Here is a 95,353-nt window from a genome sequence, read left to right as displayed (position 1 = left end):
TCCGCAGGCTGAGTCTGCCGCCAGCCACCTCCTGGCCGAGGCCGTCGAGGCAGAGTTCCGGCAGGGGCGGGTCACGGCACGGAAGGTCCGGCGCCTGGGCGCCATCGTGCTGGCGGACACGCCCGTCCGGCCCACGCCGGAGGCTGGCCGTGCAGCGGTCAGCGCGGCCCTGCGCCGGGATGGGCTCGCCCTGCTGGACTGGTCGACGGCGGCACGGGACCTCCGCGGGCGCCTCGCCCTCCTGCACCGCGAACTGGGCGGGCCGTGGCCCGACGTCTCGGACGGGGCGCTCCTGCAGCGCCTCGACGATTGGCTCGGGCCGGAGCTCCAGGCACTCGCGGAAGGGGCCGCCGTCGCGCGCATCGACCTGGCCGGTCCGCTGCGGAACCTGCTGCCCTGGCCGGAGGCGGCGCGGTTCGATGAGCTGGCGCCCGAATGGCTCGAGGTCCCCAGCGGTTCAAGGGTCCGGGTGGCCTATCCGGTCCCCGGGGAGGAAACCACCCGGCCCGTGGTGGCCGTGAAACTGCAGGAGTGTTTCGGGCTGGCCGAGTCACCGCGACTGGCCGGCGGCCGGGTTCCGGTCCTGTTCCACCTGTTGTCCCCGGCACGCCGGCCGCTGGCCGTCACCGACGACCTCACCTCGTTCTGGTCCGGGCCGTATGCCCAGGTCAGGGCTGAGATGCGGGGCAGGTACCCCCGGCATCCGTGGCCCGAGGACCCCTGGGCCGCTCCGGCCACGGCACGGACCAACCGGCGGAACTAAAGCGGGCGCCCCGCGGCGCCCCGCGGCATGCATCGCGGCCTGCACCGCTGCGCAGACGGTTGCGTGAGAACAACGATACAAAGCCGAAACGTCCAGTCGACGTGCTGAAACATCACTTCCCTAGGCTCGTTCCTACGCGGACAGCGTGGTCCGCACCACCTACGAAAGGAAGCACCATGTTTCTCTTGACCAGCCTCAACCTCCTGCTGGATGGCCGCCGCAACGAAGCCGGCGGGTCCCGCAACACCGAATCCGGGACATTCCCGGCGGGCCGGCTGACCTCTGCTGCCTGGGCGGGCTGGTGGCACGAAGACGCCGCCTAGCCGGCACCGGGCCCGGCCGTTGTCAGCCGCTGGACCTGATGAAATCCGCCACCGGCGCCGCCAGGGACGCACCAACCTGGTCAGCGGGCCGTTTAGCCCCCGCCACCGCAAAAGAATGGTCGCCACCGTCCACCCACTGCAGGACCGCCGTCGGGCCGATCCTGGCCACCACGTCCTCAAGCAGGTGCGCGGTGGCGAACGTGTCCCGGCTTCCCTGCAGGAACAGCATGGGAGTGGCCAGCCCGTACAGGTGTTCGTCGCGCATTTTCTCCGGCTTGCCCGGCGGGTGCAGCGGATAGCCCAGGTAAATGAGGCCGGCCGCCGGCATCCCCTCCGCCACGGCCATGGACGCCATCCGGCCGCCAAAGGATTTACCGCAGGCCCATACCGGGCCTGTGTCGCCGTGGGCCGTCGCTTGTTCCGCGGCGGCAGCCATGACTGCCCGCCAGGTGGCGATGGCCAGCGGAGGGCGGTCCGGAAATTTGCGGCCCGCTTCACGGTAGGGGAAGTTGAACCGGAGCGTGGCCAGCCCCAGTTCGTTCAGGGCAGCGGTGAAACCGCGCAGGAACGGGTGTTCCATCCCGGCGCCGGCTCCGTGCGCCACCACCACGGTGGGGACGGGGCCTGCCGGGTGGTCCGGGCGGGCGTAGTCGGCGGAGACGGCGGTATCGCCCACCGGGATGGACAGGTGCTGATCGGTTGCGGGCATGGATCCATCATGCCGGACCTGGCAGGGCAATGTGCTGACGTGCGGAGCGCGGGGTGTACGTTGTCCCCATGGCGAGCGAACACACCACCATCACCGTCCCGGGCCCCCACGGCGAGCGCGAGATGCGCATTTCCAGCCCCAGCCGGGTCCTGTTCCCGGACCTGGGCCTGACCAAACTGGATCTCGCCCGCTATATCTGCGGGGTGGGGGAGGCGTTCATCGCAGCGAACGGCGACCGTCCGGTGTCCCTGCAGCGGTACTCCGACAACATCGACGGCGAGATGTTCTTCTCGAAGAACCCGCCCCGGGGCACCCCGGATTTCGTCCGGTCCGTCAAGGTGGTTTATCCGAGCGCGCGTTCCCATCCCCAGCTGGTGCTGGACGAGCCGGCGGCCGCCGTCTGGGCCGTGCAGATGAACACGGTGGTGTTCCACCCCTGGCCGTCCCGGGCGGAGGACACGGACAACCCGGACCAGCTCCGCATCGACCTCGACCCACAGCCCGGTACGGACTTCGACGACGCCATACCGGCGGCCCAGGTGCTGCGGGATGTCCTGGCCGAGGCCGGACTTGAGTCGTTCATAAAGACCTCAGGCAACCGCGGCCTGCATGTTTATGCTCCGATTGAGCCGGTCCGCGAGTTCCTGGACGTCCGGCACGCCGTTATTGCCGCTGCCCGGGAGGTGGAACGGCGGATGCCGGACAAGGTGACCACGGCATGGTGGAAGGAGGAACGCGGTGAGCGGATCTTCCTTGACTTCAACCAGGCCAACCGGGACCGGACCATCGCCGGAGCCTACAGTCCCCGCGCGCTGCCGCACGCCCCCGTCTCATGCCCCATCGCGTGGAATGAACTGGAGAACACGGATCCCAGGAAGTTCACCGTCCTCACCGTCCCGGACCGGCTGAAGACCGTGGGGGACCCATGGGCCAAATTCGGCGAAAAGCAAGGCAGCATCAACACCCTCCTGGAGTGGTGGGACCGGGACACCAAGGACGGGCTGGGTGAAATGCCGTTCCCGCCGGACTACCCCAAGATGCCCGGCGAGCCGCCGAGGGTGCAGCCGAGCCGCGCGAAGAAGCAGGACTGAACCACCAGCCTGCAGCGGCGCACCTTCCGCACGGACCTGCTGGCCGCCGTCGTAGATTACGACGGCGGCCAGGGGCTAGGTGCGTCTCGACGGCGGCCGGGGACCGGCGGCTACTCGAAGCGTGACGCGTCTCCCATGCCGTGGCGGACCACCTCGGCCACCCCGCTGGAGAAGTCCACAACCGTGGTGGGTTCGGCGCCGCAATCACCGGCGTCAATCACGGCGTCCACTTGGTGGTCAAGCCGTTCCTTGATTTCCCAGCCCACGGTCAGCGGCTCGTCCTCGTCCGGCAGCAGCAGGGTGCTGGAGAGCAGCGGTTCACCCAGCTCGGCAAGGAGGGCCTGCACTACCCGGTTGTCCGGGATCCGCACACCCACCGTCTTCTTCTTAGGGTGCAGCAGCCGCTTGGGCACTTCCTTGGTGGCGGGGAGGATGAACGTGTAGCTGCCGGGTGTCACGGACTTGATGCTCCGGAACACGTCGTTTCCGATGTTCACCAACTGGCCCAGCTGGGCGAAATCCCGGCAGACCAGGGTGAAGTGGTGCTTGTCATCCAGGTGCCGGATGGTCCGGATCCGGTCCAGCGCCTCCTTGTTGCCCATCTGTGCTCCCAGCGCATAGCAGGAGTCTGTGGGGTAGGCGATCAGCCCGCCGTCGCGGACAATGTTGACGGCCTGCGCAATGGCGCGGGGCTGCGGATCGTGCGGATGAACATCGAAGAATCTGGCCATCACCCGAGCCTACTTTCCTCCAGTCCGTTCGGCACCACTTTTCCCCTGCTCCGGGTCAGCCGACGTGGACCCACGGGCGCCGGGTCACGTCCGGTTCGGCTTCACGCAGGATTTCGCGGGTCACCGGGGCAATCTCGCCCTCACCGAGGACCAGGAACCGCAGGAGGTTGGACACAGGGTTTCCCTCGGTCCAGCGGAAGTAGATGTGCGGCATGAGCCCGGTGACGTCCCGGATATGCAGGAGCACCGAGGCGATGGTGTTGGGGACCACCGGGCCGTGGACTTCCAGCACAGGGTAGCCGTGGCGGAGGACGCCCCGTACTTCGAGGGCCGTTTCGAAGTCAGAGGAGTCGTCCACCATCACTTCCAGGAACAGGGGAGTGGCATTGTCAGGGAAGTGGCTCGCCTCAGTGGCGGAGGCCAGCTTCCGCCGGTACGCCTCCGCGGAGCGGCGCAGTGGCTCGTGGGCGATGATCCCGATGGGACCGGCTACCGCGGAGGTGACGAACTCGAGCGCCTCGGTGTCCAGCCGGACATGGGTGGCGTGCAGCTCGAAGGACCGGAGCACCCTGGACAGCAGGGAGATGGCCACGATCGCCAGGATGAAGAACCCGGCAATCCGGATGCCCTCGGGCCGCTCGAAGATGTTGGCCACCGTGGTGTAGAGGAACAGCAGCGCAATGATGGCGAACCCGATGCTCCTGCGCCGTTGCCGGAGCCGGCGCGCGGACAACGTCACCGCCACTGCCGCGGACGTCATCAGCACCAGGACACCGGTGGCGTAGGCGCCGCCCTGGGCATCGACGTCGGCCTCGAACAGCACCGTGATGAGGACACCCGTCAGCGTGAAAACCAGCACCAGGGGCCGGACCGCTTTGGCCCACTCCGGCGCCATACCGTAGCGGGGCAGGTACCGGGGTACGAGGTTCAGGAGCCCCGCCATCGCGGAGGCGCCGGCAAACCACAGGATGGCGATGGTGCTGATGTCGTACACCGTGCCGAATTCAGGGCCCAGGTAGGTGTGCGCCAGGAAAGCCAGGGCCCGTCCATTCGCTTCGCCGCCGGGCTGGAACTGCTGCTCCGGAATCAGGACCACCGTGGCGAAACTGCTGGTGATCAGGAACGTGCTCATGATCAGGGCGGCAGTGGTCAGCATCCGGCGGGTACCGCGGATCCGCCCTGCAGGGTTGGCCTCGGTGTCACCGGAACCGCCCCGGATCTGCGGCATGACGGCCACGCCCGTCTCAAACCCGGACAGCCCAAGGGCCAGGCGGGGGAACACCAGCAGGGCCACGGCCACCGCCATGAGGGGGTTTCCATGACTGGTGGTGAGGGCATCCCACCATCCGCTGACCGCCACCGGGTGGGTGGCTGCCTCGGCCAGTGCCCGGGCCACCACCACCACGTTCAGCGCCAGGTACACGGCCACCAGGACCACCGCGATGCCGATCGCCTCCTTGAAGCCCCGCAAAAACACTGCCGCAAGGAGCCCCAGCAGCACCAGGGTGATGGCGACGTTCTGGCCGTGCATCCACCCCGGTGCGAACGGGTTCTCGATCAGGTGGGCGGTGGCGTCGGCGGCGGACAGGGTCATGGTGATCATGAAGTCGGTTGCCGCGAAGCCGAGGAGGACCAGCACCAGCAGCTTGCCGCCCCAGCGGGGCAGGAGGCGTTCAAGCATGGCAATGGACCCTTCGCCGCGCGGGCTCTCCGCCGCCACCCGGCGGTACACGGGAAGCGCCCCGAACAGGGTGACTGCCACCAATACCAGGGTGGCGAGCGGGGAGATGGCACCGGCGGCCAGGGCCGCGATAGCGGGCTGGTAGCCCAGGGTGGAGAAGTAGTCCACACCAGTCAGGCACATCACCTGCCACCAGCGGTGCTTCCGGTGCCCGCTGGCTGCCACGCCGCCAGGACCCTGGTGCGTGCCCTTGGTGTCCTGCAGCCCAAACAGCAGCCAGTTCTTCATTGCCATGCCCCTGGGGAGCGGCGGGGCCGAGGGATCAGCCGGGGGCCGGCTCATGGTGGTCATCGCTATGCCTTTCGAATCAAGGTCCCGGCACGCCGCCGGGCACAGCCGAACGTAGCACCGGGCACCGGCCACGGAACCGGCAAACGGGCGATCTTGATGCATCCTTAACGCCGCTGTGAGCGGACCCACACCCGAGGCCCTTCGGCGCATCCACCTGCTGCAACGGTGGAAGAATGTGCCTCATGGCAACCGAACGGATTGTCGCCGGCCTTAAGGGCGGGGACGACGACGAACTCCTGGTGAGGCGCGCCGCGCGCCTTGCAGGGCGCGGCGGCGGGGAGTTGCTGGCAGTGCACGTGAGGACCCCGTCCGGTACCCGCGGCGACTCGCCGCGCGCCCTCGAAGACCTGCGCCGGACAGTGGCCGGCGTGGGCGGCGAATACCATGCGCTCGCCGGAACGGACGTCGCGCAGGTCCTGCTGGATTACGCACGGTCGGTGCAGGCGACGCACATCCTGGTGGGACAGTCGCGGCGGCGGATTGCGGGACTGTTCCGCGGCAGCGTTGAATCCCGGGTGGTGCGCGACGCAGGCGACATCGACGTGCAGGTGGTGCCCCGGGACCCGGCCGTCCACCCGATGCGGCGTGTGCGGACCGAACTCGGCCGGGGCAGGACCATGGCAGGATTCGCGCTCGCGGCCATCCTTCCGGCAGGCCTTCAGCTGTTCCTTGCGGTGGTGGACCACAGCGTGGCCACGGCGGTGCTGGTGCAGCTGGCCGGAGCGGTGGCCGTCGCCCTGGTGGGCGGGCTCTGGCCGGCGGTGGCCGGTGCCCTCTGGAGCAGCCTGCTGGTCAATTACTTTTCCACGCCACCGGTGGGGGACCTTGCCATCCACGACCCCCAGGACGTCCTGGCGCTGGGCGTCTTCGTAGGGGTATCCGTTGCCGTGGCCGGCGTCGTGGATGGATCGGCCCGCCGGTCCAAGGAAGCAGCCCTCGCCCGGGCCGAAGCGGCAACCCTGGCTGACCTGGCACTGGGGGCCTCCCGCTCCGAGGACTCCCTGCAGGCGCTGCTCGCGGAGTCCCTCAGCGTCTTCGGGGTCTCCGGAGCGGCCGTGGTCACCGCCTCCGCTGACCCTCCGCAGCAGGGCTGGGAACTTGTGGCGGGTGCGGGGGACATCCCGGGCTGGGAGGAGGGCCCGGAGGTGGCGGGGGCGCGGACTGCCGAGGAACTGGGCAACCGCACGTGGCTGCTCCTGTTCGGACGGGAAATTCCCCGCACGGAGCGCCGGCTGGTGGACGCCTTCGGGGTTCATGTCCGGGCGCGCCTGGAACGGCGGCAGCTGGAGGCAAGCCGGTTGGAGATTTCCCGCCTTGCCGAGGGGAACGCTATGCGCACCGCGATCCTCCGGGCAGTGTCCCACGATCTCCGGACGCCGTTGGCGGGCATCAAGCTGGCAGCCGGGGGCCTCCTCCAGGACGGCGTCGGCTACGGCCCCGAGGAGCGGCGGGAACTGCTGGAAACCATTGATGAATGCACTGACCGGCTGGACGGGCTGGTGGGCAACCTCTTGGACATGTCCAGGATTACTGCCCAGTCCGTTGAACCTCTGCTGGAACCCGTGCGGTGGCGGGTTGCCGTGGACCACGCCCTCCGGACGTGCCCCGACCATGCTGTGACGGTGATGCTTCCCGCCAACATGCCCGCTGTGGAGGCGGACCCCGGGCTGCTGGAGCGCGCCATCGCCAACATCGTGGAGAATGCGCTGAAGTACGCCCCCGGGGCGGGCATCACTATTTCCGGTACGCCGGTGCAACAGGCCGGACCGGGCGGCCACCCCGCCGGCGAGCTGCGGATCATCGACCACGGCCCGGGTGTTCCGGCCCGCAAGGTGGTGGAGATGTTCCAGCCCTTCCAGCGGCTGGGGGACGCGGACCAGGGAACCGGCATCGGGCTGGGACTGGCCGTGGCACAGGGGTTCGTGCAGGCGATGCGCGGAACCCTGGACGCTGAAGAAACACCGGGTGGCGGCCTGACGATGGTCATCCGCCTGCCGCTGTCCGCCGGGCCACCGGTCACAGGATCTGCACGTGCCGGCCGTGCCTTCACGGGACCAGGTGGCGGGCCGGCCGGAGGGGCGCAGGAATGACGCCGGCGAACCAGGACACGACGGCGGCCGGCCCTGCGGCTGCCCACGCCAGGGTGCTGGTGGTGGACGACGATCCCCATCTCCTGAAGGCGCTGCGGATCACCCTTGCCGCCCATGGATACGCCGTGGACGCAGCGGCTGACGGCGCATCGGCGCTCCTTTCCGCGTCCCGCCACCCACCGGACCTGCTGATCCTGGATCTGGGACTGCCGGACATGGACGGCGTGGAAGTGCTGCGCGACCTGCGGCGGTGGAGCAGCTTGCCGGTCCTGGTGCTGTCGGCGCGGCATGGGTCGGTGGACAAGGTGGGCGCCCTGGACGCCGGAGCCGACGACTACATCACCAAGCCCTTCGGGCTGGACGAACTCCTGGCACGGCTGCGCGCCCTGCAACGCCGCGTCCCTGTCCCGGAAGCGGCACCAGTGGTGGCTTCTGCGGCGTTCAGCGTGGATCTGGCAGCCCGCCGGGTGGACCGCGGCGGAATTGCGGTACGGCTGACGCCCACCGAGTGGAAAATCCTCGAAATCCTTGTCCTGAACCCTGACCGGCTCATCACACAGCAGCAGCTGCTGGCACGGGTGTGGGGTCCCGGCTACGTCAAGGAGGCAAACTACCTGCGGGTGTACATGGCCCAGCTGCGGCGGAAGTTGGAGGCCGACGCCGGCAAGCCACGGCACCTGCTGACCGAACCCGGCATCGGGTACCGGTTCGTGCCCTGACAACCCGTCCGGGGCCGCCCACCAGCCCTACCACAGGAAGCGCCCATGGGGCAGGATGTTGTCTGGTCCGTACCACGACACCACGCGAAGGAGATCCAGTCATGCCGACCATCCTCAATCCGTACATCAGCTTCCGGGACAACGCCCGCGAGGCCCTGAACTTCTACCAGTCAGTCTTTGGCGGCGACCTGCGGGTCAGCACGTTCGGCGAATACCAGATGGCCGAGGACCCGGCTGAAGCCGAGAAGGTCATGCACGGCATGCTGACTACGCCGAACGGCCTGGTGCTGATGGGCTCGGACACCCCCAACCATATGGAATTCAGCGAGGGCTCCGCCATCTCCATTTCCCTCAGCGGCGAGGACGAAACGGAACTGCGCGGCTACTACGACAAGCTCAGCGGCGAGGGTGGCGCCGTCACCGTTCCGATGGAGAAATCCCCGTGGGGTGACGTCTTCGGCATGTGCACGGACCGGTTCGGCGTCGCGTGGCTGGTCAACGCCAACGCGGGGGAGCGTGCCGCGGACGCCCCCTGATCCGGCAGCCAGGCCGGCGAAGGGCACCCCGCGGAACAGCGCAGGGGTGCCCTTCATGTTTACTGGCCGGACCTACACCGATTTACTGGCCGGACCTACACCGACGCCACGAAGTAGGCGTTGAAGGGGTCCTCCGCAAGATCCAGCACCTCGACGTCACGGAAGCCGGCTTCCCGCAGCATGGCTTCAGCCCGCTGTACACCCCAGACAGTGCCCAGGCCGTCGCCGTCCTGGGCCAGGGACACCGACATGCAGTGCGTGGTGGAGATGGCGTAGAGGAAGGCGGCCCAGGGGAGTTCCACGTTCTCTTCCAGGTTGCTGGAGGCCTTGATGTCCACCATCAGGAAGGTCCCGCCGGGCTTGAGTGCCCGCCGGATGTTCCGCAGCACCGCCGCCGGGTGGGCCTGGTCGTGGACGGCGTCGAACACTGTGACGAGGTCCAGCTCTTCGCGGAGGTCCAGCAATGCGGCATCGGCGAGCTCGAACCGGACGTTGGCGAGCCCCAGTTGCTGCGCTTCGGTCCTGCCGGCTTCGATGGCTTCTTCGAAGAAGTCGTAGCCCGTGAAGCTGCTGGCAGGGAAGGCCTGCGCCATCAGGTTGACCGCGTGGCCGGCGCCGCAGCCGAGGTCGGCCACCCGGATGCCGGCCCGCAGGTCCGCTATCCTGCCGGACAGCGGAAGGATGACATCCACCAGGGAGTAGTCGTGGACGGCCGCACTGTCCGCAGCCTGGATCTGGACGAAGCCGGGATAGTCGTCGTACTGCAGACCGCCGCCCGTGCGGAACTTGCCGGCAACCTTTCCCGCCACCTCGCCCATGAGGGTGACAAACGTCAGGGTCCTGGCAAGGTTGTCCACTCCCGTTCCGGTCATGGACGGCACGTAGGCGGGCTCCAGTGCGTAGGATCCTGTGCCGGGCGCATAGCGGAGAATGCCTGTGGTCACCATGCCGCCCAGCCATTCGCGGACGTAGCGTTCATTGAGCCCTGCGGCATCCGCGACCTGCGCGCTTGTGGCGGGCGGGAGGGCAGCGAGCACATCGAACAGCCCTGTCTGGTGGCCGAGGCTGATCAGGACGGCTGCGGACCCGTCGTTCAGGATTTCCATGAGCCGCGCGGCGGCCGCGTCAGTGCTCTCGGCCGGCGCTTCGGCCGCCGTTTCTGCCTGGTAGGTGGTCATCGATCTATCCTTTGTCCCGTCCCCGGCGCCCATCGGGCCGGCGGGGGCTGTCCGGTCTTTCCGGATGGTCCCAACCTAGGGCCGCGGATGAGGGGCCCGCGTCGGGCGGATGATGCATCATGGCGCGGCGGGCATGGTGCGGATGCTGCAGGCGCGCACCCGCTGGGGGACGCACGACAGCGGGTGCGCACCAAAAGAGCGCAAGCGCTCCGGCTCCCTACCGGCGTCGTCCGTCAGGCCACGTGGTGCCCGCGCGCCCAATCCGCCGCCGCCGTCCGCGAGGCCACGCCGATCTTGGCAAAGATGTTGGCAAGGTGCCGTCCCACCGTCTTCTCGCTGAGGACCAGGGCGGCTGCGGCCTCCCGGTTGCTGGCACCGCGGCTCACCAGGGCCAGGACCTCTGTTTCGCGCGCCGTGAGTCCGCCAGGCAGCGGTCCGTCCAGCCGCCGGACATCCGGCTGCGCACCGAGTCCGCGGTAGATCGCGAGGGCTGTGGCGCGGTCCGCTGCAGCGGCGCCCTGCTGCCCCAGGCCTTGCCGGCAGTCGGCCAGGAGTTCATGTACGGCGGCAATGCTGTACCGCGCATGCTGGAGGCGGTAGATCCGGATGGCCCTCTCCAGCGGCTCCAGCGCATCGGCATGCCGGCCCGCGGCCAGCAGAACCCGTGCGCGGGCATGGGCCGCCCAGGCATGGAAGCCCGGCGAACTGAAGCGGGTTGCGCTCTCTTCCAGTTCGGCGCAATAGGCTTCGGCGAGCGCCCGTTGCCCGGCCGCCAGTGCCGCCTCCGTGGCGGGCAGCAGGAGCCGGGCCCTGTCCAGCGCGGTGCTTTCGCCCAGCGAGCGGCCCAGGAGTTGGAGGGCTTCGGAATGCCGGCCGGATGCCAGGAGCAGCAGGGCTTCGCCGGGTTGCGGTTCCACACCGGTTTCCCGCGCCTTGGCATACGCGTCCATGGCCCCGGGCAGGTCGCCGCGGAGCCGCAGGATGTCACCCAGTTCGCAGTAACCGGCGCCCGCCATCCACCCATGCGCGCCGGCCAGGGCTTCACTCAGCGGGCCGATCTCCTTGAGCACTTCCTCCCAGGAGCCTTCAGTGCTGAGCAGCTGGAGCTCGTGGACCCGGGTCACGTGGGCGTACACGAACGTGCCGGACATACCTGCTGTCCACCGCTGCAGGGCATCGGTCCACGACCGCATCCGTGCATAGTCGCCGAGGGCATGGCAGAGGTGCGTCACGGTGCAATAGATGTCGCCGCTCCACTCGGCCGGGACGTCGCCGGCGAGCACGGGCAGCATCGCTTCATCCAGGTGCCGGAAGCCCGCTTCCACGTCGCCGGCCCGTGCCAGTGCCAGGCCGGACAGAACCGTCGAGAAGCAGGCAAGGGCAGGGTCACTGCAGGTGTTCGCCAGGGCATCAAGTGCCTCAGCTGCCCCTGCGGCAGGTCCCGGGTCGCCTTCGAAGTCCATGGTCATGGTTGCCTCCAGGTATTGGAGGTAGCCGTAAACCGGCAGGGCCTCAAACCCGAAGAGCGTCCGCCGGGCACGGCTGAGCCAGCCGGACGCGACGGCCAGGTCGCCGCGGGTGCCCCACCGCAGGCTCAATTCGATGGCCGTCATGGCGGCTCCGGCACGATCGCCGCTTTCCAGGAGGCGCCGGTACAGCTCCTCGGAGTTGGCCAGCGCTGCCGTGATATCGCCCAGCCACCAGGCGGAGTCCGCCAGGGCTTCGAGGTCGCCGGCTGGCAGGGGCGCCAGCGCCGAGGCTTCGCGCAGGGTCCGTTCGGCCGCAGGCCAGTCCCGCCGGGCGAACGCTTCCCGCCCGGACGCCAGCAGCTGGTCCAGTTCCGTCATTGGCCCCTCCGGGACATCGTCTCCAGCGTACTGCCGCCGCCGTGGCCCGAACAGGCAGGCTTATTTCCGCGGCAGGCCGACCGCCCTGCTGATGAGCGTGTCGAACAGCCGGTCGGTGAGGAGCCTGCGGGCCGCGATCAGGGGCCGGGCACCGAACCCGGCCACGTACCGGGTCTTCGGGTTGCCCGCCGTTGCTGCCTTGGCCACGGCGTCGGCAATGACCGACGGCGGGGAGTTGCGTTTCGGGTTGGAACCTGAGCGCAGCGTCTTCGCCACGGCCGCCGCCTGGACCGCGTAGGGACCCTTGCCGGAGGTCTCCTCAACGAAGTCCGCGGCGATGCCGCCCCACTCGGTTTCGATCCCGCCGGGTTCGATGACCACCACGTCGATGCCGAACGGTTTGACCTCCAGCCGCAGGCAGTCACTGAGGGCTTCAAGGGCGAACTTGGTGCCGTGGTACCAGCCGCCCAGCGGCGTATAGATCTTTCCGCCCATCGACGTGATGTTCACGATGGTGCCGGAGCCCTGTGCGCGCATGTGGGGCAATGCCAGCTGGGCCAGCCTTATTGCGCCGAAGACGTTGACCTCGAATTGCCTCCTTCCCTCATCGATGTCCACGTCCTCCAACGCGCCGTACGAACCGTAGCCGGCATTATTGACCAGGACGTCGATCCGTCCGGTCGCCGCCATGATCTCCCCGATGCCGGCGAGCATGGAGGCGTCGCCGGTAACGTCCATGGCCAGCGGGCGGATGCCGTCCCGGGCAAGGTCCTGGAGCCGGCTGGTCCGCCGTGCGGCGCCGTAGACGGTGAAACCCAGGGCGTGGAGTTTCCTGGCGGTGGCCTCTCCAATTCCGGAGGATGCACCTGTGACGAGGGCGGTCCTGGTACTCATGCCTGTGCTCCTGTCCTGTGATGAAGCCGGTTTACCTCCATGATGAACCAATGGCCAGGCAGGAGCCTTGAGGCTGCCGGTGCCGCCTGCGAGGATGGTGCAGTGGAGCCCCTCTTTGAATTCCTCTCCGATAAATGGTGGCTGGTCTTTCCCCTGACCGCTTTCGCCGGCCACTATGCCAATTCGTGGCGCAAGGCCAGCGAGCGGCGGCATCGGCGCAAGGTGGAACTGCTCACATTGAAGAACCAGGCCCGGGAAGCCGGGAAGGCATCTGTGGCCGAGGTGGAGGCGCTGACCGCCACGCATGACGCCACCAACCGGCGCTGGCTCGAGTACGAACTCGACGTGGGCAAGCTCATCGACTTTCCACTCATGACGGACGTGCGCGAACCCCTGACCGTTGCTTTCCTGCGGGCCAAGCGCGACGCTGACGGCCAGCGTCCCCACCCCGGCACAGACTTGTCACCGGCACAACTGGATGCCTACCGGACGGCAGTCAACGCCTTTGCCGTTGCCCTGGACGTGGCGGAGCGGGAAGCCCGCCGGATCCGCGACAGCAAGTTTTCCGGGCCCGAGCGTGAGCGGCTCGCCACGGCCAGGAAGCTGCTGATGATTGCCGAGAACGCGGCCGCCACCCCGGCGGAGCGCCAAGCCGCCTACAAGCGGGCGCGGCGGGAACTGGACGGACTGATTGTCCTGCCCGACGTGACCATCGCAGCCCTGGAGAGGTTGGCTGCGCCCGGCTTGGACATCGGCCGCAGCCAGCCGGACCGGCCCGGCTGACCCGCGCGGACCGACACCGTGGCACGCACGCTGTATATCGACGTCGACGGCGTCATCTGCCCTTTCGGACCGGACGGAACCACCGGGTGGGGGACTGCGTGGCGGCGGGCTGACGCCGGGCTGCTGCCCGTTGCTTATGCCGCTGAGCTGGTCACCGGGCTCAACAGCATGGCCCGCACCGAAGGCGTCCGCTGCGTCTGGCTCACCAGCTGGGAGGAACTTGCACCCCAGTACCTGTGCCCGGCCATCGGCCTGGATGGCAAAGACTGGCCGTATCTCACCGCGGCCGGAGCGGGGACGGGGGAGGGATGGTGGAAACTCCGGGCCATCATGGACCACCTGGAAGCAACCGGGCCCGACGCCGCCGTGTGGATCGACGACCAGCTCGGCTACGAGGCCGAAGCCCAGTCGTGGGTGCGGTTGCTGGGCCGGCGGATGCTTGCCGTTTCCCCGGATCCCCGGCGTGGAATCTCGCCCGCCGAACTGGAGTCCGTCCGGTCTTTCCTGGCCGGATCGCTGTTTTGACCTGCTGCCACGGACGCGTACGATCGATAGGGTTTCGCACCGGCTTGGTAACCAGCACAGGACATTCCCCACGAACATCCGGTGAATTATGCTGTGCAGGGCAGCCGGAGTACGGAAACCGCTGAACACCAACTCTGCAGATTGGGCAACAGGTGGACATCACCTTCATGGTGGCGCTGGTCATTGCACTGGCTCTATTTTTCGACTTCACGAACGGCTTCCACGACACCGCGAACGCCATGGCAACACCCATCGCCACGGGTGCCATCAAGCCGAAGACCGCGGTGACGCTGGCCGCCCTCCTCAACCTGGTGGGTGCGTTCCTGTCCACAGAGGTGGCGAAGACGGTTTCCGGCGGCATCATCCGCGAAGGCACCGACGGCGTCCAGATCACTCCGGAGATCATCTTCGCGGGCCTGATGGGCGCCATCCTCTGGAACATGATCACCTGGCTCAAGGGACTGCCGTCCAGCTCCTCGCACGCCCTGTTCGGCGGCCTGATCGGCGCAGCCATCGCGGGCATCGGCTTCGGCTCGGTCAATCTCGAAACCCTCATGCAGAAGGTCATCCTCCCGGCCATCTTCGCACCCCTTATCGCCGGGCTGGTGGCGTATGTGTGCACCCGCCTCGCCTACGCCCTGACCTCGCGGCACGATCCTGAGACCGGCAGCAAGCTGACGCAAAAGCGTGGCGGCTTCCGCACGGGGCAGATCTTCACCTCCAGCCTCGTGGCGCTGGCGCACGGTACCAACGACGCCCAGAAGACCATGGGCATCATCACCCTGGTCCTCATCGCGGCCGGCACCCAGGCTCCCGGCACCGGACCCCAGTTCTGGGTTATCGCCGCCTGCGCGTTCGCCATCGCCATCGGCACCTACTCGGGCGGCTGGCGCATCATCCGCACCATGGGATCCGGCCTCACCGAGGTCAAGCCCGCGCAGGGCTTCGCCGCAGAGACCAGCACCGCGTCAGCCATCCTGGCGTCCTCGCACCTGGGCTTCGCGCTGTCCACCACCCAGGTGGCCTCCGGCTCCGTCATCGGCTCGGGAATGGGCCGCAAGGGCACCACCGTCCGCTGGAACATGGTGGGCAAGATTGCCGTTGGCTGGCTGTTCACCCTTCCGGCCGCCGGCATCGTCGGCGCGCTGACCGCGCTTCTCGTGAACACCGGAGTGGTGGGAGTCCTCATCGCGGCGATCGCCGGTACCGGGGCGGTCCTGTTCATGTTCTTCTACTCACGCAAGTCCGCCGTGGGCCACCACAACGCCGTGGAGGTCGAGGAAGCCGGGCAGGCCGTCCGCTTCGCCAAGAAGAAGGCCATGGCGCGGGCCCGCGCCGAAGCCAAGGCTAAGGCGAAAGCCGACGCCAGTGCCAAGGCAAACGCCAAGGCGCCGTCCTCGCCGAAGGCAGAGGCAGGGCCGCAGGCCCCGGCCGACGCCGACGCAACCAACTCGAAGGAAACGCAGCGATGAAGTGGTTGGAACTCCTGACAGTTGCCGGCGCCACACTCATAGCCGCTTCCACGGTGGTGACGCTGTACGCCCTGGGCGTGCGGCTGACAGCCATCGCCGCCGACGCCTCCCAGCCCTCTCCCGGGCTGAAGCGGTCGCTCGCCTACGTCTGCTTTGGCCTCTGCGGTGCCGCGGTCCTGTTCGGGCTCTACCTGATCATTCCGTACTTCTCCAAGTAAACGCCGGCACCCTCCCGTGGCGCTGGGCAGGCCCTTCACCGTTGGCTAGGCTTGGCCCATGCCACGCATCCAGTATTTCGTAGCTGCCTCCCTGGACGGTTTCATCGCCACCACAGGAGACGATCTCGGCTGGCTCCTGCAGTTCGACGGTTTCGAAGGCGGCAGTGACAGCTACGAATCGTTCATGGCGGACGTTGGCTGCATCGTCATGGGCGGTGAGACCTACGCTTGGCTGATGGAACACGAACCGGGCACATGGCCGTACGCTTCAACACCCTGCTACGTCTTCACCCACCACGAACACGCAGCGCCGCCGGGCTCCGACATCACGTTCGTCAGGGGCAGCGTTACCGAGTTCGCCGATGACTTCCGCGCGGACGCCGCGGGCCGGAACATCTGGGTGGTGGGTGGCGGAAACCTCGCCGCCCAGTTCGCAGCCGAGGGTCTCCTGGATGAGATCATCCTCTCCACCATCCCGGTCCTCCTGGGCGAGGGCAAGCGCCTGCTGCCCGTCCAGGGTCCGACGGCGCCGCTTGAGCTGACTGCCTCCCGCACCCTGGGCAGGGGCATCATTGAGTCGCGGTACCTGCTCAACAGCGGCGTCGCCTGAGCAGCACTCGGAACGCCCTAGGCGCGGGTGTTGTCCCGGAGCATATTCGTGATCCTGGCGGTGGAGAGCTTGCGGCCCTGCTCGTCTGTCATCACGATCTCATGCGTCGCCAGGGTGCCGCCCAGGTGGATGGCGGTGCAGGTGCCGGTCACCAGGCCCTTTGCGATGGACCGGTGATGGGTGGCGTTGACCTCGATTCCCACGGCATGGCGGTGGGGGCCGGCGTGCATGCAGGCCGAGAACGAGCCGAGGGTTTCGGCGAGGACAACATGCGCGCCACCATGCAAAATGCCCGCCACCTGGGTGTTCCCCTCTACCGGCATGGTGGCCACGGTCCGTTCCGGGCTCATTTCCAGGAACCGGATCCCCATTTTCACCACCAGCGCGCCGATGCCAAACTGCCCCAGCCAGCCGTGCAGGTGCTCCGGTATACCGGCCTCGGTGAGCTCTGCCTCGAAGGGGCCGGGCGTGAAATTGTCCATCATGCCAACTAGGCTGGCACCTGTGAGTGAAACAACCAAACCGGCCCCTCTTCCATCCCCAGTACTTCCGCAGGGCGCCGCCGCCCAGGACGCAGCCCCCTCAGCCGGTGAGTCGGTTTCAGCCACTGCCGCCCCCGTCGTACCGATGACCGGCCAGCCCCGGCTCCTGGTCCTGGACGGCCATTCCATGGCATTTCGCGCATTCTTTGCCCTGCCTGCAGACAAGTTCTCCACGTCCAACGGGCAGCACACCAACGCCATCCACGGCTTCACTTCCATGCTGATCAACCTCATCAAGGAACAGCAGCCCACCCACATCGCCGTGGCCTTCGACGTCTCCGACGAATCGACCCACCGCAAGGCCGAGTACAGCGAATACAAGGGCGGCAGGAACGAAACGCCGCGGGAGATGAGCGGCCAGATCGACCTCATCGGCCAGGTCATGGAAGCTTGGGGCATCAAGACCATCAAGATGCCCGGCTATGAGGCCGACGACATCCTGGCCACCCTCGCGGCGATGGGCGAGAAGGCCGGCCACGAGGTACTGCTGGTTTCCGGTGACCGCGATGCGTTCCAGCTCATCACCGACAACGTCTTTGTCCTGTACCCGAAGAAGGGCGTCAGCGACATCCCGCGGATGGATGCCGCGGCCATCGAGGCGAAGTACTTCGTCCCGCCCTCCCGCTACTCGGACCTCGCCGCACTGGTGGGCGAGACCGCGGACAACCTCCCTGGCGTGCCGGGCGTCGGTCCCAAGACTGCGGCCAAGTGGATCAACCTCTATGGCGGGCTGGAAGGGGTCCTGGAACACCTCGACTCCATCGGTGGAAAAGTGGGGGACTCCCTTCGCGAAAACGTGGACAACGTCAAACGGAACCGGCGCCTCAACCAGCTGCACACTGACCTGGAACTTCCGGTCACCCTGGACGACCTGTTTGAACCCCGCCCCGACCAGGCAGCCCTGGAAGACCTCTTCGATGAGCTCGAATTCAAAACCATCCGCAGCCGGCTTTTCGCGCTCTATGGGAATGACGACGCCCCCGCAGCCGAACGCGAAAGCATTGGAGCGCCTCCGTACACCGTTCCGGCCACCCGTGACGAACTCGCTTCGTTCCTGGCCGGAGGGGACGGGCAGCGCTCAGCCCTCGCCGTCGACCTCGTCCCGGGACGCATCGGCGAAGACGCCGCCGGCCTGGCCATCGTGCGTGCGGGTGCCGCCGTCTACCTGGACCTCACCGCCCTGGACGCGGACACCGAAAATGAGCTGGCGGCCTGGCTCCGTGACCCCGAGTCGCCCAAGGTCCTGCACGGGTTCAAGGCCGCTTTGAAGGCACTCACCGCGCGCGGACTGGAGCTCGAAGGCGTGGTGGACGACACGTCCATCTCGGGCTACCTCATCCAGCCGGACCGGCGTACCTACGAACTCGCCGAACTGGCCCAGCACCACCTCAATGTCGGGATGCCCGCCGCCACTGCAAAGGCAGGCCAGCTTGAGCTGTCCTTCGACGGCAATGACACCGCCGCCGCCGAGGCCCTCGTCCAGGCTGCCGCCGTCGTGCTCGCCCTGAGCCGCTTCTTCGAAACGGAACTCAAGGAACGCCGCGCGGAGGAACTGCTGTCCACGCTGGAACTGCCGGTCAGCCGCGTCCTCGCTCATATGGAGCTGGCCGGGATCGGGATCGACCTGGACCGCATGGATGAACAGCTCGCCGACCTCGCCAGGGTCATCGACCAGGCGCAGGAGCAGGCTTTCGCGGCGATCGGCCACGAGGTTAACCTTGGTTCCCCGAAGCAGCTGCAGACGGTCCTGTTCGAGGAACTGCAGCTGCCCAAGACCAAGAAGATCAAGTCCGGGTACACCACCGATGCCGCATCGCTGAAGAACCTCCTGGAAAAAACCGGCCACGAGTTCCTGGTCCAGCTCATGGCCCACCGCGAAGCCGCCAAGCTCCGCCAGATGATCGAGTCCCTGAAGAAGTCGGTAGCCGAAGACGGCCGGATCCACACCACCTATGCCCAAAACGTGGCAGCCACCGGCCGGATCTCGTCCAACAACCCCAACCTGCAGAACATCCCCATCCGCAGCGAGGAAGGCCGGCGCGTCCGCGGCATCTTCGTGGTCAGTGACGGCTACGAGTGCCTGCTGTCCGCGGACTACTCACAGATCGAAATGCGGATCATGGCCCACCTGTCCGGAGACGCCGGGCTGATCCAGGCGTACAAGGACGGCGAGGACCTGCACCGGTTCGTCGGCTCCAACATCTTCCACGTGCCCACAGACCAGGTCACCAGCGCCATGCGCTCCAAGGTCAAGGCCATGTCCTACGGCCTGGCCTACGGACTGACGTCCTTCGGGCTGTCCAAGCAGCTCGAAATCTCCGTGGACGAGGCCCGCACCCTCATGAAGGACTACTTCGACCGGTTCGGCGCCGTCCGCGACTACCTGCGGGGAGTGGTGGACCAGGCCAGGGTGGACGGCTACACCTCCACCATCGAAGGCCGCCGCCGCTACCTGCCGGACCTCACCAGCACGGACCGCCAGCTTCGCGAGAACGCCGAACGCATTGCGCTCAACAGCCCCATCCAGGGCTCCGCCGCCGACATCATCAAACGCGCCATGCTCGGTGTGCACGCCGAACTGCAGGCACAGGGACTCAAGTCGCGGATGCTGCTGCAGGTCCACGACGAACTCGTCCTCGAAGTGGCGCCCGGAGAACGTGCGGCGGTGGAGGCGCTGGTCACCGAGCAGATGGCTGCCGCCGCGGACCTCAGCGTGCCGCTGGAAGTCCAGATCGGCGTCGGGCCCTCCTGGTACGACGCCGGGCACTAGGCTGCGTGCGCAGGCACGCCCTCGCCAGGGCGTGTCTGCGCTGGTCAGGCGCCGGATGCATTGGTTACGCTCTCCCTTGTGGCTGATATGAGCGGAAACTATGACATCCGGCGCTTCCCTGCGGTATCCAAGGGGAAGGACGGGTATGCCGAAGCCGAAACCTGGGCACAGGCCGTAGGTTTCGGGTTCCATGAGTCCACCCGGACCCCCGAGCACCGCGAACGTTCGCTAGCCACCTACGAGGCGGATGGACGCATCTTCACCGGCGCTTACCAGACCGGCACCGTGGCGCCGTCGTCGCTGCCGGCAGAGGTACCGGTAGCTACGTTCGGAACGTTCCGGAAGACCCTGAACATCGGCTTCGGCCGCATGCTCGAAGCGCAGCTGGTCACGGCCGTGACTGTCCGCACCTCGCACCGCCGGCGCGGCCTGCTGCGGCGCATGATGACCGAGGACCTGCAGGGCGCCAAGGACGACGGCATTGCCGTGGCCGCGCTGACCGCCTCCGAAGGATCCATCTACGGGCGGTTCGGCTACGGCGTGGCCAGCCTTGAACGCTCCGTCAAGGTGGACACCACCGCGCGGTTCAAGCTGGCGCACCAGGCCGCCGGGACCATCGATGTCGCCGATCCCAAGGTGCTGCTGGACGTGGCGCCGGCCGTCTTCAACCGCGTCCACCGCAACACGCCTGGGTCCATCGGCCGGCAGGACTGGTACCGGCAGCTGGCCTCCGGTTCCCTGGGCCGCGACGGCAAGGAGGACCCGGCCATCAAGGTGGCGCTCCACTATGCTGCCGACGGCGGCGTGGACGGCTACGTCTCCTACAAGTTCCTCGGCTGGGAAACCGAGCCCTACACGGTCGAGGTCGTGGACCTCGTGGCCGCCACGGACCACGCCTACCTTGAGCTCTGGGAGTACCTCTCGGCCATCGACCTCGTGGAGCGGGTCTCCTGGAACGAAGCGCCGGTGGACGATCCACTGGCCTGGGCGCTGGCGGACCCGCGGTGCATCGATGCTTCGGACAGCCGCGACATGCTGTGGCTGCGGCTCCTCGACGTGCCCGCGGCGCTGGCCGCCAGGCACTACCCCGCAGACGGTCGGCTGGTGCTGGCGGTCGGCGACACCCTCGGCCTCACCGGAGGAACCTTCGCCCTTAATGTCGAAGGGGGGCAGGCCGCCGTCGAACGCGTCCCCGACGATACGCCCGCCGACCTCGAACTGGACGTCTCCGCGCTGGCCTCGATCTACCTGGGCGGTGTGTGCCCGGTGACGCTGAAGGCGGCCGGGAAAGTCCGCGAGGCTGCACAGGGGGCCGCGTTCAAGGCCAAGCAGATGTTCGCCGTTGAGCGGGCAACACACTGCCTTACCCACTTCTGACCGTTGCTGCTTCCCGCTTCCAGCCGGGGACGCGAGGCCGATTGACGGGGCGCCGGGTGGGCTGCCGCTTTTGACCCTTGTTGTGCGCTGCGACTAGAATAAACGGGCGTGTACCACGTGCACGCTTCTGCGGTGATAAAACACCTCAGTACACCAATCCATAAATCAGGATGACCCGGGGATTCCGTCGGATTTCCCGCGAATCGCGCCTGCGTTCCATGACGCGGGTGCGCCGGTCCGCCTGACCGACTAACTATCCACAACGGAGCCCCTACTACATGACCATCACCTCCACCGAGAAGCCCGGTACCCCCGTAGTCGCCATTAACGACATCGGTACCGCTGAGGACTTCCTCGCCGCAGTCGACGCGACCATCAAGTACTTCAACGACGGAGACCTCGTCGAAGGTACCGTCGTCAAGGTCGACCGCGACGAAGTCCTGCTCGACATCGGTTACAAGACCGAAGGTGTCATCCCCTCCCGCGAGCTGTCCATCAAGCACGACGTTGATCCCGGAGACGTTGTCTCCGTTGGCGATCAGGTCGAAGCCCTGGTGCTCACCAAGGAAGACAAAGAAGGCCGTCTGATCCTCTCCAAGAAGCGTGCTCAGTACGAGCGCGCCTGGGGCGACATCGAGAAGGTCAAGGAAGAAGACGGTGTCGTCACCGGTACCGTCATCGAGGTTGTCAAGGGTGGTCTTATCCTCGACATCGGCCTGCGCGGCTTCCTGCCCGCATCCCTCGTCGAGATGCGCCGTGTGCGCGACCTTGCTCCGTACATCGGTCAGCAGATCGAAGCCAAGATCATCGAGCTGGACAAGAACCGCAACAACGTGGTCCTGTCCCGCCGTGCATGGCTCGAGCAGACCCAGTCCGAGGTCCGCTCCACGTTCCTCAACAAGCTGGAAAAGGGCCAGGTCCGTCCCGGCGTTGTTTCCTCCATCGTCAACTTCGGTGCATTCGTGGACCTGGGCGGCGTAGACGGCCTCGTCCACGTTTCCGAGCTGTCCTGGAAGCACATCGACCACCCGTCCGAGGTTGTCGAAGTTGGCCAGGAAGTCACTGTCGAGGTCCTCGAGGTCGACCTGGACCGCGAGCGCGTCTCCCTGTCGCTCAAGGCTACGCAGGAAGATCCGTGGCAGACCTTCGCCCGCACCCACGCCCTCGGCCAGGTTGTTCCGGGTAAGGTCACCAAGCTGGTTCCGTTCGGTGCGTTCGTTCGCGTCGAAGACGGCATCGAAGGCCTGGTCCACATCTCCGAGCTCGCCGTGCGCCACGTTGAGCTGGCTGAGCAGGTTGTCTCCGTTGGAGACGAACTGTTCGTCAAGGTCATCGACATCGACCTGGAACGCCGCCGCATCTCGCTGTCCCTCAAGCAGGCCAACGAGGGCGTCGACGCCGACAGCACCGAATTCGATCCCGCTCTGTACGGCATGGCCGCAGAGTACGACGAAGAGGGCAACTACAAGTACCCCGAGGGCTTCGATCCCGAGTCCAACGAGTGGCTTGAAGGCTACGAGAACCAGCGCGCCGCCTGGGAGCAGCAGTACGCTGACGCCCAGACCCGTTGGGAAGCCCACAAGAAGCAGGTTACCCAGCACGCCGCCGACGACGCTGCAGCAGCAACGTCCGGTGACAGCGACTCGGGTGCCACCAGCTACTCCTCGGAGCCCGCTGCCACCGATTCCGGTGCCGGCACCCTGGCTTCGGACGAGGCACTTGCTGCCCTGCGCGAGAAGCTGACCGGCAACTAATTTGCCGCCGGCCCTTCGGGGCTGACACAACAAGACCCCCTGCCGTACGGCAGGGGGTCTTGTTGGCTTAAAGCTGAGGCTGACCAAAATGCGTGATTCTTAGCCTCCCGGAACGCGGTGTTCCCTGCAATCCCGCTGAGCGGTGGCCAACCGGCACCTGTAAGTGATGCATGTGAGATCCGGAATGCGGCTCACTGCCAGTCGGATGAGAGGTCGACGACGGCGAGGACCGTTCCGTCGTCGTCGGGCGTGAGGCGGCAGCCGGCTGAGGCCAGCAGACGCTGGGCGGCGCGGTTCCCGGCCAGCGTCCGGGCGGTGACCCGGGAGAGTCCCGCACGGCGGGCGTAGTCAAGAACGAGCGCCAGCGCAGCGGTGCCGACGCCCCGGGACCTGAAGCTCCGTCCCAGCCAGATGCCCGTCTCTGCCGTGGGAACCTCCGCCGGTGCGACCCGTTTCAGGCGCACGGACCCTGCAGCGTTGCCCCCGCTGAAGACCGCCCAGCTCTTTTCCCCGGCGTCACCGTCCAGTCCTGCCGCGGCTTCGCGGTGGTAGTTACGGAACCACGCTGTGCGTTCCGGGTTCCAGCCTGGCCCGCCCAAAGGGGGAGCCACCTCGTCCGGGGACGCATCCCGGTGGGCCAGGGACAGCAGCTGTTCCAGTACCAGCTCATCGACGTCCACCAGCGTCACGCCGGGGGAGTGCTGCGGTTCAGGCGTTGGGCACATCAATCCACTCCGTTCCTTCGGGGGCCAGCGTGGCGGATCCGGCGGTCAGGCCCAGCACCCGTTCGGCAGCGGCGGAGACTTCATTATCGGTGTCCGGCACGGCGATGCGCAGCACCGTGTGGCTGCCTCCGTAGCTGGTGCCGGCCATGGTGAAACCGCCGGAACGCAGATCGTTCTCGAGCCGTCCGGCAACGCCGTGCGGCACTGGGATGGCGCAGATCCGGAGCCGGCTGCGCCGCACCAGGGGCGCCAGGGCCAGCGCCGATGACACAGATTCCGAGTAGGCACGCACCAGGCCGCCTGCACCCAGCAGGATGCCACCGAAGTAACGGACGACGACGGCGCTGATGTCGCTGAGGTCCGTGGCCCCGGGCGCGGTTTCCTTCTTGGTGAGGGCTTCCAGCATCGGGATTCCGGCGGTTCCGGAGGGTTCGCCGTCGTCACTGGAGCGCTGGATTTCCCGGTCGGGGCCGATCACGAACGCGGAACAGTGGTGCCGGGCGTCGTGGAACTCGCGGCGGAGGTCTGCCACCAGTGAACGGGCTTCGTCTTCGCTGCCCGAACGGCGCAGCACGGTGATGAACCGGGACCGCTTAATTTCCAGCTCGTGCCGGAAATCGTCCCCCGCCAACAGTGCGGTGTAGGCCGTGGCCCTGCTGTTCCCGGGCTCCGCTGCATCCACCACGGGGTCAGTCTAGCCCGAGCCGAAGGGCTGCCACTGCGGCGGCGCTACTTGCCGGCGGACTCGCGCGGGCGGCGGCGCAGGGTCTTGGCCAGTGACAGCTTGCCGGTGTACTGGATGGACCCGTAGCGGAACAGGTGCACGGACAGGCGGAGCGTGAGGACGCCGACGATGAACAGTTCGGCTATGACGATGATCGACTCGGCGGGGCTCAGGGTTCCGAAGCCGTTCCGGAGCATGGCGGTGACGGGCGCCGAGAGCGGGAAGTAGGTAAACACTTGGACGATGGGGGACCGGGGGTCGCTCAGGATGAGGCTGATGGCGTAGAACGGCACGAAAATCAGCGCCATCAGCGGGCCGAAGACCACGCCGGCTTCCTTGGCGTTGGGCATCACCGCGCCAATGGCCCCCAAAACGGCAGTGAACAGCAGGAAACCGCCCAGCAGCAGCAGCGCGCCCACCATCAGCGGGCCCGGTTCGAACACGACGTCGGAGAGATCGATGTCGGGAAGGGACAGCCTGTCCCTGAAGAAGGCAAAGCCGATGACGACCGGGGCCAGGAACACCGAAATCTGCACGAGGCCCACCAAAAGGAGCGAGATGATTTTCCCGATGATCAGGGTGGTGGGGTTCAGCGTGGTCAGGATCATTTCCGTGACCCTGTTCTCCTTCTCCTCGAGGGTGCTGTTCAGCATCTGGTTCGAGAGGAGAATGATCATCACGTAGAAAAGCACCAGGAACATCAGCGGCGGCACGGCGGCTCCGAAGCCGCCGGAGGCCTGCCCGTCACGGTAAGTCTCGGTGTCCACCTTGATGTTCCCGCTTGCTGCCGCCGTCAGTTGCGGTGAGCCAATGTCTGCCTGCGCCGCCAGCATGAGCAGTTGCTTGGCCACCGCCTCGTAGGTTCCGTTGGCGAAAACCCCGCGGTCCGCGCCGTACACCTGCACCGGTTCGGCGGCGGGGTTGGCAGGATAGGCGAAGTAGGCATCCACGGTCCCGGCCTTGACGTCAGCGAGTGCCTGCTCCGGGTTTGCCGCTTTGGATCCGCCGGCTGCCCGGCCGGCGGCCTCCGGGATGATCCCCGACGCGTCCGTGTAGGTGAAAGACAACGCTGCGTTCTTCTGTGCATCCGCCGACGCACTGGTTGAGCTGTTACTGACGAAGATCAAGGCAAAGACGATTGCCGTCACCACGGGTATGGCCAGCGTGGCGATCCAAAACCGGGGCTTCTTGGTGGTGCGGAAGAATTCAAACCCCACCACGGTGCCAAGGTTATGCCAGCGCACCGCCGGGCGCCGGGCCGGGATGGGCGGAGTGGAGGCAGAACGTGATGGTGCAGTGCTCATGGCCGGACCTCCGCGGGTTGGTCCTGTTCCCCGTAGACCCGGATGAAGATTTCATCCAGGGAAACGCGGGCTGTGGTGAAGCTGCTGACGCCGGCTCCGGCGGTGACAAGCTCGCGCAGGACGGCTGCCTGCCCCGCGCCCGGGCGTGGGGCCAGCTCGGCGTACCCGCCGGAGTCGAGCGCGATGTCGTACAGGGTGGAATGGGGCAGGACCCCGTCGTAGCCCACCCGGTAGACGGTTCCGCCGAACTGCTCCTGCACCTCCTCCACTGTGCCGTAGGCGCGGGACGTGCCGTCCTTGAGGAGGATGACGCGGTCGCAGAGCCGTTCCACTTCTTCCATCTGGTGGGTGACCATGATGACCGTGGCGCCGGCCAGTTTCTGTTCTTCGATGATGTCCATCAGCAGGCGGCGGTTCACGGGGTCGAAGCCCTTCGTGGGTTCGTCCAGGATCAGCAGTTCCGGGGCGTTCATGATAGTGACGCCGAGTTGGATCTTCTGCTGCTGCCCACCGGAGAGTTTGTCCAGGTTGGCGGCAGCCTTGTCCGCCAGCTGCACGCGCTCCAGGTAATCGAGGGACCAGGCTTTGGCCTGCGCCTTGCCCAGGCCCTTGAGCCGGCCGAAGTAGACCATGACGTCCAGGACCGGTTCCTTCTTGTACAGGCCGCGCTCCTCGGGGAGATAGCCCAGCCTGGCGCCGTCGCTTGGTTCAAACGGTTTACCGCCAATGTGGAGCGTCCCCGCGGTGGGCTGGTAGATCCCCAGCAAGGCGCGCAACGTCGTGGTTTTCCCAGAGCCGTTGCTTCCCAGGAACCCGAAGGTTTCCCCGGCACGCACGTCGAAGGACAGGTCCCTGATGACGGTGGCGTCACCAAAGTCCATCCGGAAATCCTTGATGTGGACCAGCGGCTCCGTGGCCGCACCCCCTGCAGTCATGGACTCAGACTATCGAACCGGCAGGCTGTCCCGGCCCTGCGCCCCGGGCCGGGAATGTGGCGCGGCGGCGCGTGCCTTCCGTCTAGGCTGGGACGGTGTTGAAGATCGGATTGACCGGCGGGATCGCGTCAGGGAAGTCGGTGGTTGCCTCCCGGCTGAAGGAGCGCGGGGCGGTCCTGGTGGACGCGGATGCACTCGCCCGCGAGGTGGTGGAGCCCGGCACCGAGGGACTGGAACGCATCGTTGCCGAATTCGGCCAGGACATGCTCGACGCCGAGGGCCGGCTTGACCGTCCACGGCTCGGTGAGGCGGTGTTCGGCAACAAGGACCGCCTGGCGGCGTTGAACGGTATTGTGCATCCGCTGGTACGCGCCCGTGCTGCAGCCATCACCAATGCCGCGCCGGAGGATTCGGTGGTGGTCCAGGATATTCCCCTGCTGGTGGAGACCGGCCAGGGCAGCAACTTCCACCTTGTCCTGGTGGTAGACGCCCCGGACGGCTTGCGGCTGGAGCGGATGCAGCAGCTGCGGGGCATGAGCGCTGAGGCGTCCCGCTCCCGGATGGCAGCGCAGGCTCCGCGGGATACCAGGCTGGCCGCGGCCGACATCGTCCTGGACAACTCCGGCACCCTGCAGCACACACTCGAGCAGGTGGACAACCTTTGGGACAGCCGCCTGCTGCCGTACGCCCGGAACCTGGCAGCCGGCGTGCGGGCCGCAAGGGACGGGGCGCCCATTCTCGAGGCTTATCGGGAGGACTGGCCGCAACAGGCCGAACGGATCGCCGCGAGGCTCATGGCCGCGGCTCCGGGGCTGATCCTTGCAGTGGACCACATCGGCTCCACCTCCGTCCCGGGCCTGGCCGCGAAGGACGTCATCGACCTGCAGGTTGCGGTCTCCGGGCTGGATGCCGCGGACAGGCTGGCCCCGTTGCTGGGTGCGGCAGGCTTCCCGCTGGTCCCCGGCGCGGGCCAGGACACCCCGAAACCAACCGACCCCGATCCGGGCCAGTGGCAGAAGAGATTCCACGCCAACGCCGATCCCGGCCGGGCCGTCAATATCCACGTACGGGTGGCAGGCTCTCCCGGCTGGCGCTACGCCCTGCTGTGCCGGGACTGGCTGCGGAACGATTCCTCAGCGCGCAGCCTCTATCAAACGCACAAGGCGGAACTTGCGGCGGCGCACGCAAGCTCGGGCAGCACCAGGGCCTACGCGGAGGCCAAGGAGCCGTGGTTCACGGACGTCGCGTGGCCCGCAATGGCGGCCTGGGCCGGCGCAACCGGGTGGGAACCGCCGTCGTACGCGCCCTGAAGGCGCGGATACCGCATCTGGATGTTCGCCCGTAACGGACTGGAACGTCCAGTGTCAGTGCCCGGTTGTAGATTAGATCCATGAGCCTTGCGCAGGATATCAACCGTGTTGTAGCGCCTTTCGAAGTCATCAGCGAGTTCAAGCCGGCCGGCGACCAGCCTGCCGCCATCGCCGACCTGACGGAGCGGATCAACAACGGCGAGAAAGACGTGGTTTTGCTGGGCGCCACGGGTACCGGCAAGAGTGCCACTACCGCCTGGCTCATCGAACAGGTGCAGCGGCCCACCCTGGTGATGGTCCAGAACAAGACCCTCGCCGCGCAGTTGGCCAATGAATTCCGTGAGCTGCTGCCCAACAACGCGGTGGAATACTTCGTGTCGTACTACGACTACTACCAGCCTGAGGCCTACGTGGCCCAGACGGACACCTTCATCGAGAAGGACTCGTCCATCAACGAGGAAGTCGAGCGGCTGCGGCACTCCGCCACCAACGCCCTGCTCACGCGGCGCGACGTCGTTGTGGTGGCCACCGTGTCCTGCATCTACGGCCTGGGCACCCCGGAAGAGTACATCGCCGGCATGGTGACGTTGCGCAAGGGCGCCGAAATGAACCGGGACGACCTCCTCCGGAAGTTTGTCTCCATGCAGTACGCCCGCAACGACATGGACTTCCACCGCGGGACGTTCCGCGTCCGCGGCGACACCGTGGAAATCATCCCCATGTACGAGGAACTCGCCATCCGGATCGAGTTCTTCGGGGACGAAATCGAGAACATCCAGACCCTTCACCCGCTGACCGGCGAAATCATCCAGGACGAAGAAGAGATGTACGTCTTCCCGGCTTCGCACTACGTGGCGGGGCCCGAGCGGATGAGCCGCGCCATCAAGCGGATCGAGGACGAACTGGCAGAGCGCCTCCAGGTCCTTGAGAGCCAGAACAAGCTCGTCGAGGCCCAGCGGCTCAGGATGCGGACCACCTACGACCTGGAAATGATGCAGCAGATGGGTTTCTGCAACGGCATCGAAAACTACTCCTCCCACATCGACGGCCGTGCCCGCGGCACGGCGCCGCACTGCCTCCTGGACTATTTCCCGGACGACTTCCTGCTGGTCATCGACGAATCCCACGTGACAGTGCCGCAGATCGGCGCCATGTACGAAGGTGACATGTCCCGGAAGCGGAACCTCGTGGACTTCGGGTTCCGGTTGCCCTCCGCCATGGATAACCGGCCGCTTAAATGGGACGAATTCCTTGAGCGCGTCGGCCAGACCGTCTATCTGTCGGCAACGCCCGGCAAATACGAGCTGGGCAAGGCTGACGGCTTTGTCCAGCAGATCATCCGGCCCACCGGCCTGATCGATCCAGAGGTGGTGGTCAAACCCACCAAGGGGCAGATCGATGACCTGCTGGGCGAGATCAGGACGCGTACCGAAAAGAACGAACGTGTCCTCGTGACCACCCTTACCAAGAGGATGGCCGAAGACCTCACCGACTACCTCCTGGGCCACGGCGTCAAAGTCGAATACCTGCACTCGGACGTCGACACGCTGCGCCGCGTGGAGCTGTTGAGGGAGCTCCGGATGGGGACCTTTGATGTCCTTGTCGGCATCAACCTCCTGAGGGAGGGCCTCGACCTGCCCGAGGTTTCCCTGGTCAGCATCCTCGACGCCGACAAGGAAGGCTTCCTCCGGTCCTCCACGTCACTGATCCAGACCATCGGCCGTGCGGCCCGCAACGTCTCCGGCCAGGTGCACATGTACGCGGACCGGATCACTGACTCCATGGCCCAGGCCATCGATGAAACCAACCGGCGCCGTGCCATCCAGGTGGCCTACAACACCGAGCATGGGATTGATCCGCAGCCTCTGCGGAAGAAGATCGCCGACATCACGGACCAGCTGGCCAAGGAAGACGCCGACACCGATGCGCTGCTGGGCAGCTTCGACTACGGCAAAGGCAAGCGTGGCATTACAGGTGCAACGAAGGCCGGTGCGAAGAAGGGAGCTGCGCAGGTACGGGCGGACGGCCTGGCAGCAGCACCGGCAGAGGACCTGGTGGGCATGATCGCGCAACTGACCGAGCAGATGCACGGGGCCGCGGCGGAACTGCAGTTCGAAGTGGCCGCCCGCATCAGGGACGAGGTCAGCGAACTGAAGAAGGAACTGCGGCAGATGCAGGCCGCCGGCCACGCCTGACACATACGTCACCCCGGGGTCGCATCCAGCTGCGCTGCGGTACAGTTAACGTCACGTAGGGGAGTATCCCAAAGCGCTACGATCGTCAACACGCAGGGCATGGTTGCCCGGCCGGGCGTAGCGGGCCCGCCGCATCAGCACCAAGTGCCCAGGCTGGCCGGAGAGACTTACACCGCATCTCTGTACCCCGCGAAAGGCTACCCCTGTGCTCGAATTGCCCTTGTGGTTCGAGGTCGGCTCATTTGTCGTCCTCGGCCTGATCCTCCTGATCGACCTGCTTTTGGTCGTTCGCCGCCCGCACGAACCGTCCATGAAGGAAGCCGGACTGTGGGTGGCGTTCTACGTCACCCTGGCCCTGCTGTTTGCCGGCGCCATGTTTATCTTCGCCGGACACGAGTATGGCGGCCAGTTCGTTGCAGGCTGGGTCACTGAGTACAGCCTCAGCATCGACAACCTCTTCGTCTTCATCATCATCATGGCCCGGTTCTCGGTGCCCAGGAAGTACCAGCAGGAAGTGCTGATGGTGGGCATCATCATCGCCCTGGTCCTGCGCGGCATCTTCATCCTTCTCGGCGCCATCGTGATCGAGCAGTTCAGCTGGGTGTTCTATATCTTCGGTGCCTTCCTGCTCTGGACCGCCTGGAAGCAGGCCCAGGACGAAGGCGAAGATGAAGAGGACAAGGAAAACCCCCTCATCGCCCGGATCCGCAAGGTCATCCCCATGTCGGAGAAGTTCGACGAAGGCAAGCTGCGCACCACCGTGAACGGCAAGAGGGTCTTCACCCCCATGCTGATCGTGTTCATCACCATCGGCCTGACGGACCTCCTGTTCGCCGTGGACTCGATCCCCGCCATCTTCGGCCTCACCCAGAGCCCGTTCATCGTGTTCACCGCGAACCTGTTCGCCCTTATGGGCCTGCGCCAGTTGTACTTCCTGCTCGGCGGCCTCATGAACCGCCTGGTGTACCTGAAGCACGCCCTCTCCTTCATCCTGGCGTTCATCGGCGTCAAGCTGGTCCTGCACGCCATGCACGTGAACGAACTGCCGTTCATCAACGGCGGCAAGCACATTGAGTGGGCACCTGAAATCCCCACGTTCGTGTCCCTCGCGGTCATCGTCGGAACCATCGTCATCGCCGTCGTTGCCAGCCTCCTCAGCTCCAAAGCGAAGGAAGCGCACATGGACCCGCGCCTCGAAGAGGACGTCCGAAAGAGCCACAGCGACGCCGAGTAGACACTCCGTCCCGCTTCAGCAGACAGCAGTCCCGGCCGCATGCGCGCCGGGACTGCTGTTTTTAACCCCTGATGGATGGCGTCCCACGGGACTATGCTCGATCCATGGCCATCATGGCGGAGCATGAGGTTGTACGGGTGCAGCGGCGCACCGTGGCCCTCTTGGCTGCCGCGCAGGTCTTTGGCGGCATCGGCACGGGTGCCACCGTCTCCATTGGCTCCATCCTTGCCGTTGAACTGTCCGGCTCCGGCGCCTGGGCAGGAGCGGTGGCCACTGTCATGACCCTCGGCGCCGCGGTGTCGGCATTGCCGCTTGCAGCCCTGGCGGACCGCAGGGGGCGCAGGGCGGGGCAGGTGGCCGGCATGCTCGCGGCGCTGGCCGGCGCGCTCCTGATGGTGCTCTCGGTGGTGACCGGGGTGTTCGTGCTCCTCCTGCTGGGCGCGGCGGGCATCGGGGCAGGTACCGCAGCCAACCTCCAGGCCCGTTTCGCCGCCGTCGACCTTGCCGACGCCGGACACCGCGGCCGGGCGCTGGCAACGGTCGTCTGGGCGGTCACCATCGGCGCCGTGGCCGGACCGAACCTGATCCAGCCGGGCGCCGCCGTGGGACTGGCGATGGGACTGCCGCCCGTGGCCGGGCCGTTCGTCATCTCCAGCGCCGGCCTGCTGGTGGCCATCATCCTCGTGTTCGCGGGCCTCCGACCGGATCCGTTGCTGCTGGCGCGGGAACTTGCGGGCCGGGCCGGTGACGCCGGGACCGGCACAAGTCTGCGGCCGACGCAGGGAGGCCGGCTCGCCAGGGGCATGCGCGCCATCCGCGGTTCACGGATGGCGCTGCTGGCCGTCACCGCGGTAGTTGGTGCCCACGCTGTCATGGTGGGCGTCATGTCCATGACGCCGCTGCACCTGCAGCACCTGGTGGAAGGGGCAGGAATGCCGCACGCCGGCCACGCGGCAGACGGCGGAGCCCTGGTGGTCATCGGCTTCACCATTTCACTGCATATCGCCGGAATGTTCGCCCTGTCTCCAGTCATGGGATGGCTGACGGACAAGGCAGGCCGGACGGAGACCATCATGCTCGGGTTTGCCACACTCATTGCGGGCGTGGCAGTGGCTGGCTTCGGGCAGGACTCCACCGTCGCGGTGGCCGCCGGGCTGGTGCTGCTGGGGCTGGGGTGGTCAGCATCCACCGTGGCCGGATCCACGCTGCTGGCCGAAAGCGTGGAGCAGGACGAACGCGTGGTGGTTCAAGGTGTCTCGGACATGCTGATGGGTGCCGCAGGAGCGGTGGGCGGCGCAGCCTCCGGCCTGGTGCTGAGCGGGGCGGGATACTTCGGACTCAACGTGCTTGCCGGCGCTATCGCCGCCTGCGTCCTGGCCGGCGCGGCGATCACACGGGCGAGGGCGCCCCGGAATTCAGCGGCGGCCTGACGCTGCCATTCCCAACAACCGGGCGAAGATCCCTTCACCGTCGTCGGCGATCCCATCGTGGTGGAAATCGCCCGTTTCCCAGACCTGGAGGCCACGGACTGTGGCTGCCGTCTCCAGGGAGAGTTTCCGGTCCACGTAGATGTCGTCAGAGTAAACGGCAGCGGCCACAGGCACCCGGTTGGCGGCGAGCCTGCGGACGTCGTAGAGCGGCTTCCAGTCGTTCTTGGCGGCCAGCAGGCGGGCCACCTCCCGGAGCGGCCGCAGTGCCGGGTCCTGGTCGAAGTACCAGGGGTAGACCATCTCGCCGGTGAGCAGCAACGGCTCGGCGTCCGGCCGGAACTCGGGGTATTCGTCCAGTACCCGCCAGGCGGCCCAATCCGTGGCCTCGCCCTGGCCGTAGATGGACTCATGCATCAGGGCGTACAGCGGGTTGGCCGCCCGCGAGACGACGCCGTGCACCTGCTCCAGGAAGCCGTCGGAAAGACTAACCCCGTCAGGGGTATCCGTAAAGGCGTCCTCAAGGAGGTAGTGGAGGCTGTCCACCCTGGTGTTGCCGCCCAGGAACGCCCCCAGCATCTGCAGCCGCTCCACTGTGAACGGACTGCCGTCGGGCAGGTTCTCGGGCACGCTGCGCAAGTGGCGGGCGATCCGTTCGAGTGTCTCCCGGTCCTCGGGGTACCACGAGAAGTACTCCGCGTTCCGAGCTGCAACCCGTTGGAACGTTGCACGGTACACATCGTCGGCCGGACCCGTCAGCGGGGCGAGCCCGCCGGTGATGAGCACCTGGCGGAGGGCCTCGGGGGCAAAGGACAGGTAGGTCAGGGCACAGAACCCGCCGTAGCTCTGGCCGTAGATGGTCCAGTACGGAATGCCCAGCGCTTTGCGGATCAATTCTGCGTCGGCAACGATCGAGTCTGCCCGGAAGTGCTCCAGGTAGGCAGCCTGCCCGGCTGCCGTACCACGCAGCGGAAGGGTCTTGCGGTCCGCCGGGGTGGACAGGCCGGTTCCGCGCTGGTCCAGCATGAGGATGCGGAAGTCCTTGGCCGCTGCCTTGCTCCAACCGCCCAACGTCCCGAACCTGTTGCCGCGTCCTCCCGGGCCGCCCTGCAGGAACAACAGCCAGGGCAGGTTCTCCGCTTCCTCGGCACTGTGGCCGGCTGCAACATATTCGCGGGCAAAGACCGTGATGGTTTCTGCGTCCCTGCCGGTGGCGGCATAGTCCAGGGGCACGGTGAAGACGTGCTCCACGGTGCGCATGCCGCGGAATTCGTGGCGTGCGCGGACCTGGTGGCCTGCCTCAGCCATGGGTCGCGGCCGGGACTGTGCTGCCAAACTGGTCCAGGGCTTCGCCGGTAAGCCGGAACGTCGACCACCCGTCCATCGGACGGGCACCCAAGCTGCGGTAGAAGTTGATGGAGGGCTCGTTCCAGTCGAGCACGCTCCATTCCACCCGGGCGTAGCCGTTGTCGACGGCGATACCCGCCAGGTGCTTCAACAGCGCCTTACCGTGGCCCTCGCCGCGCGCCTCCGGACTGACGTAGAGGTCCTCGAGATAGATCCCGTGGACGCCCTCCCAGGTGGAATAGTTCAGGAACCACAGAGCGAAGCCCTGCACTTCGCCTGCCGCGTTCTCGGCCATGGCGGCGAACACCCGGGGGTTGCTGCCAAAGAGCGCAGCCTGCAGCATTTCCGGCGTGTTCCGGACTGCGTCAGGCTCCTTTTCGTAGTGCGCCAGTTCGTGGATCATCCGGAGGATTGCCGGGACGTCGTGCTCGGTTGCGGGGCGGATTACACTCATTGTCCGAGCTTACCTAAAGCCTGTTGACGCCCGTTACCCTCACGACCGCGGTGCCGGTTTCGTCCGATTCCGCCAGGTTCACTTCGGCGGAGATGCCCCAGTCGTGGTTCCGCGCCGGGTCGTCGAAGATCTGGCGCACCTTCCACACCCCGGCTTCCTCCGTGATGATCAGCAGGCCGGGACCGCGGGCGTCCGGTCCGGTGCCGATGTCGTCGTGTTCGTCGAAGTAGTCGTCCAGTGCGTCTTCCCAGCGGTCGGCGTCCCAGCCGGAGCCGCCGTCGAGATCACCCAGTGCCGCCGCGTCCTCGTCGGCGAAGAGCTCCACCCGGCGGAACATCTCGTTGCGGACCATCACGCGGAAGGCGCGGATATTGGACGTCAGCGACGGCGGGGGAGGCGGTGGTGCGTCATGCGGCGTGGGCATGGCCCCGGACGCCAGTTCCTCCCATTCATCCAGGAGGCTGGAATCCACCTGCCGGACCAGCTCGCCCAGCCATGCGGTCAGGTCTTCCAAATCGTCCCGGAGCATGTCCTGCGGGACGGTTTGCCGGAGGGCCTTGAACGCATCGGCCAAGTACCGCAGCACAATGCCTTCAGAGCGGGCCAGCCCATAGAACTGGACAAACTCGCCGAAGTTCATGGCGCGCTCGTACATGTCCCGGACCACGGATTTGGGCGCCAGCTCGAAGTCGCCCACCCACGGGGCGGCCTTGCGGTATACCTCGAAGGCCTCCGCCAAGATGTCCGCCAGCGGTTGCGGGTACGTCACTTCGTCCAGCATGGCCATCCGCTGGTCGTACTCGATCCCGTCAGCCTTCATAGCGGCTACCGCCTCGCCGCGGGCCTTTTTCAGCTGCGCAGACAGGATCTGGCGCGGCTTTTCCAGGGTCGCCTCGATGACCGACACCACGTCCAGGGCGTACGACGGCGACTCCGGGTCCAGGAGCTCCAGCGCGGCGAGTGCGAAGGGGGAGAGCGGTTGGTTGAGTGCGAAGTTGGCCTGCAGGTGCACCGTCAGGCGCACGGCGCGGCCGTCCGGACCCTGTTCGGCTGCCGGGATCCGCTCCACAACCTCGGCGGCCAGCAGCTCGCGGTAGATGCCCAGGGCCTTCTTCATCAGCCGGAGCTGCGCCGGCCGGGTTTCGTGGTTCTCGGTCAGCAGCCGGCGTGCGGCGGCGAACGGGTCTCCGGGACGTTCCATCAGGTTCATCAGCATGGCGTGCGTGACCGTGAAGCTGGACGCCAGCGGGTCCGGAACGGATTCCACGAGCCGGCGGTAAGTGGGTTCGCCCCAGGACACGAAACCCTCCGGGGGCTTCTTCTTAACCACCTGGCGCAGCTTCTTCTGGTCGTCGCCGAACTTGGCCACGGCCTTGGCCATGGCCCTGACGTTTTCGGTGACATGTTCCGGGGCCTGCACCACCACGGTGCCGGCGGTGTCGTACCCCGCCCGGCCGGCGCGCCCGGCAATCTGGTGGAACTCGCGGGAGTTGAGCAGCCGGGTGCGGACGCCGTCGTACTTGCTCAAGGCAGTGAGCAGCACGGTGCGGATGGGAACGTTGATGCCCACGCCCAGGGTGTCCGTACCGCAGATGACCTTCAACAGTCCCGCCTGCGCCAGCTGTTCCACCAGGCGCCGGTACTTCGGCAACATACCGGCGTGGTGCACACCGATCCCGTGGCGGACCAGCCGGTTGAGGGTCTTCCCGAACCCGGCGGCGAACCGGAAGTTCGCGATGAGCTCGGCGATTTTGTCCTTCTCTTCCCGCGTGCACACGTTGATGCTCATGAGCGTCTGGGCGCGGTCGATCGCTTCGAGCTGGCTGAAGTGCACCACATACACCGGAACCTGCTTGGTGGACAGCAGCTCTTCGAGGGTCTCGTGGACCGGGGTTTCGTGATAGTAGAAATGCAGCGGAATGGGCCGCTCCGCCGAGCTCACGGTGGTGCTGGGGCGCCCGGTCAGGGCCGTGAGGCCCTTCTCGAACCGGGTCACGTCGCCCAGCGTGGCGGACATGAGGAGGAACTGCGCCTGCGGCAGTTCCAGCAGCGGCACCTGCCAGGCCCAGCCGCGCTGCGGGTCCGAGTAGAAATGGAACTCGTCCATGATGACGGAGCCCAGGTCCGCCGTGTCGCCCTCGCGCAGGGCAATGTTGGCCAGGATCTCGGCGGTGCAGCAGATGATCGGGGCGTCCTGGTTCACGCCCGAATCGCCGGTGATCATGCCCACGTTCTCAGCGCCGAAAATCTCGCAGAGCGCAAAGAACTTTTCCGATACCAGCGCCTTGATCGGCGCCGTGTAGTAGCTGCGCAGGCCCCGCGCCATAGCCTGGAAGTGGGCCGCGATGGCAACCAGGGACTTCCCGGACCCGGTGGGTGTTGCGAGGATGACGTTGGCGCCGGTGGCGAGCTCCATGATGGCCTGGTCCTGCGCCGGATACAGGTCCAGGCCGCGGCTTTCAGTCCATTCCACGAAGCGGGTGTACAGGTCGTCGGGGTCGACGGCGGCCGACGGTCCCGGCGCGGTCAGATCGGTCAGCTGGTCAACGAGTTTCATTGTTTTCCAGCTTAGTGCCCCGCTGCGGCAGGAAATCCGCCGGTCCGGCGCACGGTGCCGCTGCCCTTCGCCGCGGACTAGGCTTCCCGTAGCAGAGTCAGCACGAGGGCATGGAGAAGCTTATGAAATGGGATCCGGCGACGTACGTTGAGTTCGGCGACTACCGGAACCGCCCGTTCTTCGACCTCACCGGCAGGATCGAAGCCGCCAGCCCCGGCCAAGTGGTTGACCTTGGCTGCGGGCCCGGCAACCTGACGGCAACGCTCGCCCGCCGCTGGCCCGGTGCCCGGGTGGTGGGGGTGGACTCCTCGGCCCAGATGCTGGACAAGGCCGCGGACCTCGCCGCCGCGCAACCGTCCCTCGAGTTTAAGCAGCAGGACATCCGGGACTGGCTGCCCGCCGCTGACACGGATGTGGTGGTGACAAACGCAGCGCTCCAGTGGGTCCCCGGGCACCAGGACCTGCTGCGGACCTGGCTGGCCGCGCTGCGCCCCGGCGGCTGGTTCGCGATGCAGGTGCCCGGGAACTTCACCGCCCCATCCCATCAACTGATGCGCCAGCTGGCAGGGTCGGCGCGGTGGGCGCCCCAGCTCGACGGCGTCCTGCGGGGTGGAGAGTCCGTCGGTGAACCGGCGGACTACCTCGGGATAATGCTCGACGCCGGCTGCACCGCGGATGCGTGGGAAACCACCTACCAGCAGCTGCTGCCCGGGCCTGACCCCGTCCTTGAATGGGTTCGTGGCACCGCCCTGCGCCCCGTCCTGGCTGTGCTCCCGGCGGAGGACGGTGCCGCCTTCGAAGCGGAATACGCGGAGGCGCTCCGTGCGGCCTACCCTCCGGGCCGGCATGGCACAGTCTTTCCCTTCCGCAGGATCTTTGCGGTGGGACGCAAATCGGACTGAGCGCTTTCCCCTGTTGTCCTGATGCTGTGCAGGCGGCTCAACCGACCTGTCATGTCTTTGACAGCAGGGAAAAGTGATCTGGCTTACAATGACGGAGTGGTTTCTGGGGGAGAGGCCGACGTCCGGCCCCGACGGCCCCCGACCGAAGTGGAGGTTCGTTGCTGATCGGTTTGATGAGGCGCCTGCTCTCGGACCAAAAGGGTTCCGTCGCCGCCGTCGTCCTGCTGCAGCTCATCCAGGCAGCCGCCAACCTCCTGCTGCCAACCGTTAATGCCGCCATCATTGATGACGGCATTGTTCCCGGGGATACCGGCGTCATTTCCCGCCTGGGTGTCGTAATGGCCGGTATCGCCGTTGTCCAGGCGGCCGCCGCCATAGCCGCGGGGTACCTGGGCGCCGTGGTGGCCATGCGGATCGGGCACCGGCTCCGCGCGGAAATCTTCGCCCGGATCCAGTCCCTGTCCTCCCTGGAAGTTGCCCGCTTCGGCACCCAAAGCCTGACCACCCGGGCCACCAACGACACCCAGCAGGTGCAGTCCTTCGCCATCCTGGTCTTCACAATGCTGGTGGCGGGCCCGGCCATGGGCGTCGGCGGCATCATCCTTGCCCTGCAGCAGGACGTTGCACTGTCCGCCATCGTCATCGTCATCGTGCCGCTGCTGGTCCTGATCATGGCCCTGATCGTCCGGCGCCTCATTCCGCTCTACCGCGACGGCCAGGACCTGCTCGACAACGCCGGCGGCATCCTTCGGGAGCAGATCATCGGCGCCAACGCCATCCGCGCCTTCGTCCGGCAGGACCACGAGACGCGCCGGTTTGCCCGCGCCAACTCAGGCCTTACGGCCAACAACCTGCAGTCTGCGCTGCTCGTAGCCGGCATGTTGCCCCTGATCATGCTCGTGGTGAACCTCTCCTCGGTGGCGGTGGTCTGGTTCGGCGGCCACCGGATCCAGTCCGGCGAGATGAACCTCGGCGCGCTGACCGCCTTCATCGCCTACATCCTGCAGATCCTCCTGGCCATCATGATGTCCATGTACGTGCTGATGACGGCCCCGCGGGCGGCAGTCTGCGCCGAGCGGATCTCCGCTGTGCTGGATACCAAATCCTCCGTCGCCGGCCCCGGCAGCCTCCCGCCGTCGCATCCTGCCGTAGCCGCGGGCGATCCTGTGACGCCCCTGGCCGGGCCCGGCGCCCTTGAGTTCAGGGGGGTTGGCTTCTCCTACCCGGGGGCCGAAGCACCGGTTCTCGCAGACCTGAACTTTGTGGCAGCGCCCGGGACCACCACGGCGATCGTCGGGTCCACCGGCAGCGGCAAATCAACGCTGCTGAACCTGGTGCCGAGGTTCCTCGACACCACCGAAGGCAGCATCTTCCTCGACGGCACCGATGTCCGCGACCTGCCGCTGGACGTCCTGCGCAGATCCATGTCGATCGTCCCGCAACACTCCCACCTGTTTTCCGGGACCATTGCGGACAACCTCCGGATGGCTTCACCCGGAGCCTCCGACCACGAGCTCTGGGAGGTCCTCGAGGCGGCACAAACCATGCGCTTCATGCGGGACCTCCCGCTGGGGCTGGCAACGCCGGTGGGGCAGGGGGGCACCAACCTCTCCGGCGGGCAGCGGCAGCGGCTGTGCATTGCCCGCGCGCTGTTGCGCAGGGCCCCGCTGTACCTCTTTGACGACAGCTTTTCCGCGTTGGACTACGACACGGACACCAGGCTCCGGCAGGCTCTGGACGTCCGGCTTGCCGCGGCCACCAGGATTGTCGTGGCCGAACGCATCGCCGCGGTGGAGGACGCCGACTTGATCCTGGTGCTCGACGGCGGGCGGCTCGTCGCGCAGGGAACGCACGGCGAGCTGCTGGAAACGTCGCCTACCTACCGGGAAATCGCCGACTCGCAGCTCGCACTGGACGGCCCGCAATGACGGCGACACCCGGCGCCGAAATGGGAGGGGCCGGATTCTGGCGCACCGCCGGGAGGCTGCTGGGCCTGCTCCGGCCGTTCCGGGCCCTGATGCTGGGTGCCGTTGCCGCTACCTGCGGTTTCGCCGCCTTGAATGTGGCAGCCCCCAAACTGCTCGGCGACGCCACCGACATTGTGGTGGACGGGGTGGTCAGGGGAGCCTTGGACCAGGAAGGCCTCGGCCTCCTGCTGGCTGCCGTGTCGCTGATGTACATCTTCACATCGCTGTTCAACTGGGTGCAGGGTGCCCTCACTGCCAGGTCCGTCCAGGGCGTCATGTACGGGCTGCGCGGCGCCGTGGAAAGCAAACTGCACCGCCTTCCGTCCACCTATTTCCGGGAACGGTCCCGCGGCGACGTGCTGAGCCGGGCCACCAACGACATCGACAACGTCTCCCAGGCGCTGAACCAGCTCCTCACCCAGCTGATCATGTCCGTCCTGATGCTGTTCGGGTCGCTCGCAATGATGCTGTGGATATCCCCCCTCCTCGCCTGCATAGCCATCGCCTCAGTTCCGCTGTCCATGGGTGTCACAGTGCTCGTGGCCCGCAGGTCGCAGGAGCATTTCGCCCGCCAATGGACGGAAACAGGGGAGCTGAACTCCCACGTCGAGGAATTCATCACGGGCCATGAGGTGATCAAGGCCTTTGGGCAGCAACCGCAGGCCGCCGAGGTTTTCGCGAGCAGCAACAGCCGGTTGGCCCGCGCGGCAACCAAAGCGCAGTATTCCGCCGGCGTGGTTCAGCCCCTGATGGTGCTGATGGCAAACCTCAACTACATCGCCGTGGCGGTGGTTGGCGCCCTCCAGGTCATCGCAGGCGCCATGACCATCGGCGGGATCCAGGCATTCATCCAGTTCAGCCGGCTGTTCACCCAGCCGGTGGGCCAGATCGGCGGCTTACTCAACCTGATCCAGTCTTGCGTGGCATCCGCGGAACGCGTGTTTGTCCTCCTTGACTCGGAAGAGGACGCGGACGGAGGCACCCTGGAAGCGCCGTCAGGCGGGCGCATCGTCTTCGACGACGTGACATTCGGCTACCCAGGCGCAGCGCCCGCAGTCCGGAACCTGTCGTTCGCAGTGGAACCTGGCCAGATGGTCGCCATCGTGGGCCATACCGGGGCGGGCAAAACCACGGTGGTAAACCTTCTGATGCGGTTCTACGAACCGGGCACGGGCGCCATCACCATGGGCGGCACCGACATCGCCGCTGTCCAGCCGGACCGGCTCCGCGAACAATTCGGGGTAGTGCTTCAGGATACGTGGCTGTTTGGCGGAACCATCAGGGACAACATCGCCTACGGGCTGCCCGGCGCCTCCGAGGCGGAGATCCGGGCCGCGGCGGAGGCCAGCTACGTGGACCGCTTCGCCAGGTCGCTGCCGGACGGCTACGACACCGTGCTGGAAAACGGAGGCGAGCCGCTCAGCCAGGGCCAGCGCCAGCTCATCACCATCGCCCGGGCACAATTGGCCGGCCGGGCCGTGCTGATCCTCGATGAGGCGACCAGTTCCGTAGATTCCAGGACCGAACTGCTGATCCGCCAGGCGATGCTCCGGCTGCGGCGGGGGAGGACCAGCTTTGTCATCGCGCACCGTTTGTCCACCGTCAGGAACGCTGATCTAATTCTCGTCATGGACCACGGACGGATTGTTGAGCAGGGCACGCACCAGGGCCTGTTGGCCGCGAACAGCTTTTACGCACGGCTTTACAACGCCCAGTTCTCGCCGGCTCCCCGCCGCTCCGGTGCCCTTGAGGCCGGACTGTGAGCTCCGCAGCCGAATTCCCCGGGACATGGAAGCCCAACTCCACCAGCACCGTGGCCCTTTTTGAACAGCTGCGCCTGCAGGTGATCCACCAGGTGGACAATGGGGCGCTGGCGCCCGGCACCAGGCTGCCTGCGGTCCGTGCACTCGCGGAGCGGCTGGAGGTCGCACCGCACACTGTGGCGCGGGCCTACAAGGAGCTCGAAGCAGCAGGGATTGTGGCAACCCGGGGCAGGAACGGCACAGTGGTTTGCGCCCGTGACGAACGCCTCGGCGGTCTGTCCGATGCTGCTGCGGCGTACGCTGCCACCGCCAAAGCGCAGGGGGCAACGTTTGCGGAAGCCGTGAAGCTGCTGGCTGCCGCCTACGATGTTCCCTGAGGGCGGAACCGTGCGCGTTCGAAGAAATTTTCGATTAGCATTATGGGGTGCCTAAAGCCGTAGCCGAAGAAACAGCCGTCCCCGCTTCCTTCACCGCCACCTCCGCCGACAGCCCCCAACGCCACGATCTCTCCCGGCTTGTGGTCAAGGGTGCGCGCGAGCACAACCTGCGCAACGTGGACCTCGACCTGCCCCGCGACGCCATGATCGTCTTCACCGGCCTTTCAGGTTCCGGCAAATCCTCGCTAGCCTTCGACACCATCTTCGCCGAAGGCCAGCGACGCTACGTCGAGTCCCTTTCCGCCTACGCGCGCCAGTTCCTGGGCCAAGTGGACAAGCCCGATGTCGACTTCATCGAAGGACTGTCGCCGGCGGTCTCCATCGACCAGAAGTCCACCAGCAAGAACCCCCGGTCAACGGTGGGAACCATCACCGAGATCTACGACTACATGCGCCTCCTGTGGGCACGCGTCGGCCGGCCGCACTGCCCCGTCTGTGGCGAACCCGTGGCCAAGCAGACGCCGCAGCAGATCGTGGACCAGCTGCTGGAGCTGGAGGACGGAACCCGCTTCCAGGTCCTCGCACCCGTAGTCCGCGGACGCAAGGGTGAATTCGTCGACCTCTTCAAGGAGCTTTCGGCCAAGGGATATTCCAGGGCGCGGGTGGACGGCGACCTCATCCAGCTCAGCGATCCGCCCAAGCTCGGCAAGCAGTACAAGCACACCATCGAAGTGGTGGTGGACCGTTTGGTGGTCAAGGAAGGCATCAGCCAGCGCCTCACGGACTCCATCGAAACCGCCCTCGGCCTCGCTGAAGGGCGGGTCCTGGCCGAATTCGTCGACCTTGACGCAGACGACCCCGGCCGCACGCGGGCCTTCTCCGAAAACCTGGCCTGCCCCAACGAACACCCGCTGGCCATCGACGAGATCGAACCGCGGTCCTTCTCCTTCAACAACCCGTTCGGGGCCTGCGCAGCCTGCAGCGGCATCGGCACCAAGCTGGAGGTTGATGACGAGCTGATCGTCCCCAACCCCGAGCTGTCCCTGTCGGAAGGCGCCATCGCGCCGTGGTCCCTCGGCACCGCCACCACCGAGTACTGGAACCGGCTCCTCGAGGGCCTGGCCAAGGAACTCGGGTTCTCCATGGACACCCCCTGGGAAAAGCTGGGCAAGGATGTCCGCCAGACGGTCCTGCACGGCAAGGACCACAAAGTGGTGGTGCAGTACCGCAACCGCTTTGGCCGCGAACGCAAGTACAGCACCGGCTTCGAAGGTGCCATCCAGTACGTCCACCGCAAGCACGGCGAAACCGACTCTGACTGGGCGCGCGACCGCTACGAAGAGTACATGCGCCAGATTCCCTGCCCTGCCTGCAACGGCGCGCGGCTGAACCCGGCCTCACTGTCGGTGCTGATCAACGGCAAGTCCATTGCCGAGGTGGCAGCGCTGCCCATGCGTGAATGTGCTGCGTTCCTCGACAACCTTGTCCTCACCGGCCGCGAAGCGCAGATTGCCCACCAGGTTCTCAAGGAGATCCAGGCCAGGCTGACCTTCCTCCTCGATGTGGGCCTGGAGTACCTGAACCTGGAGCGCCCCTCCGCCACACTGTCCGGCGGCGAGGCGCAGCGTATCCGCCTGGCCACCCAGATCGGCTCCGGCCTGGTGGGTGTCCTCTACGTCCTGGACGAACCGTCCATCGGTCTTCACCAGCGTGATAACCGCCGCCTGATCGACACCCTCACCAGGCTCCGCGACATGGGCAACACCCTGATCGTGGTGGAACATGACGAGGACACCATCCATGTGGCGGACTGGATCGTCGACATCGGACCCGGCGCCGGTGAGCACGGCGGCCAGGTGGTCCACTCCGGTTCCTATAAGGAGCTCCTCGACAACACGGACTCCCTGACCGGCGACTACCTGTCCGGCCGGAAGAGCATCGAAGTCCCCAAGAAGCGCCGCAAGTACGACAAAAAGCGCGAGCTGAAGGTGGTCGGCGCCCGGGAGAACAACCTCACCAATGTGGACGCAGCGTTCCCGCTGGGCCTGCTGACGGCAGTCACGGGCGTCAGTGGCTCCGGCAAGTCCACGCTCGTCAACGAGATCCTCTACAAGGTGCTCGCCAACAAGCTCAACGGGGCAAAGCAGGTGGCCGGCCGGCACAAGACGGTGCAGGGCCTTGAACACCTCGACAAGGTGGTCCACGTTGACCAGAGCCCCATCGGCCGGACACCACGTTCAAACCCCGCCACCTACACCGGTGTGTTCGACAACATCCGCAAGCTTTTCGCCGAAACCACAGAGGCGAAGGTCCGCGGCTACCTGCCCGGCCGGTTCTCCTTCAACGTCAAGGGCGGCCGCTGCGAAGCATGCTCGGGCGACGGCACCCTGAAGATCGAGATGAACTTCCTGCCGGACGTCTACGTGCCCTGCGAGGTGTGCCACGGCGCCCGCTACAACCGGGAAACCCTTGAAGTCCACTACAAGGGCAAGACCATCGCCGACGTCCTTAACATGCCCATCGAGGAAGGCGCCGAGTTCTTTGCGGCATTTTCGCCCATCGCACGGCACCTGAACACGCTGGTGGACGTCGGCTTGGGCTATGTCCGCCTCGGTCAACCCGCCACCACCCTCTCCGGCGGCGAGGCGCAGCGCGTGAAGCTGGCTGCCGAGCTGCAGAAGAGGTCCAACGGCCGTAGCGTCTACGTCCTGGACGAGCCCACCACGGGCCTGCACTTCGAGGACATCCGGAAGCTGCTGCTGGTCCTGCAGGGGCTGGTGGACAAGGGCAACACGGTCATCACCATCGAGCACAACCTTGATGTCATCAAGAGTGCGGACTGGATCGTTGACCTGGGGCCTGACGGCGGCTCCGGCGGTGGAAAGATCGTGGCCACGGGAACCCCCGAGCAGGTGGCCACCTCCACCACCAGCCACACCGCCGCGTTCCTGGCTGAAATTCTCCGCTGACCCCGGCGCGGTTCCACCGGAAGTATTCCCCTGGTGGAATGCGAGTTTCGGGCACCCGTAAAGGCATGAGAAACTAACCCGGTGACTTCAACAACAGTGCCCGTGATCTTTGACCTGGACGGCACTCTTGTCGATCCTGCCGGTGGGATAACTGACGGAATCTCCTCGGCCCTGAAGGAGCTGGGACTTCCCGTGCCCAGCCAGGAGCTGCTCGATTCCATGATTGGCCCCAAGCTCAGCGACGCCCTGCTGAATGTGGCGCGGGTTCCGGCGGACCGCCTCGACGATGTGATCCGCCGGTACCGTGCCTACTACGCGGAAACCGGAATCGCCCAGGGCCGGCTCTACCCGGGCATCCGGGAAGTCTTGGAAACCTTCGCGGCTGCCGGCCTGCCCGTAGCCGTGGCGACGCAGAAACCGCAGACCATCGCCCGCACCGTCCTTGCCCACCACGGCATCGATGGGCTCTTCCGCGGCATCCACGGTTCCGCGGACAATGAATCCGCAGTGGACGGCGTCCCGCTCGGAAAAACGGAGATCATCGCAGCTGCCCTGAAAGACCTCGACACCCACCACGCCGTCATGGTTGGGGACCGCGCGCAGGATGTCTCGGGCGCCATCGCCAACGGCCTGGACTGCATCGGCGTAGCGTGGGGATTCGCGCCGGACGGCGAGCTGGAGGGCGCCGGCGCCTTCACTGTCGTCGCAAACGCCGCCGAACTCGTCAACGCCGTGGAGCGGCTGCAGTCCATTCACGCTTCGGCCATGAGCGAGGTGACCAACGATGGAAATGTTTGATGTCGTCCGCTGGACCACCCGCAACCTGATCTCCGGCACCTGCCGGCCCACCGTCGTCGGCCTTGAAAACGTCCCCAAGGACGGGCCGTTCATCGTCGCCCCCAACCACCTGTCCTTCTTTGACAGCGTCATTGTCCAAGCGCTCATGCCCCGCCCGGTGGCGTTCTTCGCCAAAGCGGAGTACTTCACCACCGGCGGCATCAAAGGGAAAGTCATGAAGGCTTTCTTCGAATCCGTCGGCTCCATCCCGGTGGAACGCGGTGAGCAGGCCGCCAGCGTCCAGGCGCTGAAGACCCTGCTGGACATCCTTGAATCAGGCAAGGGAATCGGCATTTACCCGGAGGGCACCCGGTCCCGGGACGGCCTCCTCTACCGGGGGCGCACGGGGGTGGGCTGGCTGGCCCTTACCACCGGGGCTCCCGTGGTTCCCGTCGGCCTGATCGGCACGGAGAACCTGCAGCGGGCCGGCGAAAAAGGCGTGAAGCCGCAGCACTTCACCATGAAGGTGGGGGAGCCGCTGTACTTCGACAAAACCGGACCGGACCACTCCCTGCCCGCCCGGCGGGAAGTGACGGACCGCATCATGGACGCCATTGCGGAACTCAGCGGGCAGGAGCGCTCCACCAGCTACAACCAAAGCAAAGTCGCAGAGTAGGGCAGCGCCATTACGCCTATGGCATATCCGCAGGGCCTACCGCCCGCTGAATATGCGCCGGCGGCGATGCAGGGCGTGCGGCTCAGTAGACTGTATGGGTGGCAAATCCAGCAAGTTACAGGCCCCGGACCGGTGAAATCCCCACCAACCCGGGCGTCTACCGGTTCCGGGATCCGCACGGACGGGTCATCTACGTGGGGAAGGCCAAGAGCCTCCGCTCCCGCTTGAACTCCTACTTTGCCAACCCCGCCGGATTGCTGCCTAAAACCTATGCCATGGTGCATGCGGCCAGCAGCGTGGAGTGGACAGTGGTGGGCAGCGAGCTGGAGTCCCTGCAGCTGGAATACACCTGGATCAAGGAATTCAAGCCGCGCTTCAACGTGGTGTTCCGCGACGACAAGACCTACCCGTACCTGGCCGTCACCCTGGGCGAAAAGTACCCCCGGGTGCAGGTGATGCGTGGTGACAAGCGGAAGGGAACCCGCTACTTCGGGCCGTACACCGCAGGCGCCATCCGGGAAACCATGGACACCCTGCTCCGGGTCTTCCCGGTCCGCAGCTGCAGTGCCGGCGTGTTCAAACGAGCCGAGTCCAGCGGACGTCCGTGCCTGCTGGGCTACATCGACAAGTGCTCGGCGCCCTGCGTGGGCAGGATTTCCCCGGAAGACCACCGGGTGCTTGCTGAGGACTTCTGCGCCTTCATGGGTGGCGAAGCGAAGCGGTTCACCAACAAGCTCGAAAAACAGATGGCTGCAGCCGTGGCAAGGCTGGACTACGAACAGGCCGCCCGCATCCGGGACGACATCACGGCCCTGCGGAAGGTCTTTGAGCGGAATGCCGTGGTACTGGCTGAGGACACTGATGCTGACGTGTTCGCGCTCCACGAGGATGAGCTGGAGGCCGCCGTGCAGGTCTTCCACGTCCGCGGCGGCAGGATCCGCGGCCAGCGCGGCTGGGTGGTGGAAAAGGTGGAGGACTTCACCACGCCGGATCTCGTGGAACACCTGCTGCAGCAGGTCTACGGCGAGGACGGCGAGACCCACGGCCGGCTGCCCCGGGAAGTGCTGGTTCCCGTGGCTCCCAGCAACGCTGAGGAGCTGACGGAGTGGCTAAGCGGCATCCGCGGTGCCAGGGTGGACGTCCGGGTTCCGCAACGGGGGGACAAGGCCGCCCTGATGTCCACCGTCAGGGAGAACGCCGAGCACGCCCTGAAGCTGCACAAGACCCGCCGCGCGGGGGACCTCACCGTAAGGTCGCAGGCCCTCCAGGAACTCCAGGAGGCGCTGGATCTTCCCGTCCCGCTGCTGCGCATCGAATGCTTCGACGTCTCCCATGTGCAGGGAACCAACGTGGTGGCGTCCATGGTTGTGGTGGAGGACGGTCTGCCCAAGAAGTCCGACTACCGGAAGTTCTCCATCACAGGTCCGGCCGCCTCCGATGACACCGCCGCCATGCACGATGTCCTCACCAGGCGCTTCCGCCACTACCTCCAGGACAAGTCCGCCCAGGTGGACGAGGACGTCCTTGAAGCAGGCACCGCCGAGGCCGCAGCAGAAGCAGCCGCAGACGCTGCCGCTGAGGCTGCCGTGGCGGACACCACCACCCCCATCCCGAAGACCAAGTTCGCCTACCCGCCCAACCTGGTGGTTGTCGACGGCGGGCAGCCGCAGGTCAATGCGGCCGCACGGGCCCTGGCAGACCTGGGCATCGACGATGTTTACGTGGTGGGCCTGGCCAAGCGGCTCGAGGAAGTGTGGCTCCCGGACAGCGACTTCCCGGTCATCCTTCCGCGCACGTCGCAGGGCCTGTACCTGCTGCAGCGCATCCGCGACGAGGCGCACAGGTTCGCCATTTCGTTCCACCGCCAGAAGCGCGGCAAGGCCATGACCGTTTCGGCGCTGGACGGCGTCCCGGGGCTGGGCGCCTCCAAGCGCAAGGCGCTGCTGGCCCACTTCGGGTCGGTCAAGGGAGTCAAGGCGGCAACACCCGAGGAGCTCGCCCAGGCGAAAGGGATCGGCCCGGCGCTGGCCGCCGCGATCGTCAGCCATTTCACCGGAGACGGTCCTGCAGCGGTCACAGTGCCGGCCATCAACATGACTACCGGCGAAATCATTGAAACTTAGCTAGGGTAAGTGGCGGGGTTTGCGCCGGCGCTGCCCCGCGGACCAACAACGGAAATGGGGCGGACTCAATGGCAGGCACTTCGGCGGAATCCGAGGCAGGGCAGGACGGCATGGAGCCCGTCAAACCCCTCGAAGCGGAGCTGCTGGTGGTTACCGGGATGTCCGGTGCCGGGCGGAGCACCGCCGCCGATGCCCTCGAGGACCACGGCTGGTACGTGGTGGAAAACCTGCCGCCCCAGATGCTGGGAACCCTCGCCGAGCTTGTATCGCACGCACCGCAGTCCATTCCGCGGCTGGCAGTTGTCATCGACGTCCGCAGCAAGGGCCTGTTCGCGGATATCCGGGCTGCCCTGGGCGCCCTTGCCGCCAGTGGTGTCACGTTCCGGGTGCTGTTCCTGGACGCCAGCGACAACGTCCTGGTCCGCCGCTTCGAGCAGGGACGCCGGCCGCATCCGTTGCAGGGCGGAGGCCGCATCCTGGACGGTATCGCCGCCGAACGCGAGCTCCTGCAGGAACTGCGCGACAGCTCCGACGTCGTACTGGACACCTCCGGCTACAACGTGCACGGCCTGGCCACGGCCATCACCGAGCTCTTCAGCGAAACCGGTCCGGTGGCGCTGCGGCTGAATGTCATGAGCTTCGGCTTCAAGTACGGCCTGCCCGTGGACTCCAACTACGTGGCGGACGTCCGGTTCATTCCCAATCCGCACTGGGTGCCGCAGCTGCGCCCGCACACCGGCCTGGACAAGGACGTGAGTGACTACGTGCTCGAGGCCGAGGGAGTCAAGAACTTCGTGGACCGCTATGTCATGGCCCTCGAGCCTGTCCTCGACGGCTACCGGCGTGAAAATAAGCACTACGCCACCATCGCCGTGGGCTGCACAGGCGGGAAACACCGCTCCGTGGCAGTCGCCGTCGAGCTTTCCAAGAAGCTCGCGCAGTATCCCCGGGTCACCGTGACCACCACCCACCGGGATCTGGGCCGCGAGTAATGGCGCTGTTCACCGGCGCGCTGCCGCTGGTTCCCCCTGCCACGGGACCGGGCGCCGGCCCGCAGGACACCGAGCCCACCATCGTCGCGCTCGGCGGCGGCCACGGGCTCTCCGCGTCGCTGTCCGCCCTCCGGCTCCTCACCTCCAAGCTCACCGCGATCGTCACAGTGGCGGACGACGGCGGCTCATCCGGGCGTCTGCGCGAAGAGTACGGCGTCCTCCCGCCGGGGGATCTCCGGATGGCCCTCTCCGCGCTCTGCGACGACACGGACTGGGGACGGACCTGGCGCGACGTCATGCAGCACCGCTTCCGCCCCGGCAATGGCCGCGGCGGCTCGCTGGACGAGCACGCCATGGGAAACCTGCTGATCGTAACGCTCTGGGAACTGCTGGGCGACGCCGTCGCGGGCCTGACCTGGGCCGGCGCGCTCCTGGGTGCCCGCGGCCAGGTCCTGCCCATGTCCACGGTGCCGCTCACCATTGAAGGCGATGTCAGGGTGACGGCGCCGAATGGCGAATCGGTGCTGCAGACGGTCCACGGGCAGGCCCGCTGCGCCGTGGCAGGATCGCTGGAGAACGTCCGCCTGCTCCCGGAGTCGGCACCTGCCTGCACGGAAGCGCTGACCGCCATCGAGCTTGCCGACTGGGTCATCCTGGGCCCGGGCTCCTGGTACACGTCGGTGCTGCCCCATCTGCTGCTGCCGGAGATGCGCCAGGCGCTGTGCAACACCCCGGCCAAGCGCTGCCTCACCATGAACCTCGCCACGGATACCAAGGAAACTTCAGGCATGACGGCCGCGGACCACCTGCACGTCCTGCGCCGCTACGCCCCCGGATTCAACGTGGACGTTGTCCTGGCCGATCCCGCTTCCGTCCCCGACCGCCAGGAGTTCGAGAAGGCCGCCGCGATGATCGGCGCCGAGGTGGTCTTGGGTAAAGTAGGGGCGTCGGGACGCCGTCCCGTCCATGACCCCCTGCGGCTGGCCACGGCGTACCAGGACATTTTTGGGAACAGTTAGGAAGGTGCCATGGCACTGACAGCATCAGTCAAAGAAGAACTGTCCCGTCTGGACATAAAGAAGTCGTCCGTCCGCAAGGCTGAGGTCTCCGCGATGCTCCGTTTCGCGGGCGGCCTGCACATCATTTCCGGCCGGATCGTCATCGAGGCAGAGGTGGACCTTGCCTCCACGGCGCGGCGCCTCCGGGCAGCCATCGCAGAGGTTTACGGGCATCAAAGCGAAATCATCGTCGTGTCCGCCGGCGGGCTCCGCAGGGCCAGCAGGTACGTGGTCCGGGTAGTGCGCGACGGCGAGGCGCTGGCCCGCCAGACCGGCCTCCTGGACGGCCGCGGACGCCCCGTCCGCGGGCTGCCGTCCGCCGTCGTCAACGGCTCCGCAGCCGATGCCGAAGCAGTCTGGCGCGGTGCGTTCCTGGCCCACGGCTCGCTGACGGAGCCCGGCCGCTCGTCCTCGCTCGAGGTCACCTGCCCCGGACCTGAATCCGCCCTGGCACTGGTCGGTGCCGCCCGCCGCCTCGACATCCAGGCCAAAGCCCGCGAGGTGCGCGGCGTGGACCGGGTGGTCATCCGCGACGGCGACACCATCGCCGCGCTCCTGACCCGCATGGGTGCCCACGACGCACTCATGGTCTGGGAGGAGCGCCGGATGCGCAAGGAGGTCCGCGCCACCGCGAACCGCCTCGCCAATTTCGATGACGCCAACCTCCGGCGCTCGGCGCAGGCCGCCGTGGCCGCCGGTGCCCGCGTGGACCGCGCCCTGGAAATCCTCGGCGACGACGTACCCGACCACCTGAAATACGCCGGAGAGCTGCGGGTGGCCCACAAGCAGGCCAGCCTGGACGAGCTCGGCAGGCTTGCCGATCCCGTCATGACCAAGGACGCCATCGCCGGCCGGATCCGCCGGCTCCTGGCGATGGCGGACAAGCGGGCCCTTGACCTGGGTATTCCCGGCACCGACGCCAATGTGACGCCCGAAATGCTCGACGAGTAGCGGGCCCATAGAATCAAAAATAATTCCGGGCGCCAGACGTCCGGATGCATAATCCGAGAGTCACCAACCGGACCGAAAGTCCACGATATTGGAGGATTTTGTGACTGAGTACGTATTGCCCGAACTCAAGTACGACTACGCCGCCCTTGAGCCGCACATCTCTGCGCGGATCATGGAGCTGCACCACAGCAAGCACCACGCTGCCTACGTTGCAGGTGCCAACAACGCGCTGGCCCAGCTGGCAGAGGCACGGGAGAAGGGCGATTTCGCCAACATCAACCGGCTCTCCAAGGACCTCGCGTTCCACACCGGCGGACACGTCAACCACTCCGTCTTCTGGAACAACCTTTCCCCGGACGGCGGCGACAAGCCCGAGGGCGAACTGGCTGCAGCCATCGACGACGCGTTCGGTTCCTTCGACGCCTTCCGCGCCCAGTTCTCCGCAGCCGCCCTCGGCCTGCAGGGTTCGGGCTGGGGCTTCCTGGCTTACGAGCCCATCGGTGGAAACCTGGTAATCGAGCAGCTGTACGACCAGCAGGGCAACGTGGCACTGGGCACCACGCCGCTGCTCATGTTGGACATGTGGGAGCACGCCTTCTACCTGGACTACGTGAACGTCAAGGCCGATTACGTCAAGGCGTTCTGGAACATCGTGAACTGGGCCGACGTCGCCAAGCGCTTCGACGCCGCCCGCAGCAACGCAACCGGGCTCATCACCCTCCCGTAACCTGCAGCACACTTGCTTGTTACAAACTTCACATTCGGACTTAATCAGGCCGCCATGTGGACTGGCCGCCCCCGCACTTGCGGGGGCGGACCCAGTTAAACGTAAGATAGGTCACGGAAGGCGGTTAGCCTTCAGCAATGAGGCTGGTCGCCCTCCGTCTGTAAATCATCTCTGCCCAATGGCGTGCGGGATCTGTTAGTTGGCTTGAACGCCCGCTCAACTAGTAGTGCTTGCTTCAAGCACCAAGGAGACTGAAAAGTGACGACCCGTATTGGTATCAACGGCTTCGGCCGTATTGGCCGCAACTACTTCCGCGCAGCACTCGCACAGGGTGCGGACCTCGAAATCGTTGCAGTCAACGACCTCACCAGCCCCGAGGCGCTGGCCCACCTGTTCAAGTACGACTCCGTGGGCGGCCGCCTGAAGGAAACCATCGAGGTCAAGGACGGCAACATCGTCGTCAACGGCAACGTCATCAAGGTCCTGGCGGAACGCGATCCCGCCAACCTGCCGTGGGGCGAGCTCGGCGTGGATATCGTCATCGAATCCACCGGCTTCTTCACCAAGGCAGCCGATGCGCAGAAGCACATCGACGCCGGCGCCAAGAAGGTGCTGATTTCCGCCCCTGCCTCGGATGAGGACATCACCATCGTGATGGGCGTCAACCACAACCTGTATGACAACGCCACGCACCACATCATTTCCAACGCGTCCTGCACCACCAACTGCCTCGGCCCGCTGGCCAAGGTGGTCAACGACGAGTTCGGCATCGAGCGTGGCCTGATGACCACCGTGCACGCCTACACGGCCGACCAGAACCTGCAGGACGGCCCGCACAAGGACCTGCGCCGCGCCCGCGCCGCCGCCATCAACATGGTGCCCACCTCCACCGGTGCGGCCAAGGCAATCGGCCTGGTGCTGCCGGAGCTCAAGGGCAAGCTGGACGGCTACGCCATCCGCGTTCCCGTCCCCACCGGTTCCGCCACGGACCTCACCGTCACGGTGTCCCGCGAAACCACCGTTGAGGAAGTCAACGCCGCCCTCAAGCGCGCTGCCGAGTCTGACGAACTGCAGGGCTTCCTGACCTACACGGAAGAGCCCATCGTTTCCTCTGACATCGTTGGCGACCCCGCATCCTCGATCTTCGACGCCGGACTAACCAAGGTCATCGGCAACCAGGTCAAGGTTGTTTCCTGGTATGACAACGAATGGGGCTACTCAAACCGCCTCGTCGACCTCACGGAGCTTGTCGCGTCCAAGCTGGGCTAGGGTTAGACACATGACATCCCACACCCTCAACGAACTGATCGCTGAAGGTGTCCGCGGGCGGTACATTCTGGTCCGAAGCGACCTGAATGTGCCGCTCGACGGCTCTACAGTCACTGACGACGGCCGCATCAAGGCCTCCCTTCCAGTGCTGGCAAAGCTCACGGACGCCGGTGCCCGCGTGCTGGTAACAGCCCACCTTGGACGCCCCAAGGGCGCGCCCGAGGATAAGTACTCCCTCCGCCCTGCCGTGGAGCGCCTCGCCGAACTGGCGGGCTTCAAGGTCACCCTCGCCGCCGACACCGTCGGTGACTCCGCCAGGGAAGCAGCAGCTTCCCTGCAGGACGGCGAAGCCCTGGTCCTGGAGAACGTCCGCTTCGACGCCCGCGAAACCAGCAAGGACGACGCCGAGCGCGGCGCCTTCGCTGACGAGCTGGTGGCGCTGACCGGCGGGAACGGCGCCTACGTGGATGACGCCTTCGGTGCTGTCCACCGCAAGCACGCAAGCGTCTACGACGTCGCGTCCCGGCTGCCGTCCTACCAGGGCGACCTGGTGCACACCGAGGTGGAGGTCCTGCGCAAGCTCACCGCCGACACCCAGCGTCCCTACGTGGTGGTCCTGGGCGGATCCAAGGTCTCGGACAAGCTCGCCGTGATCGACAACCTGATTGGCAAGGCAGACACCATCCTGGTGGGCGGCGGCATGCTGTTCACGTTCCTCGCTGCCGCGGGGCACAAGGTGGCCGCCAGCCTGCTCGAACAGGACCAGATCGGCGTTGTCCAGGACTACCTGAAGCGTGCTGCTGACGCCGGCACCGGGTTCGTGATCCCGACTGACGTTGTGGTGGCGGAGAAGTTCGCTGCCGACGCCGCGCATGAAACGGTTGCCGCGGACGCCATCGAAGCCAGCAGCTTCGGCGCCAACGGCATCGGACTGGATATTGGTCCCGACTCCGCAGCTGCCTTTGCGGACCGGATCAAGGGCGCCCGGACGGTGTTCTGGAACGGTCCCATGGGAGTCTTTGAATTCGAGGCCTTCTCCGCGGGAACCCGCGCGGTCGCCCAGGCCCTGACCGAAACCGAAGCGTTCACCGTGGTGGGCGGCGGCGACTCCGCTGCTGCTGTACGTACCCTCGGCTTCGCCGACGACCAGTTCGGGCACATTTCCACCGGCGGCGGCGCCAGCCTGGAGTACCTTGAGGGCAAGGAACTCCCCGGTTTGAGCATCCTGGACCGGTAGGGCCAGCCACCGGGAGCAGCAACGCTCCTGTCCTTCGGCCGGCAGGTTGCCCGCGGCAGCCTGCCGGCCGCACACTTTACAAGACCTTTTTGGAGAACACGTGACAACGTCTACGAACGGCGCCTTCGACCGTAAGCCCTTCATCGCCGGTAACTGGAAGATGAACATGGACCACGTGCAGGGCATTACGCTCCTGCAGAAGCTGGCCTGGACGCTCTCGGACGCCAAGCATGACTACAGCCGCGTCGAAGTTGCGGTTTTCCCGCCCTTCACGGACCTCCGCGGTGTCCAGACCCTCGTCCAGGGCGACGACCTGGACGTGGCCTACGGCGGCCAGGATCTTTCCCAGTTCGACTCCGGCGCTTACACCGGCGACATCTCCGGGCAGTTCCTGAGCAAACTGGGCTGCAAGTACGTGCTGGTGGGCCACAGTGAGCGCCGTACCATCCACAACGAGTCGGACGACGTCCTGAACGCCAAGACCAAGGCGGCCTTCAAGCACGGCGTCACCCCGGTTCTTTGCGTCGGTGAGGGCCTGGAGATCCGCCAGGCGGGCACGCACGTGAACCACACCCTGGACCAGCTTCGCGGCGGCGTGGCAGGCCTGACCGATGAGCAGGCCGCAGAACTCGTCGTTGCCTACGAACCCGTATGGGCCATTGGCACGGGAGAAGTTGCCGGGCCGGAGGACGCGCAGGAGATGTGCGCCGCCATCCGGGCCGAGCTGGAGAAACTGTTCGGCGCGGACGTTGCTGCCAAGACCCGGCTGCTGTATGGCGGCTCAGTCAAGGCCAACAACGCAGCAGCCATCCTCAAGGAGCGCGACGTTGACGGCGTGCTTGTGGGTGGCGCCAGCCTGGATCCGGCTGAGTTTGCTAATATTGTCAGGTTCGAGAGTCACCTGGTGACGGACTAGTCCGTCCCGGCGCACGCGCTCCCGCCCCACTAACTTCCTGAAAGGCCGTCGTGGACGTTCTTCATGTCATCCTGCAGATCCTCCTGGGCATCACCAGCCTCCTGCTGACGCTGCTCATCCTCCTTCACAAAGGGCGTGGCGGCGGGCTGTCGGATATGTTCGGCGGCGGCATGAGCTCAGGACTCAGCTCATCCGGTGTGGCTGAACGGAACCTCAACCGGTTCACCATCATCCTCGGCGTGACCTGGGGCATCGTCATCATCGCCCTGGGCCTGATCATGAGGTTCAGCGGCGCCGGGGATTCGTAACCCCCAACTTCGTGCATTGGCATGCCGTTGGGCCCTCCCGCCCCGCGCGCCTGCGAACTAAACTGTGGCTGTCGGCTTCCGACAGCCACAGTTTCGTTTAACCGGCAGGACAGTCTTCCCGAGGCAGGAGTTCCGATGGTTCATCCAGTGTCAGGTTTCCGCGGTACGCGGGCTGGGGTGACAGCGGGGTCAGGCTCCAGCCTCCAAGGCGACGCCGACCACGGCAACCCGCTGCCCAGGATCCGTGTTTCTTACTGGTGTGCAAAGGGGCACGTCACGGAGCCCGTGTTCCTGCAGCTCCCCGACGTCCAGATCCCGGCCGTCTGGGACTGCCGGCGCTGCGGAGCGCCGGCCTCAAGGGACGGTTCAGAGGCTGCCGGCACCGAGGCCCTCGACGACGGCTACAAAACGCACCTGGAGTACGTTAAAGAGCGGCGCTCCGACCAGGACGCCGAAGACGTACTGGCCGGAGCGCTGGAACGGTTACGCGCCCGCGGCGTCCTTGCGGACGAGCTGCTGCGGGACCCGTGAGGCCGCATTCTCGTCGATAAGCCACAGGGTCCGGGACGTACCCCGCGGCCCCGCCGCGGGCACCTGGACCGGGGTGGCCCCGGCCAGGGCCAGGCCAACTGCTCCGGCTTTATCCTCGCCGGCCACCACCATCCAGACCTCAGCGGCAGTGTTGATGGCCGGCAGCGTCAGCGAAATCCTCAGCGGCGGCGGCTTGGGGGAATTGCGCACCCCCACCACCGTGCGTTCCTTCTCGCGGATGCCGGCCTGCTCGGGGAAGAGCGACGCAACGTGTGCGTCGGGACCCACACCCAGCAGGACAACGTCAAGCCGGGGGAGGACCCCAGGCTCGTCCGGGCGGTCATCGGACATGTCGGCGGCATGCTCTGCGGCTGCTGCCTCACGGAGGCGGCGCGCATAGTCATCAGCTGCTTCTTCAGGCGTTTCGAAGTCGTCCGAGGAACCGGGTTCGTGGATCCGCTCCGGATCCACGGGAATGTGCTTCAGCAGGGCGTCGTACGCCTGCCTGGTGTTCCGGTCGCCGTCGGCAGATCCCACGAACCGCTCGTCGCCCCACCAGAAATTCACCTTTGACCAGTCCACGGCGGGAGCCGCCGGAGAGTCTGCAACAGCCTTCAGCGTGCCGATGCCCACCGTGCCGCCGGTCAGGACAACGGTGGCCTCACCGTGTTTGTCCTGCACGTCGACGAGCTTGGTGATGAGGCGTGCCGCGATGGCAGCCATCAGCACGGACGAATCGGGATGAATGCTTACTCTTGGGTCAACGCTCACTGGGCCGGACGCTCCTTAGGTTTGTACGTGGCAGTCCAATAGTAATCACTTCACCGAAGACCTCATCCGGATCGAGCCGGCGCAGTTCTTCGGCGAGGCAGTCACGGAGGCTGCGGCGCGGGAGGGAGATCCGCTGGGCCGGTTGCCCGGGCTGGGTGAGTTCCGCCACCGAGAGTCCCGGGCGGAACAGCTGGACGTCACCGCCGGGCCGGGTGAGCCGGACCCGGCGGATGCCGGTTCCTGCCGGATCCGCCACGATGGTGACAGGGGCATCCAGGGTGAGGGTCAGCCACGCGGCCAGCAGGATAGTGCTGGGCGAGTCGGAGGCACCTTCCACAGCCACGGCCGTGACGGGGGAGGAGTCCGCTTCGTCGAGGGCTGCGGCGAGTTGGATGCGCCAGTTGGTCAGCCTCGTCCAGGCAAGGTCGGTGTCGCCGGCCTTGTAGGTGCCATGGATGCGTTCGAGGGCCGCCTGGGGGTCGGGTTCGTTCGCGGAGTCCGTGATCCGGCGGTGCGCGATGGCGCCGATGGAGGTTTCGCAGGCGTTCTCCGGGGCGCCGTGCGGCCACCAGGCCACGATCGGCGCGTCCGGGAGCAGCAGCGCCGCGACGAGAGACTCGCTTTCGTGGGCAAGCTGGCCGTAGCCGCGCAGCACGATCACCTCCGAGGCTCCGGCGTCACCGCCAACCCGGATCTGGGCGTCCAGCCGGTCACCTGCCTCCTTGCCGGCGTCGGCGAGGACGATAATCCGGCAGGGGTGCTCCCGGCTGGCATCGTTGGCGGCCTCAATTGCTTCCTCTTCGAGGCCGGACTTCGTCACCACCACGAGGGTCAGGACCCGGCCCAGGGCGATCACGCCGCCCTGTTCCCTCAGGGCCATGAGTTTCTTGGACACCTTCGAGGTGGTGGTGTCCGGCAAATCGACAATCATGGCCTTCTCCAGGTTCGTCCGTCACGGGCCAGCAGCTCATCAGCAGAGGCAGGGCCCCAGGATCCCGGGGCGTAGGGTTCGGGCTGTTCGTCCAGCTGCGCCCAGTATTCCTCGAACGGGTCAAGGATCTTCCAGGACAGTTCCACTTCCTCATGCCGGGGGAACAGCGGCGGCTCACCCAGGAGCACGTCCAGGATCAGGCGCTCGTACGCCTCCGGGGAGGACTCGGTGAACGAGTGGCCGTAGCCGAAGTCCATCGTGACATCCCGGACTTCCATCTGGGTGCCCGGGACCTTGGACCCGAACCGGATGGTGACGCCTTCGTCCGGCTGCACGCGGATGACCACCGCGTTCTGCCCGAAGTCGTCCTCACCGTGGTCACGGAACAGCAGGTTGGGGGCGCGCTTGAACACCACTGCAATCTCCGTGACCCGCCTGCCCAGGCGTTTGCCGGCACGCAGGTAGAACGGCACTCCTGACCAGCGCCGCGTGTGGATGTCAACCCGCACCGCGGCGTAGGTTTCGGTGGTGGAGTCCGCGGGAATGCCCTCTTCCTCCAGATAGCCCTGGACCTGCTCGCCGCCCTGCCAGCCGCCGGAGAACTGCCCCCGGGCTGAATGCGTGGACAGGTCTTCGGGGAGCTTGACCGCTGCCAGCACCTTTTCCTTCTCCGCGCGCAGGTCATCGGCGTTGAAGGAAATGGGCTCCTCCATCGCTGTCAGCGCGAGCAGCTGGAGGAGGTGGTTCTGGATGACGTCGCGGGCCGCACCCACGCCGTCGTAGTACCCGGCACGGCCGCCGGTACCGATGTCCTCGGCCATGGTGATCTGGACGTGGTCCACGTAGTTCGCGTTCCACAGCGGCTCGAACAGCTGGTTGGCGAAACGCAGCGCCAGGATGTTCTGGACCGTTTCCTTACCCAGGTAGTGGTCGATCCGGAACACCGCATCCGGCGGGAAGACCGATTCGACAATGTCATTCAGCTGCCGGGCGGACTGGAGGTCGTGGCCGAACGGCTTCTCAATGACCACGCGCCGCCACTTGTCGCCGTCGGCCTGCGCCAGCCCATGCTTGGACAGTTGCCGGCAGACCTGTTCGAAGGCTTTCGGCGGGATCGACAGATAGAACGCGTGGTTTCCGCGCGTCCCGCGGACATCATCGAGTTCCTTGATGGTTTCGCCGAGCCGCTCAAACGCGGCGTCGTCGTCGAATTCACCCTGGACGAACCGGATGCCCTCGGAGAGCTGGTTCCAGACCGCCTCATCGAACGGGGTCCGTGCATGGGCCTGGACGGAGGCCTTCACCTCAGCGGCGAAGTCCTCCTTGTCCCACTCACGGCGAGCGAACCCCACCAGCGCGAAACTCGGTGGCAGCAGCCCCCGGTTGGCGAGGTCATACACGGCGGGCATCAGTTTCTTCCGGGCGAGGTCGCCGGTAACCCCGAAGAGCACCAGCGACGACGGACCGGCAATCCGGTTCAACCGGCGGTCACGCGGATCCCGCAGTGGATTCCGGCCGGACTTTCCGGAACGTGCTCCGGAAGTCCTGCCGTATTCAGTTTCTGGCATGTTGCTTGTGCGCCTTAGCTTTCGGTTGCGGATGCCCGGGCGGACAGTGCAGAAACGATCTCCTGCAGCTGTGCCACGCCGGCGGCTCGGTTGGTCAGGTGCAGGCGGAGCACGGGGCGGCCGTGCTCCTCGAGAACCTGGGCGTCACCGGCAGCCTGGGCGGAAATCAGTTCGCCGAAGGTGAAGGGACGCTCGGGGATGGCAAGGTCATCCGTGGAAGCAGCCGTCACCTGGAGGAACACGCCGATGGCGGGGCCGCCCTTGTGGAACTGGCCGGTCGAGTGCAGGAACCGCGGCCCCCAGCCGAACGTGACCGGGCGTCCCGTCACAGCTGCGAACTCGTCGCGGACACCTTCGAGCTGCGCAAACGCCAGCCGGTCAAAGTAGGCCTGGACGCTGAGGTAGCTGTCCGGCTGGAGGGTATCCAGCAGTGCGCTGACAGCTTCCGCAGCCGTTGATGCGCCGCCGAGCCATTCCCCGCCGCGGACTTCGATGGAGCCATCGACGAACGCTGCCGGAGTGGGTTCGGGCTGTGCATCCAGCAGGCCGCGGGCTGCAACCTTGGCCGCTTCCACGTCGGGCTGGTCGAACGGGTTGATGCCCAGCAGCCTGCCGGCCACAGCGGTGGCGAACTCCCAGACCATCATCTGGGCGGCGAGGCCACCCGCGATGGCAACTTCGTTTTCACCGAGCTCGACGTCGGCATCCGCGGCCACGAGGCGGACCACGAGGACGTCCTTCGCGCCGGAGTTGGCCTCGGGGGAGTCGGGGCCCGCCACAACGGGCAGCACCCCGGTGCCAAGCTTGCCGGTGGATTCGGCGATGAGCTGCTCGGCCCAGTCGGCAAATCCCACGATGCCGGAGCCGTCTTCGGCGATGACGATTTTGTTGCGCAGCGGGCTGGTGCCGCCCAGTGCGGTTCCGAGGGCCAGGCCGATGTTCTCGGGTGCGTCGTCGTTCAGGACCTCGGCCGCTTCTTCAGCCTCGTCCAGGAACGCCTGGAAGTCCACGCCGGCCAGGCCGGAAGGCACCAGGCCGAACGCGGTCAGTGCGGAGAAACGGCCGCCAACGTTGGGGTCGGCGTTGAAGACGGCGCGGTAGCCGGCTTCACGGGAGGCCTTGTCCAATGGCGAGCCCGGATCCGTGACGATGATGATCCGGCTGTTGGCATCGATGCCGGCGTCGTTGAACGCCTTCTCGAAGACCCGCCGCTGGGAGTCTGTTTCAACTGTGGAACCCGACTTGGAGGAGACCACGATGGCGGTTTCCGCCAGGCGGTCCGCCAGGGCAGCACGGACCTGGTCGGGGTCCGTGCTGTCCAGCACAGTCAGCTCGACGCCGGCGGTACCGGCGATGACCTCGGGCGCCAGAGAGGACCCGCCCATGCCGCACAGGGCAATACGGGTGACTCCTTCGGCCCGGAGGGCGTCGCGCAGATCCAGGATGTCCTTCACCAGCGGCTGGGAGACCGTTGCAGCCTCGACCCAGCCGAGGCGGATTGCGGACTCCGACTCAGCGTCGGAACCCCAGAGGGTGTGGTCCTTGGCAAAGATCCGGGTGGCAATCCTGTCCTCGACGAGGGCGGGAAGGTGCTGTTCGAGTGCCTGCTGCGCGGCACCGGTGGCTTCGTAGCTGAGTGTGCTCATGGGTGGTTAGGAGGCCTTCCGTGCGGAGGTGAGGGCGCCTTCGACGTCGGCCAGCAGTTCCTTCCAGCTGGCCACGAACTTATCCAGGCCTTCGGATTCCAGGAGGGCGACGACTTCGTTGTAGGAGACGCCGAGCTTTTCGAGCGCGTCCAGGGTGGCGTTGGCGTCCGCGTAGGTGCCGGAGACGGTGTCGCCGGTGACCACGCCGTGGTCGAAGGTGGCGTCAAGGGTCTTCTCGGGCATGGTGTTGACGACGCCGGGAGCAACCAGTTCGGTCACGTAGAGGGTGTCCGGGTAGGCCGGGTCCTTCACGCCGGTGGATGCCCACAGCGGACGCTGGGGGAGCGCGCCGGCTTCGGCGAGGAGTGCCCAGCGTTCGGTAGCGAAGAGTTCTTCGTACACCTGGTAGGCGAGGCGGGCGTTGGCGAGGCCGGCCTTGCCCTTGAGTGCCTTGGCTTCGTCCGTGCCGATCTTGTCGAGGCGCTTATCGATTTCGCTGTCCACGCGGGAGACGAAGAAGGATGCCACGGAGTGGATCTTCGAGAGGTCGTGGCCGTTCTCCTTGGCCTGCTCCAGGCCGGCCTGGAAGGCGTTGATGACCGCGCGGTAGCGCTCGAGGGAGAAGATCAGGGTGACGTTGACGCTGATGCCTTCGGCCAGTGTGGCGGTGATGGCTTCCAGGCCCTCGATGGTGGCCGGGATCTTGATCAGGACGTTGTCCTTGTTGACCTTCTTGTAGAGGTGCTTGGCCTCGGCGATGGTGCCGTTGGTGTCCCAGGCGAGGCGGGGGTCCACCTCGATGGAGACGCGGCCGTCAACACCCTTGGTGGCCGCCGCCACGGGGGCAAACAGGTCGCAGGCGTCGGCGACGTCGGTGGTGGTGATCTCAAAGATCGTCTCCTCCACGCTGGCGCCGGCTGCTGCCTGGGCAGCGACGGTGGCATCGTAATCGGTGCCGGCGGTGATCGCTGCGTGGAAGATGGACGGGTTGGTGGTTACGCCAACCACGTTCTTTTCCTCGATGAGCTTCCGGAGGGTGCCGGTTTCGAGGCGTCCGCGGGAAAGGTCATCGAGCCAGATGGAAACTCCGGCTTCGGAGAGCTGCTGGGTGGGAGTAGTCATGGTGGTTATCTCCTGGAAATCGTTGTTAGGCGTTCAGGCCTGCGAGGGAATCCTTGGCTGCGGCGGCGACTGCCTCCGCGGTGATGCCGAACTCCTGGAAAAGGCGCTTGTAGTCAGCCGAAGCGCCGTAGTGCTCGAGGCTCACGGAACGGCCGGCGTCGCCGACGAATTCCTTCCAGCCCAGGGAGAGGCCGGCCTCGACGGAGACGCGGGCCTTGACCGTGGCGGGCAGCACCGATTCACGGTAGGCGGCGTCCTGCTTGTTGAACCACTCCACGCAGGGCATCGAAACGACGCGGGCGGCGATGCCTTCGGCCTGCAGGGCTTCGCGGGCCTGGACGGCAAGCTGGACCTCGGACCCGGTGGCGATCAGGATGACGTCAGCGGTGACGGTGGCGCCGTCCTTCGCTGCCTCGGCCAGGACGTACCCGCCCTTGGCGACGCCGGACGCGGCACCGAACGTATCGCCGTCGGCTGCTCCTTCGCCGCGCTCCCAGGTGGGGATGTTCTGCCGGGTCAGGACGATGCCGGCAGGGTTGGAGTGGTTCTCCAGCATGGTTTTCCATGCCACGGCGACCTCGTTGGGATCGCCGGGGCGGACCACATCCAGGCCCACGATGGCGCGCAGCGAGGCGAGCTGTTCCACCGGCTGGTGGGTGGGGCCGTCCTCGCCCAGGCCGATGGAGTCGTGCGTCCAGACGTACAGCGACGGAACACCCATCAGGGCACCCAGGCGGATGGCGGGACGCTGGTAGTCGCTGAAAATCAGGAACGTGCCGGAGAACGCGCGGGTGTTCCCGTGCAGGCTGATGCCGTTGACGATCGACGCGGCTGCGTGTTCGCGGATACCGAAGTGCAGCACGCGGCCGTAGGGGTTGCCCTTCCATGCATCAGTCTGCTTGGAAGCCGGTACGAACGACGGCGAACCCTCGATGGTGGTGTTATTCGACTCGGCGAGGTCGGCGGAGCCGCCCCAGAGTTCGGGCATGACCGGGCCCAGCGCGTTCAGGACCTTGCCTGATGCAGCGCGGGTGGAGACGTCCTTGCCGGCCGGGAAGACCGGAAGGGCGGCGTCGATGTCCGAGGGAAGTTCCCGGGCCTCGATGCGCTGCAGCAGGGCTGACCCCTCGGGGTTGGCGGCCTGCCATGCGTTGAAGGATTCTTCCCATTCCTTGCGGGCTTCCGCACCGCGGTCAACCACGGAGCGGGCGTGGGCCAGGACTTCCTGGTCCACGTCGAAGGACTTGGCGGGGTCGAAGCCCAGGACTTCCTTCAAAGCCGCGACTTCCTCGGCACCCAGTGCGGAACCGTGGATCTTGCCCGTGTTCTGCTTCTTGGGGGCCGGGTAGCCGATGATGGTGCGCAGCGAAATGATGGAGGGCTTGGAGGTCTCGGCCTTGGCGGCGCGCAGGGCGGAGTAGAGCTCCTGGACGTCTTCCTTGTATTCGCCGGTCTTGGTCCAGTCCACCCGCTGGATGTGCCAGCCGTAGGCTTCGTATCGCTTCAGGACATCCTCGGTGAAGGCAATGTCGGTGTCGTCCTCGATGGAGATGTGGTTCTCGTCGTAGATGACCACGAGGTTGCCTAGTTCCTGGTGGCCGGCCAGCGAGGAAGCCTCGGAGGTGACGCCTTCCTGCAGGTCGCCGTCGGATGCGATGACCCAGATGGTGTGGTCGAACGGGCTGGTGCCCGGTGCGGCGTCGGCGTCGAACAGGCCGCGCTGGCGGCGCTGGGAGTAGGCGAAGCCGACCGAGGACGCCAGGCCCTGGCCGAGGGGACCGGTGGTGATCTCCACGCCTGCGGTGTGCTTGTACTCGGGGTGGCCCGGGGTCAGCGAGCCCCAGGTCCGCAGGGCTTCCAGGTCCTTGAGTTCCAGGCCGTAGCCGGAAAGGAACAGCTGGATGTACAGGGTCAGCGAGGTGTGGCCGGGGGACAGGATGAACCGGTCACGGCCCAGCCACTGCGGATCCCGCGGATCGTGGCGCATCAGCTTCTGGAACAGCAGGTAAGCGGCCGGTGCAAGGCTCATCGCCGTACCGGGGTGTCCGTTGCCCACCTTCTCAACAGCATCCGCGGCCAGGACACGGATGGTATCCACGGCACGCTCATCCAGGCTGGTCCAGGACAGTTCTTGCTCTTCCAAATGTGGCACGAAAACCGGGCCCCTCTCTTTGCTGACGGCGCGCGGCACACCCGGTCCGGTTCCAGGCACGATATGGGGCGCCCGCTGCGGTGTGTACCAGTCGCCGTCGAATGTTGGTCTCTCGTTCAGCCGCGGGGGAGGTGGGAATGCGTTTTCCACCGCTTCCCTGCCGCGTGCTGATCTGGTGACAGCTTAGCTCCATTCCAATCTTCGGGAGGCTGAAATCTCACGTTTTGGACGCAATTTCCCCTTTTATGAATAAGGCTGAAGTGAGGATGAGTTAATCTGCTCGAATCGGGCTGCGAGCGATCAAGTGCGCATATCGGCCGGGCTTTGGGCGGGTGGCGGCGCGGTATGATATTCGGAGGCCAATGCCGGGCGCCGTACCTTTTCAACCGCCCGCAGCTGCAATGCCAGATACAACTGCCACACAGAACGGGTGACTGCCACCGTGAGCACAACAGATACGCCGCTGAACGCTTCCCGGGCCTCCGGTCCAGGGTTTGCCCGTAAGGCCAAGGCGTATCTTGCCCTCACCAAACCGCGCGTCATCGAACTGCTCCTGGTCAGCACCCTGCCCACCATGATCTACGCAGAGCGGGGTTTCCCGTCCATCGGCCTGATCCTGGCCACGCTGGTAGGCGGAGCGTTTGCCGCGGGCAGTGCCGGCGCGTTCAACTGCTACATCGACCGCGACATCGACAAGCTGATGGCCCGCACCGAAAACCGGCCCCTGGTCACCGGGGAAGTCACCCCGCGCGAAGCGCTGGTCTTTTCGTGGCTGTTGGGTGCTGCGGCCATCGCCATCCTGTGGTTTGGCGCCAACCCGCTGTCGGCGTGGCTCGGGCTCGGCGCCATCTTCTTCTACGTCGTGATCTACACGATCATCCTGAAGCGGCGCACAGCCCAGAACATTGTTTGGGGCGGCGCCGCAGGCTGCTTCCCGGTGCTGATCGCCTGGGCCGCCGTCACCAACTCGGTGGAATGGCCCGCCATCATCCTCTTCATGGTGATCTTCCTCTGGACGCCGCCGCACTACTGGCCGCTGTCCATGCGTTACGGCGAGGACTACCGCAACGCCAAGGTGCCCATGCTTGGGGCCATTGCCGGCGCCAAAGTGGTGTCCGTCCAGGTGGTCCTGTACGCCTGGGCCATGGTGGCCTGTTCACTGCTGATGGTTCCGGCCGGTGGCGCCGGGTGGGTCTACACGGTCACTGCCGTCCTGGCCGGTGCCTGGTTCCTTTATGAGTCGCACGCCCTCTACAACCGTGCGCAGCGTGAGGACATCCCGGACAAAAAGGCCATGAAGGTCTTCCACGGCTCCATCAGCTACCTCACCCTGCTGTTCATTGCCCTGGCCGTGGATCCCTTCATCGGACCTGCAGTCATCGGCGGCTAATCACACCAAACTGCCCGCGAACGGCCCGGACTTTCGAGTCCGGGCCGTTCGCCGTTTAAAGCCTGGACCAACCTTGGCGCGCCACGTCATAGACGCGGACTTGGGTGGTGACAGATTCTGTCATATCCGTCACTTTAAGTGTCATCCTGCGTGACATTCTGCATACGGTGGACTGGATCTTTCCCGCGAAGCAAAGGAAATCCCATGACGCCCGGCCCAGCCACAACAACAGCCTCCAACCACAGCCCGCCCGGCGGACAGCGCGGGCGAGCCAACCGTTTCCGGCCTTTCCTGTCGAACCTGGGCGCGGACGTGCCCGCCTCCCTGGTGGTGTTCCTCGTGGCGCTGCCGTTGTCCCTCGGGATCGCCGCTGCCTCCGGTGCGCCGATCATGGCCGGACTCATCGCCGCCGCCGTCGGCGGCATCGTCGCCGGCAGCCTGGGCGGCGCTCCGCTGCAGGTCAGCGGGCCAGCCGCCGGCCTGACCGTGATTGTCGCCGGCCTGGTCCAGGAATTCGGCTGGCAGGCCACCTGTGCCATCACAGCCGCTGCCGGCGTTGTACAACTCTTGCTCGGCGTGAGTCGGGTGGGAAGGGCAGCACTGGCGGTCTCGCCAGTGGTGGTCAAGGCGATGCTCGCCGGGATCGGCGTGACCATTATGGTCCAGCAGATCCACGTGCTGCTGGGCTCCGGCCCGGCCGGTTCCGCCATCGAGAACCTCGCCAACCTCCCGGCAGCCATCACCAACGTCGAGATCCATGCGGCGCTGCTTGGCCTCACCGTGGTGATCATCCTGGTGGCCTGGAAGCACCTGCCCGCGGCTGTGCGCAAGATCCCCGGACCGCTGGCTGCCGTTGCTGCCGTCACCGCGTTGTCGGTCCCGCTGGCGCCGGCCGTTGAACGGATCTCCTTTTCGGGCTCCATCCTGGACGCCGTGGCCCTACCTGCTTTGCCCGAAGGGAACTGGCGCGCCATAGCCTTTGCTGTGCTGTCGATGGCCCTCATCGCCAGTATCGAATCGCTCCTGTCAGCCGTTGCCGTGGACAAGATGCACTCCGGTCCGCGGACCAACCTCAACAAGGAGCTGATGGGCCAGGGAACGGCCAACATCCTCTCCGGTGCCCTGGGTGGCCTGCCGGTCACGGGCGTCATTGTCCGCAGCGCCACGAACGTGGAAGCCGGCGCCAAGTCGCGGACTTCCGCCATCCTGCACGGCGTGTGGATCCTCATCTTCTCGGCGCTTTTCGCCGGCATGATCCAGCTCATTCCGCTGTCGGTGCTGGCGGGCCTGCTCCTGGTCATCGGTGCCAAGCTGATCAAGGTGGCCGATATCCGGACCAGCCGGCGCACTGGGGACCTGCTGATCTACGTCGTCACCCTTTTCTGCGTCGTCTTCCTCAACCTGCTGGAGGGAGTGCTCATCGGCCTGGTGCTGGCCGCGGCCAGCGTGCTGTGGCGCGTCCTGCGCGCGGCAATCCGCGTGCACGAGCCAGTCTCGCCGTCGTCGGCCTGGCGGATCACCATCGCAGGATCGTGCAGCTTCTTCGCCCTGCCGCGCCTTAACCGTGTACTGCACTCGGTGCCGGCAGGGAACGTTGTGGTGGTTGAACTCAATGCCGATTACGTGGACCACGCCTTCCGTGAATCCCTGGTGGCCTGGCGGGACCAGTACGCTGCCACAGGCGGCTCGGTGGAACTTGAGGAACACGGAAACACCCTGTTCCAGGACGCTGAGCACAGGGCACCCCAGCGGCAGGAAGCCCGCGAGCTTCCGCTGCCGCCGCGCAACTCCCGGACCGCGGACGGCGAAGACGCCTCCAGCCAGCAGGGCAGTGAACGGACCCCGGCAGTCCTGGCGGGAATCAGCAAGTACCACCGGCGCTTCGCTGACCAGGTCCGTCCGCTGGTGGAGGACCTGGCGGAGCAGCAGCATCCGGATACGCTTTTCGTGGCGTGCGTCGATTCGAGGGTCAACCCCAACCTGATCACCAGCAGCGGCCCCGGCGACCTGCTGACCCTCCGCAACATCGGCAACGTGGTGTGCCATGACGGCCAGGACGCCTCCATTGACTCTGCGCTTTCGTTCGCGGTCAAGGGCCTCGAGGTAAACACCATCGTGGTGTGCGGGCACTCGAACTGCGGCGCCATGAAGGCCGTCATCGCCGATGCCGAAGGTGCGGGGAATCCGGGACTGGGCACCGGATTCGACGCCTGGCTGGAGCATGCCCGTCCCAGCTACCTCGAGCTGATGGCGGACCACCCCGTGGCGCGGGCCGCTGCGGAGGCGGGCTACTGCCGCCTCGACCAGCTGGGCATGGTCAACGTGGCTGTCCAGCTCAGCAAGCTCGACAACCATCCGGTGGTTGGTCCTGCCATCGCCGCCGGGCAGGTCCAGGCCACCGGGCTCTTCTACGACATCGCCACTGCCCGGGTGGTCCTGGTGACGCCTCACGGCATCGAGTCCCTGGACCCGGCCCAAGCCCTGGTGCCGGCCACGGGCGCAGCTGCCCGCTGAGCGCTGACGCCAAGACACCTTAAACGCGAGGCCGCCCCGGTCTGGAACCCGGGGCGGCCTCGCGTTTTCCGTGTGTTACTCCACCGGGCTGGACCTGGCGAGGTCCCAGGCATTCGTGGCGGTGGCCATCAGCAGCGCGGCTCCCAGCATGTGGGCGCCCACCAGCAGGGCCGGGATGCCGTTGTAGTACTGGGTGAAACCGATGACCGCCTGCAGGACCGTGACCCCAAGCAGGCCGAACACGGCAGTCCGGAAGGGACCGGCAATACGGCGCATCAGCACCAGGACCAGCGCCACCAGGGAACCCGCCGTCACAAGGTAGGCAGGCACAGCGTGGATGTGCGAGAAAAGGTCCCAGTCCAGGCCGTTGCGGGGTGCATCCGCGTCACCGGCGTGCGGTCCTGCTCCGGTAACCACCACGCCCAGCATCACGGCCAGAGCAGCGAAAAGCGCGACGGCGGACGTCACCGGGCGCAGGGTCCCCGGCAGCGCACGCAGGGATACCGTCATGTAACGGCCGGTGCGGCCATAGGCCCTGTTGACCAGCAGGGTAGCGAACACCACCAGGGCCATGGACACCAGGAAGTGCAGGCCCACTACCCACGGGTTGAGGCCCGTGAGGACGGTGATCCCGCCAATGACGGCCTGGGCGGGAATGCTGGCCAGAAGGCCGAGCGCCAGCAGGAAGAGGTCGCGGCGTTCCCTGCGGAGGTTCCACAGGTACACCAGCATGAGGGCCGCGACGGCGGCGAGGGCAAACGTCAGGAGCCGGTTGCCGAACTCGATGAAGCCGTGGATGCCCATTTCCGCCGTGTTGACCAGCGATGTGTCAGTGCAGCGCGGCCAGGTGGGGCAGCCCAGGCCCGACGCCGTCAGCCGTACGGCGCCACCGGTCACCACCAGCAGTGTCTGCCCGATCAGGGAGGCCACCGCCAGGCGGCGCACTCTGGCGTCGACTGTGCGGGGAAGCCGCGATGCCAGGCGGCCGGCGAACTGGGGGAGGCGCGAAGCCGTGCTCACGAATATCTCAATTCCACTTGAACCAACGGATGGCTGCTGCTCCGGCAATCGCCGTCCAGAGCACCAGGATGAGGGCGGCCCCGCCGTTGAGGGCGCCATGAAGGAAGGCGTCGCGGAGGGATTCACCCAGCGCGCCGGAGGGCAGGAAATGCACAATGGACTGTGCCAGGGCGGGAAGCCGGTCAGCCGGAATCACAATTCCTCCCATGGCGCCCAGCAGGATCCACAGCAGGTTGGTGATGGCCAGCGTTGCCTCCGGCCGGACGGTACCGGCAACCAGGAGGCCCAGTGACGTGAATGCCGCCGCACCCAGGACCAGCAGGACAAGGCCGGGCAGCCAGCCCGCAGCGACGGGCTGCCAGCCCAGGGCAAACGCCACTGCGGATACCACCACGATCTGCAGGCACAGCACCACCAGCACCGAGAGGACCTTGCCCGCAATCAGGCCGCCGCGGCCAAGGGGGGTGGTGGAGAGGAAACGGAGCACGCCGTAGCGGCGGTCGAAGCCGGTTGCGATGCCCTGGCCGGTGAAGGCCGTGGACATTGCACACAGTGCCAGGATGCCCGGAACGGCCACGTTGACCCGGCTCGGACCCAGGCCGTCAAGGAACGGCGTGACGGTGAGTCCCACCAGGGCAAGCAACGGCAGCACCACGGCCAGGATCAGCTGTTCACCGTTCCGCAGCATGGTGATGGCTTCATACTTACCCTGCAGGAGCACGCGCCGAAACAGGGAGGCAGGGTGCTGGCGGCCGCCGGCTGCTTCAGCCAGGCCGTTCCCGGGAGCGCTGCCCGCGGCAGTACCGGTCCCGTTCATCGAATGTCCTTTCCAGAGATGTCCAGGAAGACGTCTTCAAGGCTACGCGCCTGCAGGCTCATGGCGGCGGGCATGATTCCCTTCGCTTCCCACCAGGCAGCCAACGCCGCGAGGTGTCCTGGCGTGAGCGCTCCGGTCACTGAATAGCTGCCCGCGCGGGTCTCGGCGACGGCGATGGCGGCGGGGAGCACGGCGGAAAGGTCCAAGCCGGGCTGCGCTTCGAACACCAGCGTCCGGACGTGCTCGGCGCCGCTGTCCACGGCGGGTTCGCGCTGCAGGAGCTGCTGCACTGTTCCTTCGGCGACGTTGCGGCCGCCGTCGATGATGTAGACGTAGTCGGCCAGGCGCTGCGCATCGTCCATGAGGTGGGTGGTGAGGATGATGCCCATCCCGCTGCTGCGGAGCTCAGAGATCAGGTCAAAGACGAGGGCGCGGGACTGCGGATCAAGCCCGGCGCTCGGTTCGTCGAGGAAGAGGACCTCGGGCCTGCCCACCAAGGCCGCCGCGAGGGTAAGCCGCTGCTTCTGTCCGCCGGACAACCTCCGCACGCCGGTGCGGCTGAACGAATCGATGCCCAGCCGCTCCACCAGGTCCTCGACGGGCCAGGGGTTCGCATAGAGGCCGGCGATGTGCCGCAGCAGCGGCACAGGCTTGGCCGACGGCGGGAGCCCGCCATCCTGGAGCATCACGCCGACGCGGGAGCGCAAGTCTGCCCCGGCGGAAGCAGGATCCTCGCCAAGGAGGCTGATGGTTCCGCCGCTGCGCCGCTGGAGGCCCTGTGCGCACTCAAGCGTGGTGGTCTTTCCGGCGCCGTTGGGTCCCAGCAGGGCCGTCACCTCGCCGCGCCCGGCGATCAGCGACACATCGCTGACCACCCTCAGCATCTTTCCGTCCAGGCTGGCCAGGGGGCCGACGTCCTTAACGAGTCCATTGATGGACAGGACGGGGGATTGGGGGGATCGCACCCCAGTATTCTACGGGATGTAGTACTAGCCGGGTCCCGTGCAGCCGCCTGCCCCGTAAGATCGAGTTTTCGGGCAGGTACCACGGCCTTAGCGGCTTGGACGTCCCGTTATCTGCCCAAAAACTCCAAAGAGGGAGTTCAGCTGAGGTCAGCCTGCCCTTACTGGAGCCCGGGACTAAATTACGACATGATTGTGTTGTGTATTCCGTGAGCAATGCTACTGCTGTGCCTATCGCCGGGCACGGGGCCGCGCAGGCCCAGGAGGGGCGCGCCCAGACCGTGCCCGGTCCCGTGGCTGACGCCGACGAGCGCACCCGCGACCGCGTGCTCTCCGCCGTCCTGGAACACGGCCCGGTCAGCGCGGCCGAACTCGGCGACATGCTGGGATTCACTCCGGCAGCAGTCCGCCGTCACCTCGACCATTTATCCCGTGCCGGCATCATCGAAGTCAAGAGGGTGGCCAGGGCCGGAGCGGGCGCCGGACGCCCCGCACGCCGCTACGTCCTCAGCTCCGAAGGCCAGTCAAGCCTGGGCAACGACTACCTGGACATCGCCGCGCTGGCGCTCCAGCAGCTCCAGAAGGCTGCCGGACCGGACGCCGTCCGCGCCTTCGCCGTCGAGCGCTTCGCTGACATGGAACGCCGCTACGCGCCCGAAATCGACAAGGCCGGCCCGGAGATCGCTGACCGTGCAAAGGCTCTTGCCGAAGCGCTCAGCCGGGACAATTTCGTTGCGTCCGCAGCATCCATCGAGGCCAAGGCGCCACTGCCGGCCGCACTGTCCAGCGTCCAGCTGTGCCAGGGCCACTGCCCCATCCAGCAACTCGCCGCCCGCTTCCCGGTGTTCTGCGACGTGGAAACCGAAGTGTTTTCACGGCTGGTGGGCGTCGATGTGCGCCGCCTGTCCACACTGGCCCGCGGCGGGCACGTCTGCACCACCCACATACCCACAGGCAGGCTGTCTGCGCCCGGGCCCACAAGGCCTTCCGCAGCCCCCGCCAGCCTGAACGAAGTAACAAACCATCAGCAAGAAAGGCCGTGATGACGGACCAACTATCAGAGAAAGCAGTAGCCGAAAACACTGTGATCTCGGAGATTCTGGAAAAGAATCCCGAGCTCCACGGCATCGGCAACTACGAGTACGGCTGGGCTGACAAGAACGATGTCGGCGCCAACGCACGCCGTGGACTCGACGAAGAGGTAGTCCGCGACATTTCGGCTAAGAAGAGCGAGCCCGAGTGGATGCTGGACCTTCGCCTCAAGGGGCTGAAGTACTTCGACCGCAAGCCCATGCCCACCTGGGGTGCAGACCTCTCGGGCATCGACTTCGACAACATCAAGTACTTTGTGCGCTCCACGGAGAAGCAGGCCACCAGCTGGGAGGAACTGCCCGAGGACATCAAGAACACGTACGACAAGCTCGGCATCCCCGAAGCTGAAAAGCAGCGCCTGGTCTCCGGTGTCGCCGCCCAGTACGAGTCCGAGGTTGTCTACCACCAGCTGCGTGAGGACCTTGAGAAGCAGGGCGTCATCTTCCTGGACACCGACACGGCGCTGAAGGAACACCCGGAAATCTTCCAGGAGTACTTCGGAACCATCATCCCGGTGGGCGACAACAAGTTCGCGTCGCTCAACACCGCAGTCTGGTCCGGCGGATCCTTCGTCTACGTCCCCAAGGGCGTCCATGTGGACATCCCGCTGCAGGCCTACTTCCGCATCAACACCGAGAACATGGGCCAGTTCGAGCGGACCCTGATCATCGCCGACGAGGACTCCTACGTCCACTACATCGAAGGCTGCACGGCGCCGATCTACACCTCGGACTCCCTGCACTCCGCTGTTGTGGAAATCGTGGTCAAGAAGGGCGCCCGGGTCCGCTACACCACCATCCAGAACTGGTCCAACAACGTCTACAACCTGGTGACCAAGCGCGCCGTCTGTGAAGCGGGCGGCACCATGGAATGGGTGGACGGCAACATCGGCTCCAAGGTGACCATGAAGTACCCGGCCGTATACCTGGTGGGTGAGCACGCCAAGGGTGAAACCCTGTCCATCGCGTTCGCCGGCGAAGGCCAGCACCAGGACACGGGGTCCAAGATGGTCCACATTGCGCCCAACACCAAGAGCTCCATCATCTCCAAGTCAGTGGCCCGCGGCGGCGGCCGTGCAGCCTACCGCGGCCTGGTCCAGGTCCGCGAAGGCGCCAAGCACTCTGCCAACACCGTCCGCTGTGACGCCCTGCTGGTGGACACCATCTCGCGGTCTGACACTTACCCCTACATCGACATCCGCGAGGACGATGTACAGCTGGGACACGAGGCCACCGTTTCACGCGTCAGCGAGGAGCAGCTGTTCTACCTCATGTCCCGCGGTATGCCCGAGGACGAGGCCATGGCCATGATCGTGCGCGGCTTCATTGAGCCGATCGCCCGTGAGCTGCCCATGGAATACGCCCTCGAGCTGAACCGCCTCATCGAACTCCAGATGGAAGGATCCGTCGGTTAATGACTGCCGAAGCTACTACCGAAAAGGCCCGCATCGGCGCGCCGTCAATCGCCGGTTTCACTGAGGAAGGCGAACACCTGGTCGCCTCCAAGGTGGACCGCCACCACAGCCACGGCACGCAGGTCATGGCCTCCCGCGCGGAGCGCATCACCAGCCACGACGTCGCTGACTTCGCCCTGCCCAACGGCCGCGAAGAGGAATGGCGCTTCACCCCGGTCCGCGAGCTGGCCAACCTGCTCTCGGACACGCCTTCGGACGCCGGCGCACTCGGCGTCACCGTTGAAGGCCCGGACTCCTTCGTCCAGGGTGCACTCCGCGCCGGCGAGGCCCCCCGCGGTGCCACGCTGGTCCCCGCGGACCGTGCCGCCGTCGTCGCTTCCGCAAATGTGGAGGAGGCCCAGCTCATCCGCATTCCCGCAGACGCCGAGCTGGACCAGCCCGTCCGCGTGGTCATCACCGGAAACGGCGCAGGCCGCCGCACCAACACGCACCACGTGATCGAGGCCGGCGCCAACAGCCGCGCCGTGGTCATCCTGGAACACGACGGCTCCGCCGACCACAACGGCAACGTGGAGGTCTTCGTCCGCGAAGGCGCCCACCTGACCGTGGTCTCCGTCCAGCTCTGGGAAGACGACGCACGCCACCTGGCCCAGCACGACGCCGAGGTTTCCAAGGACGCCGTGTACAAGCACATCGCCGTGACCCTTGGCGGCAAGATCGTCCGGCTGAACTCCAACGTCCGGTTCGCCGGCGAGGGCGCCGATGCCGAACTCCTCGGCCTGTACTTCGCCGACGCCGGGCAGCACCTGGAGCACCGTTCGTTCGTTGACCACAACCTGGCCAACTGCAAGTCCAACGTCCTCTACAAGGGCGCACTGCAGGGCAAGGGTGCGCACACCGTCTGGGTGGGCGACGTCCTCATCCAGAAGCAGGCCGAAGGCACCGACTCCTACGAGAAGAACCAGAACCTGGTCCTGACCGACGGCTGCCGCGCGGACTCCGTGCCCAACCTGGAAATCGAGACTGGCCTGATTGAGGGTGCCGGCCACGCCAGCGCCACCGGCCGTTTCGATGACGAGCACCTGTTCTACCTGATGGCCCGCGGCATCCCGGAGGATGTTGCACGCCGCCTGGTGGTCCGCGGCTTCCTCAACGAGATCATCCAGCAGATCAAGGTCCCGGCACTCGAAGAGCGCCTGACCGAGGCTGTGGAACGCGAACTCGCGGCAACGGAAAACTAGACGACAGGCAGGCAGGAACGCATGAGTGGTAAGCCCAAGGGCGAGCTGGTGTGCAGCGCCAACGACGTCAAGGTCAAGCAGGCGCTGCGCATCCTGATCGACGACTACCCCGTGGCCGTGGTCAGGGATTCGATGGGTGACATCCACGCCATCGGCGACACCTGCTCGCACGCTGACATTTCGCTGTCCGAAGGCGACGTGGACGGCTGCGCGATCGAATGCTGGGGGCACGGTTCCCAGTTCGACCTGCGCAGCGGCCAGCCACTGCAGCTCCCCGCCTACGATCCCGTCCCGGTGTTCGCCATCGAACTCGACGGCGACGACGTCTACGTGGATGTCACCAACGTTTTGAACGGCGCGGCAGTAAACAACTACTGAGCGCCCCGCAGCACAGACTTACGAACGAACAGAAAGAAGAGCATGTCTACTCTTGAGATCAAGGACCTGCACGTCAGCATTGAGACGGAACAGGGCACCAAGGAGATCCTGAAGGGCGTCAGCCTCACCATCCGCACGGGTGAAACCCACGCCATCATGGGCCCCAACGGATCCGGCAAGTCCACCCTGGCCTCCACCATCGCAGGCCACCCCCGCTACACGGTCACCGGCGGTTCCATCACCCTCGACGGCGAAGACGTCCTGGAGATGAGCGTTGACGAGCGTGCCCGCGCCGGTGTCTTCCTGGCCATGCAGTACCCGGTAGAGGTTCCCGGCGTCACCATGACCAACTTCCTGCGCACCGCCAAGACCGCTATCGACGGCGAAGCACCCAAGCTGCGTACCTGGACCAAGGACGTCAAGGACGCCATGGGCAAGCTGCGCATCGACGCCGACTTCGCCCAGCGCAACGTCAACGAAGGCTTCTCCGGCGGCGAGAAGAAGCGCGTGGAGATCCTGCAGCTCGAACTCTTCAAGCCGAAGTTCGCCGTGCTGGACGAGACCGACTCCGGCCTGGACGTCGACGCGCTCAAGATTGTTTCCGAGGGCGTCAACCGCGCACACTCCGAGGGCAACATGGGCACGCTGCTCATCACCCACTACACCCGCATCCTGCGCTACATCAAGCCTGACTTCGTCCACGTCTTCGTTGACGGCCAGGTTGTCGAAGAGGGCGGCCCGGAACTGGCCGACCGCCTCGAAGAAGAAGGCTACGACCGTTACGCCAAGGGTGCCGGCACGGCCGCAGCCCCCGCAGCAGCACAGGCCTAGTTAGGACTTGCGATGACCGAAATCAAGCCGGGCCGCACGGCCCTGGAAGACGTCGAGGAAGCGCTCAAGGACGTCATCGACCCCGAGCTTGGCGTCAACGTGGTGGACCTTGGGCTGCTGTACGGCCTGAAGTACTCCGATGATGACGGTGCGCTCCTGATCGACATGACGCTTACCACGGCGGCCTGCCCCCTCACCGATGTCCTCGAGGAACAGGTGGGTAAAGCCCTGGAAAGCGTTGTGGATGACTGGCGCCTCAACTGGGTCTGGATGCCGCCATGGGGTCCCGAACGGATCACCGACGACGGCAAGGACCAGATGAGGGCCCTCGGGTTCAACATCTGAAATACCTGAAGTACGACGACGGCCGGTTACCTTTCGCAGGAAAGGTAACCGGCCGTCGTCGTTCCCCACGCCTGGTTCCCCACCACTAGAGGAGAGAGTTACAGGCTTGGGGCGCTGAACGTGTCGCACTGCTTGATGTCGCCTGACTCGAAGCCGCGGGCAAACCAGCGCTGGCGCTCCTCGCTGGAGCCGTGCGTCCAGCCCTCGGGGGACACGCGTCCGGTGGCGGCTTTCTGGATGCGGTCATCGCCCACGGAGGCGGCAGCTGAGAGGGCATCGTTGATGTCCTGCTGCCTCAACGGCTCCAGGTACGGCTGGCCGGTGTCGGGATTTGGCGTGGTGGAGGCATACTTGGCCCACAGCCCGGCGTAGCAGTCAGCCTGAAGCTCCGTGCGGACGGATCCGGATTCCGGGCCCTGCGGATCCTGCTGGGCGCGGCCCAGGTCACCGAGGACATTCTGGATGTGGTGGCCGAACTCATGGGCCACCACATACTCCTGCGCGAGCGGGCCGCCGGAGGAACCGAACCGGTCCACCAGTTCCTGGAAGAACCCCGGATCGAAGTAGGCAGTGGTGTCCGTGGGGCAGTAGAACGGGCCCACCTCGGACGTCGCTGCGCCGCACCCGGTGTTGGTGCCGCCCGTGAAGATAACGGCTTCCGGCCGCGGGTACTGGACGTTGTACTGCTGCAGGTACCCGGGCCAGAACGCGTTCAGGCTGTTAACCGTGCCGGTGATCCGGCAGTCCAGCCGGGCGTCGGCATCGGCGCCGGTGCTGCAGGCAGGAGCGCTGCCCTGGGTTTGGGGCTGTTCTCCGGTCCCACCGCCGGTGAGTCCCCCCAGCAGGTTGGGGTCTATGCCCAGCAACAGCGCAACGAGCAGCACCAGTCCGCCACCGATGCCGCCGCCAACTTTCACGCCGCGGCCCATTCCCCGCCGGTCCTGGACCTGGGACGGATCGAGCTGCACATTGTCATTGAAACTCATATCGTCACAATACCCGCGGATCGGCCGGCCAATCAGGGGCGCCGGTAAAGTTGATCCGGTGCCTTTCCTTGACCGAATCCAGCGCTGGGCCGCAGAGCGGCCGCACGGCACGGCAGTGGCCGTCGCAGGCCGCCGGCTGTCCTGGGCCGAGCTGCGGGACGGGGCGGCTGCCATGGTCCCGGATACGAAATCGGTGACCACGCTGTGTGAAGCCAATTCAACCGATTTCGCGCTGAAGTTTGCGGCGGCAGTGGCCGGCGGCCGCCAGTGCGCCGTGCTGGATCCCGCTTGGCCCACCCACCTCCAGGAGGATATGGTCCGGCGGGTCCAGTCTTCAGCGGAGCCGGGAGCGGTCACTGCGGACGACCCCCTGGCCGACGGCGCGCCCGGTTCGACGTTCCTCATCGGCCTCACATCAGGCACCACGTCCGTGCCGAAAGCGTTCACCCGGTCCCGGCGTTCGTGGCAGGAGTCCTTTGAGGCCTCCATCGAGTTCTTCGGGCTGCGGCAGGATGACGTCACCCTTGCCCCGGGTCCGCTGGCCGCCAGCCTGAACCTCTACGCACTGGCCGAATGCCTCTACGCGGGGTCTGAATTCCAGACACTGGAGACCTTCGACGTCGGCGACGTCCACGCAGCCATCACTTATGACCGGGTAACCCGCCTGGTGCTGGTACCCACCATGCTGCGGATGCTCAGCGAACGCGGGCTGACCGGGTGCGTGGATGCGTCCGGTATCCGGTCCATCGTCTGCGCCGGCTCCAAGCTCGACGCCAGGACCCTGGAAGCGGCCCGCCGCTGGGCTCCCAACGCCACCATCTACGAGTACTACGGCGCCTCGGAACTGAGCTTCGTCTCCGGCGCCGGCCTGTCCGCCCAGCAGCCTCCCGCCGTCGGGAGCACCTGTATCGGCCGCCCGTTTCCCGGCGCTGAGGTGCGCATCCTGGACGACGCCGGGCAGCCGGTACAGGACGGCGGGTACGGGAACATTTGTGTGCGCAGCGGCATGGTCAGCAACGGTTACCTGTGGGGCGACGACGGCGAGGCCCTGCGGTCCTTCAACGACTGGCACACCGTGGGGGACCAGGGCTACCTGGCTCCGGACGGGCTGCATATCCTGGGCCGCCGGGCAGACATGATCCTCACGTCGGGCCGGAACGTGTACCCGCACGAGGTGGAGCTGGCACTCTGCGCAGTTCCCGGCGTTTCCGCCGCCATCGCCGCCGGTATGCCCGACGACCTGCGCGGGCAAAAGGTGGTGGCCGGCGTCGTTCCGTCCCACGGCGGGGTCACCGCAACCCAACTCCGGTCGGGCCTCGAGGACATCCTGGCCAGGGACAAGCGTCCGCTGCAGTACTTCGTCCTCGCCGAGCTTCCCGTCACGGACCGCGGCAAGGTCAGCCGCAACCTGCTGCTGGACTGGATTGCCCAGAGGGATCCACGGGTGAAGAGCCTTGGCAGCTGACCCTCTTCCGGCGGACCGTCAGCCCGTGATCATCGCGGCCCGGCGGACCCCCGTGTGCCGGACCAACGGCGCCCTGCGGACGGTGCGTGCCCATGAACTCCTGGCGCCTGTGCTCAACGGCCTGCTCAACGAAACTGCTGCGGCATCCGGGTCGGTCACCGACGTCGTCATTGGCAACGCGGTGGGCGGCGGCGGAAATGTTGCACGGCTGGCCCTTTTGGAAGCCGGGTTGCCCGTGAGCGTCCCGGGCATCACCGTGGACCGCCAGTGCGGGTCCGGCCTGGACGCGATTGCCCTCGCCGCCCAGTTGGTGGCCGCGGGCGGGAACCCGCTCTATCTCGCTGGGGGAGTGGAGAGCACCAGCACCGCTCCTTTGCGCGCGCACAGGAATTCCGACGGCGGCCCGGAGTTCTACACCCGTGCCCAGTTCGTGCCGGCCAGTTTTGGTGACCCGGACATGGGCGTGGCCGCAGAGACCGTTGCGGGGCGGTACGGCATTGCCCGGGACCGGCAGGACGCCTTTGCCCTCGGCAGCCACCGGAAGGCCCTTGAAGCGATGGCGGAGGGCCGCTATGAGGGGGAGATTGTTCCGCTTGCCACGGCGGGTGGGACGGTATCTGCTGATGACGGCCCGCGGCGCGGTCTCACCCCCGGAGTCATGGGGCGGTTCCCTGCCGCGTTCGTGCCCGGGGGAACTGTCACCGCCGGAAACTCGTGCTTCGACGCAGACGCCGCGTCCGCCGTCGTAATGACTTCCCTGCAGCGGGCCCGCGACCTGGGTGCTGAGGACGGCCTCCTGGTGCTGGGCACCTGCACCGCCGGCGTTGAGCCGGACGTGCTTGGCGTGGGTGCCGCAGAAGCTGCGCGGAAACTCCTGTCCATCCACGGTGTGGAGGCGGCCGGGCTGGACCTGGTGGAGTTCAACGAGGCCTTCGCCTCCCAGACCCTCGCCTGCTTCGATCTGCTGGGCATTGACCCTGCGCGGGCCAACCTTGACGGCGGGGCGTTGGCCCTGGGGCACGCCTACGGCGCGTCGGGTGCCGTCCTGGTGACCAGGCTCCTCGCCCAGGCGCGCAGGGCCGGCAGGCCTGGAAGCCTGGGGCTGGCGATGATCAGCAGCGCCGGCGGCATGGGCACCGCGGCGCTGCTGCGTTACGGGCGACTGGACTGATCCGCAGTCCGGCTACTGGCTAATCCTCGGCGCGGTCTTTGGCGTCGCCGAGCCCCCTGGCCGCGAGCGCCTCGCCGGTTTGGCGCGCGTAGGCCACGGAGGTGATGAAAACCGGCAGGACCAGTGCCCGCGGGTTCCGCTCCAGCCCCCGCGCCCTCGCGGAATCCCTGACGTCGGCGAAAGTTCCAGCGATGTAGGGAATGCTGCGCAGCATGACTCCGATGGTGAGGGCGAACCGCTCCGGATCGGCTCCGAACCGCTGGAAGGGTGTTGCGGCCGCCACCACGCCGTCCAGGAGCCGCTGGACGGGGGTGGTAGCGGTCAGCAGGGACGCGGCCACCAGGCAGACCAGGATGTTCAGGACGATCCTGCCGGCTGTGGGCGCACCGAGCTGCCACCACTGGAAGAGCCCGATCACCAGGAGCACCGGGAGCAGCGGGCGGACGGCGCGTCCCAGCCGCTTCGGCCCGGCTCCGGTCAGGAGGAACAGCCCGCACAGCGCAGCCAGTATCGCCAGGGATACGCGCCAGTCGACTATCAGGAAGGACGCCAGGCCGCAGGCGAACACCAGCAGGAATTTCACGGCGAGGGGCGACCGGTGTATGAAGGAGTTTCCCGGCACATAGTTGGCCAGCAGGAACCCGTGGCCCCTCATGGCGTGGCCGGGCCGGCGGGGTGCCGCATGCCGTTCAGGCACAGGGCACGGTAGAAGGCGACGGCGTCTGCCGGAGTGCCGTCGAACGCCACCGTTCCGTTCTCGATCACGAGGACCCGGTCCATATCCAGGGCGAGCTCGAGGTCATGGGTGGACATGATGACCTGTTGCTCCAGTCCCGCAAGGGTGTGGCGCAACAGTTCCCTGTTCCTGAGGTCCAGGAGCGTGGACGGCTCGTCGAGGACCAGCACCGCCGGCTCGACCGCCAGGACCGCTGCGAGTGCCATCAGCTGGCGTTCCCCGCCGGAGAGTTCGTAGATGCTTTGGTCGGCCAGGTGCAGCAGGCCAAGGTGGTCGAGCGCGGCTTCGGCCATGGCCTGCCGTTCGCGGCCGTTCCGGACAGACCGGCGCAGCGACAACTCAACATCCTCCCTGCCGGTGGGCATGACGAGCTGGGACAGCGGGTCGGTGAAGACGAACCCCACGCTCCGGCGGACTTTCCGGACCGCGCGGACTGTGTCGTCGCCGTCGACCGCTACTTTCCCCGCAGTGGGCTGGACGAGCCCGTTCACCAGGCGCAGCAGCGTGGACTTTCCGGATCCGTTGGCGCCGATGACGCCCACGCGCTGTTCCTTCAGGCGGAGGTCCACGCCATTGAGGAGGACCTTGGGCGTGGGGGAGTGGTCCGTTTCTACGGCGACCGTTACCTGGTCAAAGGCGACAACTGGCACTGATGTTCTTCCTAGGCCTTGGCGGGCTGGACAGGTGACTGGCTGCGGCGCGCGCGGCGGACCAGGATGTCCGGGAAGGCGCGGTGCAGCGCGACGGCGATGCCGGCGGCGAGGACGTTCTTGATGACGTCCCCCGGGTAGAAGACGACGTCGCTGAGGAAGGCCTGGCCGAGGGTGGTTTTGGCGTTGATCGCGATGCCGGCGACGCCCAGGGTGTGGACGGTGAGGATGCTGGTTACCGTAGCCGCGAGGAAGAACCACAGCGCGCGGGCCTTGGTGGTGCGGCGGATCACCACCGTTGCCAGCCAGCCGACAAGTGCGGCAGCGATGGGAAACGCGATGATGTAGCCGGCGGACGGGCCGGCGAGGATGCCCAGGCCGCTGCGCCCCTGGCTGAAGATGGGCAGTCCGGCAAGGCCCAGGAGGGTGTAAAGGCCGACGGCGGCGAAGCCCCTTCCGGGCCCCAGCACCAGGCCGGTCAGCATGACGGCGAGGGTCTGGAAGGTAATGGGCACGCCGAAGCCGTTGACTGCCAGGCCCGGCACCAGAGCGGCGCCGGCCACCAATGCGGCGAACACGCCGATGAGGCCAAGGTCGGTGGCGTTCCAGCGGCGGCGCCCGGATGGAAGGTTGGAGGTGACGGCGGTGTCGGTGTTGCTCATGGCTGTCCTGTCGGGGTTGTACAAGCGGAATCTAATGTACAGCCGACGTTACTGGGACGGAACAGGGCCCATTTTGTAGAGGACCTACTAAGTGGCGAGCCCCGGGATTAGGGGCAGGGCACAACTGCGGGCAGAACCGGCTGGTTGACCCGCCGAAACGGGAGGGACGGCATCTGGCAAGCCGTCCCTCCCGCCGCTTGCCTTCGCTAATTCAGCGCCGGAGTATCAGCGGGAATGACGCCGGACCCGTACAGATCCGATGCGAGGTCACGCAGTGCCCGGAGTGCCACCCGCTGGGTGAAGGGGCCGTACGACACCCTCGCCACGCCGAGTTCCTGGAGTTGGGCTGCCGGGAGCGCACCGGGTGCGCCGATGATGGACAGCTTTCCGCGGCCGAGTCCCTCGACGAGTGGTTCGATGACCTCACCGGTCAGGGCGCCGGGGACGAAAACCAGTGCTGCACCGGCGTCGAGGAAGGCGCGGCCCCGGGCGATGGCATCATCGATGCTTTCCTGTACGGGCCGGTCCCCGCCGCGGACCAGCGCATCCGTGCGCGCGTTCAACTGGAAGGGAACGCCTTCCGACTCTGCGGCCCGGACGATCGCCGCCACGCGGGAGACTGCTTCGTCGAACGGCCGCAGCCTGTCCTCAACGTTGGCACCGGCAATACCGAGCCCGATGGCCCGCCGGATGGTTTCGGCAGGGTCCTGGTACCCGTCGTCGAGGTCCGCCGTGACGGGCAGATCCACGGCGTCGACGATGCGCTTAGCGCCTTCGAAGGCAACGTCCAACGGCATGGCGCCATCCGCATAGCCCAGTGCTGCTGCAATCGAGTGGCCCGCCGTGGCGATCGCCTTGGTCTCCGGCAATGCCGCGACGGTTGCTGCACTGATGGCATCCCACACGTTGACCACCTGGAGGATTTCCGGTGCTTCATGGAGGGCCTTGAGCTGCTGGGCGCGCTCCTCTGTTGTTGTTCCAGTCATTCGTGGTTGTTCCTTATCCGTAGGTCGGCACGTCTTTGCAATTCCTACCTACACACATGCAGCGGCCTCAAGGCAAGACAAGGTCACGGGCAGGAGTACCGCCTACCGCCGTCTGCTGCCTTGGCGGGGCAGGATGGGAGGCATGATTGTTGAACTTCGCCCGTGGACGACTGAGGACGCCTCCGCGCTGTGCAACGCCAATGAGGGCGATCAGGATTTGCAGGCCCAATTTGGCGGAGTCGATCTGGGAAGTCTGGGTAGCTCGCAGGAATACATAAATGAGTACCTGATGATGAGCGAAACTCGGTGGAACTGGGCAATATGCGTGGACAACGTGGCCGTCGGAAACGTCGGGCTGTCAGGAGTTGAACGGCGTCACGGGACTGCCTGGGCTTCATACTGGCTGGCATCGTCCTATCGCGGGTACGGGCTGGCCGTCCGTGCCCTTGCCACGGTTGCTTCGGTCGCATTCCAGGAGGGGTTGTTCCGGATTGAGCTGGGGCATCGAATCAACAATCCCGCATCCTGCAAGGTCGCTGCCCGCGCGGGCTTCGTTCCTGAGGGCATAGAACGCCAGAAACTCAGGTACGGCCACCAACGGTTCGACGTAGAGACCCATGCGCGCTTATTGACGGATCCAGCTCCGGATGTGTCCGCACTTCCAATGAAGCCTACGAAGTTCTTACCGTCGTCGAGTAACAGGCCGTAGGCTGGCAAGGCCGTTCCTGGCCGTTGCATGTTTGGGGGAAGTTTTGGAAATTGTCGTGTTCGTGGTGCTGCCGCTTGTCTTCTTTTACATTCTTTACGGCGTTATCAGGGCAGCGGTGCGGGACGGAATCCTCGCTGCTGACCGGGTCCGGAGCGCGGGCAGCATCGAAGCAGCTGGTGCGCCGGAGGCAGCCGAACAGCGTGAGCCCTTGGCTTAACTGCCCGCGCCGGCTGCAGGGATTCGGAAGAATGGCTGCATGGAATTCCACCGGCTCCTCCAGATCCGGCGCATCTTCGCCCAGCCGGAGGCGTTGGAATTGCCCCGTGGCCGCGAGATCGTAAAGCGCTGGCCGGACGCCGACGTCGTACCGGTCGAAAGCCACTGGAACATCCCGGAACTGCACGGCGACGAAACCAACGTGCCGCGGTGGTCCCGGATCAAGACCGAAGCGCTGGTCCTCGGAGTGAAGAAGTCCTTGACCGTGAAGCCCAACGGGCGATCGGCAGACTTCATCGCCCCCTCCACGGCGAACGGATGCGCCATGGCATGCGCCTACTGCTACGTCCCCCGCCATAAGGGGTTCAGCAACCCGGTTACCGTCTTTGCCAACATCAACCAGATCGCTGCAACGCTTGAACGGCACGTCATGAAGCAGGGCATCAAGCTCGAACCCAACCAATGCGATCCCGAACTCTGGGTCTACGACATCGGTGAAAACAGTGACTGCTCCGTGGATGCGCTGATCAGTGACAACGTAGAGGACCTGGTTGGGCTGTTCCGGGAACTGCCCACCGCCAAGCTGTCCTTCGCTACCAAGTACGTCAACAGGGACATGCTCACGTGGGACCACGGCGGACACACCCGCATTCGTTTTTCGCTGATGCCCGCGCACCTTGCGAAGTCCATAGACGTCCGGACATCCCCCGTTGCGGAGCGCATTGCGGCGATCAACGATTTCGTCGACGCCGGGTATGAAGTGCACGTCAATTTCTCACCGGTGGTGATCACGGAGACCTGGCTTGATGACTGGCGTGAACTGCTTCAACAGGTCGACGCCGCCCTGACGCCAGCAGCCAAAGCGCAGCTTGCCGCGGAAGTGATCTTTCTGACCCACAACGAGGGGCTCCACCAGGTCAACCTCGGATGGCACCCGCAGGCGGAGAAGGTCCTCTGGCGTCCGGACCTGCAGGAGTCCAAAACCTCCTCCAACGGCTTCAGCAACGTCCGTTACCGCAGCGGAAGCAAGGGGCGGTATGTGCGGCAGCTGACGGCAATGATCGAGGAGATCATTCCCTATTGCCGGGTCCGCTACGCCTTTTGATATCCCGGTCGGCGCCGGAAGGTCCGGTTTCCTTGGCATGGACGGTAGACTTGTCAAGGCCGTTCTCCGGCCACTCTGCCTCCAGCCCCCGACATATCCTGTTGGTGCTGCGGCGTTCCCCGTTGTGAAAGGCCTTACCTTCTGTGATTACTGTCCAGGATCTTGAACTCCGCGCCGGTGCCCGGCTCCTGATGGATCAGGTGAGCTTCCGCATCGATAAGGGCGACAAGATCGGCCTGGTGGGACGCAATGGAGCCGGCAAGACCACGCTTACGCGCGTCCTGGCAGGGGAAGGGCTTCCCGCCGCCGGCAAGGTGACCCGCAGCGGCGAGATCGGGTACCTGCCGCAGGACCCGCGCACCCCGGACATGGAGCAATTGGCGCGGGACCGGATCCTCTCCGCCCGCGGCCTGGACATCGTGGTCGGCAAGCTCCGCAAGGCCCACGACGAAATGGCAAGCGAGGACGCTGCCGTGCAGCAGAAGGCCATGAACCGGTACGACCGGCTGGAATCCGAGTTCCTGGCAGCGGGCGGCTACGCCGCGGAGGCAGAAGCCGCATCCATCTGCTCGAACCTCGCACTGCCTGACCGGCTCCTGAACCAGCCGCTCAAGACACTGTCCGGTGGCCAGCGCCGCCGCGTGGAACTGGCCCGGATCCTCTACTCGGATGCCGAGACCATGCTCCTCGACGAGCCCACCAACCACCTCGACGCCGACTCCATCGCCTGGCTTCGCGACTTTTTGAAGAACCACCAGGGCGGGCTCATCGTCATCAGCCACGACACCGAACTCCTCGAAGCCACCGTTAACAAGGTGTTCCTGCTGGACGCCAACCGTGCCCAGATCGATTTCTACAACATGGACTGGAAGCGGTACCTCACCCAGCGCGAAACGGATGAGCGCGCCCGCAAGCGGGAACGGGCCAATGCCGAGAAGAAGGCCCAGGTCCTCTTCGACCAGGCCAATAAGATGCGGGCGAAGGCCACCAAGGCCGTGGCGGCGCAGAACATGGCCAAGCGCGCCGAGCGGCTCCTCAGCGGCCTCGAAGCCGTCCGCGAGAACGACCGCGTGGCCGCCCTCCGGTTCCCTGATCCGTCGCCGTGCGGCAAGACCCCGCTCACCGCAGACGGGCTCAGCAAGTCCTATGGCTCGCTGGAAATCTTCACGGACGTGGACCTCGCCATCGACCGCGGCTCCAAGGTGGTCATCCTCGGCCTCAACGGTGCGGGCAAAACCACCCTGTTGCGCATGCTCGCCGGCGTGGACCAGCCGGACACCGGCGAAATCGTGCCGGGGCACGGGCTCAAGGTGGGCTACTACGCCCAGGAACACGAGACGCTCGACGTCAACCGCACCGTCCTGGAAAATATGCGCTCGTCCGCACCCGACATGAAGGACGCCGAGGTCCGCGGCATCCTGGGCTCGTTCCTGTTCTCCGGTGACGACGTCGACAAGCCCGCGGGCGTCCTGTCCGGCGGTGAGAAGACCCGTCTGGCGCTGGCCACCATCGTTGCGTCGAGTGCCAATGTCCTGCTTCTCGACGAACCCACCAACAACCTGGACCCCGCCAGCCGCGCGGAAATCCTCGGCGCGCTCCGGAACTACACCGGCGCCGTCGTCCTTGTCAGCCATGATGAAGGCGCCGTCGAGGCGCTGAACCCCGAACGCGTTGTGCTGCTGCCCGACGGCGTCGAGGACCATTGGAACGAGGACTACCTGGACCTGATCACGCTGGCCTAGGCAGGCGAAGAGGCCCGACGCCGGACGGTGGCCTTGATGAGGTCCGCCACCTTCGGTTTGAGCTGGTCAGTGGGGGATCGGAGCCAACGGGCTGGCTTTAGTAGCGCGCGGGTACGTCTTGAGTAGTCTGGTTCCAGTCGGCGTAACCGGGCCGAGGCTGCCTTCGCGCACGTCTGATCCGGTGCCATATTGTCCGACTCGGTGATTCGCTCACGCCGGTCTTGAATCGGGATGACTCTAGGCCACTTCGCATGAGCACACCGAATGGCAGGGCCGGGAAAAGGACGTGAAGCATGGTCTTCCGAGCGTCCAGTGTGGCTCTTTAAGGAGCAAGGGGTTTCGCCGCCTTTGGATGATGTTGGCAGGCCGGAGACGCCGAGGGCGTCGCCGTACTCGGGTTAAATTCGTGTGTAGCGTATAGGGCACCTTCACCGGGCAATTTTGCGGGCAGGGTATACGGGACACCTTGAACGTCAATTTTACAAAGCCGCAGGTCAGCGGCGGGTTGTCTCACTAGGGGACCGGCTTGCGGACGCTTGTTCTCGGGCAGTTTCTGGTCCCGGACGGGGCATACTTTAGAAATGCAGCTGCCATGCACGGATCCAATCTGGTTTATCGAGGCACCCTTCGAACGAGTCGTCACAGAAACCACTGAATGGCTCAATGGGTTGGGAGGCAGAAGCTTCACTCGTCTCCGCGAGCCGCTCCCGTCCATGATTCACCACCTCGCCCCCAGGGCCATGCCATCGTGGAAACAGCTCGTGGTGGCAACCTCCGCCAACGAATGGACCGCAGTGTTTAGCCAAGGCAGCGATATAGCGAGTGCGAACGTTGTCGCTGCACGGCTCGACTGCCTCAACATCCGCACGTCCCACCAACCCCACATCATTCGTGATCGAAAGATCGTCAGCTACGGCAGTACAGCGCTCTGGATTCACGCCGGAGCGCGGCACATCCGTTCCATCCAGGCCAGCTATCAATCCCGTTGGGAATGGACGCTTTTCGGTGATCCGCAACCCTTCGAGAACCTTGAAACCTACAAAGCAAAAAAGATCCCCGACCGGTTCCCACTTGATTCCCTGAACGAATACTGCCGTGCCCTGGGCATTGAGCGAGACAATCTAGGTTTTTACGGCTCTAACGGGTTGCTCATCGAAGAGGACACGAGCAACTGGCCTCACAAGCCCCAGCCAGTTAGGGGTAGCGAAGGGTTGAACGGCTTCGTCTAGGCCGGTGCGCGCTGGAGGATCGGTGTGCGTGACGTTATGGCAACTACATAGGATTTGCTGATGAGCCGCACACAACTCTGCGTGGAAACTATCCGGGACGAGATAATCGCCGCAGCCGCTGAGCTGCGGGCGGTGGCCGGCTCAGAGCAAGACGAGCAGCGAAAAGGAGTTGCCGACTGGCTCGACGAGCAGTTCATCGGCGTCACAGACCCGCACGTTCTACTTGAGGCCACGCGAAATGCTCTCACCTTGTACCAAGGCGGAATGGGGTCGTTCCAAGATGTCGGCACCGGCGCATCGTCTCTCGCAGTTAGCCGGCTACGTACCGCGCTAATGCGTGGGCTCGATAATGAAGTGCGCTAATCGTAGACGCGCTCATGGACGTGACGGTTCTTTAGCGTCCGTTCAGGGATCCTTCACCGAGCTCGTCAGCAGTCAAGCGGCTGGGGCACCAAATCAATGCCCCGTTGCTCGTTGTACCACCGTCCTTTAGTGTCTGGATCGACCCTATAACCGATTCGGATTCTAAGAGACTCGGAGAACCGCGTGGAAGCATCGAGCTTTACGTTTGCGGGAATGCTTATTTCCCTGGCTGTTGGTCTAGGAATCGGGGTGTACGCGGGCGCAAAAAAGATCACTATCAATGACGGCAAACACCGAGCCCTTTGGAGGTGGCTTTTGCTTGATCTAGCTTTTGGATTAGCTTCCGCAGCACTTCACGTTTGGCTTGTTACCTCTTAGCGGTGCAAATGGTGAGGGCGGGATCGAAGGAGGTCTCATGATGTTGGCACGGAGGCGCGCCTGATGGGAGCCAACCCGGGGGCGTCCGTGCTGATCGAATCTTGCGTTCGACTACCGCCCGGTGATCGATCCTTGCTGGGCATCCCGAGCCCGGAAGCAGGTATCAGACGCCGAAAGCGGGGTTGGGAATTAGCCAAGTCACCCATCTAAACCGCGGTATAGAGCTGAACAAGTGTAAGTGCTCCGATAACGAGACTCGCCATGCCCACCATTCCCGATCCGATGATGCAAAACTCTTTTGCTCGGGTGCCCGGATGTAGGAAGCTGGCGGCGGACAGACCTAGAGCTAAGATTCCGGCGCCACCAATACACAGAACCGCAGAAAAAGGGCGGATAGGCAGGTCGTTGGCCAGGAAAGAAGAGAGCGGGAACGCCAGAAGGATTAGCGCCGCACCTAGTAGTGCAGTCAAAGCCAGGCCCACGCGGCTCCATCGATAATCGATTGTCACCTTGCCCCCTAAGTGGATTGGATTATCTCTATCTTCATCTCGCCGGTCGCTGTCGGCTAGTCCGGATAAGCTGTGCCCGTAAGGCGATCGTGTATCGGACGGCCTAAAGTGTCACGAATACGTTTTCGGGCAGGTCATCTCGAAGTGCTAGGTCATATAGAACCTGTAATTGGGCTGGAACTAGAATCACGACATGACCAGCAGGCGACTCCTCCCAGGCGAGATCCTCATCATGCGGACGTTACTGGACCGCGCTTACGAGTCCAGGTGGAAGGCGATCGACGTTGAGTCGCTACGTGCGTTCGACATGGATGACGGGGGCATGGGTAGCCTGCTATTCGAGACCACGAAGCCAGACCGCTTTTTTGGCCGGACACTCTCCGAGGGCTGGTTCAAGGATGCGGACGGATACCTGGTGATGCTTTACCTCAATCTAGATAAAGAGGATGAGATCTTCGAGCTGGATAGCTGGAAGGTCGATTTCTCGCCACGACGCCGACTCCCGCAAAACGAAGCCGACATATTGTCAGGGCCAGCAAAGATGGATTAGTCCGAGTGGGCCACCAGTCCGGCCTTAGCGGGCCGCTGCTTTGCTGAGTCCACCTGATGCTGACCATAGGCTGTTGCTATGCCGATGCAGTGGTTTACCCGGGACGCCTTCGCAGGGACGCTTTCCGACAGGGAAGAAGAGGAAAGGGAGCAGCAGTGGAGGGACGCTCGTAAGTTGGTCCGGCGTCGGCTGCACTCCGGAGCAGAAAAACTCATCCAGATCAACGTCCACGACGGAGTTATCGACAGGCTTCACCAGACAGACACTGGTTCGGTCGAGCTTCGCGCACTGATCGGCGATAACGAAGCCGGCTATGAATGGCTCCACCTTCGATACTTGGGTGCCACGTTATCTATCATCGAACCGGGGTTCGGTGAGATAGCCAGTCCCTTTGAAATGCTAAGAGACGAACTAGTTGCCGCCGACGATGGTACCTTCCTGCACAGTGTGATCACCGAGCCCTGTGGAGAGTTCGACATCGCCTTTACGTCGGTAGAAGTGGCTCTCACCCCCGGACAAGCTGAGGAGCGGCTGGCCGTCTTTGCACGCGCAATGCGGGCCAAATCGCCAAGCTGACCTCAAAGGTTGACGGAGCGTCCGGTGAAGGATGACTAAACGGAAGCCACTATGCCCTGGCGCACTGCGGCTATTCGTTTAGCGCCCCCAGGCCAGGAGCGGCGAGCGATTGAAGGCGCTGCAGGCGAGTCCTAGGGCCAGGATGGCGCTGCTAATCGCCGCGGCGGGTGTTGATCCCCCGGAGTGGAGTGGGAGTGCCCAGTTTGTCGGTGTGTTGGAGGGGTCAACGCCGAGGGTGAAGACCAGGAGCATGTAGGCGACGGGGGCCAGCCAGAACCATCCTTGCGAGGTGAAGCGGGAGGTGATGAGGGTGAGGCCGGTCAGCATGAGGATGTTGCGTAGTCCGACCAGCAGGTCGGGGCGGCCGCTCAGTAGTGCGTAGGCCAGCACACCTGGCAGCGAAACGATGACGAGTTGGCCCATGAAACGCAGAGTAAGGATCAGTCCGATTGGTCGGGTGCTGGTGGTCACGTGATGGGTGTCTGGAGTGTAGGTGGTGTAGCCCAGGAGCAGTGCGATCATGAGGGGCAACAGGTATGACAGGGGTGCTTCGTAGTCCTGGTTCAGGGGGAACGGTACGAGGGTGTTCCCGAATACCGCCATTACCAGGGCGGTCGCGGCAGCAATACCTGTGCACCAGAGGGCATTAAACGCTTTGAGGAAAAGGGTCATTCGAAGTCGCTGGCTGACACGCTGTCCGTGCAGATCTTCTTCATGTTCGTTGTGATCCACTGTGCTTTGTCGTTGTCCGGGATGGCGTCGAAGGCTTGGAGTACCGCGCCTTGTCCATGTTTTGGTTCGATGGCGGATTCTTCTTTGTCCATGGACCAGTTCAGTACGGCCTGCCCGAACCCAGTGTGGAATGAGCGTGCAGCTGTTTCCATGCCGTAGATGACGCAGGGACCGGAGGGCTTGATTGCCTGGTTGAGGGCCAGTTCCGTGCGATCACGGTCTTGCCATCCGGTGGTGAGGTCATCGACGTGCATGACTGCTGCTGTCGGGTCCTCCGGGGTGCCGAAGGCTCCGCGGTTCCTTACTTCCACTTTCTCAAAGCCCAGTGGCGTACCTGCCAGTTTCTCCTGCATTCGGGTAAGGGCCGCAGTGATCGGCCCGCGGACGGACTCGTAAGAAGGGTGGAGGCATAGTGTGAGGTCAGCGTTAGTTTTGCATCCGTCACTGACGGAATAGGCCTGGACCTTGAGGAATCCTGGCGCCGTGGTGAAGACGCCGGTGGCACCGACACCGGCCATGACTAGGCCGCCGACGATCACCGCAAGTGTGGAGGCTTTCTTGGCTTCCAGCACCATGGACAGGGCGCCGACGATGACGGCCAGCAGTCCGAGATACCAGGCCCCTTGCCAGATCAGCAGTTCATTGTTAATCCCGAAATAGGGTTCAGCGGATTGTTGAACGGTGGGGCTGAGGAACAAGAACCGCTCGTGCAGTTGAGCGTTCAGGATCAAGAACACGAGCACCAGCGCGTAAAGCCCCGGACCGGTCAGGGCGGCTGTCAGTTTGTACGGCAGGACCGTGCCCGCAGTGTGCCCCAAGCCCACTTGAACTGTTAGGCCGGCCAGCCCGCATAAGAGCCAAAGCCACGGAACTTCCCCGGCCGTTCCAGCAAGTCCCATGGGGACAAGAACGGCAGCTCCGATCAGACAGTAAGCGGCTGCACTCCAGACACAGCTTGCCATCAGCACGGATAGAGACGCCCGCCAAGCCCCAATCGTGCTGGCCCTCCACGGGACTTCCAAACCATGCCGTTTGATGCGTGCAGCATCCCAGGCAGCCACTGCGCCAAGGAGTGGGCCGGCGATCGTCACTGACGCAACCACCGCTTGAACGCCGTTGTCCAGAATGGCGAGCCCGTCCCAGACAATAGACCTCGCCACAAGCCACGTCAGAGGTCCGACGACAACCAGAGCCCACGTTGCAGAAGAATGCCGTAGATCCGAGATATTGATCATGCAGGCACCTCGACGCACCGCGCATACGCTATCTCGAGGTCAGTTGCTGTCGGAGCATCCACGGCGGCAAACGCCCTTACGCTTCCGTGGAAGCGGACCTTGCCCCTCGAAACGGCCATCACAGAATCACAGATCCCGGGCAGGTCGGCGACATTGTGAGTGGACATAATGATGGTTGTCGTCCCTGACAGGGAGGCCAGGACATCCAGCACAGATCGACGCTCAATAGGGTCAAGGCTGGCCGTAGGCTCATCCAACAACAGGACACCCGGTTGTGACACCACGGCCTGCGCAATCCCCACCCGCTGACGTTCACCGCCCGAAAGCCCGGACATCTTCCGCGTAGCAAGGTGGGCGGTATTTGAACGCTCTAAAGCTTCTTCGACCAACGCGTTGCTTCGCTGGCCCTTAAGCCACAGGGCATAAGCAACGGATTCCCTGACCGTGAACGAAGGAACAAAGAACCCAGACTGGGGAAGATAGCCGGCAGCTGCTCGCGCCTGGGCAATGCCGTGCCTCGTCTGGAGATCATGTCCACCAACGCGGGCTGTGCCGCTGCTAGGACGCCGAAGGGTTCCAAGCACCGATAACAGCGACGTCTTACCCGCACCGTTAGGACCAAGAAGTCCAAGAATTCCCGAACTATGGACCCACGACTGGGACTCCACCACCGTCCTGCGCCCCAAACGTACCGAGAGGTTGGCAGCTTCTACCGCTGCAACGGCCACGTCAGCGGCTTCCGCCCGGATTCCAGCGCATACTGCTGCTAACTAAGACACTTGAAAATCGACCGAAATACTGACGCTTCACGGATCCCCCTTTAATACCGGTCATGCTCTCGTCAATGTCGGACGCTAGCACGATGCCGCGCAGGCAGCCTGTCACAACATCGGTCTCCTTCAGAAGACGCGGGACTGTCCGATAAACGGTGTGTGGAGTCCGGCCGGTTTCATTATTGAGTGGTCCTTTCGAACCGGCCCGCGAAGGTAATCGCGAACGCGTTTAGCGCAGGCTTCCACCTCATCACCCAGCGTGCCCGGCCACCGCCGGTGGGATCAAGAGATCTGGTGACCAGATACAGGCATTTCAGGGCAGCGGTCTCATTCGGAAAGTGCCCGCGGGCCCTAACCGCCCTGCGGTAGCGGGCGTTGATCGACTCGATCGCGTTCGTCGTGCAAATGACGCGCCGGATTTCCACGTCGTACTCCAGGAACGGCACGAACTCCGCCCACGACGCTTCCCAGAGCCGCACGATCGCCGGATATCGCTGGCCCCATTCCGCGGTGAACTCCGCGAACCGGTCCTTTGCCGCTTGCTCGGACGGTGCCGTGTAGACGGGCTTGAGTGCCTTGACGATACCGTCGCGGTGCTGGCGTCCGGCATAGCGGAAGCTGTTCCGGATCAGGTGCACGATGCACTGCTGCACGACCGTCCGCTCCCACGTCGTGGTGATCGCCTCCGGCAGGCCCTTGAGCCCGTCGCAGACAGCGATCAACACGTCCTCCACGCCCCGGTTCTTCAGCTCGGAGAAGACCTGCAGCCAGAACCGTGCACCCTCGCCGCCGTCGCCGGCCCAGATGCCCAGGATCTCCCGCTCCCCGTTGGTGGTGACTCCCATGACGACGTAGAACGGGGTGTTCCGCACCTGCCCGTCACGGACCTTGACCACGACCGCGTCAACGAAGAGCACCGGATAGACCGGGTCCAGGGGCCGGGACGACCATTCCGCCAGCTCCGAGGAGACTTTCTCCGTGATGCGGCTGATGGTGTCCTTGGAGACCCTGGCCCCGTAGACCTCCTCGAAGTGCGCGGCGATTTCCCCGGTCGTCAGACCCCGTGCGGACAGTGAGAGGACGATCTGGTCGATCCCGTCCAAACGCCGTTTACGCTTGGGCACGATCACCGGTTCGAACGAGCCGTCCCGGTCCCGGGGCACCTCAATCTCAACCGGGCCGATCTCGGTCAGCACGGTCTTTGATCGGGTGCCGTTGCGCATGTTGGCCGCGATCGGTGTCTGGCCGTGCTCGTGCCCGAGGTGCTCGGTCAGCTCGGCTTCCAGCGCGGTCTCGAGCACGTTCCTGGTGAGCTGGTTCAGCAGTCCGCCGGGGCCGACCAGGCTTACGCCCTGTTCCTTGGCCTGCGCGAGCAACCGCTCCGCAAGCTCCTTCTGATCGATGATCTCTCCCGTCACAGGATCGATCATCACCCCTGTAATTGCGGTCGTGGACTCTGACACGGCCGTCTCCTCTCGGATTAGGCCGGACCCCACACACCGTTATTCAGACAGTCCCGAAGACGCCGAAGTGTTCGGTAAGGGATCCCCAAAGGGACGACTTTGAGTATCGTCCGTTTCCGCGAGGCGCTAAGCATGGTCTGATGGACGGATGAAGAACTGGGTTTGGGGCGTAACAGGAGTGGCTACGTTATGTATGGCTTTAGC

At 65.7% G+C, this 95,353-nt stretch carries 86 protein-coding genes; 53 read left to right on the top strand and 33 right to left on the bottom strand.

Annotated elements, in window-relative coordinates; genetic code table 11:
- Together UC32_RS16675 and UC32_RS20845 are read left to right on the top strand one after the other, a co-directional pair.
- On the top strand, nt 1-763 hold a 763-nt coding region (locus tag UC32_RS16675), incomplete at its 5' end, for an ATP-dependent helicase C-terminal domain-containing protein (RefSeq protein WP_045732307.1).
- Between the two features lie 176 nt (nt 764-939).
- On the top strand, nt 940-1,086 hold the full coding sequence (locus tag UC32_RS20845) for a hypothetical protein (RefSeq protein WP_167534772.1): 147 nt from the start codon (nt 940-942) through the stop codon (nt 1,084-1,086).
- Nucleotides 1,087-1,108: 22 nt separating this feature from the next.
- Here the strand turns inward: UC32_RS20845 and UC32_RS16670 are convergent, their stop codons facing one another.
- Nucleotides 1,109-1,795: an alpha/beta hydrolase family protein gene (locus UC32_RS16670; RefSeq protein ID WP_045732306.1), complete on the bottom strand. Its 687-nt coding sequence runs from the start codon at nt 1,793-1,795 to the stop codon at nt 1,109-1,111.
- Between the two features lie 68 nt (nt 1,796-1,863).
- On the opposite strand from UC32_RS16670, the gene ligD reads away from it, so the two are divergent.
- On the top strand, nt 1,864-2,886 hold the full coding sequence (gene ligD, locus UC32_RS16665; RefSeq protein ID WP_045732317.1) for a non-homologous end-joining DNA ligase: 1,023 nt from the start codon (nt 1,864-1,866) through the stop codon (nt 2,884-2,886).
- Between the two features lie 110 nt (nt 2,887-2,996).
- Here ligD and UC32_RS16660 read toward each other — a convergent pair whose 3' ends face one another.
- Both UC32_RS16660 and UC32_RS16655 read right to left on the bottom strand, forming a co-directional pair.
- Complete coding sequence (locus tag UC32_RS16660) at nt 2,997-3,617, bottom strand: L-threonylcarbamoyladenylate synthase (protein ID WP_045732305.1); 621 nt, start codon at nt 3,615-3,617, stop codon at nt 2,997-2,999.
- 55 nt (nt 3,618-3,672) lie between these two features.
- Nucleotides 3,673-5,649 carry an APC family permease gene (locus UC32_RS16655; protein WP_045732304.1) on the bottom strand — a complete coding sequence of 659 codons (1,977 nt, stop codon included), beginning with the start codon at nt 5,647-5,649 and terminating at the stop codon, nt 3,673-3,675.
- 182 nt (nt 5,650-5,831) lie between these two features.
- On the opposite strand from UC32_RS16655, the gene UC32_RS16650 reads away from it, so the two are divergent.
- The 3 genes from UC32_RS16650 to UC32_RS16640 all read left to right on the top strand — a co-directional run bounded on the left by UC32_RS16650 (nt 5,832) and on the right by UC32_RS16640 (nt 8,994).
- Nucleotides 5,832-7,739: an ATP-binding protein gene (locus UC32_RS16650; protein WP_235423692.1), complete on the top strand. Its 1,908-nt coding sequence runs from the start codon at nt 5,832-5,834 to the stop codon at nt 7,737-7,739.
- A complete protein-coding gene (locus UC32_RS16645; RefSeq protein WP_045732303.1) occupies nt 7,736-8,458 on the top strand; it encodes a response regulator in 723 nt (240 codons plus the stop codon). Before UC32_RS16650 ends, UC32_RS16645 begins: the two co-directional genes overlap by 4 nt.
- Nucleotides 8,459-8,559: 101 nt before the next feature.
- Nucleotides 8,560-8,994: a VOC family protein gene (locus tag UC32_RS16640; RefSeq protein ID WP_045732302.1), complete on the top strand. Its 435-nt coding sequence runs from the start codon at nt 8,560-8,562 to the stop codon at nt 8,992-8,994.
- A gap of 95 nt (nt 8,995-9,089) precedes the next feature.
- Here UC32_RS16640 and UC32_RS16635 read toward each other — a convergent pair whose 3' ends face one another.
- From UC32_RS16635 to UC32_RS16625, 3 genes are all read right to left on the bottom strand, one after another.
- Nucleotides 9,090-10,172, bottom strand: a complete 1,083-nt coding sequence (locus UC32_RS16635) for a class I SAM-dependent methyltransferase (RefSeq protein ID WP_045732301.1) — start codon at nt 10,170-10,172, stop codon at nt 9,090-9,092.
- Between the two features lie 233 nt (nt 10,173-10,405).
- A complete protein-coding gene (locus UC32_RS16630; protein WP_045732300.1) occupies nt 10,406-12,019 on the bottom strand; it encodes a helix-turn-helix transcriptional regulator in 1,614 nt (537 codons plus the stop codon).
- A gap of 60 nt (nt 12,020-12,079) precedes the next feature.
- Nucleotides 12,080-12,913, bottom strand: coding sequence for an oxidoreductase (locus UC32_RS16625; RefSeq protein WP_045732299.1), 834 nt, complete (start codon nt 12,911-12,913; stop codon nt 12,080-12,082).
- A 102-nt stretch (nt 12,914-13,015) separates the two neighbouring features.
- On the opposite strand from UC32_RS16625, the gene UC32_RS16620 reads away from it, so the two are divergent.
- From UC32_RS16620 to UC32_RS16600, 5 genes are all read left to right on the top strand, one after another.
- Nucleotides 13,016-13,696, top strand: coding sequence for a hypothetical protein (locus UC32_RS16620; protein ID WP_045732298.1), 681 nt, complete (start codon nt 13,016-13,018; stop codon nt 13,694-13,696).
- Nucleotides 13,697-13,714: 18 nt separating this feature from the next.
- A complete protein-coding gene (locus UC32_RS16615) occupies nt 13,715-14,221 on the top strand; it encodes an HAD domain-containing protein (RefSeq protein ID WP_045732297.1) in 507 nt (168 codons plus the stop codon).
- Between the two features lie 152 nt (nt 14,222-14,373).
- On the top strand, nt 14,374-15,693 hold the full coding sequence (locus UC32_RS16610; protein ID WP_045732296.1) for an inorganic phosphate transporter: 1,320 nt from the start codon (nt 14,374-14,376) through the stop codon (nt 15,691-15,693).
- Complete coding sequence (locus tag UC32_RS16605; RefSeq protein ID WP_045732295.1) at nt 15,690-15,911, top strand: hypothetical protein; 222 nt, start codon at nt 15,690-15,692, stop codon at nt 15,909-15,911. The genes UC32_RS16610 and UC32_RS16605 overlap by 4 nt, the downstream gene beginning before the upstream one ends.
- Before the next feature lie 58 nt (nt 15,912-15,969).
- Entirely contained in the window at nt 15,970-16,521 is a 552-nt protein-coding gene (locus UC32_RS16600; RefSeq protein ID WP_045732294.1) for a dihydrofolate reductase family protein, read from the top strand.
- Between the two features lie 17 nt (nt 16,522-16,538).
- Here the strand turns inward: UC32_RS16600 and UC32_RS16595 are convergent, their stop codons facing one another.
- The gene (locus tag UC32_RS16595) at nt 16,539-17,006 is read right to left on the bottom strand and encodes a PaaI family thioesterase (RefSeq protein ID WP_200896406.1); all 468 of its coding nucleotides are present in this window, start codon (nt 17,004-17,006) and stop codon (nt 16,539-16,541) included.
- A gap of 184 nt (nt 17,007-17,190) precedes the next feature.
- Between UC32_RS16595 and polA the strand changes: the two genes are divergently transcribed.
- The 3 genes from polA to rpsA all read left to right on the top strand — a co-directional run bounded on the left by polA (nt 17,191) and on the right by rpsA (nt 22,964).
- A complete protein-coding gene (gene polA, locus UC32_RS16590) occupies nt 17,191-19,833 on the top strand; it encodes a DNA polymerase I (protein ID WP_045732292.1) in 2,643 nt (880 codons plus the stop codon).
- Between the two features lie 87 nt (nt 19,834-19,920).
- Nucleotides 19,921-21,210 carry a GNAT family N-acetyltransferase gene (locus UC32_RS16585; protein WP_045732291.1) on the top strand — a complete coding sequence of 430 codons (1,290 nt, stop codon included), beginning with the start codon at nt 19,921-19,923 and terminating at the stop codon, nt 21,208-21,210.
- A 278-nt stretch (nt 21,211-21,488) separates the two neighbouring features.
- Entirely contained in the window at nt 21,489-22,964 is a 1,476-nt protein-coding gene (gene rpsA / locus UC32_RS16580) for a 30S ribosomal protein S1 (protein ID WP_015937000.1), read from the top strand.
- Nucleotides 22,965-23,155: 191 nt separating this feature from the next.
- Here rpsA and UC32_RS16575 read toward each other — a convergent pair whose 3' ends face one another.
- Genes UC32_RS16575 through UC32_RS16560 form a run of 4 tightly spaced genes read right to left on the bottom strand, consistent with a single transcriptional unit; the run spans nt 23,156 to nt 26,652 of the window.
- Nucleotides 23,156-23,689, bottom strand: coding sequence for a GNAT family N-acetyltransferase (locus UC32_RS16575; RefSeq protein ID WP_045732290.1), 534 nt, complete (start codon nt 23,687-23,689; stop codon nt 23,156-23,158).
- Entirely contained in the window at nt 23,673-24,374 is a 702-nt protein-coding gene (locus tag UC32_RS16570; protein WP_152642648.1) for an IMPACT family protein, read from the bottom strand. The genes UC32_RS16575 and UC32_RS16570 overlap by 17 nt, the downstream gene beginning before the upstream one ends.
- A 44-nt stretch (nt 24,375-24,418) precedes the next feature.
- Nucleotides 24,419-25,717 (bottom strand): ABC transporter permease, encoded by a 1,299-nt coding sequence (locus tag UC32_RS16565; RefSeq protein WP_082072182.1) that lies wholly within the window; start codon nt 25,715-25,717, stop codon nt 24,419-24,421.
- Complete coding sequence (locus UC32_RS16560; protein WP_045732289.1) at nt 25,714-26,652, bottom strand: ABC transporter ATP-binding protein; 939 nt, start codon at nt 26,650-26,652, stop codon at nt 25,714-25,716. The genes UC32_RS16565 and UC32_RS16560 overlap by 4 nt, the downstream gene beginning before the upstream one ends.
- Nucleotides 26,653-26,747: 95 nt before the next feature.
- On the opposite strand from UC32_RS16560, the gene coaE reads away from it, so the two are divergent.
- The 4 genes from coaE to UC32_RS16540 all read left to right on the top strand — a co-directional run bounded on the left by coaE (nt 26,748) and on the right by UC32_RS16540 (nt 32,821).
- Nucleotides 26,748-27,962: a dephospho-CoA kinase gene (gene coaE / locus UC32_RS16555; protein WP_045732288.1), complete on the top strand. Its 1,215-nt coding sequence runs from the start codon at nt 26,748-26,750 to the stop codon at nt 27,960-27,962.
- A gap of 80 nt (nt 27,963-28,042) precedes the next feature.
- Nucleotides 28,043-30,157, top strand: a complete 2,115-nt coding sequence (gene uvrB / locus UC32_RS16550) for an excinuclease ABC subunit UvrB (RefSeq protein WP_045732287.1) — start codon at nt 28,043-28,045, stop codon at nt 30,155-30,157.
- A gap of 205 nt (nt 30,158-30,362) precedes the next feature.
- Nucleotides 30,363-31,391 (top strand): TerC family protein, encoded by a 1,029-nt coding sequence (locus UC32_RS16545; protein ID WP_045732286.1) that lies wholly within the window; start codon nt 30,363-30,365, stop codon nt 31,389-31,391.
- A gap of 104 nt (nt 31,392-31,495) precedes the next feature.
- Complete coding sequence (locus UC32_RS16540) at nt 31,496-32,821, top strand: MFS transporter (RefSeq protein ID WP_045732285.1); 1,326 nt, start codon at nt 31,496-31,498, stop codon at nt 32,819-32,821.
- Here UC32_RS16540 and UC32_RS16535 read toward each other — a convergent pair.
- From UC32_RS16535 to UC32_RS16525, 3 genes are read right to left on the bottom strand one after another with little or no spacing between them, the layout of a single operon-like run.
- A complete protein-coding gene (locus tag UC32_RS16535) occupies nt 32,807-34,126 on the bottom strand; it encodes an alpha/beta fold hydrolase (protein ID WP_045732284.1) in 1,320 nt (439 codons plus the stop codon). The genes UC32_RS16540 and UC32_RS16535 overlap by 15 nt on opposite strands.
- Nucleotides 34,119-34,619 (bottom strand): GNAT family N-acetyltransferase, encoded by a 501-nt coding sequence (locus tag UC32_RS16530; RefSeq protein WP_045732283.1) that lies wholly within the window; start codon nt 34,617-34,619, stop codon nt 34,119-34,121. Before UC32_RS16530 ends, UC32_RS16535 begins: the two co-directional genes overlap by 8 nt.
- Before the next feature lie 13 nt (nt 34,620-34,632).
- Complete coding sequence (locus UC32_RS16525; protein WP_045732282.1) at nt 34,633-37,176, bottom strand: DEAD/DEAH box helicase; 2,544 nt, start codon at nt 37,174-37,176, stop codon at nt 34,633-34,635.
- A gap of 122 nt (nt 37,177-37,298) precedes the next feature.
- Here UC32_RS16525 and UC32_RS16520 point away from each other — a divergent pair, with 122 nt between their 5' ends.
- The 17 genes from UC32_RS16520 (at nt 37,299) to UC32_RS16440 (ending at nt 56,719) form a co-directional block, all read left to right on the top strand.
- Nucleotides 37,299-38,078 (top strand): trans-aconitate 2-methyltransferase, encoded by a 780-nt coding sequence (locus tag UC32_RS16520; RefSeq protein WP_045732281.1) that lies wholly within the window; start codon nt 37,299-37,301, stop codon nt 38,076-38,078.
- A gap of 158 nt (nt 38,079-38,236) precedes the next feature.
- Nucleotides 38,237-40,006, top strand: a complete 1,770-nt coding sequence (locus UC32_RS16515) for an ABC transporter ATP-binding protein (protein ID WP_045732280.1) — start codon at nt 38,237-38,239, stop codon at nt 40,004-40,006.
- Nucleotides 40,003-41,808 carry an ABC transporter ATP-binding protein gene (locus UC32_RS16510; protein ID WP_045732279.1) on the top strand — a complete coding sequence of 602 codons (1,806 nt, stop codon included), beginning with the start codon at nt 40,003-40,005 and terminating at the stop codon, nt 41,806-41,808. Before UC32_RS16515 ends, UC32_RS16510 begins: the two co-directional genes overlap by 4 nt.
- Nucleotides 41,805-42,185, top strand: coding sequence for a GntR family transcriptional regulator (locus tag UC32_RS16505; protein WP_045732278.1), 381 nt, complete (start codon nt 41,805-41,807; stop codon nt 42,183-42,185). The genes UC32_RS16510 and UC32_RS16505 overlap by 4 nt, the downstream gene beginning before the upstream one ends.
- Nucleotides 42,186-42,232: 47 nt before the next feature.
- Complete coding sequence (gene uvrA, locus UC32_RS16500) at nt 42,233-45,154, top strand: excinuclease ABC subunit UvrA (protein WP_045732277.1); 2,922 nt, start codon at nt 42,233-42,235, stop codon at nt 45,152-45,154.
- An 81-nt stretch (nt 45,155-45,235) separates the two neighbouring features.
- The gene (locus UC32_RS16495) at nt 45,236-45,952 is read left to right on the top strand and encodes an HAD hydrolase-like protein (RefSeq protein WP_045732276.1); all 717 of its coding nucleotides are present in this window, start codon (nt 45,236-45,238) and stop codon (nt 45,950-45,952) included.
- Nucleotides 45,939-46,607, top strand: coding sequence for a lysophospholipid acyltransferase family protein (locus tag UC32_RS16490; RefSeq protein ID WP_045732275.1), 669 nt, complete (start codon nt 45,939-45,941; stop codon nt 46,605-46,607). The genes UC32_RS16495 and UC32_RS16490 overlap by 14 nt, the downstream gene beginning before the upstream one ends.
- 98 nt (nt 46,608-46,705) lie before the next feature.
- Entirely contained in the window at nt 46,706-48,730 is a 2,025-nt protein-coding gene (gene uvrC / locus UC32_RS16485; RefSeq protein WP_045732274.1) for an excinuclease ABC subunit UvrC, read from the top strand.
- A 68-nt stretch (nt 48,731-48,798) separates the two neighbouring features.
- On the top strand, nt 48,799-49,722 hold the full coding sequence (rapZ, locus tag UC32_RS16480; protein ID WP_015937020.1) for an RNase adapter RapZ: 924 nt from the start codon (nt 48,799-48,801) through the stop codon (nt 49,720-49,722).
- Nucleotides 49,722-50,741, top strand: a complete 1,020-nt coding sequence (locus UC32_RS16475) for a gluconeogenesis factor YvcK family protein (RefSeq protein ID WP_045732273.1) — start codon at nt 49,722-49,724, stop codon at nt 50,739-50,741. The genes rapZ and UC32_RS16475 overlap by 1 nt, the downstream gene beginning before the upstream one ends.
- Nucleotides 50,742-50,750: 9 nt before the next feature.
- A complete protein-coding gene (whiA, locus tag UC32_RS16470) occupies nt 50,751-51,731 on the top strand; it encodes a DNA-binding protein WhiA (RefSeq protein WP_015937022.1) in 981 nt (326 codons plus the stop codon).
- A 100-nt stretch (nt 51,732-51,831) separates the two neighbouring features.
- Nucleotides 51,832-52,458 (top strand): superoxide dismutase, encoded by a 627-nt coding sequence (locus tag UC32_RS16465; RefSeq protein WP_015937023.1) that lies wholly within the window; start codon nt 51,832-51,834, stop codon nt 52,456-52,458.
- 258 nt (nt 52,459-52,716) lie between these two features.
- Nucleotides 52,717-53,727 (top strand): type I glyceraldehyde-3-phosphate dehydrogenase, encoded by a 1,011-nt coding sequence (gap, locus tag UC32_RS16460; RefSeq protein WP_045732272.1) that lies wholly within the window; start codon nt 52,717-52,719, stop codon nt 53,725-53,727.
- A gap of 10 nt (nt 53,728-53,737) precedes the next feature.
- Entirely contained in the window at nt 53,738-54,964 is a 1,227-nt protein-coding gene (locus UC32_RS16455; protein WP_045732271.1) for a phosphoglycerate kinase, read from the top strand.
- Nucleotides 54,965-55,064: 100 nt separating this feature from the next.
- Entirely contained in the window at nt 55,065-55,880 is an 816-nt protein-coding gene (gene tpiA / locus UC32_RS16450) for a triose-phosphate isomerase (protein WP_045732270.1), read from the top strand.
- A gap of 50 nt (nt 55,881-55,930) precedes the next feature.
- Complete coding sequence (gene secG / locus UC32_RS16445) at nt 55,931-56,188, top strand: preprotein translocase subunit SecG (RefSeq protein WP_015937027.1); 258 nt, start codon at nt 55,931-55,933, stop codon at nt 56,186-56,188.
- Nucleotides 56,189-56,323: 135 nt separating this feature from the next.
- Nucleotides 56,324-56,719 carry an RNA polymerase-binding protein RbpA gene (locus UC32_RS16440; RefSeq protein ID WP_045732269.1) on the top strand — a complete coding sequence of 132 codons (396 nt, stop codon included), beginning with the start codon at nt 56,324-56,326 and terminating at the stop codon, nt 56,717-56,719.
- Here UC32_RS16440 and pgl read toward each other — a convergent pair.
- Genes pgl through tkt form a run of 6 tightly spaced genes read right to left on the bottom strand, consistent with a single transcriptional unit; the run spans nt 56,672 to nt 64,900 of the window.
- Nucleotides 56,672-57,490: a 6-phosphogluconolactonase gene (gene pgl, locus UC32_RS16435; RefSeq protein ID WP_045732268.1), complete on the bottom strand. Its 819-nt coding sequence runs from the start codon at nt 57,488-57,490 to the stop codon at nt 56,672-56,674. The two genes, UC32_RS16440 and pgl, sit on opposite strands and share 48 nt — an antisense overlap.
- Entirely contained in the window at nt 57,480-58,421 is a 942-nt protein-coding gene (locus tag UC32_RS16430; protein ID WP_045732267.1) for a glucose-6-phosphate dehydrogenase assembly protein OpcA, read from the bottom strand. The genes pgl and UC32_RS16430 overlap by 11 nt, the downstream gene beginning before the upstream one ends.
- A complete protein-coding gene (gene zwf / locus UC32_RS16425) occupies nt 58,418-59,989 on the bottom strand; it encodes a glucose-6-phosphate dehydrogenase (RefSeq protein ID WP_015937031.1) in 1,572 nt (523 codons plus the stop codon). The genes UC32_RS16430 and zwf overlap by 4 nt, the downstream gene beginning before the upstream one ends.
- Nucleotides 59,990-60,003: 14 nt before the next feature.
- Nucleotides 60,004-61,635: a glucose-6-phosphate isomerase gene (locus UC32_RS16420; protein WP_045732266.1), complete on the bottom strand. Its 1,632-nt coding sequence runs from the start codon at nt 61,633-61,635 to the stop codon at nt 60,004-60,006.
- Between the two features lie 6 nt (nt 61,636-61,641).
- Nucleotides 61,642-62,757, bottom strand: a complete 1,116-nt coding sequence (gene tal, locus UC32_RS16415; RefSeq protein ID WP_045732265.1) for a transaldolase — start codon at nt 62,755-62,757, stop codon at nt 61,642-61,644.
- Nucleotides 62,758-62,782: 25 nt separating this feature from the next.
- Complete coding sequence (tkt, locus tag UC32_RS16410; protein ID WP_045732313.1) at nt 62,783-64,900, bottom strand: transketolase; 2,118 nt, start codon at nt 64,898-64,900, stop codon at nt 62,783-62,785.
- A gap of 439 nt (nt 64,901-65,339) precedes the next feature.
- Between tkt and UC32_RS16405 the strand changes: the two genes are divergently transcribed.
- Together UC32_RS16405 and UC32_RS16400 are read left to right on the top strand one after the other, a co-directional pair.
- Nucleotides 65,340-66,299, top strand: a complete 960-nt coding sequence (locus UC32_RS16405; protein ID WP_045732264.1) for a heme o synthase — start codon at nt 65,340-65,342, stop codon at nt 66,297-66,299.
- A 204-nt stretch (nt 66,300-66,503) separates the two neighbouring features.
- The gene (locus UC32_RS16400) at nt 66,504-68,813 is read left to right on the top strand and encodes a SulP family inorganic anion transporter (RefSeq protein ID WP_045732263.1); all 2,310 of its coding nucleotides are present in this window, start codon (nt 66,504-66,506) and stop codon (nt 68,811-68,813) included.
- Between the two features lie 75 nt (nt 68,814-68,888).
- Here UC32_RS16400 and UC32_RS16395 read toward each other — a convergent pair whose 3' ends face one another.
- From UC32_RS16395 to UC32_RS16385, 3 genes are read right to left on the bottom strand one after another with little or no spacing between them, the layout of a single operon-like run.
- Entirely contained in the window at nt 68,889-69,833 is a 945-nt protein-coding gene (locus tag UC32_RS16395; protein ID WP_045732262.1) for a COX15/CtaA family protein, read from the bottom strand.
- Between the two features lie 7 nt (nt 69,834-69,840).
- Nucleotides 69,841-70,650, bottom strand: coding sequence for an ABC transporter permease (locus UC32_RS16390; RefSeq protein ID WP_235423691.1), 810 nt, complete (start codon nt 70,648-70,650; stop codon nt 69,841-69,843).
- On the bottom strand, nt 70,647-71,615 hold the full coding sequence (locus tag UC32_RS16385; RefSeq protein ID WP_045732261.1) for an ABC transporter ATP-binding protein: 969 nt from the start codon (nt 71,613-71,615) through the stop codon (nt 70,647-70,649). Before UC32_RS16385 ends, UC32_RS16390 begins: the two co-directional genes overlap by 4 nt.
- Nucleotides 71,616-71,812: 197 nt before the next feature.
- On the opposite strand from UC32_RS16385, the gene UC32_RS16380 reads away from it, so the two are divergent.
- Genes UC32_RS16380 through UC32_RS16355 form a run of 6 tightly spaced genes read left to right on the top strand, consistent with a single transcriptional unit; the run spans nt 71,813 to nt 76,913 of the window.
- Nucleotides 71,813-72,655: a helix-turn-helix transcriptional regulator gene (locus UC32_RS16380; RefSeq protein WP_412178031.1), complete on the top strand. Its 843-nt coding sequence runs from the start codon at nt 71,813-71,815 to the stop codon at nt 72,653-72,655.
- Nucleotides 72,655-74,118 (top strand): Fe-S cluster assembly protein SufB, encoded by a 1,464-nt coding sequence (gene sufB, locus UC32_RS16375; RefSeq protein ID WP_015937041.1) that lies wholly within the window; start codon nt 72,655-72,657, stop codon nt 74,116-74,118. Before UC32_RS16380 ends, sufB begins: the two co-directional genes overlap by 1 nt.
- The gene (sufD, locus tag UC32_RS16370; RefSeq protein ID WP_045732260.1) at nt 74,118-75,359 is read left to right on the top strand and encodes a Fe-S cluster assembly protein SufD; all 1,242 of its coding nucleotides are present in this window, start codon (nt 74,118-74,120) and stop codon (nt 75,357-75,359) included. Before sufB ends, sufD begins: the two co-directional genes overlap by 1 nt.
- 21 nt (nt 75,360-75,380) lie before the next feature.
- Nucleotides 75,381-75,737: a non-heme iron oxygenase ferredoxin subunit gene (locus tag UC32_RS16365; RefSeq protein WP_045732259.1), complete on the top strand. Its 357-nt coding sequence runs from the start codon at nt 75,381-75,383 to the stop codon at nt 75,735-75,737.
- 42 nt (nt 75,738-75,779) lie between these two features.
- Nucleotides 75,780-76,568 (top strand): Fe-S cluster assembly ATPase SufC, encoded by a 789-nt coding sequence (gene sufC / locus UC32_RS16360; protein WP_045732258.1) that lies wholly within the window; start codon nt 75,780-75,782, stop codon nt 76,566-76,568.
- Between the two features lie 12 nt (nt 76,569-76,580).
- Nucleotides 76,581-76,913, top strand: coding sequence for a metal-sulfur cluster assembly factor (locus tag UC32_RS16355; protein ID WP_045732257.1), 333 nt, complete (start codon nt 76,581-76,583; stop codon nt 76,911-76,913).
- A gap of 98 nt (nt 76,914-77,011) precedes the next feature.
- Here the strand turns inward: UC32_RS16355 and ypfJ are convergent, their stop codons facing one another.
- Nucleotides 77,012-77,899 carry a KPN_02809 family neutral zinc metallopeptidase gene (gene ypfJ / locus UC32_RS16350; RefSeq protein WP_045732256.1) on the bottom strand — a complete coding sequence of 296 codons (888 nt, stop codon included), beginning with the start codon at nt 77,897-77,899 and terminating at the stop codon, nt 77,012-77,014.
- A gap of 58 nt (nt 77,900-77,957) precedes the next feature.
- On the opposite strand from ypfJ, the gene UC32_RS16345 reads away from it, so the two are divergent.
- Together UC32_RS16345 and UC32_RS16340 are read left to right on the top strand one after the other, a co-directional pair.
- Nucleotides 77,958-79,364 (top strand): class I adenylate-forming enzyme family protein, encoded by a 1,407-nt coding sequence (locus UC32_RS16345; protein WP_045732255.1) that lies wholly within the window; start codon nt 77,958-77,960, stop codon nt 79,362-79,364.
- A complete protein-coding gene (locus tag UC32_RS16340) occupies nt 79,354-80,535 on the top strand; it encodes a thiolase family protein (protein WP_045732254.1) in 1,182 nt (393 codons plus the stop codon). Before UC32_RS16345 ends, UC32_RS16340 begins: the two co-directional genes overlap by 11 nt.
- Nucleotides 80,536-80,554: 19 nt before the next feature.
- Here the strand turns inward: UC32_RS16340 and UC32_RS16335 are convergent, their stop codons facing one another.
- The 4 genes from UC32_RS16335 to UC32_RS16320 form a co-directional block, all read right to left on the bottom strand.
- Complete coding sequence (locus UC32_RS16335) at nt 80,555-81,190, bottom strand: energy-coupling factor transporter transmembrane component T family protein (protein WP_045732253.1); 636 nt, start codon at nt 81,188-81,190, stop codon at nt 80,555-80,557.
- Nucleotides 81,187-81,921, bottom strand: a complete 735-nt coding sequence (locus UC32_RS16330) for an energy-coupling factor ABC transporter ATP-binding protein (protein WP_045732252.1) — start codon at nt 81,919-81,921, stop codon at nt 81,187-81,189. Before UC32_RS16330 ends, UC32_RS16335 begins: the two co-directional genes overlap by 4 nt.
- A gap of 11 nt (nt 81,922-81,932) precedes the next feature.
- Nucleotides 81,933-82,583: a biotin transporter BioY gene (locus UC32_RS16325; RefSeq protein WP_045732251.1), complete on the bottom strand. Its 651-nt coding sequence runs from the start codon at nt 82,581-82,583 to the stop codon at nt 81,933-81,935.
- 206 nt (nt 82,584-82,789) lie between these two features.
- Nucleotides 82,790-83,569 carry an isocitrate lyase/PEP mutase family protein gene (locus tag UC32_RS16320; RefSeq protein ID WP_045732250.1) on the bottom strand — a complete coding sequence of 260 codons (780 nt, stop codon included), beginning with the start codon at nt 83,567-83,569 and terminating at the stop codon, nt 82,790-82,792.
- Between the two features lie 142 nt (nt 83,570-83,711).
- Here UC32_RS16320 and UC32_RS16315 point away from each other — a divergent pair, with 142 nt between their 5' ends.
- The 6 genes from UC32_RS16315 (at nt 83,712) to UC32_RS16295 (ending at nt 88,933) form a co-directional block, all read left to right on the top strand.
- Nucleotides 83,712-84,278, top strand: a complete 567-nt coding sequence (locus UC32_RS16315) for a GNAT family N-acetyltransferase (RefSeq protein ID WP_045732249.1) — start codon at nt 83,712-83,714, stop codon at nt 84,276-84,278.
- A 43-nt stretch (nt 84,279-84,321) separates the two neighbouring features.
- Nucleotides 84,322-84,495 carry a hypothetical protein gene (locus tag UC32_RS20840; protein ID WP_200896409.1) on the top strand — a complete coding sequence of 58 codons (174 nt, stop codon included), beginning with the start codon at nt 84,322-84,324 and terminating at the stop codon, nt 84,493-84,495.
- A 39-nt stretch (nt 84,496-84,534) separates the two neighbouring features.
- Nucleotides 84,535-85,599 carry a spore photoproduct lyase family protein gene (locus UC32_RS16310; protein ID WP_045732248.1) on the top strand — a complete coding sequence of 355 codons (1,065 nt, stop codon included), beginning with the start codon at nt 84,535-84,537 and terminating at the stop codon, nt 85,597-85,599.
- Nucleotides 85,600-85,742: 143 nt separating this feature from the next.
- Nucleotides 85,743-87,341: an ABC-F family ATP-binding cassette domain-containing protein gene (locus UC32_RS16305; RefSeq protein WP_015937054.1), complete on the top strand. Its 1,599-nt coding sequence runs from the start codon at nt 85,743-85,745 to the stop codon at nt 87,339-87,341.
- Nucleotides 87,342-88,105: 764 nt separating this feature from the next.
- Entirely contained in the window at nt 88,106-88,570 is a 465-nt protein-coding gene (locus UC32_RS16300; protein ID WP_152642646.1) for a hypothetical protein, read from the top strand.
- A 60-nt stretch (nt 88,571-88,630) separates the two neighbouring features.
- Nucleotides 88,631-88,933 (top strand): hypothetical protein, encoded by a 303-nt coding sequence (locus tag UC32_RS16295; protein ID WP_045732246.1) that lies wholly within the window; start codon nt 88,631-88,633, stop codon nt 88,931-88,933.
- 584 nt (nt 88,934-89,517) lie between these two features.
- Here the strand turns inward: UC32_RS16295 and UC32_RS20615 are convergent.
- A complete protein-coding gene (locus UC32_RS20615; RefSeq protein WP_152642645.1) occupies nt 89,518-89,820 on the bottom strand; it encodes a hypothetical protein in 303 nt (100 codons plus the stop codon).
- 193 nt (nt 89,821-90,013) lie between these two features.
- On the opposite strand from UC32_RS20615, the gene UC32_RS16290 reads away from it, so the two are divergent.
- Nucleotides 90,014-90,370, top strand: coding sequence for a DUF6984 family protein (locus tag UC32_RS16290; protein WP_052690607.1), 357 nt, complete (start codon nt 90,014-90,016; stop codon nt 90,368-90,370).
- Between the two features lie 78 nt (nt 90,371-90,448).
- Entirely contained in the window at nt 90,449-90,946 is a 498-nt protein-coding gene (locus UC32_RS16285; protein ID WP_045732245.1) for a hypothetical protein, read from the top strand.
- A 78-nt stretch (nt 90,947-91,024) separates the two neighbouring features.
- Here the strand turns inward: UC32_RS16285 and UC32_RS16280 are convergent, their stop codons facing one another.
- From UC32_RS16280 to UC32_RS16265, 4 genes are all read right to left on the bottom strand, one after another.
- Nucleotides 91,025-91,618, bottom strand: a complete 594-nt coding sequence (locus UC32_RS16280; RefSeq protein ID WP_045732244.1) for a hypothetical protein — start codon at nt 91,616-91,618, stop codon at nt 91,025-91,027.
- Complete coding sequence (locus UC32_RS16275; RefSeq protein ID WP_152642644.1) at nt 91,615-92,913, bottom strand: hypothetical protein; 1,299 nt, start codon at nt 92,911-92,913, stop codon at nt 91,615-91,617. Before UC32_RS16275 ends, UC32_RS16280 begins: the two co-directional genes overlap by 4 nt.
- Nucleotides 92,910-93,581: an ATP-binding cassette domain-containing protein gene (locus UC32_RS21195; RefSeq protein ID WP_412178032.1), complete on the bottom strand. Its 672-nt coding sequence runs from the start codon at nt 93,579-93,581 to the stop codon at nt 92,910-92,912. The genes UC32_RS16275 and UC32_RS21195 overlap by 4 nt, the downstream gene beginning before the upstream one ends.
- Nucleotides 93,582-93,865: 284 nt before the next feature.
- The gene (locus UC32_RS16265; RefSeq protein ID WP_045732308.1) at nt 93,866-95,116 is read right to left on the bottom strand and encodes an IS256 family transposase; all 1,251 of its coding nucleotides are present in this window, start codon (nt 95,114-95,116) and stop codon (nt 93,866-93,868) included.
- Nucleotides 95,117-95,353 lie beyond the last annotated feature (237 nt).

The sequence above is a fragment of the Pseudarthrobacter chlorophenolicus genome, from assembly GCF_000962805.1.
GTDB classification, from domain to species: Bacteria; Actinomycetota; Actinomycetes; order Actinomycetales; family Micrococcaceae; genus Arthrobacter; species Arthrobacter chlorophenolicus_A.
The sequence above is the reverse complement of the archived record's forward strand: the minus strand, read 5'-3'. Positions and strand labels throughout refer to the sequence as shown.

Coding starts and splice junctions, on each gene's coding strand:
- UC32_RS20845 (WP_167534772.1), top strand. CDS start 940: ATGTTTCTCTTGACCAGCCTCAACCTCCTGCTGGATGGCCGCCGCAAC.
- UC32_RS16670 (WP_045732306.1), bottom strand. CDS start 1,795: ATGCCCGCAACCGATCAGCACCTGTCCATCCCGGTGGGCGATACCGCC.
- ligD (WP_045732317.1), top strand. CDS start 1,864: ATGGCGAGCGAACACACCACCATCACCGTCCCGGGCCCCCACGGCGAG.
- UC32_RS16660 (WP_045732305.1), bottom strand. CDS start 3,617: ATGGCCAGATTCTTCGATGTTCATCCGCACGATCCGCAGCCCCGCGCC.
- UC32_RS16655 (WP_045732304.1), bottom strand. CDS start 5,649: ATGACCACCATGAGCCGGCCCCCGGCTGATCCCTCGGCCCCGCCGCTC.
- UC32_RS16650 (WP_235423692.1), top strand. CDS start 5,832: ATGGCAACCGAACGGATTGTCGCCGGCCTTAAGGGCGGGGACGACGAC.
- UC32_RS16645 (WP_045732303.1), top strand. CDS start 7,736: ATGACGCCGGCGAACCAGGACACGACGGCGGCCGGCCCTGCGGCTGCC.
- UC32_RS16640 (WP_045732302.1), top strand. CDS start 8,560: ATGCCGACCATCCTCAATCCGTACATCAGCTTCCGGGACAACGCCCGC.
- UC32_RS16635 (WP_045732301.1), bottom strand. CDS start 10,172: ATGACCACCTACCAGGCAGAAACGGCGGCCGAAGCGCCGGCCGAGAGC.
- UC32_RS16630 (WP_045732300.1), bottom strand. CDS start 12,019: ATGACGGAACTGGACCAGCTGCTGGCGTCCGGGCGGGAAGCGTTCGCC.
- UC32_RS16625 (WP_045732299.1), bottom strand. CDS start 12,913: ATGAGTACCAGGACCGCCCTCGTCACAGGTGCATCCTCCGGAATTGGA.
- UC32_RS16605 (WP_045732295.1), top strand. CDS start 15,690: ATGAAGTGGTTGGAACTCCTGACAGTTGCCGGCGCCACACTCATAGCC.
- UC32_RS16600 (WP_045732294.1), top strand. CDS start 15,970: ATGCCACGCATCCAGTATTTCGTAGCTGCCTCCCTGGACGGTTTCATC.
- UC32_RS16595 (WP_200896406.1), bottom strand. CDS start 17,006: ATGATGGACAATTTCACGCCCGGCCCCTTCGAGGCAGAGCTCACCGAG.
- polA (WP_045732292.1), top strand. CDS start 17,191: ATGGCATTTCGCGCATTCTTTGCCCTGCCTGCAGACAAGTTCTCCACG.
- UC32_RS16585 (WP_045732291.1), top strand. CDS start 19,921: ATGAGCGGAAACTATGACATCCGGCGCTTCCCTGCGGTATCCAAGGGG.
- rpsA (WP_015937000.1), top strand. CDS start 21,489: ATGACCATCACCTCCACCGAGAAGCCCGGTACCCCCGTAGTCGCCATT.
- UC32_RS16575 (WP_045732290.1), bottom strand. CDS start 23,689: ATGTGCCCAACGCCTGAACCGCAGCACTCCCCCGGCGTGACGCTGGTG.
- UC32_RS16565 (WP_082072182.1), bottom strand. CDS start 25,717: ATGAGCACTGCACCATCACGTTCTGCCTCCACTCCGCCCATCCCGGCC.
- UC32_RS16560 (WP_045732289.1), bottom strand. CDS start 26,652: ATGACTGCAGGGGGTGCGGCCACGGAGCCGCTGGTCCACATCAAGGAT.
- uvrB (WP_045732287.1), top strand. CDS start 28,043: ATGAGCCTTGCGCAGGATATCAACCGTGTTGTAGCGCCTTTCGAAGTC.
- UC32_RS16540 (WP_045732285.1), top strand. CDS start 31,496: ATGGCCATCATGGCGGAGCATGAGGTTGTACGGGTGCAGCGGCGCACC.
- UC32_RS16535 (WP_045732284.1), bottom strand. CDS start 34,126: ATGGCTGAGGCAGGCCACCAGGTCCGCGCACGCCACGAATTCCGCGGC.
- UC32_RS16530 (WP_045732283.1), bottom strand. CDS start 34,619: ATGAGTGTAATCCGCCCCGCAACCGAGCACGACGTCCCGGCAATCCTC.
- UC32_RS16525 (WP_045732282.1), bottom strand. CDS start 37,176: ATGAAACTCGTTGACCAGCTGACCGATCTGACCGCGCCGGGACCGTCG.
- UC32_RS16520 (WP_045732281.1), top strand. CDS start 37,299: ATGAAATGGGATCCGGCGACGTACGTTGAGTTCGGCGACTACCGGAAC.
- UC32_RS16510 (WP_045732279.1), top strand. CDS start 40,003: ATGACGGCGACACCCGGCGCCGAAATGGGAGGGGCCGGATTCTGGCGC.
- UC32_RS16490 (WP_045732275.1), top strand. CDS start 45,939: ATGGAAATGTTTGATGTCGTCCGCTGGACCACCCGCAACCTGATCTCC.
- rapZ (WP_015937020.1), top strand. CDS start 48,799: ATGGCAGGCACTTCGGCGGAATCCGAGGCAGGGCAGGACGGCATGGAG.
- UC32_RS16475 (WP_045732273.1), top strand. CDS start 49,722: ATGGCGCTGTTCACCGGCGCGCTGCCGCTGGTTCCCCCTGCCACGGGA.
- whiA (WP_015937022.1), top strand. CDS start 50,751: ATGGCACTGACAGCATCAGTCAAAGAAGAACTGTCCCGTCTGGACATA.
- UC32_RS16455 (WP_045732271.1), top strand. CDS start 53,738: ATGACATCCCACACCCTCAACGAACTGATCGCTGAAGGTGTCCGCGGG.
- UC32_RS16440 (WP_045732269.1), top strand. CDS start 56,324: ATGGTTCATCCAGTGTCAGGTTTCCGCGGTACGCGGGCTGGGGTGACA.
- UC32_RS16430 (WP_045732267.1), bottom strand. CDS start 58,421: ATGATTGTCGATTTGCCGGACACCACCACCTCGAAGGTGTCCAAGAAA.
- zwf (WP_015937031.1), bottom strand. CDS start 59,989: ATGCCAGAAACTGAATACGGCAGGACTTCCGGAGCACGTTCCGGAAAG.
- UC32_RS16420 (WP_045732266.1), bottom strand. CDS start 61,635: ATGAGCACACTCAGCTACGAAGCCACCGGTGCCGCGCAGCAGGCACTC.
- tal (WP_045732265.1), bottom strand. CDS start 62,757: ATGACTACTCCCACCCAGCAGCTCTCCGAAGCCGGAGTTTCCATCTGG.
- UC32_RS16400 (WP_045732263.1), top strand. CDS start 66,504: ATGACGCCCGGCCCAGCCACAACAACAGCCTCCAACCACAGCCCGCCC.
- UC32_RS16390 (WP_235423691.1), bottom strand. CDS start 70,650: ATGAACGGGACCGGTACTGCCGCGGGCAGCGCTCCCGGGAACGGCCTG.
- sufB (WP_015937041.1), top strand. CDS start 72,655: ATGACGGACCAACTATCAGAGAAAGCAGTAGCCGAAAACACTGTGATC.
- sufD (WP_045732260.1), top strand. CDS start 74,118: ATGACTGCCGAAGCTACTACCGAAAAGGCCCGCATCGGCGCGCCGTCA.
- UC32_RS16365 (WP_045732259.1), top strand. CDS start 75,381: ATGAGTGGTAAGCCCAAGGGCGAGCTGGTGTGCAGCGCCAACGACGTC.
- sufC (WP_045732258.1), top strand. CDS start 75,780: ATGTCTACTCTTGAGATCAAGGACCTGCACGTCAGCATTGAGACGGAA.
- UC32_RS16355 (WP_045732257.1), top strand. CDS start 76,581: ATGACCGAAATCAAGCCGGGCCGCACGGCCCTGGAAGACGTCGAGGAA.
- ypfJ (WP_045732256.1), bottom strand. CDS start 77,899: ATGAGTTTCAATGACAATGTGCAGCTCGATCCGTCCCAGGTCCAGGAC.
- UC32_RS16335 (WP_045732253.1), bottom strand. CDS start 81,190: ATGAGGGGCCACGGGTTCCTGCTGGCCAACTATGTGCCGGGAAACTCC.
- UC32_RS16325 (WP_045732251.1), bottom strand. CDS start 82,583: ATGAGCAACACCGACACCGCCGTCACCTCCAACCTTCCATCCGGGCGC.
- UC32_RS16320 (WP_045732250.1), bottom strand. CDS start 83,569: ATGACTGGAACAACAACAGAGGAGCGCGCCCAGCAGCTCAAGGCCCTC.
- UC32_RS16315 (WP_045732249.1), top strand. CDS start 83,712: ATGATTGTTGAACTTCGCCCGTGGACGACTGAGGACGCCTCCGCGCTG.
- UC32_RS16310 (WP_045732248.1), top strand. CDS start 84,535: ATGGAATTCCACCGGCTCCTCCAGATCCGGCGCATCTTCGCCCAGCCG.
- UC32_RS16295 (WP_045732246.1), top strand. CDS start 88,631: ATGAGCCGCACACAACTCTGCGTGGAAACTATCCGGGACGAGATAATC.
- UC32_RS16290 (WP_052690607.1), top strand. CDS start 90,014: ATGACCAGCAGGCGACTCCTCCCAGGCGAGATCCTCATCATGCGGACG.
- UC32_RS16285 (WP_045732245.1), top strand. CDS start 90,449: ATGCCGATGCAGTGGTTTACCCGGGACGCCTTCGCAGGGACGCTTTCC.
- UC32_RS16280 (WP_045732244.1), bottom strand. CDS start 91,618: ATGACCCTTTTCCTCAAAGCGTTTAATGCCCTCTGGTGCACAGGTATT.
- UC32_RS16275 (WP_152642644.1), bottom strand. CDS start 92,913: ATGATCAATATCTCGGATCTACGGCATTCTTCTGCAACGTGGGCTCTG.
- UC32_RS16265 (WP_045732308.1), bottom strand. CDS start 95,116: ATGATCGATCCTGTGACGGGAGAGATCATCGATCAGAAGGAGCTTGCG.